The organism is Nesterenkonia suensis, from assembly GCF_054782935.1.
Genome location: NZ_BAAGRN010000001.1, coordinates 1028294 through 1143101 on the forward strand (window position 1 = coordinate 1028294; position 114808 = coordinate 1143101).

The 114808-nt window shown below is 67.4% G+C and carries 100 protein-coding genes, 2 tRNA genes, 1 other RNA gene and 5 pseudogenes (2 of these 108 cut by a window edge); 78 read left to right on the top strand and 30 right to left on the bottom strand.

Going from position 1 to position 114808, the window contains the following annotated elements:
- The 4 genes from holA to hemW all read left to right on the top strand — a co-directional run.
- Nucleotides 1-129: the end of a DNA polymerase III subunit delta gene (gene holA / locus ACYVKI_RS04460; RefSeq protein WP_460689116.1), read on the top strand. The gene continues 918 nt to the left of window position 1, outside the view; the window shows 129 of its 1047 coding nt (coding positions 919-1047); its start codon lies off the left edge, out of view; it ends in the stop codon at nt 127-129.
- A gap of 241 nt (nt 130-370) precedes the next feature.
- Nucleotides 371-631, top strand: coding sequence for a 30S ribosomal protein S20 (gene rpsT, locus ACYVKI_RS04465; protein WP_460689117.1), 261 nt, complete (start codon nt 371-373; stop codon nt 629-631).
- 206 nt (nt 632-837) lie between these two features.
- Nucleotides 838-2694, top strand: coding sequence for a translation elongation factor 4 (gene lepA / locus ACYVKI_RS04470; RefSeq protein WP_460689118.1), 1857 nt, complete (start codon nt 838-840; stop codon nt 2692-2694).
- Nucleotides 2695-2697: 3 nt separating this feature from the next.
- Entirely contained in the window at nt 2698-3969 is a 1272-nt protein-coding gene (gene hemW, locus ACYVKI_RS04475) for a radical SAM family heme chaperone HemW (RefSeq protein WP_460689119.1), read from the top strand.
- Here the strand turns inward: hemW and ACYVKI_RS04480 are convergent.
- The gene (locus ACYVKI_RS04480) at nt 3959-4321 is read right to left on the bottom strand and encodes a DUF4870 domain-containing protein (RefSeq protein ID WP_460689120.1); all 363 of its coding nucleotides are present in this window, start codon (nt 4319-4321) and stop codon (nt 3959-3961) included. The genes hemW and ACYVKI_RS04480 overlap by 11 nt on opposite strands.
- 255 nt (nt 4322-4576) lie before the next feature.
- A complete protein-coding gene (locus tag ACYVKI_RS04485; RefSeq protein ID WP_460689403.1) occupies nt 4577-5401 on the bottom strand; it encodes a DUF3097 family protein in 825 nt (274 codons plus the stop codon).
- 166 nt (nt 5402-5567) lie between these two features.
- Between ACYVKI_RS04485 and hrcA the strand changes: the two genes are divergently transcribed.
- The 10 genes from hrcA to ACYVKI_RS04535 all read left to right on the top strand — a co-directional run bounded on the left by hrcA (nt 5568) and on the right by ACYVKI_RS04535 (nt 16586).
- Entirely contained in the window at nt 5568-6593 is a 1026-nt protein-coding gene (gene hrcA / locus ACYVKI_RS04490; RefSeq protein WP_460689121.1) for a heat-inducible transcriptional repressor HrcA, read from the top strand.
- A 3-nt stretch (nt 6594-6596) separates the two neighbouring features.
- Nucleotides 6597-7727: a molecular chaperone DnaJ gene (dnaJ, locus tag ACYVKI_RS04495; protein WP_460689122.1), complete on the top strand. Its 1131-nt coding sequence runs from the start codon at nt 6597-6599 to the stop codon at nt 7725-7727.
- On the top strand, nt 7724-8557 hold the full coding sequence (locus ACYVKI_RS04500; RefSeq protein ID WP_460689123.1) for a 16S rRNA (uracil(1498)-N(3))-methyltransferase: 834 nt from the start codon (nt 7724-7726) through the stop codon (nt 8555-8557). Before dnaJ ends, ACYVKI_RS04500 begins: the two co-directional genes overlap by 4 nt.
- Nucleotides 8550-9659, top strand: a complete 1110-nt coding sequence (locus tag ACYVKI_RS04505) for a PhoH family protein (protein WP_460689124.1) — start codon at nt 8550-8552, stop codon at nt 9657-9659. Before ACYVKI_RS04500 ends, ACYVKI_RS04505 begins: the two co-directional genes overlap by 8 nt.
- Nucleotides 9656-10225 carry an rRNA maturation RNase YbeY gene (gene ybeY / locus ACYVKI_RS04510; RefSeq protein ID WP_460689125.1) on the top strand — a complete coding sequence of 190 codons (570 nt, stop codon included), beginning with the start codon at nt 9656-9658 and terminating at the stop codon, nt 10223-10225. Before ACYVKI_RS04505 ends, ybeY begins: the two co-directional genes overlap by 4 nt.
- Nucleotides 10222-11823: a hemolysin family protein gene (locus ACYVKI_RS04515; RefSeq protein ID WP_460689126.1), complete on the top strand. Its 1602-nt coding sequence runs from the start codon at nt 10222-10224 to the stop codon at nt 11821-11823. The genes ybeY and ACYVKI_RS04515 overlap by 4 nt, the downstream gene beginning before the upstream one ends.
- Nucleotides 11820-12794: a GTPase Era gene (era, locus tag ACYVKI_RS04520; protein WP_460689127.1), complete on the top strand. Its 975-nt coding sequence runs from the start codon at nt 11820-11822 to the stop codon at nt 12792-12794. Before ACYVKI_RS04515 ends, era begins: the two co-directional genes overlap by 4 nt.
- A gap of 328 nt (nt 12795-13122) precedes the next feature.
- The gene (leuA, locus tag ACYVKI_RS04525) at nt 13123-14871 is read left to right on the top strand and encodes a 2-isopropylmalate synthase (protein ID WP_460689128.1); all 1749 of its coding nucleotides are present in this window, start codon (nt 13123-13125) and stop codon (nt 14869-14871) included.
- Nucleotides 14872-14880: 9 nt separating this feature from the next.
- The gene (recO, locus tag ACYVKI_RS04530; protein WP_460689129.1) at nt 14881-15621 is read left to right on the top strand and encodes a DNA repair protein RecO; all 741 of its coding nucleotides are present in this window, start codon (nt 14881-14883) and stop codon (nt 15619-15621) included.
- Entirely contained in the window at nt 15621-16586 is a 966-nt protein-coding gene (locus ACYVKI_RS04535) for an isoprenyl transferase (RefSeq protein WP_460689130.1), read from the top strand. Before recO ends, ACYVKI_RS04535 begins: the two co-directional genes overlap by 1 nt.
- A 65-nt stretch (nt 16587-16651) precedes the next feature.
- On the opposite strand, the pseudogene ACYVKI_RS04540 reads toward ACYVKI_RS04535, so the two are convergent.
- Nucleotides 16652-17776: pseudogene (locus ACYVKI_RS04540) on the bottom strand (alpha/beta hydrolase); the annotation flags it as partial.
- Nucleotides 17777-17787: 11 nt separating this feature from the next.
- On the opposite strand from ACYVKI_RS04540, the gene ACYVKI_RS04545 reads away from it, so the two are divergent.
- Nucleotides 17788-18942 (top strand): quinone-dependent dihydroorotate dehydrogenase, encoded by a 1155-nt coding sequence (locus tag ACYVKI_RS04545; RefSeq protein WP_460689131.1) that lies wholly within the window; start codon nt 17788-17790, stop codon nt 18940-18942.
- Here ACYVKI_RS04545 and ACYVKI_RS04550 read toward each other — a convergent pair.
- Nucleotides 18917-19528 (bottom strand): DUF3043 domain-containing protein, encoded by a 612-nt coding sequence (locus ACYVKI_RS04550; RefSeq protein WP_460689132.1) that lies wholly within the window; start codon nt 19526-19528, stop codon nt 18917-18919. The genes ACYVKI_RS04545 and ACYVKI_RS04550 overlap by 26 nt on opposite strands.
- 105 nt (nt 19529-19633) lie before the next feature.
- Here ACYVKI_RS04550 and ACYVKI_RS04555 point away from each other — a divergent pair, with 105 nt between their 5' ends.
- From ACYVKI_RS04555 to def, 5 genes are all read left to right on the top strand, one after another.
- Nucleotides 19634-20053, top strand: coding sequence for a HesB/IscA family protein (locus ACYVKI_RS04555; RefSeq protein ID WP_460689133.1), 420 nt, complete (start codon nt 19634-19636; stop codon nt 20051-20053).
- 535 nt (nt 20054-20588) lie between these two features.
- Entirely contained in the window at nt 20589-21458 is an 870-nt protein-coding gene (ctaC, locus tag ACYVKI_RS04560; RefSeq protein ID WP_460689134.1) for an aa3-type cytochrome oxidase subunit II, read from the top strand.
- 2 nt (nt 21459-21460) lie between these two features.
- Nucleotides 21461-23185, top strand: a complete 1725-nt coding sequence (gene ctaD, locus ACYVKI_RS04565) for an aa3-type cytochrome oxidase subunit I (protein WP_460689135.1) — start codon at nt 21461-21463, stop codon at nt 23183-23185.
- Nucleotides 23185-23586: a cytochrome c oxidase subunit 4 gene (locus ACYVKI_RS04570; RefSeq protein ID WP_460689136.1), complete on the top strand. Its 402-nt coding sequence runs from the start codon at nt 23185-23187 to the stop codon at nt 23584-23586. Before ctaD ends, ACYVKI_RS04570 begins: the two co-directional genes overlap by 1 nt.
- Nucleotides 23587-23742: 156 nt before the next feature.
- Nucleotides 23743-24381, top strand: coding sequence for a peptide deformylase (gene def / locus ACYVKI_RS04575; RefSeq protein WP_460689137.1), 639 nt, complete (start codon nt 23743-23745; stop codon nt 24379-24381).
- A gap of 56 nt (nt 24382-24437) precedes the next feature.
- Here the strand turns inward: def and trpD are convergent, their stop codons facing one another.
- Nucleotides 24438-25490, bottom strand: coding sequence for an anthranilate phosphoribosyltransferase (gene trpD / locus ACYVKI_RS04580; RefSeq protein ID WP_460689138.1), 1053 nt, complete (start codon nt 25488-25490; stop codon nt 24438-24440).
- A 194-nt stretch (nt 25491-25684) separates the two neighbouring features.
- Here trpD and ctaE point away from each other — a divergent pair, with 194 nt between their 5' ends.
- The 4 genes from ctaE (at nt 25685) to qcrB (ending at nt 30110) form a co-directional block, all read left to right on the top strand.
- Nucleotides 25685-26332, top strand: a complete 648-nt coding sequence (ctaE, locus tag ACYVKI_RS04585; RefSeq protein WP_460689139.1) for an aa3-type cytochrome oxidase subunit III — start codon at nt 25685-25687, stop codon at nt 26330-26332.
- Nucleotides 26333-26429: 97 nt separating this feature from the next.
- Nucleotides 26430-27227, top strand: coding sequence for a cytochrome bc1 complex diheme cytochrome c subunit (gene qcrC, locus ACYVKI_RS04590; RefSeq protein ID WP_460689140.1), 798 nt, complete (start codon nt 26430-26432; stop codon nt 27225-27227).
- A 79-nt stretch (nt 27228-27306) separates the two neighbouring features.
- Nucleotides 27307-28389, top strand: a complete 1083-nt coding sequence (qcrA, locus tag ACYVKI_RS04595) for a cytochrome bc1 complex Rieske iron-sulfur subunit (protein WP_460689141.1) — start codon at nt 27307-27309, stop codon at nt 28387-28389.
- Entirely contained in the window at nt 28386-30110 is a 1725-nt protein-coding gene (qcrB, locus tag ACYVKI_RS04600; RefSeq protein ID WP_460689142.1) for a cytochrome bc1 complex cytochrome b subunit, read from the top strand. Before qcrA ends, qcrB begins: the two co-directional genes overlap by 4 nt.
- 104 nt (nt 30111-30214) lie before the next feature.
- Here qcrB and ACYVKI_RS04605 read toward each other — a convergent pair whose 3' ends face one another.
- Nucleotides 30215-31540, bottom strand: coding sequence for a replication-associated recombination protein A (locus ACYVKI_RS04605; RefSeq protein WP_460689404.1), 1326 nt, complete (start codon nt 31538-31540; stop codon nt 30215-30217).
- A gap of 180 nt (nt 31541-31720) precedes the next feature.
- Here ACYVKI_RS04605 and dtd point away from each other — a divergent pair, with 180 nt between their 5' ends.
- The gene (gene dtd / locus ACYVKI_RS04610; protein WP_460689143.1) at nt 31721-32185 is read left to right on the top strand and encodes a D-aminoacyl-tRNA deacylase; all 465 of its coding nucleotides are present in this window, start codon (nt 31721-31723) and stop codon (nt 32183-32185) included.
- A 103-nt stretch (nt 32186-32288) separates the two neighbouring features.
- Here the strand turns inward: dtd and aspS are convergent, their stop codons facing one another.
- Both aspS and hisS read right to left on the bottom strand, forming a co-directional pair.
- Nucleotides 32289-34130: an aspartate--tRNA ligase gene (gene aspS, locus ACYVKI_RS04615; protein WP_460689144.1), complete on the bottom strand. Its 1842-nt coding sequence runs from the start codon at nt 34128-34130 to the stop codon at nt 32289-32291.
- A 115-nt stretch (nt 34131-34245) separates the two neighbouring features.
- Complete coding sequence (gene hisS / locus ACYVKI_RS04620; protein WP_460689145.1) at nt 34246-35571, bottom strand: histidine--tRNA ligase; 1326 nt, start codon at nt 35569-35571, stop codon at nt 34246-34248.
- Nucleotides 35572-35671: 100 nt separating this feature from the next.
- On the opposite strand from hisS, the gene ACYVKI_RS04625 reads away from it, so the two are divergent.
- From ACYVKI_RS04625 to ACYVKI_RS04725, 21 genes are all read left to right on the top strand, one after another.
- Nucleotides 35672-36973: a DUF349 domain-containing protein gene (locus ACYVKI_RS04625; RefSeq protein ID WP_460689146.1), complete on the top strand. Its 1302-nt coding sequence runs from the start codon at nt 35672-35674 to the stop codon at nt 36971-36973.
- Nucleotides 36974-37064: 91 nt separating this feature from the next.
- Nucleotides 37065-38654 carry an endolytic transglycosylase MltG gene (gene mltG, locus ACYVKI_RS04630; protein ID WP_460689147.1) on the top strand — a complete coding sequence of 530 codons (1590 nt, stop codon included), beginning with the start codon at nt 37065-37067 and terminating at the stop codon, nt 38652-38654.
- Nucleotides 38654-39526, top strand: coding sequence for a shikimate dehydrogenase (locus ACYVKI_RS04635; RefSeq protein ID WP_460689148.1), 873 nt, complete (start codon nt 38654-38656; stop codon nt 39524-39526). Before mltG ends, ACYVKI_RS04635 begins: the two co-directional genes overlap by 1 nt.
- A gap of 96 nt (nt 39527-39622) precedes the next feature.
- Nucleotides 39623-40867, top strand: coding sequence for a chorismate synthase (aroC, locus tag ACYVKI_RS04640; protein WP_460689149.1), 1245 nt, complete (start codon nt 39623-39625; stop codon nt 40865-40867).
- Between the two features lie 23 nt (nt 40868-40890).
- Nucleotides 40891-41427: a shikimate kinase gene (locus ACYVKI_RS04645; protein WP_460689150.1), complete on the top strand. Its 537-nt coding sequence runs from the start codon at nt 40891-40893 to the stop codon at nt 41425-41427.
- A gap of 27 nt (nt 41428-41454) precedes the next feature.
- Nucleotides 41455-42684, top strand: a complete 1230-nt coding sequence (gene aroB, locus ACYVKI_RS04650) for a 3-dehydroquinate synthase (RefSeq protein ID WP_460689151.1) — start codon at nt 41455-41457, stop codon at nt 42682-42684.
- Nucleotides 42685-42761: 77 nt separating this feature from the next.
- Nucleotides 42762-43325 (top strand): elongation factor P, encoded by a 564-nt coding sequence (gene efp / locus ACYVKI_RS04655; RefSeq protein ID WP_460689152.1) that lies wholly within the window; start codon nt 42762-42764, stop codon nt 43323-43325.
- Nucleotides 43326-43328: 3 nt separating this feature from the next.
- On the top strand, nt 43329-43739 hold the full coding sequence (gene nusB / locus ACYVKI_RS04660; protein ID WP_460689153.1) for a transcription antitermination factor NusB: 411 nt from the start codon (nt 43329-43331) through the stop codon (nt 43737-43739).
- 111 nt (nt 43740-43850) lie between these two features.
- Nucleotides 43851-44426: a bifunctional pyr operon transcriptional regulator/uracil phosphoribosyltransferase PyrR gene (pyrR, locus tag ACYVKI_RS04665; RefSeq protein ID WP_460689405.1), complete on the top strand. Its 576-nt coding sequence runs from the start codon at nt 43851-43853 to the stop codon at nt 44424-44426.
- Nucleotides 44423-45442: an aspartate carbamoyltransferase catalytic subunit gene (locus ACYVKI_RS04670; RefSeq protein WP_460689154.1), complete on the top strand. Its 1020-nt coding sequence runs from the start codon at nt 44423-44425 to the stop codon at nt 45440-45442. The genes pyrR and ACYVKI_RS04670 overlap by 4 nt, the downstream gene beginning before the upstream one ends.
- On the top strand, nt 45439-46824 hold the full coding sequence (locus ACYVKI_RS04675) for a dihydroorotase (protein WP_460689155.1): 1386 nt from the start codon (nt 45439-45441) through the stop codon (nt 46822-46824). The genes ACYVKI_RS04670 and ACYVKI_RS04675 overlap by 4 nt, the downstream gene beginning before the upstream one ends.
- Nucleotides 46821-47321, top strand: coding sequence for a PH-like domain-containing protein (locus tag ACYVKI_RS04680; RefSeq protein ID WP_460689156.1), 501 nt, complete (start codon nt 46821-46823; stop codon nt 47319-47321). The genes ACYVKI_RS04675 and ACYVKI_RS04680 overlap by 4 nt, the downstream gene beginning before the upstream one ends.
- 8 nt (nt 47322-47329) lie before the next feature.
- Entirely contained in the window at nt 47330-48484 is a 1155-nt protein-coding gene (gene carA, locus ACYVKI_RS04685) for a glutamine-hydrolyzing carbamoyl-phosphate synthase small subunit (RefSeq protein WP_460689157.1), read from the top strand.
- Nucleotides 48477-51782, top strand: coding sequence for a carbamoyl-phosphate synthase large subunit (gene carB / locus ACYVKI_RS04690; RefSeq protein WP_460689158.1), 3306 nt, complete (start codon nt 48477-48479; stop codon nt 51780-51782). The genes carA and carB overlap by 8 nt, the downstream gene beginning before the upstream one ends.
- Nucleotides 51779-52633 (top strand): orotidine-5'-phosphate decarboxylase, encoded by an 855-nt coding sequence (gene pyrF, locus ACYVKI_RS04695; RefSeq protein WP_460689159.1) that lies wholly within the window; start codon nt 51779-51781, stop codon nt 52631-52633. Before carB ends, pyrF begins: the two co-directional genes overlap by 4 nt.
- A gap of 151 nt (nt 52634-52784) precedes the next feature.
- Complete coding sequence (mihF, locus tag ACYVKI_RS04700) at nt 52785-53105, top strand: integration host factor, actinobacterial type (protein ID WP_460689160.1); 321 nt, start codon at nt 52785-52787, stop codon at nt 53103-53105.
- A 119-nt stretch (nt 53106-53224) separates the two neighbouring features.
- Nucleotides 53225-53848: a guanylate kinase gene (gmk, locus tag ACYVKI_RS04705; protein WP_460689161.1), complete on the top strand. Its 624-nt coding sequence runs from the start codon at nt 53225-53227 to the stop codon at nt 53846-53848.
- Nucleotides 53849-53889: 41 nt separating this feature from the next.
- Nucleotides 53890-54153 (top strand): DNA-directed RNA polymerase subunit omega, encoded by a 264-nt coding sequence (gene rpoZ, locus ACYVKI_RS04710; RefSeq protein ID WP_460689162.1) that lies wholly within the window; start codon nt 53890-53892, stop codon nt 54151-54153.
- Between the two features lie 31 nt (nt 54154-54184).
- On the top strand, nt 54185-55513 hold the full coding sequence (locus ACYVKI_RS04715; RefSeq protein WP_460689163.1) for a bifunctional phosphopantothenoylcysteine decarboxylase/phosphopantothenate synthase: 1329 nt from the start codon (nt 54185-54187) through the stop codon (nt 55511-55513).
- An 84-nt stretch (nt 55514-55597) separates the two neighbouring features.
- Nucleotides 55598-56797 carry a methionine adenosyltransferase gene (metK, locus tag ACYVKI_RS04720; RefSeq protein WP_460689406.1) on the top strand — a complete coding sequence of 400 codons (1200 nt, stop codon included), beginning with the start codon at nt 55598-55600 and terminating at the stop codon, nt 56795-56797.
- Between the two features lie 111 nt (nt 56798-56908).
- Nucleotides 56909-58900 carry a primosomal protein N' family DNA-binding protein gene (locus ACYVKI_RS04725; RefSeq protein ID WP_460689164.1) on the top strand — a complete coding sequence of 664 codons (1992 nt, stop codon included), beginning with the start codon at nt 56909-56911 and terminating at the stop codon, nt 58898-58900.
- A 106-nt stretch (nt 58901-59006) separates the two neighbouring features.
- Here the strand turns inward: ACYVKI_RS04725 and ACYVKI_RS04730 are convergent, their stop codons facing one another.
- Nucleotides 59007-59984, bottom strand: coding sequence for an alpha/beta fold hydrolase (locus ACYVKI_RS04730; RefSeq protein ID WP_460689165.1), 978 nt, complete (start codon nt 59982-59984; stop codon nt 59007-59009).
- A 196-nt stretch (nt 59985-60180) separates the two neighbouring features.
- Here ACYVKI_RS04730 and leuS point away from each other — a divergent pair, with 196 nt between their 5' ends.
- From leuS to ACYVKI_RS04750, 4 genes are all read left to right on the top strand, one after another.
- Complete coding sequence (gene leuS, locus ACYVKI_RS04735) at nt 60181-62706, top strand: leucine--tRNA ligase (RefSeq protein WP_460689166.1); 2526 nt, start codon at nt 60181-60183, stop codon at nt 62704-62706.
- Between the two features lie 3 nt (nt 62707-62709).
- Entirely contained in the window at nt 62710-63729 is a 1020-nt protein-coding gene (locus ACYVKI_RS04740; RefSeq protein ID WP_460689167.1) for a DegV family protein, read from the top strand.
- 177 nt (nt 63730-63906) lie between these two features.
- On the top strand, nt 63907-64710 hold the full coding sequence (locus ACYVKI_RS04745; RefSeq protein WP_460689168.1) for a helix-hairpin-helix domain-containing protein: 804 nt from the start codon (nt 63907-63909) through the stop codon (nt 64708-64710).
- On the top strand, nt 64707-67430 hold the full coding sequence (locus ACYVKI_RS04750; RefSeq protein ID WP_460689169.1) for a ComEC/Rec2 family competence protein: 2724 nt from the start codon (nt 64707-64709) through the stop codon (nt 67428-67430). The genes ACYVKI_RS04745 and ACYVKI_RS04750 overlap by 4 nt, the downstream gene beginning before the upstream one ends.
- 189 nt (nt 67431-67619) lie before the next feature.
- Here the strand turns inward: ACYVKI_RS04750 and rpf are convergent, their stop codons facing one another.
- The 4 genes from rpf to orn (ACYVKI_RS04770) all read right to left on the bottom strand — a co-directional run bounded on the left by rpf (nt 67620) and on the right by orn (ACYVKI_RS04770) (nt 71104).
- Nucleotides 67620-68348, bottom strand: coding sequence for a resuscitation-promoting factor Rpf (gene rpf / locus ACYVKI_RS04755; protein ID WP_460689170.1), 729 nt, complete (start codon nt 68346-68348; stop codon nt 67620-67622).
- Between the two features lie 394 nt (nt 68349-68742).
- Nucleotides 68743-70083, bottom strand: coding sequence for a D-arabinono-1,4-lactone oxidase (locus ACYVKI_RS04760; RefSeq protein ID WP_460689171.1), 1341 nt, complete (start codon nt 70081-70083; stop codon nt 68743-68745).
- A 237-nt stretch (nt 70084-70320) separates the two neighbouring features.
- A tRNA-His gene (locus tag ACYVKI_RS04765) sits at nt 70321-70393 on the bottom strand.
- Between the two features lie 180 nt (nt 70394-70573).
- Nucleotides 70574-71104, bottom strand: a complete 531-nt coding sequence (orn, locus tag ACYVKI_RS04770) for an oligoribonuclease (protein ID WP_460689407.1) — start codon at nt 71102-71104, stop codon at nt 70574-70576.
- 158 nt (nt 71105-71262) lie between these two features.
- On the opposite strand from orn (ACYVKI_RS04770), the gene mptB (ACYVKI_RS04775) reads away from it, so the two are divergent.
- The 8 genes from mptB (ACYVKI_RS04775) (at nt 71263) to ACYVKI_RS04810 (ending at nt 81036) form a co-directional block, all read left to right on the top strand.
- The gene (mptB, locus tag ACYVKI_RS04775; protein ID WP_460689172.1) at nt 71263-72879 is read left to right on the top strand and encodes a polyprenol phosphomannose-dependent alpha 1,6 mannosyltransferase MptB; all 1617 of its coding nucleotides are present in this window, start codon (nt 71263-71265) and stop codon (nt 72877-72879) included.
- Nucleotides 72872-74527, top strand: coding sequence for a polyprenol phosphomannose-dependent alpha 1,6 mannosyltransferase MptB (gene mptB, locus ACYVKI_RS04780; RefSeq protein WP_460689173.1), 1656 nt, complete (start codon nt 72872-72874; stop codon nt 74525-74527). The genes mptB (ACYVKI_RS04775) and mptB (ACYVKI_RS04780) overlap by 8 nt, the downstream gene beginning before the upstream one ends.
- The gene (locus tag ACYVKI_RS04785) at nt 74524-75888 is read left to right on the top strand and encodes a glycosyltransferase family 87 protein (protein ID WP_460689174.1); all 1365 of its coding nucleotides are present in this window, start codon (nt 74524-74526) and stop codon (nt 75886-75888) included. The genes mptB (ACYVKI_RS04780) and ACYVKI_RS04785 overlap by 4 nt, the downstream gene beginning before the upstream one ends.
- Before the next feature lie 86 nt (nt 75889-75974).
- Nucleotides 75975-76817 (top strand): SOS response-associated peptidase, encoded by an 843-nt coding sequence (locus tag ACYVKI_RS04790; RefSeq protein ID WP_460689175.1) that lies wholly within the window; start codon nt 75975-75977, stop codon nt 76815-76817.
- A 75-nt stretch (nt 76818-76892) separates the two neighbouring features.
- Complete coding sequence (locus ACYVKI_RS04795; protein ID WP_460689408.1) at nt 76893-77873, top strand: AEC family transporter; 981 nt, start codon at nt 76893-76895, stop codon at nt 77871-77873.
- Nucleotides 77874-78192: 319 nt separating this feature from the next.
- Nucleotides 78193-79281, top strand: coding sequence for a tyrosine-type recombinase/integrase (locus tag ACYVKI_RS04800; protein WP_460689176.1), 1089 nt, complete (start codon nt 78193-78195; stop codon nt 79279-79281).
- A gap of 107 nt (nt 79282-79388) precedes the next feature.
- Entirely contained in the window at nt 79389-80042 is a 654-nt protein-coding gene (gene orn / locus ACYVKI_RS04805) for an oligoribonuclease (protein WP_460689177.1), read from the top strand.
- Nucleotides 80043-80130: 88 nt separating this feature from the next.
- Entirely contained in the window at nt 80131-81036 is a 906-nt protein-coding gene (locus ACYVKI_RS04810; RefSeq protein WP_460689178.1) for a hypothetical protein, read from the top strand.
- A 64-nt stretch (nt 81037-81100) separates the two neighbouring features.
- On the opposite strand, the gene ACYVKI_RS04815 is transcribed toward ACYVKI_RS04810, so the two are convergent.
- On the bottom strand, nt 81101-81262 hold the full coding sequence (locus ACYVKI_RS04815; protein WP_460689179.1) for a hypothetical protein: 162 nt from the start codon (nt 81260-81262) through the stop codon (nt 81101-81103).
- Nucleotides 81263-81397: 135 nt separating this feature from the next.
- Between ACYVKI_RS04815 and ssrA the strand changes: the two genes are divergently transcribed.
- From ssrA to ACYVKI_RS04830, 3 genes and pseudogenes are all read left to right on the top strand, one after another.
- Nucleotides 81398-81771, top strand: a transfer-messenger RNA (tmRNA) gene (ssrA, locus tag ACYVKI_RS04820).
- Nucleotides 81772-81922: 151 nt separating this feature from the next.
- Nucleotides 81923-81996, top strand: a tRNA-Leu gene (locus ACYVKI_RS04825).
- Nucleotides 81997-82178: 182 nt separating this feature from the next.
- A pseudogene (locus tag ACYVKI_RS04830) lies at nt 82179-82255 on the top strand.
- A gap of 33 nt (nt 82256-82288) precedes the next feature.
- Here ACYVKI_RS04830 and ACYVKI_RS04835 read toward each other — a convergent pair.
- Both ACYVKI_RS04835 and ACYVKI_RS04840 read right to left on the bottom strand, forming a co-directional pair.
- On the bottom strand, nt 82289-82855 hold the full coding sequence (locus ACYVKI_RS04835; protein ID WP_460689180.1) for a hypothetical protein: 567 nt from the start codon (nt 82853-82855) through the stop codon (nt 82289-82291).
- 74 nt (nt 82856-82929) lie between these two features.
- Nucleotides 82930-83208, bottom strand: a complete 279-nt coding sequence (locus tag ACYVKI_RS04840; RefSeq protein ID WP_460689181.1) for a type IIL restriction-modification enzyme MmeI — start codon at nt 83206-83208, stop codon at nt 82930-82932.
- Here ACYVKI_RS04840 and ACYVKI_RS04845 point away from each other — a divergent pair.
- The 3 genes and pseudogenes from ACYVKI_RS04845 to ACYVKI_RS04855 all read left to right on the top strand — a co-directional run bounded on the left by ACYVKI_RS04845 (nt 83198) and on the right by ACYVKI_RS04855 (nt 87168).
- A pseudogene (locus ACYVKI_RS04845) lies at nt 83198-84498 on the top strand (IS256 family transposase). The gene ACYVKI_RS04840 and the pseudogene ACYVKI_RS04845 sit on opposite strands and share 11 nt — an antisense overlap.
- 601 nt (nt 84499-85099) lie before the next feature.
- Nucleotides 85100-86311, top strand: a complete 1212-nt coding sequence (locus ACYVKI_RS04850) for an MFS transporter (RefSeq protein ID WP_460689182.1) — start codon at nt 85100-85102, stop codon at nt 86309-86311.
- Nucleotides 86311-87168 carry a glycosyltransferase family 8 protein gene (locus tag ACYVKI_RS04855; RefSeq protein WP_460689183.1) on the top strand — a complete coding sequence of 286 codons (858 nt, stop codon included), beginning with the start codon at nt 86311-86313 and terminating at the stop codon, nt 87166-87168. Before ACYVKI_RS04850 ends, ACYVKI_RS04855 begins: the two co-directional genes overlap by 1 nt.
- Nucleotides 87169-87449: 281 nt before the next feature.
- Here the strand turns inward: ACYVKI_RS04855 and ACYVKI_RS04860 are convergent.
- The 3 genes and pseudogenes from ACYVKI_RS04860 to ACYVKI_RS04870 form a co-directional block, all read right to left on the bottom strand.
- Nucleotides 87450-87614, bottom strand: a pseudogene (locus ACYVKI_RS04860) (transposase); the annotation flags it as partial.
- A gap of 13 nt (nt 87615-87627) precedes the next feature.
- Nucleotides 87628-88985: pseudogene (locus tag ACYVKI_RS04865) on the bottom strand (ISL3 family transposase).
- A gap of 77 nt (nt 88986-89062) precedes the next feature.
- Nucleotides 89063-89236, bottom strand: coding sequence for a hypothetical protein (locus ACYVKI_RS04870; protein WP_460689184.1), 174 nt, complete (start codon nt 89234-89236; stop codon nt 89063-89065).
- A gap of 831 nt (nt 89237-90067) precedes the next feature.
- Here ACYVKI_RS04870 and ACYVKI_RS04875 point away from each other — a divergent pair.
- From ACYVKI_RS04875 to ACYVKI_RS04900, 6 genes are all read left to right on the top strand, one after another.
- Nucleotides 90068-90682 carry a hydrolase gene (locus ACYVKI_RS04875; protein ID WP_460689185.1) on the top strand — a complete coding sequence of 205 codons (615 nt, stop codon included), beginning with the start codon at nt 90068-90070 and terminating at the stop codon, nt 90680-90682.
- A gap of 115 nt (nt 90683-90797) precedes the next feature.
- Nucleotides 90798-92438, top strand: a complete 1641-nt coding sequence (locus tag ACYVKI_RS04880) for a glutamate synthase-related protein (RefSeq protein WP_460689186.1) — start codon at nt 90798-90800, stop codon at nt 92436-92438.
- A 52-nt stretch (nt 92439-92490) separates the two neighbouring features.
- Nucleotides 92491-93738 carry a glutaminase gene (locus ACYVKI_RS04885; RefSeq protein WP_460689187.1) on the top strand — a complete coding sequence of 416 codons (1248 nt, stop codon included), beginning with the start codon at nt 92491-92493 and terminating at the stop codon, nt 93736-93738.
- 142 nt (nt 93739-93880) lie between these two features.
- A complete protein-coding gene (locus ACYVKI_RS04890) occupies nt 93881-94225 on the top strand; it encodes a GNAT family N-acetyltransferase (protein WP_460689188.1) in 345 nt (114 codons plus the stop codon).
- Nucleotides 94226-94361: 136 nt separating this feature from the next.
- A complete protein-coding gene (locus tag ACYVKI_RS04895) occupies nt 94362-95792 on the top strand; it encodes a DUF1538 domain-containing protein (RefSeq protein ID WP_460689189.1) in 1431 nt (476 codons plus the stop codon).
- Nucleotides 95789-96112 (top strand): P-II family nitrogen regulator, encoded by a 324-nt coding sequence (locus ACYVKI_RS04900; RefSeq protein ID WP_460689190.1) that lies wholly within the window; start codon nt 95789-95791, stop codon nt 96110-96112. Before ACYVKI_RS04895 ends, ACYVKI_RS04900 begins: the two co-directional genes overlap by 4 nt.
- Nucleotides 96113-96138: 26 nt before the next feature.
- Here the strand turns inward: ACYVKI_RS04900 and ACYVKI_RS04905 are convergent, their stop codons facing one another.
- The 5 genes from ACYVKI_RS04905 to ACYVKI_RS04925 all read right to left on the bottom strand — a co-directional run bounded on the left by ACYVKI_RS04905 (nt 96139) and on the right by ACYVKI_RS04925 (nt 99753).
- The gene (locus tag ACYVKI_RS04905) at nt 96139-96858 is read right to left on the bottom strand and encodes a CE1759 family FMN reductase (RefSeq protein WP_460689191.1); all 720 of its coding nucleotides are present in this window, start codon (nt 96856-96858) and stop codon (nt 96139-96141) included.
- Nucleotides 96855-97310 carry a MarR family winged helix-turn-helix transcriptional regulator gene (locus ACYVKI_RS04910; RefSeq protein WP_460689192.1) on the bottom strand — a complete coding sequence of 152 codons (456 nt, stop codon included), beginning with the start codon at nt 97308-97310 and terminating at the stop codon, nt 96855-96857. Before ACYVKI_RS04910 ends, ACYVKI_RS04905 begins: the two co-directional genes overlap by 4 nt.
- A 2-nt stretch (nt 97311-97312) precedes the next feature.
- Nucleotides 97313-98491, bottom strand: coding sequence for an LLM class flavin-dependent oxidoreductase (locus ACYVKI_RS04915; protein ID WP_460689193.1), 1179 nt, complete (start codon nt 98489-98491; stop codon nt 97313-97315).
- Between the two features lie 134 nt (nt 98492-98625).
- The gene (locus tag ACYVKI_RS04920; protein WP_460689194.1) at nt 98626-99252 is read right to left on the bottom strand and encodes a hypothetical protein; all 627 of its coding nucleotides are present in this window, start codon (nt 99250-99252) and stop codon (nt 98626-98628) included.
- Nucleotides 99253-99300: 48 nt separating this feature from the next.
- Entirely contained in the window at nt 99301-99753 is a 453-nt protein-coding gene (locus ACYVKI_RS04925) for a VanZ family protein (protein ID WP_460689195.1), read from the bottom strand.
- A gap of 266 nt (nt 99754-100019) precedes the next feature.
- Between ACYVKI_RS04925 and chrA the strand changes: the two genes are divergently transcribed.
- Together chrA and thiD are read left to right on the top strand one after the other, a co-directional pair.
- Nucleotides 100020-101261, top strand: a complete 1242-nt coding sequence (gene chrA / locus ACYVKI_RS04930) for a chromate efflux transporter (RefSeq protein WP_460689196.1) — start codon at nt 100020-100022, stop codon at nt 101259-101261.
- Between the two features lie 182 nt (nt 101262-101443).
- Nucleotides 101444-102322 (top strand): bifunctional hydroxymethylpyrimidine kinase/phosphomethylpyrimidine kinase, encoded by an 879-nt coding sequence (thiD, locus tag ACYVKI_RS04935; protein ID WP_460689197.1) that lies wholly within the window; start codon nt 101444-101446, stop codon nt 102320-102322.
- A 169-nt stretch (nt 102323-102491) separates the two neighbouring features.
- Here the strand turns inward: thiD and ACYVKI_RS04940 are convergent, their stop codons facing one another.
- The 3 genes from ACYVKI_RS04940 to ACYVKI_RS04950 all read right to left on the bottom strand — a co-directional run bounded on the left by ACYVKI_RS04940 (nt 102492) and on the right by ACYVKI_RS04950 (nt 106066).
- Nucleotides 102492-103682 (bottom strand): low temperature requirement protein A, encoded by a 1191-nt coding sequence (locus ACYVKI_RS04940; protein ID WP_460689198.1) that lies wholly within the window; start codon nt 103680-103682, stop codon nt 102492-102494.
- A 199-nt stretch (nt 103683-103881) separates the two neighbouring features.
- Nucleotides 103882-104877, bottom strand: a complete 996-nt coding sequence (locus tag ACYVKI_RS04945) for a GTP pyrophosphokinase (RefSeq protein ID WP_460689199.1) — start codon at nt 104875-104877, stop codon at nt 103882-103884.
- A gap of 202 nt (nt 104878-105079) precedes the next feature.
- Nucleotides 105080-106066, bottom strand: coding sequence for a sugar-binding transcriptional regulator (locus ACYVKI_RS04950; RefSeq protein WP_460689200.1), 987 nt, complete (start codon nt 106064-106066; stop codon nt 105080-105082).
- A gap of 160 nt (nt 106067-106226) precedes the next feature.
- Here ACYVKI_RS04950 and ACYVKI_RS04955 point away from each other — a divergent pair, with 160 nt between their 5' ends.
- The 3 genes from ACYVKI_RS04955 to glpK all read left to right on the top strand — a co-directional run bounded on the left by ACYVKI_RS04955 (nt 106227) and on the right by glpK (nt 110532).
- Nucleotides 106227-107951 (top strand): glycerol-3-phosphate dehydrogenase/oxidase, encoded by a 1725-nt coding sequence (locus ACYVKI_RS04955; protein ID WP_460689409.1) that lies wholly within the window; start codon nt 106227-106229, stop codon nt 107949-107951.
- A 210-nt stretch (nt 107952-108161) separates the two neighbouring features.
- Nucleotides 108162-108896, top strand: a complete 735-nt coding sequence (locus ACYVKI_RS04960; protein WP_460689410.1) for an MIP/aquaporin family protein — start codon at nt 108162-108164, stop codon at nt 108894-108896.
- Nucleotides 108897-109014: 118 nt separating this feature from the next.
- Complete coding sequence (gene glpK, locus ACYVKI_RS04965; RefSeq protein ID WP_460689201.1) at nt 109015-110532, top strand: glycerol kinase GlpK; 1518 nt, start codon at nt 109015-109017, stop codon at nt 110530-110532.
- Nucleotides 110533-110577: 45 nt separating this feature from the next.
- Here the strand turns inward: glpK and ACYVKI_RS04970 are convergent, their stop codons facing one another.
- Together ACYVKI_RS04970 and ACYVKI_RS04975 are read right to left on the bottom strand one after the other, a co-directional pair.
- Complete coding sequence (locus ACYVKI_RS04970; RefSeq protein ID WP_460689202.1) at nt 110578-110931, bottom strand: bifunctional 4-hydroxy-2-oxoglutarate aldolase/2-dehydro-3-deoxy-phosphogluconate aldolase; 354 nt, start codon at nt 110929-110931, stop codon at nt 110578-110580.
- Complete coding sequence (locus ACYVKI_RS04975; RefSeq protein ID WP_460689203.1) at nt 110906-111214, bottom strand: beta/alpha barrel domain-containing protein; 309 nt, start codon at nt 111212-111214, stop codon at nt 110906-110908. Before ACYVKI_RS04975 ends, ACYVKI_RS04970 begins: the two co-directional genes overlap by 26 nt.
- A gap of 132 nt (nt 111215-111346) precedes the next feature.
- Between ACYVKI_RS04975 and ACYVKI_RS04980 the strand changes: the two genes are divergently transcribed.
- Nucleotides 111347-112795: a gluconokinase gene (locus ACYVKI_RS04980; RefSeq protein ID WP_460689204.1), complete on the top strand. Its 1449-nt coding sequence runs from the start codon at nt 111347-111349 to the stop codon at nt 112793-112795.
- A gap of 8 nt (nt 112796-112803) precedes the next feature.
- Nucleotides 112804-113742, top strand: coding sequence for a phosphoglycerate dehydrogenase (locus ACYVKI_RS04985; RefSeq protein ID WP_460689205.1), 939 nt, complete (start codon nt 112804-112806; stop codon nt 113740-113742).
- A 79-nt stretch (nt 113743-113821) separates the two neighbouring features.
- On the opposite strand, the gene ACYVKI_RS04990 is transcribed toward ACYVKI_RS04985, so the two are convergent.
- Nucleotides 113822-114511, bottom strand: coding sequence for a FadR/GntR family transcriptional regulator (locus tag ACYVKI_RS04990; RefSeq protein WP_460689206.1), 690 nt, complete (start codon nt 114509-114511; stop codon nt 113822-113824).
- A gap of 202 nt (nt 114512-114713) precedes the next feature.
- Between ACYVKI_RS04990 and ACYVKI_RS04995 the strand changes: the two genes are divergently transcribed.
- Nucleotides 114714-114808: the beginning of a GntP family permease gene (locus tag ACYVKI_RS04995; RefSeq protein ID WP_460689207.1), read on the top strand. 1297 nt of this gene lie beyond the right edge of the window; 95 of the gene's 1392 nt are visible here — the first part of the coding sequence; it begins with the start codon at nt 114714-114716; its stop codon lies beyond the right edge, outside the window.

Genomic DNA, 114808 nt, shown 5'->3' on the forward strand with positions numbered 1-114808 from the left:
TCACACCGTGCGGCCGTGGCGGTGGAGGCCGTGGCGCGGGCCGACGCGGAGGCCAAGGGGGCATCGCGCACGCCGGAGTATGCGGTGGAGCGGGCGATCGCCATCATCGCGGGATCCGTGGGCCGCTGACCGGCTCACGGAGCGCCCGGCGGGACCCTGAGGGTGTTCTCTGCTACCATCGATAGGCAGTGTCCACGGCCTTCGTGCCCGGCACTCCCTGCGGCAGAGAGCTCTCTGCGTGACGTCAGGTCCCTCTGCCTGATGACGTCACGCATTCGCCATGGCAACCCCACGCCACTCAGTCTGTCTTCTGCCGCCCAAGCAGGGATACAGTCCTCACACCAGTGAACACCAGACAGAAAGACACCACGTGGCAAACATCAAGTCTCAGAAGAAGCGCGTCCTCACCAACGAGAAGGCTCGCCTGCGTAACCAGGCCGTGAAGTCCGAGCTGAAGACCGCGGTGAAGAAGGTCCGCCAGGCCGTGAAGTCCGGTGACAAGGACGCCGCCCTCGCGGCGAACCGCGAGGCTGCGCGCAAGCTGGACAAGGCCGTCTCCAAGGGCGTCATCCACAAGAACCAGGCGGCGAACCGCAAGTCTGGCCTGGCCGCCAAGGTCAACGCCCTCTGATCGTCGCGGCTCCGTCCCCACGGAGCTGCGGTCCCCGGGCCCCGTCGCAGATGATGCGACGGGGCCCGCGGCGTCTGCCGCAGGTTTCGCGCCTCTGACCCGGGTCTCTCCGGGCGCCGCGTCCCGCAGACGAGGTTCCCCGGCAGTTTCGTGGAAGAATGGAGCGTCAGCCGCACATCCGCCCCCGAGGGAAGGACCTCCTGCCCGTGTCTCCGAAGGCCCGCACTCCTGAGGTGCCCGCCGCGACCGATCCTGGCGTGATCCGCAACTTCTGCATCATCGCGCACATCGACCACGGCAAGTCCACACTGGCGGACCGCATGCTGCAGCTGACCGGGGTGGTCCAGCCTCGGGAGATGAAGGCGCAGTACCTGGATCGGATGGACATCGAGCGTGAGCGCGGCATCACCATCAAGTCCCAGGCGGTGCGCATGCCGTGGGAGCATGACGGCACCACCTACGCCTTCCACATGATCGACACGCCCGGGCACGTGGACTTCTCCTACGAGGTCTCCCGGTCGCTGGCCGCCTGTGAGGGGGCGTTGCTGCTGGTCGATGCGGCCCAGGGCATCGAGGCCCAGACCCTGGCCAACCTGTATCTGGCCATGGAGCACGACCTGACGATCATCCCTGTGCTCAACAAGATCGACCTCCCGGCTGCGCTGCCGGAGAAGTACGCCGAGGAGATCGCCCACCTCATCGGCGGTGACCCCGATGACGTCCTGCGCGTCTCAGGCAAGACCGGTGAGGGCGTCGAGGAGCTGCTGGACCGGATCGTCGAAGAGATCCCGCCGCCCGAGGGCGACGCCGAGGCACCGGCGCGCGCGATGATCTTCGACTCCGTCTACGACACCTACCGCGGCGTGGTGACCTTCGTCCGAGTGGTGGACGGCAGCCTTCAGCATCGGGAACGCATCAAGATGATGTCGACCGGGGCCACCCATGAGCTCCTGGAGATCGGGGTCTCCTCCCCGGAGCCCGAAGCGACCCGTGGCCTCGGCGTCGGCGAGGTCGGGTACCTGATCACGGGGGTGAAGGACGTCCGGCAGTCGAAGGTCGGTGACACGGTCACCTCGCAGACCCGGCCTGCCCCAGACATCATCGGCGGCTATGACGAGCCCCGGCCGATGGTGTTCTCCGGACTGTTCCCCATCGACGGCTCGGACTTCCCGGTGCTGCGGGAGGCGCTGGAGAAGCTCCAGCTCAACGACGCCGCCCTCAGCTTCGAGCCGGAGACCTCGGCGGCTCTGGGCTTCGGCTTCCGTGTGGGGTTCCTGGGGCTGCTGCACCTGGAGATCACCCGCCAGCGGTTGGAGAGCGAGTACAACCTCGACCTGATCTCCACCGCGCCCAACGTCATCTACCAGGTCACCGCGGAGGACGGCGAGGTCCACGAGGTCACCAACCCCAGTGAGTTCCCGGACGGCAAGACCGCCGAGATCCGAGAGCCGGTGGTGGCGGCCACGGTCATCGTGCCCAGTGAGTTCGTCGGTGCGGTCATGGAGCTCTGCCAGGCCCGCCGCGGCTCCATGGAGGGCATGGACTACCTGTCCGAGGAGCGCGTGGAGCTGCGCTACCGCCTCCCACTGGCCGAGATCGTCTTCGACTTCTTCGACCAGCTGAAATCGCGCACCAAGGGGTATGCGTCGCTGAACTGGCAGGGTGAAGGGGACCAGGTGGCCGACCTGGTCAAGGTCGACATCCTCCTGCAGGGAGACAAGGTCGATGCCTTCTCCGCGATCACCCACCGCGACCACGCCTATGCCTACGGAGTGAAGATGGCCTCCCGACTGCGAGAGCTGATTCCCCGGCAGCAGTTCGAGGTGCCCATCCAGGCGGCCATCGGCTCGCGGATCATCGCTCGTGAGAACATCCGCGCGATCCGCAAGGACGTCCTCTCCAAGTGCTACGGCGGTGACATCAGCCGCAAGCGCAAGCTCTTGGAGAAGCAGAAGGAAGGCAAGAAGCGGATGAAGATGGTCGGCACGGTGGAGGTGCCCCAGGAGGCGTTCATCGCCGCGCTGTCCTCGGATGACGGGCCGGGCGAGAAGGGCAAGAAGTAGCCGGTGCCCGCCACGTTGCCGCTGGGAGACCCGGTCCCGGCAGACGGCGTGTTGCCCGAACGGGTGCTCGCCAGGTTGTCGGGCCGTGCCGCCGCACCGCTGGGTCTCTACGTCCACATCCCGTTCTGCTCAGTGCGCTGCGGCTACTGCGACTTCAACACCTACACGGCTGAGGATCTCGGACCGGGAGCCTCCCGCAGCTCCTACCCTGACACCCTGATCCGGGAGCTCGATTTCGCCGCAGAGGTGCTGGAGCGTTCCGGGGCGCCCGGGCGTGCGCTGAGCACGGTCTTCTTCGGCGGGGGAACCCCGACCCTGCTGCCTCCGGCGGACCTGGCGCGCATTCTGGACCGTGCCCGGACGCTGCTCGGCCTGCTCCCCGGGGCGGAGGTCACCACTGAGGCCAATCCGGACACCGTGGACGCGGCCGCGGCCGAGGTGCTGGCTGAGGCCGGATTCACCCGAGTGAGCCTGGGGATGCAGTCGGCGGTCCCGGCGGTGCTGCGCACGCTGGACCGGACCCATGATCCGGCCAACGTCTCCCGGGCCGTGGAGGCCTGCCGTCGGGCGGGGCTGCAGGTCAGCCTGGATCTGATCTATGGGACCCCGGGGGAGAGCCTGGCTGACTGGCGCAGGAGCCTCGAGGAGGCGGTGGCCCTGGGCCCGGACCATGTGTCCGCCTACTCGCTGATCGTCGAGGAGGGCACAGCCATGGCGGCGAAGGTCCGTCGGGGTGAGCTGCCGGACATCGATCCCGACGACCACGCCGACAAGTACCTGCTGACCGACGAGCTGCTCGGTGCCGCCGGACACCGGTGGTACGAAGTCTCGAACTTCTCCCGGGACGCGACAACTCGCTCCCAGCACAATCTGAACTACTGGCTGGACTCCGACTGGTGGGGCGCCGGGCCCGGAGCGCACTCGCACGTCGCGGGGCTGCGCTGGTGGAATGTGAAGCACCCTTCCGCCTATGCGCAGCGGCTCTTCCAGGGTGTCTCGCCCGGCCACGGCCGGGAGCTGCTCGACGACGGCGCGGTGGCTCTGGAGCACCTGATGTTGCGTCTGCGCATCGCCGAAGGTCTGGACGTCGCCACCTACGAGGCGCTGCCGGGAGCCCAGCCGCTGGACGAGGCCACGCTGGGCGGCCTGGTGGCGGACGGCCTGGCCGAGGAGGCCGCCCTGCGGCCCGATGCGGACCACCCGCGGGGACGGGTCGTGCTGACGCTGCAGGGTCGCCTGCTGGCCGATGCGGTGACCCGTCGCCTCAGTGGATGAGACGCAGATTCATCCGGTACCGATAGGGGCGGCCCTTGTTGCATTCGATGCCCGCCACCAGCCCGGCGATCGTCATCACCACCCAGAGGGCGACGGCGGCGAGACCGAAGATCCAGCCGATGGCCGGGATCAGAGCCAGCACATAGCAGACCAGGAGCACCAGCGTCAGCGGGAGGGTGAAGTTCAGCGCCTCCTTCGACTCCTGAGCGGTGAACGGGCCTCGGTCACGGAAGACCAGATAGATGATCAGCGAGGGCACGCAACCCATCAGTCCGCCGAAATGGGAGAGCGTGGCCCAGCGTCGGTCCTCCGCGGGGGTCAGCGGCGGGGCCGCGTCCGAGGAGCCTTCCACACGGTCCGAGCGTCCGGGGCCGCGGGGCACGGCGCCCTCGCGACGTCGGCGTCCCGAGTGGTCGGGACCATCCGAGTGTGGCTGCTGCCGGTGTGGCGGCTCGGACTGTGGCACGGCGCCCCTCTCTGAGTCGGGTGGAACGGTGGGCCCGCGGGTACGGGCGTCGCCTACCTGGTTGCCCTGCATTCTAGCGCCCGCGGCTGAATCCTGATCTGCGGCGACACCCCGCTCAGTCAGCTGCCGGGCCCCGGCAGCTCAGACGGTGACGAAGTCGATGAGCTCCTCCACCCGGCCCAGCAGTGCGGGCTCCAGGTCGGCATAGCTGGTGACGGCGCCGAGGATCCGCTTCCAGCCGTGGGCGATGTCGCGCTGATCTCTGTGGGGCCAGCCCAGTGCCTCCAGCGTCCCGACCTTGATGTCGGTGTGACGGGGGATTTCGGGCCACCGATCGAGGCCGAGGAGCTGGGGCTTCACCGCCTGCCAGACGTCCACATAGGGGTGTCCGAGCACCTGGACGTTGCCGGCGGCTCCGGGCATGGCCATGGCGGCGGCGGCGATGCGGCTCTCCTTCGACCCGGGCACCAGGTGATCGAGCAGCACACCGACCCTCCGCTCCGGGGAGGGGCCGAAGCTGTGGAGCGCACCGACGAGGTCGTCTGCTCCGTGCAGCGGCTCGACGACGATCCCTTCGAGCCGCAGGTCCTCGCCCCAGACCTTCTCCACGAGTTCGGCGTCGTGGGTGCCCTCCACCCAGATGCGCGAGGCGCGCGCCACTCGAGCGGGCGCGCCCTCGACCGCGAGCGATCCGGAGGCCGTCCGCCGTGGCCCCTGGGGCGCCGCGGCGCGCGGGGCGGCGGCCACGAGCTCCACCGGCGCCCCCTCGTGCAGGAATCCGTGGCCGAGGGGGAAGGATCGACTGCGTCCCCGGCGGTCCTCCAGGCGCACCAGATGGATGCCTCCCGAGACTTCGACACCGATCACGGCGCCGACCCATCCGGATTCGGTCTCCTCGATCACGGTGCCGGGCTCCGCCGGCAGCTGGGGCACCGTGCGGCGCTGCGCATCACGGCGGGCGGTCATGTCAGTGGGGCCCCAGGCGGACCAGTCGGTGGGGAAGTGCGGAGGAGTCACAGCCCGGGAGCCTAGCAGCGGGGTGACCGGCTTCGTCGGATCTGAGCGACACGCGCTAGAATTGGCACTTGCCTCAGGAGAGTGCCAGCCGCCGTCGGGAGAGGAGAGTCACGCGATGTCGGACACCCGTCGTCTGCAGGTGTTGCGGGCGATCGTCGAGGACTATGTCCAGACCCAGGAGCCGGTGGGCTCCAAGGCGATCGTCGACCGTCACCACCTCGAGGTCTCGCCGGCGACCATCCGCAACGACATGGCGTTCCTCGAGGCCGAGGGGCTCATCGTCGCCCCGCACACCTCGGCGGGACGCATCCCCACCGACCAGGGCTACCGGATCTTCGTGGACCGCATCTCCGAGGTGCGGCCGCTGTCTCGTGCGGAGCGGCGGGCGCTGGACACGCTGCTCGAGGCCGCCGACGACCATGACACCATGCTGGAGCAGACCGTCCGGCTGTTGGCCATGCTGACCAATCAGGTGGCCGTGCTGCAGCACCCTCAGCAGTCCACCGCCCGGATCCGACACGTCGAGGTCCTCTCGATGGGGACTCACAAGGTGCTGGTGGTGGTGATCCTCTCCTCGGGGAAGGTGGAGCAGCGGATGGCGATGCTGCCGGCCCCGGTGGACGACGAGTCTCTGCATCGGCTCGGCCAGCGGCTGGTCGAGCAGCTCCACAACCGGGCCGTCTCGGCTCTTCCGCTGCCGATGGATCAGCTCATCGGCCAGGTGGAGCCGGGCCTCCAGTCGGCCATGGCGGTCGTCGCCCACACGGTGGAGGCCGTGCTGGAGGCTGGGCGCGTGGATCGCATCATCATGGCCGGCACTGCTAACCTCGCCAAGTCCGACCGCGACCTGGGCCCGTCCATCGGGCCGATCCTCGAGGCGCTCGAGGAGCAGGTCGTGCTGCTGCGCCTGCTCACCGAGATGGAGCAGGACCGCCGCGGCCTCTCGGTGCGCATCGGTCATGAGACCAGCCACGATTCGCTCGCCGAGACCTCCGTGGTGGCCGCAGAGTACGCGATCGGCGACGGCGGCGATGCGGCGAAGCTCGGCGTCGTCGGTCCCACACGCATGGATTATGGCTCCACCATGTCAGCGGTGCGGGCCATGGCACGATACCTGTCCAGGATCCTCTCTGAAGGGTGAGAAGTGACTGACTATTACGAGGCGCTCGGCGTGAGCCGCGGAGCGTCGACCGAAGAGATCAAGAAGGCGTACCGGAAGAAGGCGCGGAAGCTCCATCCGGACGTCAATCCGTCGGAGGACGCGGCTGAGCAGTTCAAGCTGATCGGGCGAGCCTATGAGGTGCTCTCCGACGCGGACAAGCGCCGGAACTACGATGCCACCGGTGATGAGAACGGCCGTTCGCCCTTCGGCGGTGGCGGTGGTGGCTTCGGCGGCGCCCAGGGCTTCGGCGGCTTCGGCGACATCTTCGAGACCTTCTTCGGTGCGGGCGCTTCAGGTCCCGCCTCACGCACCCGCCGGGGTCAGGACTCGCTGATCAGGGTCCGCATCGACCTCAAGGATGCCGTCTTCGGCACCACCAAGGAGGTCCAGATCGAGACGGCGGTGACCTGCTCCGTCTGTCAGGGCTCCTGCACTCGGGAAGGGACGCGCCCCACGACCTGCCCCGATTGCCAGGGCCAGGGCCAGGTGCAGCGCCCGATGCGTTCCATCCTCGGCACCGTGCTGCAGACCGAGAGCTGTGCACGCTGCGCCGGGTTCGGCAGCCTCATCGAGGATCCCTGCCAGGAGTGCGACGGTCAGGGCCGCGTTCGCGAGCGCCGCACTCTCAACGTCAAGATCCCGGCGGGGGTGGACAAGGGCAACCGTATCCACCTGGCCGGCGAAGGCGAAGCGGGTCTGGCCGGCGGACCCCATGGCGACCTGTTCATCGAGGTCGATGTCCGGCCGCACGAGGTCTTCACCCGCCGGGGCAACGATCTGCACGCCACGGTCTCGGTGCCGATGACCGCAGCGGCGCTGGGCACCACGGTCAGGCTGGAGACCTTCGACGGCGTCGAGGAGATCGAGGTCGAGCCCGGCACCCAGTCCGGTGAGGTCCTCACCATCCGTGACCGCGGGGTGGCCCATCTGCGTGGCGGCGGACGCGGTGCACTGAAGGTGCACCTGAAGGTGGAGACGCCTGCGAAGCTCACTGAGCGGCAGCGAGAGCTCCTCCGTGAGTTCGCCGCTGAGCGCGGCGAGGAGTTCGGTGAGTCCACCACGGAGCACCGAGGAGTGTTCGCGAAGCTCCGTGAGGCCTGGGACAGCTTGTGACCGCACCGCTGTTCCACCTGGAGCCGGGGCGGCTCGACGGCGTGGAGGTCGGCCACCGGGTCGTGCTCGATGGTGCCGAGGGCCATCACGCCGCCACGGTGATGCGTCTGGCTGCCGGTGAGGAGGTCGACCTTTCGGACACCCGTCGTATCCGGGTGACCGGCGTCGTCGTCGACGCGGAGCGCGGGCAGCTGACCGTCGAAGCGACGGCGGTCCGGCATGATCAGCTCGACCGGCCCCGTCTGGTCCTGGTCCAGGCGCTGGCCAAGGAGCGGCGTGATCTGCAGGCCATCGAGTCGGCCACTGAGCTCGGTGTGGACGCCATCGTGCCGTGGGATGCGGAGCGGTCCGTGGCCCGCTGGAAGTCCGACCGACAGGCGAAGAAGCACACCGAATGGGTCTCCACAGTGCGCGCCGCCGCGAAGCAGACACGCCGCACGGCGGTGCCTGAGGTCGAACAGCTGCACTCCACGGCCCAGTACGCCCGCCGGATCGCCGAAGATCAGCGGATCGCCGTGGTGGTCCTCCATGAGACCGAGGAGCGGTCGCTGGAGGGCGCGCTCCGCGAACTGACGGCCGGCGGAGCCGAGGAGCTCCACCTGGTGGTGGGTCCTGAAGGCGGGATCACGGCCTCCGAGATCGACCAGCTGGTCGCCTCCGGTGCCCGGGTCGCTCGACTCGGCCGCACCGTGCTGCGTTCGTCCACCGCCGGGCCTGCGGCGTTGGCTGGTGTGCAGGTCCTGCTGGGCCGGTGGGACGGGCCGGGGGTCTCGGCGGAGGCCTCTCTCGAAGCGGACCATCACGGCAGTAGACTGAGCGGCGATGACTGAATCTCCCCTCCCTCCTGCCGGCAGCACCTCCGGCGTGGCGGCCGGTGTCGCCGCCACTCCGATGGGCACGATCGAACGCACTGTCCATTTCGCGGATGCGGACATGATGTTCCGCACTCTGGGTCCCCAGGATCTGGCGATCCGCATCCTGCAGGGGGTCAGTCCGGCCGCCTCGATCGGTGTGCGGGACCAGGTGGTCACCGTGGTGGGACCTGAGCAGGATGTCCTGCAGGTCGTCGAGATCCTCTCTCAGCTGAAGAGCTTGGCGGCCTCCGGCACCACGGTCGGCGAGGAGCTCATCGAGCAGGTGGCCACCATGGTGCGCACCAATCGGGCCGGCAGCTCGGCGAAGATGATCACCACCAACATCCTGTCCCATCGGGGGAGGACCATCCGGCCCAAGACCGTCAATCAGCAGACCTATGTGGACCAGATCGATGAGTCCACGGTGGTCTTCGGCATCGGGCCGGCCGGCACGGGGAAGACCTACCTCGCGATGGCCAAGGCGGTCCAGGCGCTGCAGGCCAAGGAGGTCAACCGGATTATCCTGACTCGTCCCGCGGTGGAGGCCGGGGAGCGTCTCGGCTTCCTGCCGGGGAGCCTGAACGAGAAGATCGACCCCTATCTGCGGCCGCTCTACGACGCGCTGCACGACATGATCGACCCGGAGTCGATCCCGCGGCTGATGGAGTCCGGGATCATCGAGGTGGCCCCGCTGGCGTACATGCGCGGCCGAACGCTGAACGACTCCTTCATCATCCTCGACGAGGCGCAGAACACCACGGCCGAGCAGATGAAGATGTTCCTCACCCGGCTGGGCTTCAACTCCAAGATCGTGGTCACCGGAGACATCACCCAGGTCGACCTTCCGCGTGGCACCGATTCCGGGCTGCGGACCGTTCTGGACATCCTCGAGGGCGTGGAGGACATCACGATCTCCCGCCTGGGTTCGGAAGACGTGGTCCGTCACCAGCTGGTGGGACGCATCGTGGACGCCTACGAGGCCTTCCACCAGGGCGGAGGGGGCTCGGGTCGGCAGGGTCGGCGGTCCACACGCCCCTCGACGAGTCCTGGCGCCGGGCGTCGGGAGTCGCGCGGATGACCTCGGAAGGGACCGTCCCCGAGCCCGCACAGGGGAGACCCGGCGCCGAGAGCCCCGAGCGCACCTCCTGGCCTGAGGGGGTCGTGGTCACTGATGACTCCGGATCCTCTGTGGCCCCTGTCGGTGTCGACGAGCTGCTGGCCCGACTTGCCGGGCACGTCTACGCCCGACTGCACCTGGGCCGATCGGTGGAGCTGACCATCACCCTCGTCGACGAGGAGCAGATGGCTCGGCTGCATCTGGACTGGATGGACTTGCCCGGGCCCACCGACGTGATGAGCCTGCCGATGGACGAGCTGCGCCCCGGTACGGCGGAGGAACCTGTGGATCAGGGGATGCTCGGTGACATCGTGATCTGCCCGGAGGTCGCCCGCCGCCAGGCGGAGACGGCCGGCCACGAGGTCGCCGACGAGCTCGCGCTCCTGGCGGTCCACGGGATGCTGCACCTGCTGGGCCATGACCATCGGCAGATCGAGGAGCGTCGGGAGATGTTCGGACTGCAGGCCCGTCTCCTCGAGGACTTCCTGGGCCGAGCCGCCCCGATCCCGACTGTCGACGAGTCATGATCCCCGCACTGCTCATCACCGCCGCGGTGGTCTGTGCCGTGGTCGCTGCGGTGCTCTCCACCGCTGAGGCCGGATTCATCCGGCTCTCCCGTCGTGAGGCTGAGGACATCGCCGGACGGCAGGGCTCGCGGGCGGTGCAGATGATCCTGCTGGACCCGGTGCCGCACACCGTGGCCCTGCAGCTGTGGCGCTGGCTGTCCGCCACTGCCGCGGTCGTGCTGATCACCGTGGGCATCCTGCTGAGCGTGGACGGTGTCGCGCTCGCGGCGCTGACCGCCGGGGGCGTGCTCCTGGCGGGAGGGATCGGGCTGGCGGCACTGTCTCCACGCCGCCTGGGCCGTGCCCATCACCTGGTGGTGTCCTCGGCCACCGCACGGCTGGTCCGCGGGCTCCGCCTGATGCTCGGTCCGGTGCCGGGCATGCTGGCAGGCATCGGTGCGCGCATCGCCCCGGGGACGGGTGAGGCCTATCAGGGGTTCTTCGACGATGAGGAGTTCCGTGAGTTCGTGGCCCGTGCCTCGGAGACCGACATCCTCGAAGACACCGAAGCCGAGCTGATCCAGTCGGTGTTCGACCTCTCCGCCACCCGGGTCCGGGCGGTCATGGTCCCGCGCACTGACATGGTCACAGTGGACACCGGCGCCACGCTGCCCGAGGTCATGACGCTGTTCCTGCGGTCCGGCTACTCGCGCGTACCGGTGGTGCGCGGCTCAGCGGACGACATCACCGGGATGGTCTATCTGAAGGATGTGGCCTACCTGGAGCACCAGCTGCGCACGGGCCAGGCCGCCGCGGAGTACCGGGGACGGGAGGCCTCCGAGATCACCGTGGACGAGGTCCAGCGTGATGTCCGGTATGTGCCGGAGTCCAAATCGGTCTCGGAGTTCCTCTCGGAGCTGCAGCGGGAGTCCACCCATGTCGCCGTGGTCGTCGACGAATACGGCGGCACGGCCGGCCTGGTCACCCTCGAGGATCTCATCGAGGAGATCGTCGGGGAGATCGTCGACGAGTACGATGTCGAGGCCGCCGAGGTCGAGGGCCTCGGGGACGGGCGCAGTCGCCTGGCCGCACGGATGGCTGTGGCGGACTTCGCCGACCTCTATGACCTCGACCTCGACGACGAGGAGGAGGTCGACACGCTGGGAGGCCTGCTGGCGAAGACGCTGGGGCGGGTGCCGATCGCCGGATCCGAGGTCGAGATCGAGGGTGTCGTGCTGCGCGCTGACCGGCTCGAAGGGCGCCGCAATCGGGTCAGCCACATCCTGGCCTGGGAGGTGGAGGAACGTCGGGGTGCCCGCGCAGGACTGGGCACCTCCGACGCCCCGGAGGCCCTGGCCGAGGGCGCCGACCATGCTGTCAGCGCCGACCATGCCGAGAGCGCCGACCCCGCGGAGGGTCGTCAGCACCTGGAGAGGGACGCCGGACCTGCGGAGTTCCCACCGGACCGGGAGACCGCACCAGACCGGGAGTCCCCACGGGAGCCTCCCACCCCAGGACGGGCCAGGCAGCACACGTGCCAGGACCACACGGATCAGGACCACACGGAGCAGGACCACACGGAGCAGGACCACACGACCGACCGGCGGGAGCAGCAGTGAGCACGGACGCAGAGATCACCTTCGCGGAGCACGACGAGAACTTCCGGGCCGGGTTCGCCAGCTTCGTGGGCCGGCCCAACGCCGGCAAGTCCACGCTGACCAACGCGCTGGTCGGCACGAAGGTGGCGATCACGTCGTCGAAGCCGCAGACCACCCGGCACACCATCCGGGGCATCGTCCACCGGGACGACGCGCAGCTGGTGCTGGTCGACACACCCGGTCTTCACCGGCCGCGCACTCTGCTGGGCCAACGGCTCAACGACCTGGTCGTCGACACCCTTTCGGAGGTCGACGTGATCGGCTTCTGCCTGCCGGCGGACCAGAAGATCGGTCCCGGGGACCGGTTCATCGCCGGGCAGCTGACCAAGGTGCCGCACAAGCCGGTGGTTGCGCTGGTCACCAAGACCGACGCCGTCGGCCGGGACACGGTGGCCGAGCAGCTCATGGCCGTCGACCAGCTCGGTCGCGAACATCTCGCGGGGGAGGGGAAGCAGGGTGACGGATTCGCCGCGATCATCCCCGTGTCCGCCGTGGCCGGTGAGCAGGTGGACGTGGTCTCCGATGAGCTGGTCGCCATGATGCCGCTCTCCCCGCCGCTGTATCCCCAGGGCGACCTGACGGACGAGCCGGAGGCGGTGATGGTCGCCGAGCTGGTGCGGGAGGCCGCCCTGGAGGACGTCCGGGACGAGCTGCCGCATTCCATCGCGGTGGTCGTCGAGGAGATGAGTCCGCGTGAGGGTCGTCCGGCCGACAGGCCGCTGATCGATGTGCATGTCAGCATCCATGTGGAGCGCGACTCCCAGAAGGCGATCATCATCGGACGGGGCGGATCCCGGCTGCGGGCCATCGGCACCTCCGCCCGGGAAGGGATCTCCAAGCTGCTGGGCACCCCGGTCTACCTGGACCTCCACGTGAAGGTGACCAAGGACTGGCAGCGTGATGCGAAGAAGCTGGGCCGCCTGGGATTCTGATGCCAGGTCCTTTGCGCTCCGCCCGCGGCCACGCGGTCCCGGCACCCAGGGTCGCCGGAGGTTCAGCTCGTCCACAGTGTGGAAGGAGCACGGCCGGGGCATGGGCAGCTCTGAGCTGACGTGCTAGCGTGAGTGACGTGCTCACCTTCACCTCCGCACCGCGACTACTACAGCTTCTCCGCCGCAGCGGGGACCAGCTGTCGCGCGTGCAGCACACCACCCACGGCGCAGCATCCTGACAAGCCGAACCCCGTTGCGGAGCCTCCACCCCCGGTCCTGCTGACCGGAGCCTCGGCTTGACGACCGCACTCTCACGACCCAAGGATGAATGATGCGCACTCTGCAGCAGCCCTCACCGATGCCGTACCACCGGTACCTGCCCTTCCAGGATCAGATCACCGTCTCCCTGCCGGACCGCACGTGGCCGGACCAGGTCATCACCTCTGCGCCCCGCTGGTGCGCGGTGGACCTGCGTGACGGGAACCAGGCGCTGATCGACCCGATGTCTCCGGAGCGCAAGCACCGCATGTTCGACCTGCTGGTCTCCATGGGCTACAAGGAGATCGAGGTCGGCTTCCCCGCGGCTTCGCAGACGGACTTCGACTTCGTGCGGCAGCTCATCGAACAGGACCGCATCCCCGAGGACGTCTACGTCCAGGTGCTCACCCAGGCCCGCGAGCACCTCATCGAGCGGACCTTCGAGGCGATCGACGGTGCCCCTCGTGCCATCGTGCATCTCTACAACTCCACCTCTGTGCTGCAGCGGGAGGTCGTTTTCCGGCAGGACAAGGACGGCATCGTCGACATCGCCACCCAGGGGGCACGGCTGTGCCTGAAGTACGAGGAGCAGATGCGCACCTCCACCGAGGTGGTCTACCAGTACTCCCCGGAGTCCTTCACCGGCACCGAGCTGGAGTTCGCCGCGCACATCTCCGACGAAGTCGTCGACGTCTTCGACGCGACTCCGGAGAAGAAGGTCATCGTGAACCTGCCGGCCACGGTGGAGATGGCCACGCCCAACGTGTACGCCGACTCCATCGAGTGGATGCACCGCAATCTGCGCAACCGTGACTCGATCATCCTGTCCCTGCATCCGCACAACGACCGGGGCACCGGGGTGGCGGCCGCCGAGCTGGGCTACATGGCCGGGGCCGACCGCATCGAGGGCTGTCTGTTCGGCAACGGGGAGCGCACCGGCAACGTGGACCTCATCACCCTGGGCATGAATCTCTTCAGCCAGGGGGTGGACCCGCAGATCGACTTCCGGGACATGGACCACATCCGACGGACCGTCGAGCACTGCAACCAGATGCCGGTGCCGGAACGGTCCCCCTACGGCGGCGACCTGGTCTTCACGGCCTTCTCCGGCTCCCACCAGGACGCCATCAAGAAGGGCTTCGAGCACATCGAGCGGCGCGCCGAGGAGGAGGGCCGGGACGTCTCCGACATCACCTGGGCCGTCCCGTACCTGCCGATCGATCCCAAGGACATCGGCCGGAGCTACGAGGCAGTCATCCGGGTAAACTCGCAGTCCGGCAAGGGCGGCGTCGCGTACCTGCTGACGTCTGAGCACGGCATCGAACTGCCACGCCGGGCTCAGGTGGAGTTCTCCCAGGTCATCCAGCGTCGGGCAGACGACGCCGGCGGTGAGATCTCCGGCGAGGAGATCTGGCAGATCTTCCGTGACGAGTACCTGCCGGTGGACAGCACCTCGCGTCGTTGGGGCCACTACCGCATCGGCGAGGTCCGCACCTCGTCGACGGCCGAGGGCGCCTTCTCGATGGATCTGCAGCTGCAGACCAACGGTTCCATGGTGGAGCACCACGCCGAGGAGGCCAACGGGCCCGTCGCGGCGCTGGTGGAGATCCTGGGGCGCGACGGCGTCGACGTCCGAGTGCTGGACTACACTGAGCATGCGATGAGCCAGGGCGGCGACGCCCAGGCCGCGGCATTCGTGGAGTGTGCCATCGGCGACCGCGTCCTCTGGGGCGTGGGCATCGACCACAACACCACTGCGGCCTCCCTGCAGGCCGTCGTCTCGGCGGTGAACCGGGCGATCCGGGACACGGAGTCGTAGACTCGGGTTGTGGCCGGATCGACCTTCGCTTCGCGCAGCTACCGCGACACCGCGCTGATCCTCCGTACCCGGGACCTGGGTGAGGCGGACCGCATCATCACGATGCTCACTGCCGCGCATGGCCTGGTGCGCGGCGTGGCGAAGGGCGTGCGGCGGACGTCGTCGAAGTTCGGCGCCACCCTGGAGCCTTTCATGGTTGCGGATGTGCAGCTGGTCCATGGGCGCAGTCTCGACATCATCACCCAGGCCCAGTCTCAGGGCTCCTATGGGGCGCTGATCGTCGCCGACTATGACAAGTACACGTGCGCGCACATCATGGCCGAGGCCGCCGAACGGCTGACGGAGGCAGACGGACAGGACGCGCGGTCTCAGTTCCGTCTGCTCCACGGCGCGGTCTCCGCCTTGGCACGTGGCGTTCATGAGCCTGACCTCGTGCTCAACTCGTATCTGCTGCGTGCTCTGAGCGCCGCAGGATGGGCGGTCACCTGGACTGCCTGCGTGGCCTGCGGCGCACCGGGCCACCAGCCGGGGTTCCACCCCGGCCTCGGCGGTCCGGTGTGCCCCGACTGTCGCCCCCCGGGAACTCGTCAGCTCAGCTCGGCCGCCGTCGCGCTCCTCCACGCGCTCCAGCAGGGCTCCTGGCATGTGGTGCGCACTGCGGACCGGCAGGCCAGGCATGAGGCGAGTGGTGTGGTGACCAGCTACGTCCAGCATCATCTGGAGCGCAGGCTGAGCTCCCTGGGGCGATAATGGGTCTCATGGCATCATCGCGCAGCGCCCTCCGGCGTACGTATTCCGACCCCTGGCCCCATCGCGACGGCGCCCGTCCTCCTCGTCTGCCGCGGGAGCTCGTCCCTCGGCACGTGGCCGTGGTGATGGACGGCAACGGTCGCTGGGCCAATCAGCGCGGCCTGCCGCGCACGGAAGGACACCGGGCGGGCGAGGCCTCGCTGATGGAGGTCATGGCCGGGGCGATCGAGGCCGGAGTCGAGCATGTCTCCGTCTATGGGTTCTCCACGGAGAACTGGCGTCGTTCCCCGGAGGAGGTGCGCTTCCTGATGAGCTACTCCAGGGAGGTGCTGCGCCGTCAGCGGGACGTGCTGCACGAATGGGGCGTGCGGATCCGCTGGAACGGGCGCCGTCCGAAGCTGTGGAACTCGGTCATCCGCGAGCTGGAGGCTGCCGAGGAGCAGACTCGGGACAACGATCGCTGCACGTTGACGATGTGCGTGAACTACGGTGGGCGCGCCGAGATCACCGACGGGGTGCGACGCATCGCCGAGAAGGTCGCCGCCGGGGAGCTGAATCCCTCCCGCATCAAGGAGGCCACGATTGCGGCGCATCTGGATGAGCCGGACCTGCCCGACGTCGATCTCTTCCTGCGCAGCTCGGGGGAGCAGCGGATCTCGAACTTCCTGCTCTGGCAGTCGGCGTACGCGGAGATGGTCTTCCTGGACGTGCTGTGGCCCGATGTCGACCGCACCACGCTCTGGCACGCCATCGAGCTCTATGCCCAGCGCGACCGCCGCTATGGCGCGGCGGTCGATCGGGTGTCCGAGGCGGCAGAGTCGGCGGGGTCGGCAGAGTCGGCAGAGTCGGCGGGGTCGTCCGCGGCGGATCCCGAAGACGAAGACGATGTCGATGGCGATGATCCCGCCGAGGTCGCCGCCGGCCGCTCCGACTCCTCTGACCCGTCCGGCTCCGTCCACGGCTGAGGATCCGGGCCGTAGGCGCGCAGCCAGCGCTGCACCTCGTCGAACGCCTGCCGACGCACCGGTTCGGGGGAGGCGAAGACATCGTGCATGGCACGGTGCAGGCGCACGACCGTGACCCGGCTGCCGAGCTTCACCGCGCGTCGGGCGAGCAGCTCGACGTCGAGCACTGCGTCGGACTCGAGCAGCTGATCATTCCATTGGCGGCTGTAGAGCGTCTGGTTGGAGAGCAGGACCAGAATGGGCACCTCGATGGCCAGCCCCTCGTGGACCTGACGATGCCCGGCGAGGACCGCGCGCAGCCAGCCGGCCGGCATGCGGAAGGACTTCCGCGGACGCCAGAGCGGGTGCAGCGTCCACTCGCCCTGTGCCTGGTCGGAGAGCGACTGCCAGTAATGGTCCACGCGGGGGACGCGGAGCGGGCGCCGGGGATTCAGGTGGCTCAGCGGGGTGAGCAGACCCTCCACGGCTGTGCGCGCGGCGGCGTCCCCGGGCAGCTCCAGCCAGGGGCTGTTGAGGACCAGGGCTGAGGTCCGATGGGGGTGCCGGTGGGCCCACAGTGCGGCGACCAGGCCTCCGGTGGAGTGTGCGTGGAACACCGGCGCCGGCGTGTCGGGGTGCTCCTGGCGGATCACGGTGAGGGCCGCCTCGAGGTCTGTGTCGTATTCGGCGAGGTCATCGATGTAGCCGGGGGTCTGCCAGGACCGGAGGCTGCGGCCGTAGCGGCGCAGGTCCAGCGCATAGAACGGATGGCCGCGGGCGGCGAAGGCCTGGGCGAGCGGGCGGTTGTAGAAGTAGTCTGACCACCCGTGCAGGTGCAGCACGGGCGCCCGCGGGACGCCTGCCTCCGGCGCGGCGTGGTATCCAGGGCCCGCGGGGTCCCGCGCCGTGATCGGGAGGCGCTGACCGTCATAGCGCACCAGAGTGGCGCTGACCGGCCCCTCTTCGTCCTCGCCGAGCGGCAGAGTGCGCCGTACACAGCCGGGGAGGACATCGGGGACCCACTGACCGGCGGGGGAGTCGTCGAGCAGCTCGTGGACCGTCTCACCGCCGCTGTCGTCGCGATGCGTCATGGACCCATCGTAGAGGGACCCACCGGCGAGGATCTCCGCGGTCGGCCGTCGCTGATCCTCGCTGATCCTCGCTGATCCTCGCCGATCCTCGGCGGGCGTCGCCGACCGGCTCCTCAGCATAGGATGGGGACATGCCCCGAGTTGACCGCCCTGCCGACGTCGCCGCAGCCCCGACCCGCCCTGACCGCCTGTACTCCGCGGTGTTCCGCGGGGTGCTCTCTCGCATGGACCCGGAGGACGCCCACCATCTGGCCGTCCGCGGCCTGCGGACCGCGGAGGCGCTGGGTGCCACGCGGCTGCTGGAGCTGCTGACCCGCCCGGCTCCCGGGTTGTCCCGCGAGGTGCTGGGGAGGCGGTGGCCGTCGCCCTTCGGGCTGGCGGCGGGCTTCGACAAGGGCGCGGTGGCCGTGCTGCCGTTGGCGGCGTTGGGCTTCGGCCATGTGGAGATCGGCACAGTCACCGCGCATCCTCAGCCGGGTAACCCCAGACCCCGGCTGTTCCGTCTGGTGAAGGATCACGCGCTGATCAATCGGATGGGTTTCAACAACGATGGCGCCGCTGAGGTCCGGGACCGCCTGGACGTGGTGCGGCGACGCATCGAGGATCTCAAGGCCTCCGGTCGCCACGCACCGGTGGTGGGGGTCAACATCGGCAAGACCAAGGCGACCCCGCTGGAGGAGGCGGTGGAGGACTACCTGAGCTCCACTCGTCGTCTGGCGCCGGTGGCGGACTACCTCGTGGTGAACGTCTCCTCGCCGAACACGCCCGGGCTGCGCCAGCTGCAGGACATCGAGGCCCTGCGTCCGCTGCTCGAGGCGGTGGGCCGGGAGGCGGACTCCGTGGCCCGCCGTCATGTGCCCTTGCTGGTGAAGATCGCCCCGGACCTGGCGGACGAGGACGTCGACGCCGTCGCCGACCTGGTGGCTGATCTGGGCCTGGACGGGGTGATCGCCACGAACACCACGATCTCCCGGGACGGGCTCGGGACCTCCGCCGCCGTAGTGGAGAGCGCGGGGGCCGGCGGCCTGAGCGGTCCGGTGCTGGCCGACCGGGCCAGCGCTGTGCTGGACCGGCTGCGGGCCCGTCTGCCCGCCGGGACCGTGGTGATCTCGGTCGGGGGAGTGCAGAGCGCCGCCGACGTCGCCGAGCGTCTCCGCCGGGGGGCCGACCTGGTCCAGGGCTACAGCGCCTTCATCTATCAGGGTCCCTTCTGGGCGCGGAGGATCAATCGCGGACTGGCCGCGATGGCGCCGGAGCAGCTCAGGCGGGAAACTCTCCGCGACTGACCAGCGGCTTGGGCAGGCGCAGGCGGCGGATCTGCAGCGCACGCATGATCGCGTAGAAGCGGATCCCCTTCTCCTTCTCACCGAATCGCTCCTCGACCCTGCGGCGGACGCTCCGCGCGACCCACCAGCACTCGACGAGGACGACGAGCACCAGCAGCCAGAGGAACTGGCTCATCACGATGCGCAGCTGCTCCGGGACCGCCAGCGAGACGAAGAGGAACAGCAGGACCACGATCAGCATCCATTCGCCGATGCCGGTGCGCGCGTCGATCCAGTCACGGACGAAGCGGCGCTGGGGCCCGCGGTCCCGCACCGGGAGGTAGCGTTCGTCGCCGGTCTCCATGGCCATCCGCTGCTTCTCACGCAGCTGGCGGGTGTGCTCCTTCTGCGCCTGACGCGCGGCCTTGCGATCGTCAGGCACGAGAGGACGCTTGCGGGCGGCGACCTGGTCCTTCCGCTTCGGAGTGGGCTGGCCCTTCGGCTGCGGGAGGCGCTTCTCCTCTGCCTGACGGGTCTCCTGCTCGGCTCGCTCGGCCTCGCGGCGGGCGGCCTCGGTCTCTTCCTGCTTCTTCTTTCGTCCTAGCACCGGGCCAGTCTACCGGGAATGATCAGGAACACCTCCGGCGTTGATACGGTGAGAGCCAGAGACCGACCCAGACCGACACTCGTCGAGATCGGAAGAGGTGCACCGATGAGCACTCCCACACAGGACACCACACAGGACGTCCAGGACGTCGGCCAGGAGGCCGCCCCACAGGCCGCCGAGGGCGTGGAGGGACGTCCGCCCCACCAGGTCGAGCTGACCGAGAGCGCCGCCCAGAAGGTGGCATCCCTGCTGGAGCAGGAGGGACGCCAGGATCTGCGGCTGCGCGTGGCGGTGCAGCCCGGCGGCTGCTCGGGGCTGATCTACCAGCTCTACTTCGATGAGCGGCTGCTCGACGGTGACGCCCTGCGTGACTTCAGCGGGGTCCAGGTCGTGGTCGACAAGATGAGCGTGCCCTATCTCGAGGGAGCGACCATCGACTTCGAGGACTCCATCTCCAAACAGGGCTTCACGATCGACAATCCCAACGCCGGAGGCTCCTGCGCCTGCGGCGACTCCTTCCACTGAGACGGCGCCGGAGACTCGAACTGACCGGGGCCGCAGGGACCCGCGCCGCGTGACAGCGCAGGTCGACGGCCGTACGGGCCCCTGCACCGGCGGCGACTGATCCCATTGACCTCTGCCACTGGCTCCGACTGCCACTGACTCCGATCCCGCGGTGCGATGCCCAGTCCCCGACGGGCCGGGGATGTCATATTGACGACACGAAGCGTCACCTCCCGGGCCGCGCTTCCCCTCGGGACGACGCATTCAGGAGAACTCCGCCTCTCCCGCGTTTCTACGCGGCGTAGAAGCGGAGTTCTTCTGTATCCGGCCTGGTCACCAGGCCCTCCTCGGAGCCTTCAGGGCGGAGGTCGCGACGCCTGAGGCCGTGTCATAGCCGCCGGTCGCGGGGAGCGAACTACTACAGTTGGTAGTAATCTTGTCATCGAAGCGTCCAAGGCCTCTCCGCTGTGCTCGTCCACGCGTGACCAGCAGCTCATCGGGTGGCCCGACAACGTGCCGATCGCATTCGCACACCGAGGAAGAGGAAGGGCCGTCTGTGAGTTCGCAGAAACGAACCGGCAGCCGAGGCCAGCGTGCCGTCAAGGGGATGGTGCTGGCCAGCGCGGCGGCACTGGTGCTGACCGGCTGTTCGGAGCAGGTCCAGCGTGGCTGGCTCCCCGGCAGTCGTGAGACCACCAGCAACACTGCTGAATTGACCGACCTGTGGGTCAACTCTTGGATCGCGGCTCTCGCTGTCGGTCTGCTGACCTGGGGTCTCATGCTCTGGTGCATGGTGGCCTACCGGCGTCGCAAGGGAGAGACCGGGTATCCCCGCCAGCTGGCGTACAACATCCCCCTGGAGATCATGTACACCATCGTGCCGCTGGTCATGGTGGGCGTGCTGTTCTTCTACACCGATCAGGTTCAGCGCTCCGTGGACGAGCCGCATGAGGACCCCGACCTCGTCGTCGACGTCCGAGGCAAGCAGTGGGCCTGGGACTTCAACTACAGCTACGACGGCGATGAGCGGTACTTCGCCGGCACGCAGGCCCACCTCACTGGCGAGGAGGGTGTGCGCGAGCAGCTCCCGACCCTGTACCTGCCGGTGGACCAGTCCGTGACGTTCGAGCTGAACTCCCGTGACGTGATCCATTCGTTCTGGATCCCCGCCTTCCTGCAGAAGCGCGACATGATCCCTGGGCGCACCACAGAGATCCACCTCACTCCGCAGGAGGAAGGCAGCTTCGACGGCAAGTGCGCCGAGCTCTGCGGCGAGTACCACTCCGAGATGCTGTTCAACGTGGAGGTCGTCTCCGAGCAGGAGTTCCAGGCCTACCTGGAGACTCTCCCCGAGGGACACCTGGGTGATGAGTACGACCGCAACATCAACCTTCACGACGACGTGACTGCGACCGAAGGGGACTGATCGTGGCGACCTACGAATACACCGCTGACGAACGCGCGGTAGAGTCGCGCGTGGTACCCCGGTCCAAGGGGCAGATCGTCGTCAACTGGATGACGACGACCGACCACAAGACCATCGGGTACATGTACCTGATCGCGTCGTTCCTGTTCTTCTGCATCGGCGGCGTGATGGCGCTGATCATCCGCGCCGAGCTCTTCGAGCCCGGCATGCAGTTCCTGCAGACCAAGGAGCAGTACAACCAGCTGTTCACCATGCATGGCACGGTGATGCTGCTGATGTTCGCGACGCCGCTGTTCGCTGGCTTCGCCAACGTGATCATGCCGCTGCAGATCGGCGCCCCGGATGTGGCCTTCCCACGGCTCAACGCGCTGGCGTTCTGGTTCTTCCTGTTCGGTTCGCTGATCGCCGTCTCGGGCTTCCTCACCCCGCAGGGCGCGGCCTCCTTCGGATGGTTCGCCTATGCGCCGCTGTCCGACACCACGTACTCGCCGGGAGTCGGCGGAGATCTCTGGGTGTTCGGACTCGCGCTCTCCGGCTTCGGCACCATCATGGGTGGTGTCAACTTCATCACCACCATCATCTGCATGCGTGCCCCCGGTATGACCATGTGGCGCATGCCGATCTTCACCTGGAACACGCTGATCACCGCGATCCTGATCCTCATGGCCTTCCCGCCGCTGGCGGCGGCGCTGTTCGGACTGGGGCTGGACAGGCGCTTCGGTGGCCACATCTTCGATCCGGAGTCCGGTGGGGCGATCCTCTGGCAGCATCTGTTCTGGTTCTTCGGGCACCCTGAGGTCTACATTATCGCGCTGCCGTTCTTCGGGATCATCTCTGAGATCCTGCCGGTGTTCAGCCGCAAACCGATCTTCGGCTACAAGGGTCTGGTCTACGCGACCATCGCCATCGCGGCGCTGTCGGTCACGGTGTGGGCGCACCACATGTACGTCACCGGTGCGGTCATGCTGCCGTTCTTCGCGCTGATGACCATGCTCATCGCGGTCCCCACAGGGGTGAAGTTCTTCAACTGGATCGGCACGATGTGGAGGGGATCGATCACCTTCGAGACCCCCATGCTCTGGAGCCTCGGGTTCCTGGTGACCTTCCTCTTCGGCGGGCTGACGGGCATCATCCTGGCGTCGCCCCCGCTGGACTTCCATCTTTCGGACACCTACTTCGTGGTGGCGCACTTCCACTACGTGGTCTTCGGCACCGTGGTCTTCGCGATGTTCGCCGGCTTCTACTTCTGGTGGCCGAAGTGGACCGGCAAGATGCTCAACGAGCGTCTGGGCAAGATCAACTTCTGGATGCTCTTCGTCGGCTTCCACGGTACGTTCATGATCCAGCACTGGCTGGGCGTGATGGGCATGCCCCGTCGCTACGCGGACTACATGGTCGAGGACGGGTTCACCGCGATGAATCAGTTCTCCACGGTGTTCTCGATGATCCTCGGGGCTTCGCTGATCCCGTTCTTCTGGAACGTCTGGATCACGCACCGCAAGGGCAAGAAGGTCCTCGTGGACGACCCCTGGGGCTTCGGCGGCTCGCTGGAGTGGGCGACCTCCTGCCCACCTCCGCGGCACAACTTCTACTCCCTGCCCCGCATCCGTTCCGAACGTCCCGCCCTGGATCTTCACCACCCGGAGCTCGCCGACAGGCACAGCCTGCACACGGCGGCAGGGAAGGTCTTCGGCCCCGCTGACCAGCAGGACAAGGCAGGTATCTGATGAAGACGAATATCGGACTGTTCGGCCTCCTGGGCGTCTTCGTCCTGGTCGTGGCCTTCATCTACGGATTCCTCACCGGATTCCAGGAGCTGGCTGGCTTCCCGCTGCTGCTGCTCACCGCAGGACTGGGCTTCATGCTCTGGTTCTACCTGCGGACGACGGACAAGCACTCGGAGGTCATGGACGGGGACAACCCGGAGGGTGAGATCCATCAGCAGGCCGGCAACTACGGCGAGTTCGCCCCGTGGAGCTGGTGGCCGTTGGGCCTCGGCTTCTCCTGCGCGTTCGTGTTCTTCGGAATGGCTTACGATTGGTGGGTCGTGTTCATCGGCGCCATTCCCGCCCTGTTCTTCGTGACGGGCTGGGTGCTGGAGTACAACCGCAAGCGCTACGCCCACTGAGGCGGGGGCTCGCTGGGCCCACGGCCCGGCAGGGATGCGGCCTGAACCGCAGCCCTCCCTGACGACGCCCGTCGGAGCTGGACCTCCGGCGGGCGTCGTCATGTCTGCTCACAGGCGCTGCGCGAGCGGCGTGGCGACCACCGATAGGATCGACCTATGACCATCCGCCCCATCACCATCCACGGCGAGCCTGTCCTGCATCGTCGGGCCGCCGAGGTCGAGACCATCGACGACGAGATTCGTCAGCTGGTCGAGGACATGTACGAGACCATGGACGCGGCGCACGGAGTCGGCCTGGCCGCGCCACAGATCGGCGTCGGCCTGCGCCTGTTCACCTACACCTACGCGGCGTCAGGTGCGGCACCCTCGCGCGGGGTCATCATCAACCCCACGCTGCGGCTCATCGGCAAGGTCTCGAAGACGGCGCCGGATCCGGAAGACGAGACCGAGGGATGCCTGTCCGTGCCCGGCTACGGATTCCCGCTGAAGCGAAGCGACCATGTGGAGATCTCGGGGCTGGACCTCGGCGGCGAGCCCCAGCGATTCGAGGCGACGGGCTGGTTCGCCCGCATCATGCAGCACGAATACGACCACCTCGACGGATACCTCTACGTCAATCGGCTGGACCAGAAATGGGCACGGCGCTGGAAGCGGGCGATGAAGAAGGAGGGGTGGACGCAGGAAGGGAACTCCTGGACGCCGGGTGTCGATCCGGATCCCTTTGGCCATGACGATGTCCCGGAGCCGTCAGACTCGGAGCCGTCAGACTCGGAGCCGTCAGACCCGGAGCCGTGAGACCCGGGGCCGTGACGTTCGGTGCCTGCGGAGACGGTCGAAAGCGCCGGGGACGCTCAGGATCGGCTGAAGTCCACCCAACGCTCGAGCACGGCGGCGGCGGCGCCTGAGTCCACGGCCTGCGCGGCACGCTCCCGGTTCCTGTGCAGTCGGTCCAGCAGAGGGCCCTCGGCGCTCTCGTCGGCGGCGGTGAGTCCGGCGGCGGCGTTGATCAGCACCGCGTCCCGCACGGGCCCCCGCTCGCCGCGCAGGACGCGGCGGACGATCTGGGCGTTGTCTGCGCCGTCGCCGCCACGCAGCGCGTCCACCTCGACCTGGGTCACACCGAAGTCCGCCGGGCGGATCTGATGATGGTCGACAGCGCCGTCGCGGACCTCCCAGAGGTCTGTCGGGGCCGAGGTCGTGATCTTGTCCCGGCCGTCCTGCCCCCGGAACACGAGACCACGGGTGCCGCGTGAGGCGAGCACATGAGCCATCTTCGGGGCGAGGCCGAAGTGCGCGCAGCCCAGCGCCTGGGCGTCCACGCGGGCGGGGTTCGAGAGCGGACCCAGGAAGTTGAAGATCGTCCTGACCCCGAGTTGGCGTCGGACAGGTGCGACGAATCGCATCGACGGGTGGAAGCCCTGCGCGAAGAGGAACGTGATGCCCACCTCGGCCGCAGCCTGCGCCACACTGCCGGGGCTCATCGCGAGGTCGACGCCGAGGGCTTCGATGACGTCGGCCGCGCCGGCCGTCGTCGAGGCTCCCCGGTTGCCATGTTTGACGACCCGTGCCCCTGCGCCGACCGCCACCAGCGAGGCCATCGTGGAGATGTTCACCGTGCCCAGCCGGTCGCCGCCGGTGCCGACGATGTCCAGCGTGGGACCAGGGATGGAGATCTCCACGGCCTTGGACATCATCGTGGAGGACAGCCCCACGAGCTCTTCGGCCGTCTCTCCCTTGGCCCGCAGAGCGATCAGGAATCCTGCGATCTCGGCGTCGGTGAGGTCGCCGCTCATGAGCCGCTCCATGGCCCAGGCGGAGGTCTCTGCGGTGAGGTCCTCGCCGGCAAGCAGAGCGTCCAGCAGGTGCGGCCAGGAGGGCAGGGAGGGAGGGGCTGTGTCCGTCACGGGACCAGGATATCCCGCCCTCCGACACGCCGTTTCTCTACATTTCGTAGAAATTTCTGACACATTCCCGCCGGTGCTGACCTTGGTACTTCCTGGGAATGACGGGGGATCGCCGGTCTGACAAGGAACTTGAGGACGCGCCACGCACCGCAGGTCGATGGCGAACGGGGGTGGATTCAGGCAATAATGTCCTCGTGACGTCTGCAACCCAAGCCCCCAACGCTCCGGCGCGCACGCTGCCGAACCGCCCGAACATGGTGTCTGTGGGCACCATGGTCTGGCTGACCAGCGAGCTCATGTTCTTCGCCGGCCTGTTCGCGATGTTCTTCACCCTGCGCTCGACGCAGCCCGAGATGTGGGCGGAGTACAGCGCGCGACTCGACATCACCCTGGCCACGATCATCACCGTGATCCTGGTGGCGAGCTCGGTGACGGCTCAGTTCGGAGTCTTCGCCGCCGAGCGACACCAGCCCCGCCGGACCGGTTCATTGATGAACGTCAAGGGCTGGGGCATGGTCGAGTGGTACATCCTCTCGTTCCTCATGGGATCGGTCTTCATCGCGGGTCAGACCTTCGAGTTCGCGGAGCTCGTCTCCCACGGAGTGGCGGTCCAGACCAACTCGTTCGGGTCGGCGTTCTACATCACCACCGGCTTCCACGGGCTCCACGTGATCGGCGGGCTCATCGCCTTCCTCTACGTGATCGCCCGCGCCTACTTCAGCGTGAAGTTCACGCACAAGGAGGCCAGTGCGGCCGTGGTGACGTCGTACTACTGGCATTTCGTCGACGTCGTGTGGATCGCGCTCTTCGGTGTGGTCTACATCCTGCCGCTGTTCGTCTGACAGCGCCGGCTCGTGCGCACGCTGACAACCCCATCACCCATCACTCGGCCCGCAGGACCTCAGGCGGGCCCCGCACCGAGAAGTTAGGAACCGGCACGTGAAGGCACTCTCACAGAAGCGCCGCCACCCCTTCGCTGGCGTGGCACTGCTCCTCCTGGGCCTCCTGATCACAGGGGGGCTGTATGCCGCTGCCACCACGATCAACCAGGCGCAGGCCAGCCAGGAGGTCGACGGGTACTCCGCCGCCGACGTCGACGAGGGCGAGCGTCTGTTCGTGGCCAACTGCGCGACCTGCCACGGGATCAACGCCGAAGGCACGGATGCTGGCCCGTCGTTGATCGGCGTGGGTGCCGCCTCGGTCGACTTCCAGGTCGGCACCGGGCGGATGCCGATGCAGATGCACGGCCCCCAGGCCCAGGAGAAGCCGCGGCAGTTCAACGATGAGCAGACCATGCAGCTGGCGGCCTATGTCGCCTCGCTGGGCGCCGGGCCGGCCGTGCCGGATGACGAGTACACCGACGTCGACAAGGGCGACCCGGCCCGCGGTGGTGAGCTGTTCCGGATCAACTGTGCGATGTGCCACAACGCGGCGGCCGCCGGCGGCGCGCTGACCGAGGGGAAGTATGCGCCGTCGCTCCATGGTGTGGACGAGCGGCACATCTACGAGGCCATGCAGACCGGACCGCAGAACATGCCGGTCTTCAACGACGCCAACATCCCGCCGGAGGACAAGCGTGACATCATCGCCTTCCTGAAGACCTACGACTCCCAGGGCACGCCCGGCGGATTCTCGCTGGGCTTCCTGGGTCCGGTCTCGGAGGGCCTGTTCATCTGGACCGGGGGCCTGGCTGTGCTGATCGCCTCGATGGTCTGGCTGACCTCACGCTCCTCCTGAGCCGCCGGTCGCGGTGACCCGGACGACACCGCATACATGCACCCACTACGCAATCACTCAAGCAAAGGACGAGAACCATATGGGCGAGCACGGTCACGGCGACCCGCATGAGTCGGGGGCCGTCATCACAGCCGGTGACGGGGAGTCGGGCAAGTACGCCATCGACAACCCCGGTCTGCCGCCGCACCGCCCGCGGGTGGCAGATGAGGACCCGAAGGCCGAGAAGCGCTCGGAGCGCCAGGTGGCCACACTCTTCCTCATCTCGATCATCGGCACTGTGATCTTCTTCATCGGCTACTTCGCCGTGGAGCTCAGTGAGGACCTCCACGCATTGCGTCTGCAGAACACGCTGCTGGGCGTCGGCGTCGGCTTCGCGATGCTGGGTCTCGGCCTCGGCGTGGTGCACTGGGCCAAGACGCTGATGCCGGACCACGAGCTGGTGGAGGCCCGCAAGCCTCTGCGCAAGGAGGAGGATCGGGAAGAGGCGGAGCAGATCATCGATGACGTGCTCGAGGAATCGGGCATCAAGCGTCGTCCGCTGATCCGCAACACGCTCATCGGTGCCGCACTGCTGGCCCCGCTGCCCTTCATCCTCACGCTGCGCGACCTGGATCGTTCCGAGGACTTCGGGGTCGAGCGGATGCGGCACTCCCTCTGGGACGAGGGCGTCCGCCTGGTGCGCGACCCCACCGGCACCCCCATCCGGGCCGCCGACATCACCATCGGTTCGGCCATGCACGTCATCCCCGAGAATCTGCGGGAGGTCTCCGGACACGCCGACCGACTCTCGGAGAAGGCCAAGTCCGTGGTGCTGGTGGTGAGGATGAACCCCGAGGACATTCAGCAGGTCACGCCGGGTCGCGAGGATTGGACCCACGACGGCATCATCGCCTGTTCCAAGGTCTGCACGCACGTCGGCTGCCCGGTCGCCCTCTACGAGCGGCACACCCATCACCTGCTGTGCCCCTGCCATCAGTCGACGTTCGACGCCGCACAGGAGTTCAAGGTGGTCTTCGGCCCCGCCGGCCGCCCGCTGCCCCAGCTGCCCATCACCGTGGACGAGGAGGGCTTCCTCATCGCCCGCAGCGACTTCACCGAGCCTGTCGGCCCGACTTACTGGGAGCGTGGCTCCACCGACCCCGAGGGTGATTACAACGCATGAGCGCCGCTAAAGAGACCTACACCGAGGACCAGTACCTCGAGGCAGACCATTACCAGCCCGCCACCCGCACCGGCCGCATCGCCAACTATGTGGATCAGCGCGTGGGCGGCACCAGCATGGTGCGGGAGTTCGGTCGCAAGATCTTCCCGGACCACTGGACTTTCATGTTCGGCGAAGTGGCCCTCTACAGCTTCGTCATCCTGATCATCTCGGGCACGTTTTTGACCTTCTGGTTCGACCCGTCGATGGCCAGCACCCGCTATGACGGCTCCTATGCCCCGTTGCAGGGGCTGGAGATGTCCACCGCCTATGCGACGGCCCTGGAGCTGTCCTTCGACGTGCGGGGCGGGCTGTTCATGCGCCAGCTGCACCACTGGGCGGCGCTGCTGTTCGTCATGGCGATGTCGATCCACATGCTGCGCGTGTTCTTCACCGGGGCCTTCCGCAAGCCGCGCGAGCTGAACTGGGTCGTCGGCTGCGCACTGCTCATCATGGGCCTGGCCGCCGGATTCACCGGCTACTCGCTGCCCGACGAGGTGCTCTCCGGCAACGGTCTGCGGATCATCGACGGCATGATGAAGGCGATCCCGGTCGTCGGCACCTATATGTCGTTCTTCCTCTTCGGCGGGGAGTTCCCCGGCGGCGAGGTGATCCCGCGGCTCTACGTGATGCACATCATGGTCATCCCCGCGCTGATCCTGGTGCTCATCGCTGTGCACCTGTTCATGGTGGTCACGCACAAGCACACGCAGTACCCGGGGCCGGGCCGGACGGAGCGCAACGTGGTCGGCTACCCGGTGGGACCCGTCTACGCGGCGAAGGCCGGTGGATTCTTCTTCATCGTCTTCGGCATCCTCGCGGTGATCTCTGGCACCTTCCAGATCAACGCGCTGTGGAACTACGGTCCGTACGACCCCTCGCCGGTGCAGGCCGGTGCCCAGCCGGACTGGTACATCGGTCCGTTCGAAGGCGTGCTGCGTCTGATGCCCGGGTTCTTGGGGGAGATCCCCCTCGAGTTCGTCATCCCCACGCCGTGGGGCGGTAACTCCGTGGCGACTCCGGTGCTGATCCCGATGATCCCCATCGCGGTGATGTTCCTGGTGATGTTCATCTGGCCGTGGATCGAAGCGTGGATCACCGGGGACAAGAAGGAGCATCACATCCTCGACCGCCCGCGCAACGCCCCGACCCGTACCGCGATCGGTGTCGCGAGCGTCACCTTCTACTGCATCATGTGGGGCATGGGGTCCAACGACCTCATCGCCACGCACTTCCACCTCTCGCTGAACGACATCACCTACTGGTCGCGCGTGCTGATCTTCGTGGGCCCGATCTTCGCCTTCGTGTTCACCAAACGCATCTGCCTCGCGCTGCAGCGCAAGGATCGGGAGACCGTGCTGCATGGTCATGAGGCCGGCGTCATCGAGATGCTGCCGCATGGTGAGTTCCGGGAGAAGCACACCCGGCCCTCCGACTACGAGCTGTACACGCTGGTGGCGTTCGAGTCGCCGGCGCCGTCGGGACCGCAGCCCAACGCCAAGGGCAGGATCACCCGGACCGAGAAGTTCCGGGCGAAGCTGAACCAGTGGTTCTACGAGGATCGGGTCGAGCCGGTCAGCCGCGAGGAGTACCTGGAGGCCTTGGAGCACGACCACCATGATGACGACCATCAGGGTGGGCTCGAAGCCACCGATCGGCACTCGCTCGAGGCCAAGCACTGAGCAGGGCCCAGCGGCCGCGCTGAGTCGCCCGGCCCGCAGATGACGGCGGGGCCGCTCTCCTGCAGAAGGAGAGCGGCCCCGCCGTCGTCGTCGGTCTGGGTGGTTCAGTCGTGCTGGCGTCGGACGATGGCCCGGAGCTTCTCGAGACGCTCCGAGACGGCACGCTCCTGACCATTGCCGCTGGGATGGTAGTAGTTCACGCCGACCAGGTCGTCGGGAGGATACTGCTGGGCGGCCACATGGTGCGGCTCGTCGTGGGCGTAGACATAGCTGCGGCCATGGCCGAGCCGGTGGGCGCCCGCGTAGTGGGCGTCCCTGAGATGCAGCGGGACCGGGCCCCCACGTCCTGCCCGGACATCCGCGATGGCAGCGTCGAGAGCGCGATATGAGGCGTTCGACTTCGGGGCGGTGGCGATGTGGACGGTCGCCTCGGCGAGCAGGATGCGGGCCTCCGGCATGCCGATGAGCTGGACGGCCTGGGCTGCGGCAGTAGCAGTCTGCAGCGCTCCGGGGTCCGCCATGCCGACCTCCTCGCCGGCGGCGATGACCAGCCGGCGGGCGATGAACCGCGGGTCCTCGCCGGCGACGATCATCCGGGCGAGGTAGTGGAGCGCGGCATCAGGATCCGAACCGCGCAGTGATTTGATGAAGGCCGAGACGATGTCATAGTGCTGGTCACCGTCACGGTCGTATCTCTGGACGGCGTGGTCCATGGCCTGCTCCGCGTCCTCGGCGGTGATGGCCGTCGGGGCGGGGGCGTTCTCACTCGACTCATCGTTCTGGCGGGAGGCCTGAGCCTCGGCACGGCCTGCGGCCACCGCGGCCGCGGCCTCCAGCGTGGTCAGCACCCGTCGAGCGTCCCCACCGGCCATCCGCAGGATGTGGCTGCGGGCCTCGTCGTCGAGGGTGAACGCCTCGGCGAGTCCCCGTTCCTCCTGGAGGGCGCGGTCGATGAGGCCGTCCAGATCCTGGTCCGTCAGGGGGTGCAGAGTGAGCAGCAGCGAGCGGGAGAGCAGGGGAGAGATGACGGAGAACGACGGGTTCTCCGTGGTTGCGGCGACGAGGATGATCCAGCCGTTCTCCACTCCGGGGAGCAGGGCGTCCTGCTGTGCCTTGTTGAAGCGGTGGATCTCGTCCAGGAAGAGCACGGTCGTCCGGCCCTTCAGGTCCCTGTCCTCCAGGGCCTGGTCCATGACACGCCGGACGTCCTTGACCCCGGCCCGGATCGCCGAGAGCTCCACGAACGTGCGGGACTCTGCGCGGGCGAGGACATGGGCGATCGTCGTCTTCCCGGTACCCGGGGGACCATAGAGGATGACCGAGGCGGCTCCAGCGGGTCCGCGAGAGCCTTCGGCGAGGACACGCAGGGGTGAGCCCTGGTCGAGCAGGTGCGTCTGGCCGACCACCTCGTCCAGGCTGCGGGGCCTCATGCGGACCGCCAGCGGGACGTGGCGCCGACGGCTGCCATGCTCCGCCTCTGCGGCAGCGAACAGGTCGCCGGTCAGGGGATCGGTCACGGTGCTCTCCTCGGAGACATGTTCGAACGGGTCGGCACCACTCTACCGCCGCCGCGACGCCGGCTGCCTGCTGACGGTGCCACAATGGAACCCATGCGTGCCGTGATCCAACGTGTCTCCCGTGCTGAAGTCCGCGCTGCTCGTGCCGAGGGCGGGCCACTTGTCTCAGGTTTCGACGGTGAAGGTCTGGTGGTGCTGATCGGCGTCACCCATGACGACACGGAGGCGGAGGCGCGACTGCTGGCCGAGAAGGTCTGGCGTCTGCGGATCCTCACCGAGGAACGCTCCGTCGAGCAGGCTGGTGCGCCCGTGTTGGCCATCAGCCAGTTCACCCTCTACGGGGATGCGCGGAAGGGGCGACGTCCCTCCTGGAGCGGGGCTGCGCCGTCAGCGGTCGGAGAGCCCCGCTGCCGAGACTTCGTGGAGGCGCTGCGCGACTTCGGCGCCGAGGTCCACACCGGTGTCTTCGGAGCGGACATGGAGGTCGAGCTCGTCAATCACGGCCCGGTGACGCTGGTGCTGGACACCGACGAGCTCAGGAGGCCCCGCCGGAGCTGAACCCGGCAGGACCCCCTGCGGCCAGGACGGCCGCTCTGTCGTGAGGACCCGGGCCTGAGCACCGGATGGTCGCCCCGGTGCTCAGACGGTGCTCAGACGGCGCTCAGACGGTGCTGTCGGCGGTCGGGCCCGAGGTCTTCGCAGCGCTCGAGGAGGCGTCCTGGTGGCCGTCCCGGTCGCGATCCGCTCGCTCCGGGCGGGCGTCGACTCCTGCTTCCTTGCGCTGCTGCGGAGTGATCGGTGCCGGTGCCGCCGTCAGCGGGTCGAAGCCGCCGCCCGACTTGGGGAAGGCGATGACCTCGCGGATCGAGCTCTCTCCGGAGAGCAGCGCCACCATCCGGTCCCAGCCGAAGGCGACCCCACCATGCGGCGGGGCCCCGAATTTGAAGGCGTCGAGCAGGAAGCCGAACTTCTCCCGAGCCTCCTCCTCGGAGATGCCCATGACGGTGAAGATGCGTTCCTGCATCTCCCGGCGGTGGACACGGATCGATCCGCCGCCGATCTCATTGCCGTTGCAGACGAGGTCATAGGCGTAGGCCAAGGCCTCGCCAGGTTCCTGGTCGAAGGTCTCGGCGAACTCCGGCTTCGGTGCGGTGAAGGCGTGGTGGACCGCGGTCCATGCGCCCGAGCCGACAGCGACATCTCCGGCGGCGGTCGCTTCGGCGGCAGGCTCGAACATGGGCGCGTCGACGACCCAGACGAATGACCAGGCGTCATGGTCGATGAGCCCGGTGCGTTCGGCGATCTCCACGCGGGCCGCGCCCAGCAGCGCCCGAGAGGGCTTCTGCTCACCGGCGGCGAAGAAGATGCAGTCACCGGGGGCCGCTCCCACGGACTCGGCGAGACCGGCGCGCTCCTGCTCCGAGAGGTTCTTGGCCACCGGTCCGCCCAGCTCACCGTCCTCGGCGACGAGCACGTAGGCCAGGCCCTTGGCGCCCCGCTGCTTGGCCCACTCCTGCCACGCATCCAGCGTGCGGCGGGGCTGGTCGGCGCCACCGGGCATCACCACCGCTCCCACGTACGGGGCGCGGAACACACGGAAGGGCGTCTCGGCGAAGAACTCGGTGAGCTCCACCAGCTCCAGGTCGAAGCGCAGGTCCGGCTTGTCGGTCCCGTAGCGGGCCATGGCGTCCCGATAGGTGATGCGGGGAAGCGGTGCGTCGATGTCCACATCGATCAGTCGCCACAGGCGCTGCACGAGCTCCTCGGTCAGGGCGATGATGTCGTCCTGGTCCACGAAGCTGGCCTCGATGTCCAGCTGGGTGAACTCCGGCTGACGGTCCGCCCGGAAGTCCTCGTCGCGGTAGCATCGCGCGATCTGGTAGTACTTCTCGAAGCCTCCGACCTGCAGCAGCTGCTTGAACAGCTGCGGCGACTGCGGCAGAGCGTACCACGAGCCGGGGGACAGCCGTGCGGGCACGACGAAGTCGCGGGCCCCCTCCGGGGTGGATCGGGTCAGCGTCGGAGTCTCGATCTCGGTGAAGTCCTGACTGTGCAGGAACTCGCGGGCCACCCGGTTCGCCTCCGAGCGCAGACGCAGGGCACGCTGGGGCGCCTCGCGACGCAGATCGAGGTAGCGATGCCGCAGGCGCGCCTCCTCGCCGACCTCGACGTGCTCGTCCACCTGGAAGGGCAGCGGGTCGGCGGTGTTGAGGACGTTCACCTCGGCGGCGATGACCTCGACCTCCCCGGAGGCCAGGTGGGGGTTCTCGTTGCCCTCCGGGCGGCGCTCCACCGTGCCCCGGACCTGGAGGACGAACTCGTTGCGCAGCGGGGTGAAGTCCTCTTCATCGCGGACCACGATCTGTGCGACACCGCTGGCGTCGCGCAGATCGAGGAACGCCACACCGCCATGGTCGCGCCGGCGGGCGACCCAGCCGGTGAGTGTCACGGTCTGTCCGATGTGCTCGGCGCTCAGGGCGCCGTTGTGATGTGTGCGAAGCACAGTGTCCTTCCTCAAGGTCTGTCGGAGGTCTCAGCGGCAGTGCGTCGCGCCGTCCTCGTCGGTCGTGTGGTGGCGGCTCGGTCTGGTGCCGGATGTCGTGGGGCGGAACGGAGGATCAGCTCACAGGCCGCACCTGCGGGATCAGATCCTCCACGGGCGGCGTCCAGGTCTGCGGATCTGCGGTGACCTGTTCGCCGGAGCGGATGTCCTTGACTTCGTGGTGGCCCTGGTCGTCAGTGAACCAGACGAAGGGGATGCCGCGGCGGTCCGCGTGGCGGATCTGCTTGCCGAACTTCTCCGCCCGCAGCGCCACCTCCACGTTGATCCCGCGTCCCCGGAGCGTGTCGGCGACGTCTTGGGCGGATCCCCAGTCCTCGTCTGTGCGCAGCGCGATGTAGACCACGCTGGGGACCGAGCGACTGGCGGTCAGGTGTCCCTGAGCCAGCAGGCGCGAGAGCAGGCGGGTCACGCCGATGGACAGCCCCACCCCCGGGAAGGTGCGCTTCCCCTTCGAGGCCAGGGACTCGTAGCGGCCGCCGGAGCAGACCGACCCGAGGGACTCATGACCCACCAGGACGGTCTCGTAGACAGTCCCTGTGTAGTAGTCCAGCCCGCGGGCGATGGACAGATCGGCCACGGCCCGCCCGGGGACGCGGCGCTGAAGCTCGCCCATGACCTCGGCGAGCTCGGCCAGGCCGGCCTCGAGCAGCTCGTGCTCCCCGCCGAGAGCCCGGACCTGGTCCACGAAGCTGAGGCCCTCCGTCCGGATCTGCGCCAGTGCCAGTGCCTTCTGCGCCTGCTCCTCCGTCGCGCCGGCCGTCTCAGCCAGCTCGGCGGCGACCTTCTCCGGACCGATCTTCTCGAGCTTGTCGATGGCACGCAGCACCGCGGCGGTGTCCTCCAGGCCGATCGCGAGGTAGAACCCCTCTGAGAGCTTGCGGTTGTTGATCCGCATCCGGAAGTCGCCGATCGGCAGCGACTCCAGCGCGCGCGCCATCACCACGGCCAGCTCGACGTCGCAGCGGAAGGGCAGCGAGCCGTCACCGACGATGTCGATGTCTGCCTGGGTGAACTCGCGGGACCGGCCCTCCTGAGGGCGTTCTCCGCGCCAGACCTTCTGGATCTGGTAGCGGCGGAAGGGGAACGCCAGGTGCCCGGCGTTCTCCACCACATACCGGGCGAAGGGCACGGTGAGGTCGAAGTGCAGTGCGAGGCGAGCCTCGGCGTCGTCGTCGGCCTGCAGCCGCGAGACGCCGTAGATCTCCTTGTCGATCTCTCCCTTCTGCAGCAAGGTGTCCACCGTCTCCACGGCTCGGGACTCGATGGAGACGAACCCGTGCCGCTCGAAGACCTCCCGCAGGGTGTCGAGCACATGGAGCTCCACCAGACGCTCGTGGGGAAGCCACTCGGTGAAGCCGGAGAGGGAGGTTGTGCGTGCCATGCGGGGTGGGCTCTCCTCACTGGAGACGACGGGGTCGGGAGACTGGAACATCATACCGGCCTCGTCGCAGGTGGCGCGCGGTGCCGGTAGGGTGGTGGCCATGAGTCCTGCAGTGAGACCCGGACACCATGAGACCACCCTCGACGAGGCGCGTCGGCTGGCGCGCGTGGATGAGGAGGGCCACGTCTACACGTCGGCCTCCATCGCCGCGGGCGAGGCACCAGGGCAGGAGGCCTACGTCGGCCAGTACCCCGGCGCCTCCGCGGAGGAGGCGCTGCAGTACTTCACCCGCAAGTTCGACGATCTGTTCAACCGCGCTCTGCTGCTCAAGGCGCGGGTGGAGGCCGCCGCGGACTCCGCCAAGGCGCTGCGGGAGAGTCGTGAGGCACTGCGGGCTGAGCTCGACGCCGGAGCGTGGGTGGGGGATGTCGCCGGCCTCCGCGCGCTGCTGGAGGACCTGGGGGCCGGGATCGACGCTCGGGCCGCCGCCGAGAAGGAGCAGGCGCAGAAGGAGCTGGCCGAGCATCTGGCCGTGCGCGAGGAGATCGTGGCCGAGGCCGAGCGGATCGCCGCCGCGGACCCCTCCGCCCAGCATTGGAAGTCCGCCCAGCAGCGGATGGCCGAGCTTTTCGACGCGTGGAAGGCCGAGCAGAAGAAGCCGCCGCGGCTCTCCAAGTCCCAGGAAGATCCCTACTGGAAGCGGTTCCGTGCGGCGCGCAGCACGTTCGACAAGGAGCGGCGGGCGTTCTTCGGCCAGCGGGACAAGCAGCATGCGGAGATCAAGCGGGTCAAGGAGGACCTCATCGCGCGTGCCGAGGAGCTGCAACACAGTACGGACTTCGGTCCCACCACGAAGGCCTACCACCGGCTCATGGATGAGTGGAAGGCGGCCGGTCGCGGTGCCCGAAAGGTCGACGACGCCCAGTGGGCACGTTTCCGGGTGGCGCAGGACATCTTCTTCGCGGCTCGCGATGCGGCCAACGCCGAGGCCGACGCCGAGTACCGCGCGAATCTGGCGGCCAAGGAGGAGCTGCTGCGGGAGTTGGAGAAGCTCATGCCGTTCAGTGATCCCGACGCCGTCCGCGAGGAGTACCACGCGCTGTTGGCGCGCTGGGACGCCGCCGGGCGGGTCCCGCGCGGTGATGTGAAGCGGATGGAGGGAGCCCTGGCCCGGGTCCAGGACGCCTTCCGGCAGGCGGAGGAAGCCCATTGGCGCCGGACGGACCCGGAGACGGTGGCGCGGCAGAACTCCATGCTGACCCAGTTGGACGAGACGATCGCCGGGCTGGAGCAGGAGCTCGCCGAGGCGCGGGCCGCAGGGGACGCCCGGACGATCGCCGAAGCGGAGGAGGCCCTGGAGGCACGGCGCAGCTGGCGGCAGATGATCGCGGAGAACGGCTGACCACTCCGAGCTGTACAGATGCCGGACATCTGATCACGAATCGATTACACTCGCACAGACATGTGCCGTCGACACCAGTGAGGACCCGCGCGTGAGCGATGACATGCCGCATCAGGCGGGCTCCCGCCGTCGCCGTCGGGAGATCCGTGAAGCACGGGAACGCGCTCAGGCGGAGCAGCAGGGCGCCCCACAGCGTCACACCTCTCACGGCTCTGTGTCGCCCGGATCGGCAGAGTCTGCAGGCAGGCCCGTTCCGCAGGTGCCCTTCGAGGAGGCCATCGGCGCGGTGAGCCCGGACCCGGCTCCGGACGTTCCCCTGGAGGACCATGGTCCCCCGGGGCCCCAGGATGCCGCGGCGGAGCGCCCGGTCGAGCAGCCCGAGTTCGAGGATCCGCTCGGCCCCGAGGAGTACATCGCCGAGGAACGGGTCGAGCACGACGCCGACGGCACCCCTCTGCTGATCACCTCCTCCAGCTACGGCCGCGGATATCAGACCGTCACTCCGGTCGCCACCGGCGCGAGCCGGGAGATCCTGACCCGACGTCAGGAACGTCGTCGGCGCCGCAACATCGCCCTGGGGCTGGTCATCGGGGGGTTCGCCGTGCTGCTGGTGATCTTCGCAGTGGTGTTCAACGCGGTCTTCGGCGGGCTGCTCGCCGAGCCGGAGGACTACGAGACCCAGGCCGGAGACACGGTGAGCTTTGAGGTCAATCCGGGCGAGGGCTGGGCCGTGGTGGCCAACCGGCTGGCTGAAGAAGGCATCATCGCCAGCTCGGAGGCCCTTGACGCGGCCCTGCGGGAGGCTGAGGACCTCGGAGTGCTCCAACCCGGGGAGTATGAGGTGCGGGAGGAGATGCCGGCGTCCGACGCGATCATGGCACTCACGGAGTCGGAGGCCGGGGGGTACCTGGCGATCAACCGCGGCTGGACCGTCGACCAGATGCTCGAAGAGATGGAGGCGGCCAACACCGGCTTCACCGAGGAGGAGTTCCGCGAGGCCGCACAGGACCCCACGGAGTTCGGGCTCCCGGAGGAGGCCACGAGCCTCGAGGGATACCTGGCCGCCGGAGAGTACCGGTTCTCCTACGGCGCCGAGCCGGAGGAAGTCATCCAGATGATGGTCGACCGGACCTTCGAACAGCTCGAAGAGGCCGGGATCACGGACGAGGACGAGCAGTGGCGCACGGTGATCATCGCCTCGCTGATCACCGGGGAGGCCAACCACCAGGAGCGCGGCGACGGCGAACGGGAGCGCGACTACCGCCTGATGGCCGGTGCCATCGAGAACCGACTGGCCCCGGACAACACTGAGACGAACCGTCTGCTGCAGATCGACGCCACGGTGAACTACGGACTCGGGCTGACCGGGGACCTCCATTTTCCCGAGGACGAGCGGCTCAACCCGGACAATGAGTACAACACCTATGTCCATGAGGGACTGCCGCCCGGACCGATCGCGGCCCCGGCGGCCGGCACGCTCGAGGCTGCCGCCGATCCGATCGACACCGACTATTACTACTGGGTGACCGTCAACGTCGAGACCGGAGAGACGCGGTTCAACGAGACGCGTGCCGACCATGAGGCCGACGTCGAGGTGTTCCGGCAGTACTGCGACGACAACCCTGGAGTCTGCAGCCCCGCCGAGGAGGAGGCCGCTGACGCCGAGGTGGAGGAGGGCTGATGGCAGGCACCCGTGCCGCAGTGCTCGGCCACCCGATCGACCACTCGCTCTCCCCGGCGCTGCACAGTGCCGCCTACCGCCTGCTGGGCGTGGAGATCGACTACTCCCGGTGCGCTCTCGACGTCGACCGGCTGCCGCAGTTCCTGGCCGGCCCCGGGGCGGAGGCCGACTGGGTGGGCTGGTCGGTGACCATGCCGCTGAAGTCCGCCATGGTGGAGCATATGGACTCCGTCTCCGCCCGGGTGCGGGCCCTGGGGGTGCTCAACACGGTCATCCACGGTCCGGACGGCAGGCACGGGGAGAACACCGACGTCGACGGGATCGTGGCAGCCCTCGGTGAGGCCGGGCTGCACGGCGAAGGGGCCGACCGTGAGGTGTTCGGCGTCATCGGAGCTGGCTCCACCGCCGTGGCCGCGCTGGCCGCCGCCGCCGAGCTCGGAGCGGAGGAGATCCGCGTCTACGCCCGGTCGCTGCAGCGGGCTGGGGACCTGGAGCCCCTCGCCGAGAAGCTGGGGCTTCGCCTCAGCCCCCGTCAGCTGGAGCTGATCGGCCCTGATCTGGCCGATGACGCTCTGGCCGCCGTCGTCTCGACCCTGCCTCCTCGGGCGGCTGACGGACTGGCCGGGAAGCTGCCCCGGCTGCCGCGGAGGACTCCGCTTCTCGATGTGGCCTATGACCCGTGGCCCTCCGCCCTGGCCCGAGCCTGGGAGCAGGCCGGCGGGCAGGTGATCTCCGGCCTGGCGATGCTCCTGCATCAGGCTGTGCGGCAGGTGGAGCTGTTCACTGCGTCTTCAACTCGTCCGGCGGGTTCGCTCTCCGCGGCCGAGCACCGGGCGCTGGTCGCCGAGATGCGCGCGGCGCTGCCGGCCTGAGAGGCTCGGGACCCCACGGCCGCCCGCGACGTCCACCAGGCGGAATCGGCGCCGTCAACGCGTAGGGCACCGTGCCGACATGGCATCATGGAGGCCATGTTGCGTTGGCTGACCTCCGGAGAATCACACGGCCGTTCCCTCGTGGGCATCATCGAGGGCCTTCCCGCGGGTGTGCGGGTCACCACTGAGATGGTCCAGGACGCCCTGGCGCGCCGTCGTCTCGGCTACGGGCGCGGTGCACGGATGAAGTTCGAGAAGGACGAAGTCCGGCTTCTGGCCGGTGTGCGCCATGGCCGTACCATCGGCGGGCCGGTCACGATCGAGGTCGGCAACACGGAATGGCCGAAATGGGAGAAGGTCATGTCCGCAGATCCTGTGGATCCTGACGAACTCGAGGGGCTCGCCCGCAATGCTCCGCTGACGCGGCCCCGGCCCGGCCACGCCGACTACACCGGGATGCAGAAGTACGGCTTCGAGGAGGCCCGCCCCGTGCTGGAACGTGCCTCGGCCCGGGAGACCGCGACCCGTGTCGCCCTGGGGACCGTGGCCCAGTCCTTCCTGGCCGACCTGGGCATCACCACGGTCTCGCACACCACCGCCATCGGTCCCGTGGAGATCCCCGAGGACGTCGAGACGCCCTCGGCCCGCGACATCGAGCGTCTGGACGCCGACCCGCTGCGGTGCACCGACGCGACGACCAGCGAGCGGATGGTCGCCGAGGTCGACGACGCCCACAAGGCGGGGGAGACCCTCGGCGGCGTCGTCGAAGTGGTCGTCGACGGTCTGCCTCCGGGACTGGGCTCCTACGTGCACTGGGACCGACGTCTCGACGCGCGCCTCGCCGGCGCCCTGATGGGCATCCAGGCGATCAAGGGCGTGGAGGTCGGCGACGGGTTCCGCACGGTGCGCCGCCGCGGCTCGGCAGCTCATGACGAGATCGAGCCCGACGGCACGGGGGTCCGCCGCACCACGAATCGTGCCGGTGGCGTCGAAGGAGGAATGAGCATCGGCACCCCGCTGCGCGTTCGCGCCGGGATGAAGCCGATCGCCACGGTGCCGCGCTCCCTGCGGACCGTGGACACCGCCAGTGGCGAGCCCACCACGGCGCACCACCAGCGCTCCGACGTCTGCGCCGTCCCCGCCGCGGGGGTCGTGGCTGAGGCCATGGTCTCGTTGGTCATCGCGCAGGCGGTGCTGGAGAAGTTCGGCGGCGACAGCCTCCCCGAGGTGGACCGGAACCTGAAGTCCTACCTCGCCGCGCTGCCGCAGCTGGGCTCGGACCCTGAGCGCACCGGCACCGATGGTGACCCGCTGCAGGCCCCTGCGGCCATGCAGGACTGATGGCAGGACTGGTGGCAGCAGTGATGGCAGGACCTGAGAGGACGCGGGATCTGGCACGCAACATCGTGCTCATCGGGCCCATGGGGTCCGGCAAGTCCACGGTCGGAGCGGCCTTGGCCCGCCGGATGGGGCGGCCGCATGTGGACACCGACCATTTCTTCGTCGCCCGTCACGGAAACATCGCCGAGTTCTTCGCCCGTCACGGAGAGCAGGCGTTCCGTGCTGAGGAGGAGCGGGTGGTCGCCGAGCTGCTGGATGCCCCGCGCCCGTCGGTGATCAGTCTCGGCGGCGGATCCGTCCTGAGTCCGCGCACCCGGGAGGCGCTGGTCGACCAGGTGGTGGTCATGCTGGATCTCACGGAGCGGCAGGCCTCGCTGCGGCTGGGAGACGGGTCGTCCCGACCGATACTGGGTGATGACCCGGTCACGGCGTGGCGGCGCATCTACGCCGAGCGGGAATCCCTGTATCGTGAATGCGCCGACATCGTCATCGATCCCGCCGACGGGACGATCGACGAGCGAGTCGATACCATCGTCACAGCACTCCGTGCCGACCACTGACCCCTCACCAGGAGAAGACCTCACTCCATGAGCCCGCAGGCAGACACTGCATCGCATGACACCGACCCCGCCGCGGCCTCCGCGACGGCGGCGGCGCCGGGATCGTCGTCCTCCCAGGAAACGGATCAGCGTCCTGAGCCCACGGTGATCACCGTTGGTGACGGTGGCGGCTCCGGCGGGCAGGATCTCGGCTATGAGGTCGTGGTCGGCAACGGCCTGCTGGGTCGCCTGCCGCAGATGATCGGCACCCAGGCCGAGAGGGTCCTGGTGATCCACCCGCGGGCCCTGCGTGCCACCGGCGACGTGGTCCGGCAGGACCTCGAGAACGCGGGGTACAAGGCAGTCGTCGCGGAGATCCCGGATGCTGAGGAAGGCAAACACATCCAGGTCGCCGCCTTCTGCTGGCAGGTCCTGGGCCAGAACGACTTCACCCGGTCCGATGCCGTGGTGGCTGTGGGTGGGGGAGCGGTGACCGACGTCGCCGGCTTCGTGGCCGCCACCTGGCTGCGGGGGGTGCGTGTGGTGCACATGCCCACCACGCTGCTGGCCATGGTGGACGCCGCCGTCGGTGGCAAGACCGGCATCAACACCGCCGAGGGGAAGAACCTGGTGGGTGCCTTCCATCAGCCGGCTGCGGTGCTCGCCGATCTGGACACGCTGCTGACGCTGCCGCGCAATGAGCTGGTGGCCGGACTCGCCGAGGTGGTCAAGTGCGGCTTCATCGCCGACGAGCGGATCCTCGAGATCATCGAGGCCTCACCCGAGCAGGCGCAGAACCCGCATTCGGCCCAGCTGCGCGAGCTCATCGAGCGGTCCATCCAGGTCAAGGCCACAGTGGTGAGTGAGGACCCCAAGGAGTCCGGGGTGCGCGAGTCGCTGAACTACGGTCACACCCTGGCCCATGCCATCGAGCTCGCCGAGCGGTACCAGTGGCGTCACGGCGCGGCTGTCTCGGTGGGCATGGTCTTCGCCGCGGAGCTGGCCCGCAGTCTGGGTCGTCTCGACGACGCCACCGCGGATCGGCACCGGGAGGTGCTCACCTCGCTGGGGCTGCCCGTCAGGTACCGCGACGATCGCTGGAACCAGCTGTTGGAGGGCATCCGTCGGGACAAGAAGAACCGCGGAGACCAGCTGCGTTTCGTGCTGCTCTCCGGACAGGGTCAACCCGCGACCGTCGAGATCCCGGACGCCTCGATCCTGTTCGCGACCTATCAGGAGATCGCCGAGCGGGACGAGGGGACCTCGGTCTCCCTGTAGAATCAACACCCGCTGACGCCGTCAGGTGCCTCGACCGAGGCGCCGACACCCGCATCCGATGTGAAGAAGGGTAATACGTGGCCACCTCGAACGACATCAAGAACGGTTCCGTCCTCAAGCTCGAGGGCCAGCTGTGGAACACGCTGGAGTTCCAGCACGTCAAGCCAGGAAAAGGCGGGGCGTTCATCCGGACCAAGCTGAGGAACATCACCTCGGGGAAGGTCGTGGACAAGACCTTCAACGCCGGGGCGAAGGTGGAGTTCGCCACAGTGGACCGTTCGAACTACCAGTACCTCTACGCCGATGGTGAGGACTACGTCTTCATGGATCTGCGGGACTTCGACCAGATCACCGTCCCCGGCGCCGTCGTGGGTGAGGCGGCGAACTTCCTCCTGGAGTCCCAGGAGGTGAGCATCGCCCTGCATGAGGGCACTCCGCTGTACCTGGATATGCCGCCGTCGGTGGTGCTGGAGATCACCTACACCGAGCCCGGGCTGCAGGGAGACCGCTCCTCGGCCGGTACCAAGTCGGCCACGCTGGAGACCGGCCACGAGATCCAGGTCCCCCTCTTCGTCGACCAGGGCACGAAGGTCAAGGTGGACACGCGGTCCTCCGAGTACCTCGGCCGCGTCACGGACTGATCCGTGGCTCGCCGAAGCAAGGCCCGCCGTCGGGCCCTGGAGATCCTCTTCGAGGCGGACCAGCGCGGTGCGGAGCCTCTCGAGGTGCTGCGCCTGCGCCGGGAGAAGGGCGATCTGGTGGTCGATGACTATGTCGTCACCCTCCTGGACGGTGTGGGTTCCCATCTCGAACGGATCGACGAGCTGCTCACCACCTATTCGCGCGGCTGGAGCCTGGAGCGCATGCCCCGGGTGGACCTGATGGCGCTGAGGATCGGCGCCTGGGAGCTGCTCTTCGACGACGAGGTCCCGGACGGGGTCGCCGTCGCCGAAGCCGTGTCGTTGGTCCGGGAGCTCTCCACCGATGAGTCCCCGCCCTTCGTCAACGGTGTGCTGGGTCGGCTGCAGAAGCTCAAGCCGACGCTGCGTGACTGACCAGCCCAGACTCCGCCCGATCACCGCCGGATGGGCTAGAGTTGGGGGCGAACAGCTGAATAGCCCGCTGTCTCCTTTAATGATCGTCCTGTGAGGCGAGGAAGGAGTCGCCTGGTGAATGCACCAGAGACCTCTCAGGTCATGTCCGCTCCCGATGTGGAGCGGGCGTTGACGCGCATCGCGCATGAGATCGTCGAGGCCCATCGTGGCGTCGAGGACCTCGTGCTCCTCGGGATCCCCCGCCGCGGGGCCCCGCTGGCCCGCCGACTCGGCGAACGCCTGGCCCATATCGACGGGACCTTCGAGCCGTCCCGCGCGGTCGGATCGCTCGACATCACGCTGTACCGGGATGACCTGCGCTCCGGCAGCGCACGGACTCCGGAGCCCACTCTGCTGCCCGAGTCGGGGATCGACGACGCCACAGTCGTCCTGGTCGACGACGTCCTCTACTCCGGCCGCACCGTCCGTGCCGCCCTCGACGCGCTCTCCGCGCTCGGTCGTCCGCGTGCCGTGCGCCTGGCCGTCCTGGTGGACCGCGGACACCGCGAGCTGCCCATCCGCGCCGATCACGTCGGCAAGAACCTCCCCACTTCACGGGACGAGCGGGTCGCCGTGCGTCTGGCCGAGGTCGACGACGTCGCCCGCCGGGACGAGTCCGTGCTGATCGAGAGGGGGGCGCGCGGATGAGGCACCTTCTCTCGACAGCCGACCTGTCCGCGGAGGACGCGCTGGCCATCCTTGACACTGCCGAAGAGATGGCGGGCGTGGCCACCCGGGAGGTGAAGAAGCTCCCCACGCTGCGCGGCCGGACCGTGGTGAACCTCTTCTTCGAAGACTCGACCCGCACCCGGATCTCCTTCGAGGCCGCCGCCAAGCGGCTCTCCGCCGACGTGATGAACTTCTCCGCCAAGGGGTCCTCGGTCTCCAAGGGGGAGTCCCTGAAGGACACGGTGCAGACGTTGGAGTCGATCGGAGCCGACGCCATCGTCATGCGCCACTGGGCCTCCGGAGCCGCCGCCCAGCTGGCCGAGTCCGGCTGGACCGACTGCGCGGTGATCAACGCCGGGGACGGCACCCACGAACACCCCACCCAGGCCCTGCTGGATGCGCTGACGCTGCGCCGGGGCTGGGCCTCGGGCCAGGGCACCCAGGCCCGAGGCACCGACCTGCGCGGCATGCGGGTGCTCATCGTCGGGGACATCCTGCACTCCCGGGTGGCGCGCTCCGGAGTCTGGCTGCTGAGCACTCTCGGCGCCCAGGTGGGCCTCGTCGCACCGCCGACGCTGCTGCCGGTGGGGGTGGAGCAGTGGCCGGTCACCGTCCACTACAGTTTCGACGAGGCACTGGAGCAGGGTCCCCACGCGGTGATGATGCTGCGCGTGCAGGCCGAGCGCATGGGCGGTGCCTTCTTTCCGACGCCTGCGGAGTACGTGCGCCGCTGGGGTCTCACCGACGAGCGACTCACCACGGTGCAGCGTCTGGAGGGTCCGGACGGTGGCGGAGCGATGATCCTCCACCCGGGGCCGATGAACCGCGGCGTGGAAGTCTCCGCCGCCGCCGCCGATTCACCGCTGAACCGTGTGCTCGACCAGGTGTCCCATGGCGTCTCCGTGCGCATGGCGGTGCTGCATCTGCTGTTGAGCGCCGATCGGACCGCCGCACCGGAGAAGACCGCCATCACCATCCCAGGGGGCATCGCATGATACAGACCACCGAGACCACCGTCCAGCGCACTCCGCTGCTGATCACCGGGGCCGCGCCGTACGGCGAGGACCGCACCGACCTGTTCATCGTCGAGGGACACATCCGAGCGCTCGGAGTCGAGGCTGCGGCGGCGGCCGAGGAGCTCACTGCCGCACAGGGAGCGGGTGCCGTGCGCCGGATCGATGCCGACGGGCAGATCGCCCTGCCGGGCATGGTGGACCTCCACACACACCTGCGCGAGCCCGGCCGTGAGGATGCCGAGACGGTGGAGACCGGCAGCCGGGCGGCTGCGCTGGGAGGCTTCACCGCCGTCCACGCCATGGCCAACTCCTCACCGGTGGCCGACACTGCCGGCGTGGTCGAACAGGTTCATCGGCTCGGTCTGGAGTCCGGATGGACCGAGGTGCATCCGGTGGGGGCAGTGACCGTGGGGCTGGCCGGTGAGCAGCTCGCCGAGCTCGGCGCGATGGCTGACTCTTCGGCGAGGGTGCGGATGTTCTCCGACGACGGCATCTGCGTGCACAATCCGGTGCTGATGCGTCGGGCGCTGGAGTATGTGAAGTCCTTCGACGGGTTCATCGCCCAGCATGCCCAGGAGCCGCTGCTCACCGAGGGTGCACAGATGAACGAGGGCTGCGTCTCGGCGGTGCTCGGCCTTCCCGGCTGGCCGGCTGTCGCAGAGGAGGCGATCATCGCGCGGGACGTGCTGCTGGCTCAGCACGTGGAGTCTCGGCTCCATGTCTGCCATGTCTCCACGAAGGGCTCGGTGGAGATCATCCGCTGGGCCAAGGAGCGCGGTATCGCGGTGACTGCCGAGGTCACCCCGCATCATCTGATCCTGACCGAGGAGATGGTCCGCAGCTTCAACCCGGTCTACAAGGTCAATCCGCCGCTGCGGACGGCCGACGATGTGCACGCGCTGCGCGAGGGGCTGGCCGACGGCACCATCGACGTCATCGGCACCGACCACGCCCCGCACCCCACTCAGATGAAGGAGTGCGAGTGGCATCAGGCGGCCATGGGGATGACCGGACTGGAGACGGCGCTCCCCGTCGTCCAGCACACGATGATCGAGACCGGCATGATGGACTGGCGACGGTTCGCCGAGGTCAGTGCGGTCCGGCCGGCTGAGATCGCTGGACATGGACACCAGGGGCGTCCGCTCGCCGTCGGTGAGCCGGCCCACCTGATCCTGGTGGACCCGCAGGCCCGGCGGACGGTCAGGCCTGAGGAGCATGCCACGAAGGGACGCAACTCGCCCTTCTCCGGGATGGAGCTTCCCGGCCAGGTGCGCACGACGATCGTCGCCGGCCACGCCGTGGTCGACGACGGCGCGCTGCAGGAATCTCTGACCGGGAGGAAGGCTGACCGCCGAGCATGACGCAGGTCTATCTGAACTATCTCTACGTCGCCTTCGCGATCATCGCCGTGGCGTCGCTGCTGCTGTGGTGGGGATGGCGCGGACGCCGACGCCGCCAGGCCGACCTTCCTGAACCGGCCGCCGTCAGTGAGGAGATCATCGACGCCGAACCGTTGGCCGCCGGCGAGGGCATGGTGATCGGGACGGTCAAGGCCGCTGACTACTTGGACCGTATCGCCGTCCACGAGCTCGGTCTCCGCACCGATGGTCGGCTCGAGGTCCATGAGCAGGGAGTGGCGGTGTTCCGTGCCGGAGCGCGCAACTTCCTCATCACTCGGGACCAGGTGACCCATACGCGCACCGACCGTGGCGTGGTGGGCAAGTTCGTCGAGCGCGACGGCGCTCTCATCATCGGCTGGATGCTCGGCGACGAGGCGGTCGAGACGGCGTTCCGGGCCCGACACGCCGAGTCCCATGAGCAGCTGCTGAGCCATCTGACACGTCTGACCGAGGAGTGAACCACCACATGAGTACCATCGACCCTGCCCTCCTCGTCCTCGAGGACGGCACTGTGCATGAGGGGACCGCCTATGGCGCCCGCGGCTCCCGCCTGGGGGAGGCGGTCTTTGCCACCGGCATGACCGGATATCAGGAGACCCTCACCGACCCGTCCTATGCCCGACAGATCGTCGTCCAGACGGCCCCGCACATCGGCAACACTGGCGTCAATGACGAAGACCCTGAGTCACGTCGCATCTGGGTGGCCGGGTACGTGGTCCGCGATGCCGCCCGACGGCCCTCGAACTGGCGGAGCCTCCGCAGCCTGGACGACGAGCTCGTCGCCCAGGACGTCGTCGGCATCCAGGGGGTGGACACCCGTGCGGTGACTCGCCATCTGCGCAGCGCCGGCTCGATGAAGGCCGGAATCTTCTCCGGGGAGTCGGCCGACCGTCCGACCGCCGACCTGGTCGAGGAGGTCCGGTCCCAGCCGTCGATGAAGGGGGCACGGTTGGCCGAGGAGGTCACCACGGCCCAGGCTTATGTGGTCGATCCTGCTGACCATGGCTGGGATGCGGAGCCCGTGGGAGTCGTCGCCGCGCTCGATCTCGGCATCAAGACCATGACGCCGGTCCGGATGGCTGAGCGTGGCCTGCGGGTGCACGTGCTTCCTGCCACGGCGACTCTGGACGACATCCAGCAGCTCTCGCCGGACGGGGTCTTTCTGTCCAACGGGCCGGGTGACCCGGCGACGGCGGCCAGCCAGGTGGCCCTGCTGCGTGAGGTGCTCGACGCCGGCGTCGCGTTCTTCGGGATCTGCTTCGGCAACCAGATCCTGGGGCGGGCGCTGGGCTTCGGCACCTACAAGCTGCCTTTCGGCCACCGAGGCATCAACCAGCCGGTCATGGACCACACCACGGGCAAAGTGGAGATCACCTCGCAGAATCACGGCTTCGCCGTGGACGCACCCGTCGGGGAGATCGTCACCGCGCCCGAGTCGCGGTATGGCCGCGTCCAGGTCAGCCACTCCAGCCTCAACGACGGTGTCGTGGAGGGCCTGCGCTGCCTCGACATCCCGGCGTTCTCGGTGCAGTACCACCCCGAGGCCGCCGCCGGGCCCCATGACTCCGCCTACCTCTTCGACCGCTTCGTCGAGCTGATGAAAGTGAAGGACAATGCCTAAGCGTCAAGACCTCAACTCCGTGCTGGTCATCGGCTCGGGCCCGATCGTGATCGGTCAGGCAGCAGAGTTCGACTATTCGGGAACCCAGGCGCTGCGTGTGCTGAAGGACGAAGGCATCCGCGTCATCCTGGTGAACTCCAATCCGGCGACGATCATGACCGACCCCGAGTTCGCCGACGCCACCTACGTCGAGCCGATCAGTCCCGATGTCGTCGCCAAGATCATCGAGAAGGAGCGCCCCGACGCGATCCTGCCGACCCTGGGCGGACAGACGGCGCTGAACACCGCCATCGCTCTGGACAAGGCCGGTGTGCTGGAGGCGTTCGACGTCGAGCTCATCGGCGCGAACATCGCCGCCATCGAGCTGGGCGAGGACCGGGAGAAGTTCAAGGGCGTCGTGGAGCGCTCCGGTGGTGAGTCGGCCCGTTCTCGCATCGTCCACTCTATGGAGGAGGCCTTCGCCGCCGCGGAGGACCTCGGTTATCCGATGGTCGTGCGGCCCTCGTACACGATGGGCGGGCTCGGCTCCGGGCTGGCCTATGACGAGCAGGACCTGCGGCGCATCGCCGGTGCCGGCCTGCAGTACAGCCCCACCACGGAGGTGCTCCTCGAGGAGTCCATCCTCGGGTGGAAGGAGTACGAGCTTGAGATGATGCGCGACGCGAACGACAACGTCGTGGTCGTCTGCTCGATCGAGAACGTCGACCCGGTCGGGGTGCACACCGGAGACTCCATCACGGTGGCTCCGGCGCTGACCCTGACGGACCGGGAGTACCAGAAGCTGCGTGACATCTCGATCAACGTGATCCGTGAGGTCGGCGTGGACACCGGCGGCTGCAACATCCAGTTCGCCGTGGACCCGGCCACCGGCCGGGTGGTCGTCATCGAGATGAATCCCCGCGTCTCGCGCTCCTCGGCTCTGGCCTCGAAGGCGACCGGCTTCGCCATCGCCAAGATCGCCACCAAGCTCGCCGTGGGCTACACGCTCGATGAGATCCCCAACGACATCACTCGGAAGACCCCGGCGAGCTTCGAGCCGACCCTGGACTATGTCGTCGTGAAGGTCCCGCGCTTCGCCTTCGAGAAGTTCCCCGCCGCCGACCCCACGCTGACCACCACGATGAAGTCGGTGGGTGAGGCGATGGCCTTCGGGCGCAACTTCACCGAGGCGCTGCAGAAGGCGCAGCGCTCCTTGGAGCAGCGTGGCTCGGAGTTCGACTTCACGGCCGCCGGGCGGGAGGAGCTCACCGAGCTGCTCGAGCAGATGGCGACTCCGACCACCGAGCGCATCCATCAGGTCCAGCGCGCCCTGCTCTCGGGGGCCTCGCTGGAGCAGGTCTACGAGATCACCGGCATCGACCCGTGGTTCCTGGACCAGATCGGGCTCCTCAACGAGACCGCCCAGGCAATCGCTCAGGCGCGGGAGCTCAGCCCGGCGGTGCTGCGCACGGCCAAGCGGCACGGCTTCTCCGATGTGCAGATCGGTGCACTGCGCCATATGGATCCTGCCGTCGTGCGCGGGGTGCGGCATGCCCTGGGCATCCGTCCGGTCTACAAGACCGTGGACACCTGTGCCGCCGAGTTCGAGGCGTACACGCCCTACCACTACTCGTCCTATGACCGTGAGGACGAGATCGGTGATCACGACAAGCCTTCGGTCATCATCCTGGGATCGGGTCCGAACCGCATCGGTCAGGGCATCGAGTTCGATTACTCCTGCGTCCACGCCACGATGGCGCTGCGCGACGCCGGCTATGAGACCGTCATGGTCAACTGCAACCCGGAGACTGTCTCGACGGACTATGACGTCTCCACGCGGCTGTACTTCGAACCGCTGACCCTGGAGGACGTCCTCGAGGTGATCGCCGCCGAGGAGCGCACCGGAGGGGTGCACGGGGTCTTCGTGCAGCTCGGCGGCCAGACTCCCCTGAAGCTGGCACAGCAGCTGGCTGACGCGGGGGTGCCGATCCTGGGCACCTCGCCGGAGGCCATCGATCTCGCCGAGGATCGCGGCGAGTTCGACCAAGTGCTGCAGGACGCGGGCCTGTTCGCCCCGAAGAACGGCACGGCGGTCAGCTTCGAGGACGCCAAGCGGGTGGCCGATTCGATCGGCTACCCGGTGCTGGTGCGCCCCAGCTACGTGTTGGGCGGCCGCGGCATGGAGATCGTCTACGACGAGTCCGGTCTGGCCCGCTACATCCAGAACGCCACCGAGGTCACTCCGGAGCATCCGGTGCTGGTCGACCGCTTCCTGGAGGACGCGATCGAGGTCGACGTCGACGCCCTCTACGACGGGGAGCAGCTCTACCTGGGCGGGGTGATGGAGCACATCGAGGAGGCCGGGATCCACTCCGGCGACTCGGCGTGCGTGCTGCCGCCGATCACGCTGGGCCCGGATGTTCTGGAGCGGGTCCGACACGCGACCGAGGCGATCGCCTCCGGAGTCGGGGTGCGCGGACTGATCAACATCCAGTTCGCCGTGGCCTCCGACGTCCTCTACGTGATCGAGGCCAACCCGCGGGCCTCCCGGACGGTGCCGTTCGTCTCGAAGGCGACCGGGGTGCAGCTGGCCAAGGCCTCGGCGCTGATCGGCACCGGCGTCTCCATCGCCGAGCTGCGCGCCGGGTCGGGACACCCGTCCGGCGGGCTGCTGCCGACCTTCGGCGACGGCTCCCTGCTGCCACCCGGGGCTCCCGTTTCGGTGAAGGAGGCCGTGCTGCCTTTCAACAGGTTCCGCACTCCGGAAGGTCGGGTGGTCGATTCGCTGCTCGGCCCGGAGATGCGCTCCACCGGTGAGGTCATGGGTATCGACAAGCATTTCGACACCGCCTTCGCGAAGTCGCAGCAGGCGGCGAACAACCCGCTGCCCACCTCTGGGAAGGTGTTCGTCTCGGTGGCGAACCGGGACAAGCGGGCCATCGTGATGACGGTCAAGCGCCTGGTGGACCTCGGCTTCGAGATCATTTCCACCGGCGGCACCGCCGATGTGCTGCGCCGCAACGGGATCAGCCCTGCGGTGGTGCGCAAGATCGCCGACGCGCCGGGGGAGGGGGAGACCATCCTCGATCTCGTGGAGTCGGGGCAGATCGACCTCATCGTCAACACGCCCTCCGGCGGGGACGCGCGCAGCGACGGCTACGAGATCCGCGCCGCGGCGACTTCGATGGGTACGCCGGTGATCACCACCGTGGCGGAGCTGGGTGCGGCCGTCCAGGCCATCGAGGCGCAGCGACAGTTCACCTGGTCGGTGACGTCGCTGCAGGACCATGCCGCGCGCTTGGCGGAGCTCTCGGCATGAGCACCCACACCCACCGCTTCGGCGCACGGCTGACCGAGGCGATCGCTCGCCACGGTCGGCTGTGCGTCGGCGTCGACCCGCATCCCCACCTGCTGCGGGACTGGGGGCTGAGCGACGATGTCACGGGACTGCAGGAGTTCGGCCAGCGGATCCTCGACGCCGCAGTGGGCCGGGTCGGCATCCTCAAGCCCCAGGTGGCCTTCTTCGAACGGCTGGGTCCGGCGGGTCTGTCCGTGCTCGCTGAGCTGCAGCGGGCCGCACGGCAGGAGGGACTGCTGGTCATCGCCGATGCCAAGCGTGGCGACATCGGTTCGACGATGGCCGGTTACGCAGACGCGTGGCTCGATCCTGAGGCCGAACTCGCCGCCGATGCGCTGACCGTATCTCCCTACCTGGGCTTCGGCTCCCTGCGACCGGCGCTGGAGGCCGCCCGTCGTCACGGTGCGGGTCTCTTCGTCCTGGCGCTGACCTCGAACACGGAGGGGCGGCAGGTCCAGCTCGCCCGTACCGAGGGCGGCACCGTGGCCGCACAGATCGCCGCCGAGGCTGCTGAGGAGAACAGCAGAGTCGCAGCGGACGGCGCGGACCTCGGTGATGTCGGGCTGGTGGTGGGAGCGACCACCGCCGGACTGGCGGCGCAGGCCGGGGTAGACCTCACAGCCGGGGCGATGCCCCTGCTGGCCCCGGGCTTCGGTGCCCAGGGCGCGACCGCCGCGGACCTCCGCGCCGGCTTCGGCGCGGCCTACCCTCAGGTGGTCGTCAACTCGTCTCGAGGGATCCTCGCGGCGGGCCCAGACGTCGCCGCGCTGGCCGGGGCGATCGAACGGACGGTCGCCGAGCTGGCCGACTGAGGAGGGACGGAACAGAGGCTCTGCAGGGGGCGGTGACGGCACGGGTCCTCGGCGTCCTGCCGCCTGATCTGGGGGAACGACTATTGCCCCACGGCAGAAATGAGGCTAGATTCGGCCACATGTGATAGGCGGCGCAGCAGAGGAGAACACCGTGGCCCTGCGAGAACTGAGCAAGGAAGAGCGCGACATCGCCCGGCAGAAGGCGTTGGCGGCCCGGATCGAACGGGCGGAGCTGAAGGAGGCCTTCGGGGCGGGGCAGATCAGCTTCGACGACGTCCTCGCTCGGGCTTCCACGTCTGAGGCGGTGGCCCGGCTGAAGACGGTTGAGCTGCTGGAGGCTCTCCCCGGCGTAGGGAAGGTCACCGCGGCCCGCACCCTGGAGGCCCTCGGGATCTCCGAGAACCGTCGCATCGGCGGTCTCGGCGTCAAGCAACGGACCGCGCTGGGTCGGCATTTGGCCGAGCTGGCCTGAGCTGCCCCGGGCGGGACTCGGAAGACTGTGCTTCGGGCGCTAGGATGGACGGCATCCTGATGCCCGGGGACGTGGTGTGTCGGTGAGACACCACAGACGACGTCCCGCCGACCAGACCGATGCGCCGCGGCCGCACTGAGCCGCTGTGGCGCCGCGCCGAGGAGTCCGACGACGTGAACCAGCCTCAGGTCACCGTGCTGGCAGGCCCCACTTCGGTGGGGAAGTCCACGATGAGCCGCTTCATCCGAGAGAACTACCCGCAGGTCTGCTTCTCCGTGTCCGCCACCACCCGTGATCCGCGCCCGGGGGAGGTCGACGGCGTCGACTACCACTTCCTCGCGGTCGAGGAGTTCGACCGTCTCGTCGAGCAGAACGCCTTCCTGGAATGGGCCACAGTCCATGGACGTCACCGCTACGGGACTCTGCGCTCCACAGTGGAGCAGGCTCTGGCCCAGGGGCGCAGCGTCCTGCTCGAGATCGATCTGCAGGGGGCGCGGCAGGTGCGCAGAACCATGCCGGAGGCTCAGTTCGTGTTCCTGACCCCGCCGTCCTGGGATGAGATGGTGGCTCGTCTCACAGGGCGGGGGACCGAGGGGCCGGAGGAACAGCAGAGGCGCCTGGAAACCGCTAAGATGGAGCTCGCGGCAGAATCGGAGTTCGACGTCACCGTCATCAATGACGACCTCGACCGCGCCGCCGCCGAACTCGTCGCCCTCATGGGCGTCCAGCAGAACGCCGTCTGACCGACGGCCGACCATATGCGACCGACAAGGACCATTCTTCAGTGACTGAGCAGCTCGAAGGCATCATCGACCCGCCGATCGACTCCCTGATGGACAAGAGCAACTCGAAGTACGCCCTGGTGCTCTTCGCCGCCAAGCGCGCCCGTCAGATCAACGCCTACTATGCGCAGCTCCACGAGGGCCTCTTCGAGTACGTCGGCCCGCTGGTGGACACCAAGCTCAACGAGAAGCCCATCTCCATCGCTCTGCGAGAGATCGACCAGGACCTGCTGGTTAACCACCCGGCCGAGAACCCGGCGTCCTGACCGGGCGGACCCGAGATATCTGATCGACCTGATGCGCATCGTCTTGGGAGTCAGTGGAGGGATCGCGGCCTATAAGGCCGTGCACCTGGTCCGATTGCTCCGGCAGGACGGGCATCAGGTCGATGTCGTTCCCACCCCTGCCGCCGAGGAGTTCGTCGGCCGCCCCACCTGGGAGGCGATCAGCGGACGCAAGGTCAGCACCTCGGTTTTTTCCCATGTGGACGAGGTGCGGCACGTGCGGCTGGGGCAGGAGGCGGATCTCGTCGTCGTCGCCCCCGCAACTGCCGATCTGTTGGCGCGAGCCCGTGCCGGGATGGCCGACGACCTGCTGACCTCCACCCTGTTGGCCACTGAGGCGCGGGTGCTCTTCGTCCCGGCCATGCACACCGAGATGTGGCGGCATCCCGCCACGGTGGACAATGTCGCCGCACTGCGAGCCCGCGGCCATGAGGTCATGGACCCCGCTGTCGGACGGCTCACCGGATCCGACTCCGGGCCCGGCCGTCTCCCGGAGCCGGAAGACATCCACGGGCGCATCGAGGAGATCCTCACCGAGCTGGATGACGCGGAGGCTCACGCCGCACCGCACGCGGAGCTCTCGTCGGCGTCCCGAACCCCGCACGACGGGCTGCTCGCCGGAACCCGCGTCCTGGTCACCGCAGGAGGCACACGCGAACCCTTGGATCCGGTCCGCTACCTGGGCAACCGCTCCTCCGGAAAACAGGGCGTGGCCCTGGCCCAGGCCGCTGCGGCGGCGGGTGCGCAGGTGCATCTGATTGCCGGCATCATGGATGTTCCGGCACCCGTGGACAATCCCTCCGTCACCGTGGAGCGTGTCGAGACGGCCGAGCAGCTGCACGGGGCGGTCGAGGCCGCGGGGTCGCAGGCGGACCTGCTGCTGATGGCCGCCGCCGTCGCCGACTTCCGCCCGGCGGACTACACCGAGGCCAAGATCAAGAAGACCGAGGACGACGCTGACCCGGTGATCCGCCTGCAACGCAATCCGGACATCCTCGCCGCCACGGTCCGACGGCGCGCGGAGCAGGGGACGGGCCCCACTGTCATCGTGGGCTTCGCCGCCGAGACCGGTGACGAAGAGCACGACCCGCTGGCCCTCGCCCAGGCCAAGCTGCTCCGCAAAGGCTGCGAGCTGCTGGTGCTCAACCGGGTCGGTGAGGGCCTGGTGTTCGGCCAGGATGAGACCGAGATCCACATCCTCGCGTCCTTCGGGGTGCAGGGGCTGCTGGGCGAGGCCGAGCCGCGGCATGTCACCGGCACCAAACTGGATGCCGCCCATGCGGTGATCGAGTGCGCCGGGCAGCTGCTCTCCCGGCAGGCGCGTTCGCCTTACGCTCTGTGAAGCCGCCACCTGAGCTCACCGCCCGGGCAGGCGCGGCTGACGTAGGATGAGCCGGTGACCAACACCAGCGCTGCCCCCTCCGACATGCCCTCTCCGCAGGCACTGCGGCTGTTCAGCTCCGAGTCGGTGACGATCGGACACCCGGACAAGATCTGCGACCAGATCTCGGACGCGGTGCTCGATGCCATGCTCGCCGTGGACCCGGAGTCCCGCGTCGCCGTGGAGACGCTGACCACCACCGGCCTGGTGCATGTCGCCGGTGAGGTCACCACCTCCGGATACGTGGAGATTCCGCAGATCGTGCGTTCCACGCTGCTGGACATCGGTTACGACTCTTCGGCCAACGGCTTCGACGGTGCCCGCTGCGGCGTCTCGGTGAGCATCGGTCAGCAGTCTCCGGAGATCTTCGCCGGAGTGTTCAACTCGATGGAGGCCCGTTCGGGGGCCGAGGACCGCCGGGACGCCCAGGGGGCCGGCGATCAGGGCATCATGTTCGGCTACGCCACTGATGAGACCGACACCTACATGCCGACCCCGATCGCGCTGGCCCACCGGCTCTCCGCCCGGCTTACCGAGGTCCGGCAGAACGGGCACCTGGAGTACCTGCGCCCAGACGGCAAGACCCAGGTCACCGTCGGGTACGAGGGTGACCGGCCGGTGAGCCTGGACACGGTGGTGGTCTCCACCCAGCACACCCAGGAGACCGCTCAGGACCAGCTGCATGCGGATCTCTCCGAGCACGTGGTGGCGCCCGTCATCGAGGCCTCCGACCTGGACATCGCCGACGCCTCGCAGATCATCAACCCGTCCGGACCCTTCGTGGTCGGTGGACCGGTCGGTGACGCCGGTCTGACCGGCCGCAAGATCATCGTGGACACCTATGGCGGATTCGCCCGGCATGGTGGGGGTGCCTTCTCCGGCAAAGACCCCTCGAAGGTGGACCGTTCCGCTGCCTATGCCATGCGCTGGGTGGCGAAGAACGTGGTGGCCGCCGGCCTGGCCCGGCGTGCGGAGATCCAGATCGCCTACGCCATCGGGCGGGCCCGCCCGGTGGGGATCTATGTCGAGACCTTCGGCACGGAGACGGTGGATCCGGCGCGCATCTCCGACGCGATCGATGAGATCTTCGACCTCCGACCGCTGGGGATCATCGAGGATCTCGACCTGAAGCGCCCCATCTACCGGGAGACGGCCAAGAACGGTCACTTCGGCCGGACCGGGGAGAACTTCCCCTGGGAGCGTCTGGACCGCGTCGAGGCCCTGCGCTCCTTCTTCGGCGCCTGATCTTCGCCGTGCCCGCCGTCCCCCGGCGGCACAGGGGACTTCGTCCCTGTCAGTCCGGACGCGTAGCATCGTCCGGTGAACGGGTCCCGGGCAGGCGGAGGGAGGCAGGCGATGACCGAGCACCAGGACCGGCAGCCGGCGCTGCTGGACGCGCTCGCGCCGCCGAGGCCAGCGCGTCTGCCGGCCGGCGCGACCGAGACGCTCCCGGTGGCCCGGGTCCTGCTGGACTCCGGGGTTCCCCACCTGGATCGACCCTTCGACTACGTAGTGCCCCGGGATCATGATCACGCAGTGGTCGCCGGCGGCCGGGTGAAGGTCCGGTTCTCGGGCCGGGAGTTGCTCGGATTCGTGGTGGAACGGTGTGCCGCTCCGGAGACCGCCTCCCGGCTCTCGATGATCCACAAGGTCGTCTCCGCCGTCTCGGTGCTCTCCCCGGAGATCATGTCGTTGGCGGAGAAGGTCGCGGAGCGTGGGGCAGGTGTCACCTCCGATGTGCTGCGCGCCGCGATCCCTCCGCGCGTGGCACGGGTCGAGAAGGAGTTCGAGGGGCTGGTGCCGCCGTCTCCTGAGCTGACCCCCGGTGAGCCGGGCCCCCGCCGGGCCGGACTGGCGCTGACCTCCTATGGGGAGCAGAGCTGGGCGGCGCAGATCGTCGACGTCGTGTGCGACTGTCTGGAGGACGGCGGGGACGCGGTGGTCGTGCTGCCTGACGCCCGGGATGTGGATCATGTGGCTCAGGCGCTCGACGATGCGCTCGGCACGGAGCAGGTGGCCCGGCTGACCGCTGATGTGGGCCCGACTCCGCGCTACCGGGCGTTCCTGCGGCTGCGCTTCGGGCAGGCCCGTGTGGCGGTGGGCACGCGCTCGGCCGTGTTCGCCCCGGTGCCGCGGCTGCGGCAGCTGATCGTCGTCGATGACGACGACCCCTCCCATGCCGAACCCCGCGCGCCGTATCATCATGTGCGTGAGGTCGCCCTGCTGCGGACGGTGCAGAGCGGGTCTTCGTTGCTGTTCCTTTCGACATCGCGCAGCCTGGAGGTGCAGCGGCTGGTCGAGCGCGGGTGGCTGGAGGATCAGGCTCCCGATCGCGCCGCTCGCCGTGACGCCTCTCCGCTGATGGTCGCCACGGCGGACTCGCATCACTCGGAGCGGGACCCGATGTCCCGGCAGGTACGCCTGCCGGCGGCGGCCTACCGCACCGCCCAGCAGGCCTTGACGCATGGGCCGATCCTGGTGCAGGTGGCACGGGCCGGTTTCGTCCCCGCAGTGCTCTGTCAGCGCTGTAGAGCTCGTCAGCACTGTCCTTCCTGCCATGGTCCGTTGAGCCTGCCGCCCCATCATGAGCAGTCGGGGACGCTGCGCTGCCGGTGGTGCGGGCTGCATCACCGCGCCCATCGCTGTGCGGAGTGCGGCCACGACCGGTTTCGCGCGGGTGTGCGCGGGGCCGATCGGACGGCCCATGAGCTCGGCCGGGCGTTCCCGAACACCACCGTGATCTCCTCCACGGCCGATCACCCGGTGCGCGAAGTCTCCGCCGCTCCGGCGGTGGTGGTCAGCACCCCAGGGGTGGAGCCGGTGGCGGAGCACGGTTACGCGGCGGCTCTGCTGCTCGATGGCGACGCCCAGCTCAGCCGTGAGGGGCTCGACGTGCCACGGCGGGTGTTGGCGCGCTGGTTCCGAGCGGCCTCGCTGGTTCGCCCGCACCGGACGGATCCGGCCCGCTCGGGGTCTGTGGTGGTCACCGCGGAGGCGGAGGAGCTCACGGCGGCCCTGGTCCGCTGGGACCCCGTGGCCTATGCCCGACGGGAGCTGTACCGACGGCTGGAGCTGGGTCTTCCCCCGGCCAAGCGCATGCTGAGCCTGACGGCGGAAGCCGGGGACGCCGAGGAGTTCATCCGGTCGGCCGACCTGCCCGACGGGGTGGACTGGATCGGCCCGTCACCGCTGGAGGACGGACGGCACCGGTATCTGCTGTTCTTCGGCTACGCTCAGGCACAGGCGATCATCGCCGAGATGAGCCGTCTGCGTCGTACGCAGAGCGCCCAGCACTCCGCACGGGCGGTACGGATCGTCGTCGACGACGTCGCCGTCCTGCAGATCTGAGAGACCGGTTCCTGGCCGGTTCCTGACCGGCTCCTGATCGGGGTCCGCGCGAGCTGCGCGCGATTCCGGTGATTCCGGTGTTTCTGGGAATCCGGCCGCGGTGCCGTCACAGCTCGCGGAGGAACCTCCGGACGGCTCGGGCAGTCTCGGCGGGCTTCTCGTAGTGCAGCAGGTGCCCCACGCCGCGGATCACCTCCATGTGGGCCTGGGGGAGCCGTCGGGCGAGCCGCTGTCGACCACGCAGCGTGCTCAGCTGGTCGCGGGCCCCGACGACCAGCAGCGTGGGCAGGTGGAGCGTCTCGGCGAACTGGGTCACTGTGGTCCTGCTGGAGGAGCGGTAGGCCTGCAGCACGGTCACCCGGTCGGCGAATCCGGAGAAGTGCTGACGATGCTGGTCACGGATGTACTCGACGGTCCTCCGGTCGTCGGAGACGATCATGGTGAGATTGGTCACTGCCAGGATGAGCGGGGAGCGCAGCAGAGCCAGGGCCCAGGACTCGGGCAGGTGTCCACAGGCTCGGTAGTACGCGTCGACGACGGCCGCACCCGGGAGCAGCCTGCCGCTGAACATGCTGTCGCTGATGGGGTTCAGCAGGCCCAGCCCGGCCCAGCGTCGACCGCCGGGTAGCGTCTGCTGCCATCCGATGTGCGCGGCGACGACCACGGAGCCGAAGGAGTGGCCCAGCAGGACGTCCTGCTCGTCGAGGTCGAGGGCCTCGGCCAGCGCCTCCACCACACGAGCGTAGGTCTCGGCGTCGTGGAGGCCCGCAGCCAGCGGGGGGCTGGCGCCGAAGCCTGGCAGGTCCGGGACCAGGATCTCCTGCTCGGGCAGGGCGTCGACCACCAGCTGCATCCCATGATGGTCCCCACGGAAGCCGTGGATCAGCAGCAGACGGCGGCGCGGGCCCCGACGGCGGCGCGTGGGGGAGTAGTGCCACAGCACCACCGGGGAGGAGACCACGGTCCCGTCGGGCGACGGGAGGCTCAGCTGCAGGGTGCGGCGCCTGCCGGGCCGAGACGGGTGGCCGGACGAGGGGGCGGGTGCGGGGACGCCAGAGGGCCCGGAGGGCGGCGAGGGGATCACGTGACCAGGGTAGTGGTGCTGCGCCCATGGCGGTGGTGCCGAGACCATGGCGGTTCGTCACTTAGACTGGGTCAGGCCGGGCGTCAGACTGGATCTGGCGTGGCCGACCGGTGCTTCGCACCGGTTCGTCGACGTCGTGATCTACCGGCGACCGTCCACTGACCGATCCGATCACTGACCACGAGGTGCCCACCAGGTGAGCAACGCGAGCGAGTCCGCCGCGGCACAGGCCGCGCAGACCTTCGAGAAGCCCAAGCCGTACGACTTCGCCGAGATCGAGGCGCGCTGGCTTCCATTCTGGGAGGAGGACGGCACCTTCGAGGTGGATCCTGAGGACACGCGCGAGCGCCGTTACGTGCTGGACATGTTCCCCTACCCGTCCGGCGACCTGCACATGGGCCATGCCGAGGCCTTCGCCATCGGGGACATCCCCGCCCGGTACGCGCGGCTGAGGGGCTGCAACGTGCTGCATCCGATCGGCTGGGACTCCTTCGGCCTGCCTGCGGAGAACGCGGCGATCAAGAACGATGCGCATCCGGCCGACTGGACCTACACGAACATCGAGACCCAGGCGGCCTCCTTCAAGCGCTACGCCATCAGCGCCGACTGGTCACGTCGTCTGCACACCTCCGATGAGTCCTACTACCGGTGGACCCAGTGGCTGTTCCTGCAGTTCCACCGGCGCGGTCTGGCCTATCGTCAGGACTCGCCGGTGAACTGGTGCCCGAAGGACCAGACGGTCCTCGCCAACGAACAGGTCGTCGAGGGCGCCTGTGAGCGGTGCGGCACCCAGGTGATCAAGAAGGCGCTGAACCAGTGGTACTTCCGGATCACCGAGTACGCGGATCGGCTGCTCGACGACATGGACCAGCTCTCGGGCCACTGGCCCGAGCGCGTGCTGAGCATGCAGCGCAACTGGATCGGTCGCTCCACCGGCGCCACCGTCCGCTACGAGATCGAGCCTGCGGCAGGCGCCGCCGAGGTCGAACCGATCGAGGTCTTCACCACCCGGCCTGACACCCTCTACGGCGTCACGTTCATGGTCGTCGCCGCCGATGCCGACCTGGCCGCGCAGCTGGTGACCCCGGAGCGCCGCGAGGAGCTCGAGGGCTACCGCGCAGCCCTGGGGTCGGTCTCGGACATCGAGCGTCAGTCGGCCGACCGGGAACGCACCGGAGTCTTCCTGGGGCGGTACGCGGTCCATCCGCTGACCGGGGAGAAGCTGCCGGTCTGGGCCTCCGACTACGTGCTGGCCGACTACGGCACCGGCGCGGTCATGGCTGTGCCGGCCCATGACCAGCGTGACCTGGAGTTCGCCCTCGCGATGGGACTGGAGGTGCGCGTCGTCGTCGAGACCGGCGAGGAGGATCCGGCCGTCTCCGGCGTCGCCACCGCCGGGGAAGGCACGCTGACCAACTCCCCGGCCTGGGACGGGCTGGACAAGGAACAGGCCGTCGCCCGTGCCATCGAGGTGCTCGAGGCCGAGGAGCTGGGTCGGGCCACGGTGAACTATCGTCTGCGGGACTGGCTGCTCTCCCGTCAGCGGTTCTGGGGCGCTCCGATCCCGATCGTGCACTGTCCCAGCTGCGGCGAGGTCCCGGTGCCCGAGCAGGAGCTTCCGGTGCGCCTGCCCGCCGATCTGCGCGGCGAGCAGCTGGCGCCCAAGGGGCAGAGCCCGCTGGCCGCGGCCAGCGACTGGGTCTCCGTGGACTGCCCGTCCTGCGGGGAGCCCGCCACCCGGGACACCGACACCATGGACACCTTCGTGGACTCCTCCTGGTATTTCCTCCGGTTCCTCGATCCGCAGAACGACGAGCAGGTCTTCGACCCGGCCGAGGCGGACCGCTGGATGCCGGTGGACCAGTACGTCGGCGGCGTCGAACACGCCATCCTGCATCTGCTCTATGCGCGGTTCTTCACCAAGGTCATCCACGACCTCGGCCTGATCAGCTTCGACGAGCCCTTCACGGCGCTGATGAACCAGGGCCAGGTGCTCAACGGGGGCAAGGCCATGTCGAAGTCCCTGGGCAACGGTGTGGACCTCGGCGAGCAGCTGGACGTCTACGGAGTGGACGCGGTGCGGCTGACCATGGTCTTCGCCTCACCGCCTGAGGACGACGTCGACTGGGCCGATGTCTCGCCCTCCGGGTCGGCGAAGTTCCTGGCCCGCGCCTGGCGCGTGGCGCAGGACGTGGCCAGCACCCCGGGTGCGGACCCGGCAGCCGGCAGCGCCGGGCTGCGGACGATCACCCACCGGACCGTGGCCGATGTCGAGCAGCTGCTCGAGGACCAGAAGTTCAACGTGGTCATCGCCCGACTGATGGAGCTGGTCAACGCCATCCGGAAGGAGATCGACTCGGGGGCCGGCGGTGTCGACCCTGCCGTCCGGGAGGGAGCGGAGGTCGCGGCACAGATCCTCAGCCTGGTGGCTCCCTACACTGCGGAGGACATGTGGGCGATGCTCGGACGTGAACCCTCGGTGGCGAACTCCGCCTGGCCACAGGTGGACGAGTCGCTGCTGGTGGAGGACACGGTCACCGCCGTGGTGCAGGTCAAGGGCAAGCTGCGCGACAAGCTGGAGGTCTCCACCGACATCAGCGCCGACGACCTGGAGGCCCGCGCGTTGGCCCTTCCGAAGATCCAGAAGTACATCGAGGCCGACGGCGGGGTCCGCAAGGTGATCGTCCGGGCGCCCAAACTGGTCAACGTGGTCACGGGCTGATCCATGGAGGGCCAGGCAGCGGCGGTTCGCCGGGACGAGCTGTTCTCGGCCTGGGTCACGGCGTGCCGGACTCCGCTGACGAACGGCGGACCTCGTCGTGCCGGCCTCTGGAGCCCTCGGCGCCGTCGTGGCGGCATCGCCGTGGTCACCGACTCCTCGTGCTCGTTGCCCACGGAGCTGCTCACTGCAGCCCGGCTGCCGGTGGTGTCAGTGCCGATCCCGGTGATGATCGGGGACCAGATCTATGCCGGGCACAGTGCCGCGGGCCCGACGGCGGCGTCGTCGGTGACTCCCGCGGACCAAGTCGAGCTGGACCGGGAGCTGGCGCTGGCGGTGGCTCAAGGGGTCCCGGTGCGCACCTCACGGCCTTCGCCGGGGCGGCTCGCCCAGACCTTCGTGGCGCTGCAGGAGCAGGGCTGTGACGGCATCCTGGCGGTCCACCTGTCCTCGAAACTCTCCGGCACGGTCGACGCCGCCCGGCTGGCCTCGGATGAGGTCGACATCCCGGTCCGTGTGGTCGACTCCTGGCAGACCGGCGCTGCGCTGGGGCATGCCGTGTTGGACGCAGCGGCCGCCGCCGGACGCGGGGCCGACCTGGAGGAGGTGGCGGCGACGGCGGCGCGCAGTGCCGCGGGCGGGACGTCCTTCTTCGTGGTGCCCAGCCTGGAGCAGCTGCGTCGCGGTGGCCGCATCAATGCCTTGGCGAGCCTGCTCGGCAGCCTGATGTGGGTCAAGCCGCTGCTGGGCCTCACCGACGGTGAGGTGCAGCTGGTCGAACGTCCGCGGACGATGCCACGCGCGATGGAACGCCTGATGAACCGGGTCGAGGAGGCCGCGTCGAGCATGGATCGGCCACGGCTGGTCGTCCATGGGTTCGGCAACGTCGCTCAGGCCGTGGAGCTGGCCGACCAGGTCGCCGAGCTCTCCACGGGCCCTGTGCCGGTGGTGGACCTGCCGCCGTCGCTGGCAGCCCATCTCGGGCTGGGGGCCCTGGCCGTCTGCCTCACACCCGAGCCCGCCTGACGTCCCGCTGAGACTCGCCTGACACCCCGCGGTCGTCGGCGAGGCTCAGCCGGTCGGGGGAGGCCGGCAGACGACTGATCCTCCACAGGTCGGTCGCGCACATGACGACACGCCGAATCCTCCACAACGCGCACTCGGAGGCTCCTGGCCGGGCCGAGGGGCCCATACGGTGGCCGCATGGAGGAACCTGGACTCTGGGACGAAGAGCCGGTGCTCTCCCGGCGGGAGCGGCTGCGACGCGAACGGGAGGCCACCCATCAGCGGCCGGTGCGCACCCGGTGGCGGATCACCGCCGCTGGGGCGCTGGTGGTCGCGTTGCTGGCCTGGCTCCTGATCTCCTGGGCCGTCAGCAGTCCCTCCTCCGAGCCGCTGCCCGCACCGCCGGAGCTCACGGCCCCCGGCGACGATCCCCGTCCGCGGGAGGTCCCGCCGATCGGCGCGACCGAAGACGAGACGGCGCCCGGGGTCGACGTCGCGGGCTCAGGGGCGGATCCCTCCGGTGATGCCGCGACGGTGGTGGTCCATGTGGCCGGCGCCGTGGAGGAGCCGGGTGTGGTGGAGCTGCCGGCGGAGTCTCGGGTCCATGAGGCGCTGGAGGCTGCCGGCGGAGCCACCGAGGAGGCGGTCCTGCATGCGCTCAACCTCGCCGCCGACGCCGTAGACGGCATGCTCATCCACGTGCCCACCCAGCAGCAGATCGATGAGGGGGAGCGTCCGTCGTCCTGGACCCGGGACCTGCCCGGGCAGGGCCATGGCGGCAGCCGAGAAGGTGACCACGGCGGGGCGGGGCCACTGGTGAATCTCAACGAGGCTGATGCCGACCAGCTGGAGGAGCTGCCCGGCATCGGACCCGCCCTGGCCGATCGGATCATCGACCACCGCGACCAGCAGGGGGCCTTCGCCGCACTCGAGGAGCTGGCCGCTGTGCGCGGGGTCGGCCCGGCGATCCTGGAGGATATCGCGGACCAGGTGACCTGGTGACGACTTCGACGCAGCCTCCGACGATCCCGGCGCGGGGCCGTCCGGTGGACCTTCGGCTCTTTCCGGCGGCGCTGACGGCATGGACGGTCGCCGGGGCCGGGGTGCGGAGCACCTCCGACACGACGGCAGGACTGGCCGGGGTGCTCGGGGTGGCGGGACTGGTGCTGCTGGCCGTGCTGGTCCTGCTGCATCATATGGTGCCGCAGAGTCGGCGGATCGTCACGGCGGCGGCTCACCTGTCCGTGTGCTGTGTCGCCGGCGCGGCCGTCGCGCTGAGCACCTGGCAGGCCCAGCACGGGCTGGAGACCACGGGATGGCCTGATGCTGTGGAGGCGGAGATCCCTCTGCAGGTGGCGCTGCAGGTGACAGGGACGCCGCGCGAGACTCAGCGACCCGGCCCGGACGGGGCGAGCCGTGCCACGGTGCGAGTCACCGTCCTGCAGTACGTGGATCGTGCACCCCAGCCTGCCGCCGACAGGTCCAGGGCTGATGTCTCCGGGGAATCCGCAGCCGCCCCGCGGGTACGGAGCGTCGACGCTGAGGCGGTCCTGCTCCTCACGGAGGAGGAGGCCCGTGCGGCGCGCACCGGGGATCATCTCGATGCTCTGGTGCGCCCGGTCAGTACCGAAGCCGGAGACCGTGCGACGGCGCTGCTCATCCCCTTCGGCGACGGGGCACTGCGTCTCGGTGACTCCGGAGCCGAGCAGTCCGCAGGCGTGCTGTCGGCGGTGGGGGACCGTTGGGGCCAGGTGCGTCAGGCGGTGCGCGTCGGGACCGTGGAGTCCTCTGCGGGGGCACCGGGCGACGGCCCGGAGCTGCTCCCGGGGCTCATCCTCGGTGACCGCAGCGGGCAGAGCCGCGAGCTGACCGAGGCGATGCGGGCCGCCGGCATGACACATCTGACCGTGGTCAGCGGCACCCACTGCGCCTTGGTGATGGGTTCCTTCCTGGGTCTGTTGCGCCTGCTGCGAGCCCCTCGGGCAGTGGCGCTGCTCGTCTCGCTGCTGGGGCTGATCCTCTACGTGGGGCTGGTCGATCCCGCCCCGAGTGTGATCCGAGCAGCGGTGATGGGCGCGCTGGGGGCTCTGGCCCTGTTCTCCGGGCGCCGTCGGGTGTCGTTCTCGCTGCTCTGTGTCTGCGTGCTGGCCATGCTGATCTGGGACCCCTGGTTCGCCGTGGCTCCGGCCATGCAGCTCTCGGCGGCGGCGACGGCGGGAATCATCCTGACCGGTGCACCCATCCAGCAGGCACTCGCACGCGTGCTGCCCGGCGTCGTCGCCGGACCGGCGGCCCTGGCGATCTCCGCCCAGCTGTTCGTCACCCCGGTGCTGCTCCCGATGAGCGGCGGCATCACCACCTATACCGTGCCCGCGAACCTGCTGGCCTCCCCGCTGCTGCCCTTCGCGACCGTCCCGGGCCTGCTGGGGGCCCTGTTGTCTGCGGTCTGGCCTGCGGCGGCGGGTGGCCTGCTCTGGCTCTGTGGGCTCCCCGCTGCGGCGATCGGCTGGATCGGTCGCCGGGCGGCGTCCCTGCCTCAGGCGGTGGCCCCCTGGCCGGACGGGACACCCGGAGCGGCGCTGGTGGGGCTCTATCTCGTCGTGGTGGTGCTGCTGACTTGGCGGCTGGTTCGCGGTGAGGTCCGCGGTGAGGCCGTTGGCGGCTGTGAGGCCCGCAGCCGGGAGGCGCAGGAGGGCGCACTCGAGGGCGGCGACCGGAGGGCACACCGGAGGGTACACCGGAGTCTCAGGAGACTGTGGCGAATGGGCGCCCTGGTGTGGTCTTCTGCGGCGTTGCTGGGAGCCCTGACTGCCCTCGTGCTTCCCGGGAGGTTCCCGGGACTGACAGGCGTCCCGGAGGGCTGGTCAGTGGTGATGTGCGATGTCGGGCAGGGGGACATGCTGGTGGTCCGCAGCGGTCCTGCCCGCGCGGTGGTGGTCGACGCCGGGGAGGAGCCCCACCGGGCCGATGCCTGTCTGACGCGCCTTGGGGTGGAGGCAGTGGACACGCTGTTCATCACCCATGAGCATCTGGACCACTATGGTGGGGTCCCCGGTGTGGTGGAGGGCCGAACCGTGCGCGAGGTGCTCTACGGGGGGAGCGCGGGATGGACGCCGCGTCAGGAGCCGATGCTGGAGTCCGCTCTGGAGGGAGTCTCAGTGCGTCGCGCGTGGCCAGGCGAGGTCTCGGCTCCTCGGAGCACAGCAGAGGGGCTGTCCGAGGAGGAAGCGGGATCGGTGTCCGGGGCGAGTCTCGTGTCGCCTCGTGCGGGTTGGCAGGTCTGGCTCGCGCATGAGCACTATCCGGGGCCCAATGACAACTCTCTGGTCGTGCTCTTCGAGCTCGTTGACGGCGCAGCTGCCTCGCGGGCTCTGGGGAGTGCGGAGGACCCCCTGAGGCTGCTGGCCACTGGGGACCTCGAAGAGGATGCGGCGCGACTGGCGCTGCGCACCGGTGGCCTGCCCGACCATGTCGACATTCTGAAGGTGGCGCATCATGGGGCGGCCAACGGGGGTACGGAGACCCTGGAGCACACGCGCCCGCCGGTGGCCCTGATCGGTGTCGGCCGGGACAACGACTATGGCCACCCGGCTCCGTCGATCCGCAGCATTCTGGGCGAGCTGGGCACGGCGGTCTATCGCACGGACCACCATGGCACAGTGGTCATCTGCCTGCGCGCGGGAGAGATCGAGGTCGGTTCCCTGGGACAGGGGCCGGACTGAGCGGCGATCGGCGCAGACGAGGGGAAGACAAGGAGCAGGCGAGGAGCAGGCGGGAAGCAGGCGGGAAGCAGGCGGGAAGCAGACGGCAAGAGGGCGGTCTCTGCAGATGATTCTGCAGAGACCGCCCTCTCATGCGGCAGTGGCGGATCCCCCGGGCCAACCCGTCGGCCCGGGGGATCCGTCTCCGGATCAGAAGACCGGGAGCTTGAGCTCCTGGCCGACGAAGATCACGTTCGGGTCGTTGATCTGGTCGGCGTTGGCGCCCCAGAGAGCGTTCCAGTCGTCGAGGCCCAGGTCGTTGGCGATCTTGGACAGGGAGTCTCCGGGTGCGACGGTGTAGGTCTCGTCAGAGACCTCGACGTCGACGTTCGGCTCAGCGGAGGTCGCCGGGGCCGGGGCCTGCTCCTGCTGGGGCTCCTCAACCGGGGCCTGCTCCTGCTGGGGCTCCTCAACCGGGGCCTGCTCCTGCTGGGGCTCCTCAACCGGGGCCTGCTCCTGCTGGGGCTCCTCAACCGGGGCCTGCTCCTGCTGGGGCTCCTCAGTCGGACCCTGGTCAGACGAAGTGTTCGTGCCCGGTGCGCCGGACAGGCCCAGCTGAGCCGAGCAGGACGGCCAAGCGCCCCAGCCCTGGATGGCCTGCAGCTTCTCGGCGCGGTGGATCTGCTCCTGCTTGGAAGCCTGGTGCGGGTAGCCGGAGCCGCCCACGGCCTGCCAGGACTGCAGGGAGAACTGCAGGCCGCCGTAGTAGCCGTTGCCGGTGTTGATCGACCAGTCGCCGGTCGACTCGCACTGAGCCAGACGGTCCCACACGCCGGAGGCGTTGGCGGCCGGGGCGGCAGCGGTGACGCTGACGCCGGCGAGGGTGGCAGCGGCCAGTCCGCCGCCGATGATCTTCTTGAAAGTCTTGGTGGTCTGCATCAGGCGGTAGCTCCGAAGTCCCCGACACTCGGACCCTCCCGGGCCGTCGTCATGTCACCGTCCAGCTTCATTCACGTTGAGTCGCTGTCACGTTCACCAGGGCCGACTGAATGGACGGTGACGGGGAGTCTGTCGGCCCCTGTGCTTCCGCGGCGCCGGCGTCCTGGATCCGGTGCGAACCAGATCACGCCAACATCACGGAAGATGTCCGCCATCCAGTAAAAGGTCTCAGAACGATTGCGTCAACCGGGCCGACGCGCAGTCTCACAGGGAAAATCCCCGAAATCATGCGGATCCGGGCTCGTTATCGTCTCGTGATCTACCTTCCTGTGAAAAACATGTGAGTGGCCCGGGGGTGAGGGCTCCAGCGGCGGAATGTTCCCGTCGCCCCAGGTCAGAGTCCTAGGCTCGCCAAGAACTCGTTGCGCAGCACGCCTTCGGGGTCGAAGCGCTGGCGCAGTCGCGCGAAGTCCTCCCAGCGGGGGAATCGGGTCTGGATCGCCTCGGCCGGGAAGGTGAACAGCTTGCCCCAGTGCGGCCTGGCCGAGTCCGGCAGGGCTGCCTCGAGATCGGGCAGCAGAGCGAGCACGGCGTCCTGCTGTGGGTGCCAGGTGAAGTGGAGTCCCACAGTGTCCTCGGCGTGAGCGGGGCTCAGCCACAGGTCGTCTCCACACATGGTGCGCACCTCGTTGGCCTGCAGCAGCGGGCTGATGCGGTCGGCGAGCCCTCGGACGGCCTCGATGGCGGCGATCGCATCGCGGCGGGGCACCAGGTACTCCGTCTGCAGCTCCGCCCCGGCTGAGGGGGTGAAGGCCAGCTGGAAGTGGGGGAGGCGTTCGAACCAGGGACCGGGGTGCCCGAGCTGCTCGCTGCATGACTCCGGGGACACACCGGGCAGCGGGTGTCGTTTCTCCGTTGCACGGTGCGCTCCCAGCGTCTCGACCAGAGCATCGGTCTCGGCGTCGCTGACTTCGGCGGGCACTGCTGCCTTGATCCAGATCTGATCGGCGATGTCGGTGCGACCCCAGGTGGTGAAGATGCTCACACTGCGCCCCAGGCGGGTGACGGCGTCGAGATTCTGCAGCATCGCGTCCCAGTGGGGCGCCTCGAGTACGGTTTGGGCGATCTGGTAGGTCGGTTCGAGGTCGAGCTCCACGGTGAGGACTGCACCCAGTGCGCCCAGGTTGACCACGGCCCCGTCGAAGTCGGGATCGCCGCGGCGCAGCGAGTGGATCGACCCGTCCGGGCTCATGATCTCTACGGCGCGCACGGCCGAGGCCAGGGTGCCGACGCGGTCTCCAGATCCGTGGGTACCGGTGGCCACGGCTCCGGCCACCGAGATATGAGGCAGGGATGCGAGGTTGTTCAGCGCGAATCCCTGCGCGTGCAACGTGGGTGCGACGTCGCCATAGCGCATCCCTGCACCGACGGTCACGGATCCTTCGTGGACCTCGAGCACAGGGGGCATCTGATCAAGAGAGATGAGGGTGCCGGTGGTGTCGGCGATCGTGTTGAAGCTGTGTCGTGAGCCGAGCAGGCGCTTCGGCCCTGGGCGGGTCATGTCGGCGCGGAGTTCGTCGATCGAGCCGGGGTGCTGCACGCTGTGCGCGTGGTAGGCGAGATTGCCGGCCCAGTTGCGTCCGGGCTGGGTGCACTCGTCCGGGGGAGGGTATGCCGACCCATCGACCGTCCCGCCTGACTCGCGCTGCTCGGGGTTCACTCGTCGTTCCCCCATGTGGCCCTCCGTCTGTCGATGTGGTCGCCGTCGATGTCCGGCGGGATGCTCATCTCCTCGATGACCGGATTCCGAGGCACCGGTGGCGCATGTCGCCGATCGCAGATCAGTCTGGCAGATCCGGCCTGCTCGCGAGAGAATGTGTACAACGATGTAACAGTGGAGACGAGCAGAGACGACGAAGGCCGACCTCCGACTGCGGGTTCCGCAGTATCGGAGACCGGCCTTCGATCTCGGGGTGAGCGACGGGGCTTGAACCCGCGACCCTCGCGACCACAACGCGATGCTCTACCAGCTGAGCTACGCCCACCATGATCCGCGCTCAGGCCTTGCGGCCCTTCTCGGATCTCTGCTCGACCGATCCGGCGTCCGGATCGCTCGAGCAGCGCGAATCAGTCTACACAATATTCCTCCCGGATGAGACATCGATCCGGGGTGACGCGGCCTGTGATCTCCCTCTCATCGGGATGACCGCACCCTCGGGTTCGGTTCAGGGGGCCCGGAACACGGTCTCGCGGTAGTGCTTGAGCTCCTCGATGGAGTCACGGATGTCGCCCAGGGCACGGTGGTTTCCCGTCTTGGCCGGAGCGGAGGATCGCGCCTCCGGATACCAGCGCCCAGCCAGCTCCTTGATCGTGGAGACGTCGATGATCCGGTAGTGCAGGTGGCCGATGAGCTTCGGCATGCCGAGACGGAGGAACGCCTTGTCGGCATGGACGGAGTTGCCGGCCAGCGGTGCCACCCCAGCTTCGGGGATCCACGACCGGACGTAGTCCAGGACGCGCCGTTCAGCCTGCTCCAGGCTGACCCCGGCGTCCAGCTCCTCCAACAGCCCCGAGTTGGTGTGCATGCGGCGCACCACCTCAGCCATCTGCTCCAGCGAGCCCTCCGGGGGCCTGATGACGACGTCGACGCCGTCGCCGAGGATGTTCAGCTCGCTGTCGGTGACCAGCGCGGCCACCTCGACCAGCACATGCGTGTCGGGATCCAGGCCGGTCATCTCGCAGTCGATCCACACCATGCGTCCGGACCAGTCGCCTGCCGTGCTGCCGCCGGCGGAGCCTGCATTGGAGCCTGTGTTCTCTTCAGTCGTGTCAGTCACGGCACAACTCTAGACCCCGGCATCCTCCCCACGCACGGCCGCAGGAGGGACGTGGTGGCGGTGGTATCTTCGTGGGGATGACCGACGTGGCCGGCGCCGAGAACTCCGCCTCTGCCCAGCGCAGACCCGGCGGGGCTCTCAGCAGCACCGTGGCCCGGGCGGCGCTCCGGCTGGCCGCGCTCGGACGCACCACCAGTCGGCCTGCGAGCGCCCGGGGACCGCTGCTGGAGGGTCTCCTCGGATCACTGCTGGTGCTTCTCGGTTCCCTGGGCGTGGGGTGGCTCGTCAGCATCTCACCCATCGCACGACACCCCTGGATCATCCCGCTGCGCACTGAGCCCGCCGGGGTCATCCTCTGCACAGTGGCCCTCACACTGGGCTGCTGGGTGATGTTCCGGGCCTGGCTGCGGCTCGGCCGTGCTCTGGACGGATTCGGGCCCTCGTCGTTGAGGACGGTCAACCTGGCGGTGCTGCTGTGGTCGTTGCCGCAGATCATCACGCTTCCGATCTTCTCGCGGGACGTCTTCGCCTACCTGGGGCAGGGACGGCTGGTGCTGGCCGGAGAGGACCCCTACACCACCGGCGTCTCGACCCTGGACAACTGGTTCCATCTGGGCACCGACATCCTCTGGGCCGAGTCGGAGACCCCTTACGGCCCGCTGTTCCTCTGGATCGAGGCCGCCGTGATGTGGCTGACCGGAGACCGCCCGGATCTGGCGATCCTGCTGTTCCGCCTGGCCTGCGTGGTCGGGGTGGTGCTGATCATGTTCTACGTCCCCAAGCTGGCGGCACTGCACGGAGTCGACGGCGCCCGGGCCCAGTGGATCACGGTCGCCAACCCGCTGCTGATCATCAGCTTCATCTCCTCCGCCCACAACGACGCGCTCATGGTCGGCTTCGCGCTGGCCGGGGTCTACGCCGCGGCACGCGGCCAGGGGGTGGTGGCCACGCTGCTGGTGGTGGTCTCCATCGGGATGAAGCCCATCAGTATGGTGCTGCTTCCCTTCATCGGGCTGCTCTGGGCCGGTCCGGCGGCCAGCTGGGGGCGGCGGCTCCTGTACTGGACATGGACAGCGGGGATCGCCGCCGTCGTGCTGATCGCTGTGGGACTCGTCCAGGGCTACGGATTCGGGTGGCTGGCCGTGATGGCCGGCACCGGCACGGGCAGCGTCTTCTGGTCCCCGCTGGGGATCGTCGACGGCATGCTCTCCACAGTGCTGGGCTCCTTGGGCATCGCCCACTACTGGACTCTGGACACGTTGAAGCTCATCGGCCGGCTGCTCTCGGTGCTGATCGTGCTGTGGCTGATGTTCCGCGGCGATCCGCGGCACATCGTCCAACGCATGACCTGGGCGTTCACCGCGCTGGTGGTGCTGTCACCGATCATCCAGCCCTGGTACCTGCTGTGGCTGCTTCCGCTGTTCGCCGTCACCGGGATCCGACAGGACTGGCAGTTCAAGTGGGTCGTCTTCACCGTGGGCTTCTTCCTGGCCTTCGGCGCCTCCGACCAGCTCTCGGTCTGGCAGTTCCTCGAGATGGACCAGCAGATGGTCGCGCTCTCGCTGGCCGTCTCCTGGAGCTGCATGCTCTGGCTGGGCCTGTTCGACCGGGGCACCCGCTGGGTGGTCTACGAAGGATGGCACCTGCCACCGGTGAAGGTCGAGCTCCCGCGCTGGAGGCGCCACCGTGCGTGACACCGTGATCTCACGGGCCGCGTGGCGCGTTCGCGAGGTGCTCGGATCCTTCCCGGGTACGGCCTGGCTGATCGGCGGCGAGGAGGCGGCGGCCTCCCACACGCTGCGTCAGGGCCTGCTGGCCTCGCTGATGATCATGGTGGGCTCCTGGGGCGTGGGCTGGCTGGCGATGACGCCGTCGTCGGTGCTGGCCGTCCATCCGATGCTGCTGCCGTTGCGCACCACCACCGCCGGGGTCATCGTCTGCGCGGTGCTGCTGAGCGTCGGGGCCCTGCTGCTGCTGCGCTCCTGGTTGCGGCTGTCCCAGCGCGTGGGCGGCTGGCATGCCGAGGCGACGGTGACGATCCGCCGCGCAGTGCTGATGTGGGGCGCTCCGCTGCTGTTCACTGTGCCGATCTTCTCCCGGGACGTGTATTCCTATCTGGCCCAGGGCCGGGTGCTCCACGCCGGGCTGAACCCCTATGAGTCGGGCGTCTCCGAGTTGCCCGGATGGTTCATGGAGGGAGCCGACGGGCTCTGGGCGGAATCGCCGTCCCCTTATGGCCCGCTGTTCCTGCTGCTGGCCCGGCTGATCTGGTTCGTCTCCGACGGAGTTCCGGAGATCTCGGTGGCGCTGTTCCGCCTGCTCAGCGTCCTCGGAGTGGCGCTGATGCTGGTGGCGCTGCCGCGGCTGGCCCGGGCCTTCGGCTCGGAACCGGCCTGGGCGCTGTGGCTGTGCGTGCTCAACCCGCTCAGCCTGCTGGTGTTCCTGCCGGCGGCGCACAACGATGCGCTGATGATCGGGCTGATGCTGCTGGGCATGTGCTGCGCGCTGGACCGCCGCCGGATCTGCGCTGTGCTGCTGCTGACCGCCGCGGTGGCGATCAAACCCATCGCGATCACCGTGCTGCCGTTCGCCCTGCTGCTCAGCCTGCAGGACCCTGCGGCATTGGTGGGCCGCTATGCGGCCCGGCTGCGGGAATGGCTCATCGGTGGGGCGCTCGCCGCCGGGCTGCTGGTCGCAGGTGGGCTGCTCCTCGGCGTCGGGCTGGGCTGGATCACCGCCGCGCTGAGTGCCGGCTCTGCCATCGCTCCGGTGGCTCCGGTCGGGCTGCTGGGCACCGGGCTGGGCCTGGTGGCGGCCGTGGTCTGGGGCCTGGACGCCCAGCTGGTGGCGTCCTGGATCTTCGCTGGTGCCCGTGTGCTCTCCGCCGGTGTGCTGGCCTGGATGCTGCTGCGGCGCCGGTTGGGGAATCCCCTGCTGTGGGCCGGGCTGGGACTGCTGGTGGTCATCCTCAGTTCCACGGTCATCCAGCCCTGGTATCTGCTGTGGGTCCTGCCGCTGTTCGCCGTGGCCCATGTCCATCGGGGACGGTCGCTGGTGCTGGTGAGCGTGCTGCTCAGCGTCCTGGTGCTGCTCTCCCTGGTCGGGCAGCTCTCCGTGGCTCAATGGATCGACACCACTGTGGTGCAGCTGATCGCTGCCGGGGTGGCCGTTGTCTATCTGGTCTATCTGCTGCTCTTCGACCCCAACACCATGGAGCTGTTCGACATGAGGCGGCCCTCACAGGCCTGGAATGCCGGGACCGGGTGGATGGGGCTGGGAGAATTGCTCCGATCCACCGCGGCTGCGGCCCCTTGCCCAGCATCACATGAAGGAGACCGGTGACCAGCACCGTCGAGAACCGTCCCGCCCCACGCACCTCCAGACTGCTGTGGGTCCTGCTGGCCGCCACCTGCCTGGGCGCGGTCCTCTCCGTGCTTGCCGTGCAATGGTGTCGGGTCAACGGCTGGACCGACCCGGGTCAGCATGTGCACATGTGCTACTCGGACTTCGCGCTGCTGTTCACCGAACGAGGTCTGGCTGAGGGACGCTTCCCGTTCCTGGATGAGGTGCCGGCCGACCAGGTGATGGAGTATCCGGTGCTGATCGGCGTGGTTGCAGGGCTGGTGTCGATGCTGGTGCCCGGCACCGGCGAGGGCCACGAGCGGGTGCTGGCCTTCTACGACCTCAACCATGCCCTGGTGGTGCTCTGCTGGCTGGGCACTGTGCTGGCCACCGCGTTCTCCGCGGGACGGCGCCGGTCCGATGCTCTGCTGGTGGCATTGGCGCCGGGCATCATCCTCACGCTGTCGGTCAACTGGGACATGTGGGCGGTGTTCCTGGGGGCGCTGGCGCTGCTGCTGTGGGGCCGCGGCCGCCCCGCCTGGGCCGGGGTGCTGATCGGACTCGGTGCGGCCATGAAGCTGTATCCGCTGTTCTTCTTCGGCGCCATCCTGGTGCTGTGCCTGCGGGCGGGCCGACTGCGCTCGGCGGCGGCGACCTTGGTCGCCGCGGCGGTGACCTGGGCGGTGGTGAACCTGCCGTTCATGGTGGCCTCCTTCGAGCAGTGGTCCACGTTCTACCGGTTCTCCTCCGAACGGGAGGTCAGCTTCTCTTCGATGTGGCTGGCCTTCGGTTGGCTCGGGCTCGACGGTCAGGGCTTCTCGCTGCTCTCCAACGGGCTGTTCCTGGTGTGCTGCCTCGGGGTGGCGTACCTGGCCTGGGCGGCGCCCACTCGCCCGCGGATGGCGCAGCTGTGCTTCCTCATCGTGGCCAGCTTCATCCTGCTCGGGAAGGTCTACTCCCCGCAGTTCGTCATGTGGCTGATCCCGCTGGTGGTGCTGGCCCGGCCACGGGTGCGGGCGTTCGTGGTCTGGCAGGCCGCCGAGGTGTTCCATTGGGCCGCCGTATGGCTGATGAGCGCGAAGATCACCTCGGGCGGGGAGATCGGCGCCGGGCATCACCTCATCGAGGCCGCCTATGGGCTGGGAATCGTGCTGCACATGGCCACGGTCATCTACCTGATGGTGCAGGTCGTCCGCGAGATCCTCCATCCCGAGGTCGACGTGGTGCGCTCCGAGGTGCCCAGCACGTCCACCACGCCCAGCGCCGCCTATGACCCGTTGGGCGGCGTGCTCGCCGGTCGTCCCGACGTCGCCGCCCTGCCCGGACTCGGTCTCCAGACGGCGCTTCGGCTGCGCTGGTAGTCTCCGGCCGCGCAGCTCCGGCGGGGTTCTGCCGTCGCCGTGCAGCGAGTAGGCTCCTGCCTGCAGGCCGAGGCTGAGGAGGCCCCATGTGTGGACGCTACGTGATGGCGCTGCGGGCCGGGGAGCTCGTCGACGCGTTGGAGAGCTGCGGCATGGAGGAGGTCTCGCCGTGTGGTGAGATCCCCGACGACGATGCTCAGCCGTGGCGGCCGTCCTGGAACGTCGCCCCGACCTCGACGGTGCCGATCCTCGTGGAGCGCTACGAGGAGGATGCGAGCCGGTCTCGGCGCCGTGAGGTGCACGCCGCCCGGTGGGGGCTGCTGCCCCGTTGGGCGGAGAGCGCAGCGTTCAGCTCGAAGACCTTCAACGCCCGCTCGGAGACGGTGGTCTCCAAGCCCAGCTTCCGCTCTGCTGTGCGCAGAAGGCGCTGCGCAGTGCCGGTCCAGGGCTATTACGAATGGCGGGTGACCCAGGCAGAGGGCTCGTCGAAGCCGATGCGCACTCCCTTCTTCGTCCAGGACGCCCACGCGCCGCTGATCCTCTTCGCCGGGCTCTACGAGTGGTGGAAGGATCCGCAGCGGGCGGCCGAGGGCCAGGACGCCTGGGTGCTCTCCGCGACGATCCTCACCGGCCCGTCGCCTGAGCCGGCGGCGGAGGACGACGGCGGCTCGGCCCCGGGTGATGCCGTGCTCACCGAGCTGGCGGGACTCCATGACCGCCTCCCGCTGGCGATGTCCGCGCGGGCCGCCGCCGAGTGGATCGTTCCCGGGGAGCGGTCTAAGGAGGAGATGGAGGCCGCTGTCGAATCTTTGCGCCTCGAGGCAGTGCAGGTGGCCCGAGGCTGGAGGATCCACGAGGTGGACCGCGCGGTCGGCAACGTCCGCCATGACTCCCCGGAGCTGATCCGGCCGGTCGGCACGATGTTCTGAACCCGCCGGGGCTGAGGTGCGGGCATGGTCGCCGTCGGCGAGGTCCTGATGACCTAGGATCTGAGGGTGCTCTCCATGCTGATGACGATCGCCCCGATGTTCGTCGTGCTCGTCGTCGGCTTCCTGGCCGGATTCGCCACCCGCTTCCGGCAGGCGCAGGGCGCCCTGAACGCCTTCGTGTTCTACTTCGGACTGCCGGCGTTCGTCTTCTCCGCGGTGGTGGACGCCCCGTTGGGACACGGGTTCCCGGTGGGAGCGGTGATCATCGCTGCGGTGGTGACACTGGCGCTGTCGGCCGCGACCTACGGGGTCGCGCTGCTGCTGGGGCCGCGGGCCCGCGAAGGGGCGGCACCGACCTCGCTGGCGGCCACCTTCGGCAATGTGGGCTACTTCGGGATCCCGATCACCCTGAGCGCCGTAGGTCCGGAGGCCGCACTGGCCGCCGGCATCATCCACCTGGTGCACAACATGATCTACATGACCGGCTATCCGGTGGTCCGCACCGTCTCCGGAGCCGCGGCGGGCGCCGGAGCCAGCGGTGCGTCCGGCGACTTCCGGTCGGTATGGCGGCGCCGGCTGTGGCCGATCGTGAGGCGGGCCGTGCTGGTCAACCCGGTGGCGCTGTCCATGGCCGCGGCGCTGCTGCTGGTGCTCACCCCGCTGGGGCTTCCCGGAGTGATCACCGAGAGTGTGGACATGGTGGGGCAGACGGCGGTGCCGCTGGCCCTGTTCGCCGTGGGACTGGCGATGCATCCGGCGGTGGAGGGCATCCGCAGCGGAGGGGTGCTCAAGCGCTCCATCGTGCTGGGCACCGTGGTGAAGATCCTGGCCCTGCCTCTGCTGACGTGGCTGGCAGTGCTGCCGTTCCTGGATCACCTCGGACCGGTGTGGGCCATGACGCTGATCCTCATGGCGGCCATGCCGTCGTCCACCACGGTGTTCATCTTCTCCGAGCAATACGACGGCGACGGTCGGCTTGCTGCCTCAGTGCTGGTAGCGACGACTGTTCTCAGCGTAGTGACATTGCCTCTGATCGCTGAGTTCATGCGGATCTAAGCGGGTCGTTGACCCGGGGGATCGGGGTCGAGAGGGCACTGTTGAAAGGGACGGGAGATCACGGCGTCAGAGCCTGTGACCGATTTACGACCGACTTTCAGCAGCCCCTGTGACCCGACCGATGCCCGTCTTCGGCACTTCGCACGAGAGTTTCCGGACACTTTTGATGCGTACCGGAGAATCGGAATGGAGTGTCATGGGACGACCAGGACTGCGGATCGGTGAGCGTGGCAAGATCACGTATCTCCAACTAGACGATGGATCATGGCGAGCTCGGTGCTACTACCGTGATGGTCGAGGCATCCGTCGAGAGCTGACGGTGCGAGAGCCCACCAAGGGGAAGGCCACCACCGCGCTGAAGGCCAAATGGCACCGCAAGTCGCAGGACATCTTCAACGGTCGGCTCGGAGGCGAAGGAGTCACGTTCGCCCAGGTCTTCGACAGTTGGTTCGAACACCTGGAGAAGAAGTCCCGGCGGACCGGACATCCGCGCCTTCGATCAATCAATGACGACCGCTACGTGGTGAAGAACCACGTGCTGCCGGTGGCGGGAAACTGGGCGATGGACGAGATCACCGTCGGAAAACTCAACGAGCTTCTGTGGTCGATTCCGACCATTGACGGCCGCCTGATGGCTACGGCTCGACGCGTACAGACGATTCTTTCGCGTGCGTGCGCGTACGCAGTCGCACATGAGCTTCTGCCCTTCAACATGGGCCGTGAGACCGAACGCATCCAGTACAAGGCTCCTGAGCCCTCTGTGATCTCGGCGGAAGACCTCGCCGAGGTCCGTGAGGTCTTCCGCAGGTGGTGCGATCACCCCACACATGAGCGCACGCCGATCCTCGACATCATCGATGTTATGCTCGCCACTGGGTGCCGAATCAGCGAGGTTCTCGCCCTGAGCTGGGACAAGGTCCACCTCGATGACGAGGTTCCCTGGATCCTGGTGGATGCTGGGACCAACTATGAACCTGGCAAGGGCCTCTACATCGACACCACTAAGTCCGGCAAGGCGCTGCGCATCGCGCTACCGACCTTCGCGACTATCATTCTGAGGCGTCGCCTCGATGCGAGAACAGATTCTGATTTCGTTTTCCATACAGCTACCGGGCGCCCGTATTACCTGTCATCGGTCGAGAGGTCGGTCAAGTACGCGATGGCTGATGCTGATCATTTGAGTCACGTGTGGAACGGGGGATTCAGATCTCACAGTCTGCGCAAGACCGTCATCACCGCCGTTGAGAGACGGCACGGCCTGGCCGCCGCAGCCCGACAGGCTGGTCACTCCGACGAGTACACCACCAGGAAATTCTACGTGGCGCCGAACCTCGAAACCATCGACTACACCGGCGCCATCGAGTCCATCGTCAAGATGGAACAGCCGGTCCTGGCTGACGCAGCCTGATGCGGCAGAGCCTGGCGAAATTCAGCTACTGTGGTTTCGACCTCATATCTGTGTAGCGGGGCGAGTCGAGTGCCTGAGGAACTCACAAGAGCTCCCTCCGGACATGCATGACCCTTCACCAGCACACCACAGCCCCCGTCCCTGGCGCGCTCAGCCGGGACACCATCACCCGCCTTCTCTGGCTGGACTTCGAGACCAACGGTCTGCACGACCGCGGCTACGACGTCCACGTCCTGGAGGTCGCCGCGGTCGTCACCGACGCGAACCTCGATCAGCTGGCCGTCTTCGAGCCGATGGTGATCGGTGCGCCGGAGTCTGCCTATCAGTCCATGGACGACTACGTGCGCAACATGCACACCAGCAACGGGCTACTGGCAGAATCTCAGGCCTCCACCACGACCGTGCAGGAGGCAGATGCCGCACTGGGCGCTTTCGTCGTAGACTGGTTCCCGGCCAAGGGGGCGAGCTCGGAGACCCCGGGCTATGACTACAAGGGCGCGGTTGTCGCCGGCTCATCGGTAGGCAGCTTCGACCTGCGAGTGCTCTCTGAGCGCTTCCCGGAGACTCGTGCGCTGTGCTCTCACCGTACCTACGACATCTCGGCCGTCAACGAGTTCGCCGTCCGCCTCGGTGTTCACAGCGCCAACACTGCCGCCTCGGCGGCTTCCAGCGAGCACCGTGCCCTGGCCGATGTCTACGGCTCGATCGCCAAGGCCAAGTCTCTACGGGACGCACTCGCCCCGACGCCGCCAGGTCGCTGAGCCGCCGCGCGCAGCAACGACATGTCAGAGGTCTCTGCTGTCCTTGCACTACACATGAACGCCAGGGGCGGCCGGGGAGACGATCATCATGAGTGAGAGCCTGCGCACGACATTTTGGAATGTCGCAGAACTGGGGGCGACCACACAGAACGCCCGAGTGCGGCGAGACAAGGTGCTCGCCCACCTGTTCAAAGAGCCATGGGACATCATCGGCCTCACCGCAGTGGGCAGGCAGAGCATCGAGCCTGACCGTCCGGCATGGGGTCCGCCACTCGGAGACATGGCCGCCAAGCGCGGCTACCGGATCGTCCATAAGCCCTTGGACAAGAGGATTTCCGGAGGCTCCGGGCGGCGAGACCAGTCCGAGAAGCCTTACACCGTTCTGATGATCCGTGAGGATATCGATGTGGACGTCACTGGCTTCGCCGAGACACCCATCGTCGACAAGGTCTGCGGCAAAGATGGCGGCACCCGAGTCAGGGAGAAAGTCGTCTTCGCGTCGGCGGCCGCAGTCCTCAGGACAGGTACAGGCAGGTCGCTGGCCGTCGTCTGCGTCTACACCCCCGTGCACAAAGGTCGGGTGCTGGACCTATCGTCGGCACTCAGGTCGGCCTGTGATTTCCAACGGGAGAATCGTGCCGACGGGTTGCTCGTCGCCGGGGACTTCAACGTCCTCACCGACAGAGAACCCGCCTATCGGGACCGCCTGCATAGCCTCGACGAGCTCGGGGCCGACCAGCACGGGCAGTGGCCGCGGGAGCTCCTCCAAGACGCCGACAGTCGGAAAAGGACCTACGAATATCCCGCTGATGATCTGCGGGAAGGGTTCCCGGACAAGGCAGTCGTTCGACTGTCGGACGAGGTTTGGCCTGGAACGGAGGCCTCTTTGGAAGTGACCGAGCCTCCGAAGGACGACACCGATCTCGGAGTCCTCTCTGACCACGCGCAGCTGGTCGTCACGATTACCGGGATGAGCGCGCGACGACGCGGGTGACAGGACTGAGGCCCCTGCCTGGTGACGCCTCAGCGCAGATGACCTTTCCTACGTCGGAGCGGCGTCACTCTCCGTTGGAGTAGTCCGAGTGTCGGCTGAGCTGCTGGGCTGCCTCATCGTCGAGGTCGTCCAGGGGCTGGTGGGGCGCAACGACGCCCACGGCGGGCGCGGTCAACAGTTCGGCCTCTTCGACGTGAAGTGCGGGGGCCTCGGCAGGCTGGGACACAGTGAGCTCCTGGAGATGGGGGCGGACAGTCAGGCTCCACGATATGGGATCTGGGAACACAGAACGCGGTTCGCCCGGACACTACAGCCTCACCGGCAGAGATGCCGGTGGTGACAACCGCATAGAGACCGTTATGGGGGCGACCAGGTTTCGACCTGGGCGCTTGACCGTTGAGCAAGCATGCAGAGGCTTGATCGGGCACCTCTGAAATTCGACCGATCACCAGATATCTGCCAAGCCTCATGGAACGCAGAAGGAGTTCGCGCTCGTCGCATGAACTCCCGGTGACTCGGCGACCGCCATCGCCGCCGGGGAGCCGTCGACACTGATGGCTGCGCGCACCGCAAGGAGGCTCTCCGAGCCGGCGAGGCGCAAGAGATACTTGGGGATAGGCCACAGGCTCCGGCGCCGGACCCGGAGCAGGACCTGAGACTGACGTTCGGCTGAGCATGGAGAAACCTCACCGGTGGAGCCCAGGCACGCGGGTTCGATTCCCGCCGCCTCCACGACTGACCCGGGGCGTCGCGTCAACGCCGCCATCCTCTGATCACGACGAGAGCGAGCGTGGACGAGTTCGAACCTATACCGGCGAAGGGCGCCCAGGACGGCCATGGTGCGAGGGCCGAGGCGTACCTGCGCGACCCCCGGAGTCAGGCACACGGCCCTGTATCCCAACAGGCAGAGGAAGCGAGTTCAAACCTCGCGCAGTAGGGGTTCGACTCCCGTCAGGGCCACGGCGCGGTGCAGGCTGAACCCCTGCGCCGTGCTTCGGATGGGTGACCTGCACCGGTCCCGTTCGCGTCTGGCCCACGACACGGGACCACCGGTGGTGCTTCGCCCGACGCGAGGCGCTGCGGAGTCGACGAGGTGCATCGTTGACCGCCGGCCCCGGACTACCAGGGCTGGGCCGGTCCAATCGTCAGTAGCTCAGCGGAGAAGAGCACGGGGCTTCTACCCCCCCCGGTGTCGCAGGTTCGAATCCTGCCTGGCGAGCAACACGACGGATCCTTGTGCCATGTGGCGGCCTCAGATCATGGTGTGGACGACGTCTTTGAGCTCCTTGATCGGCTCAGCCAGTGGCCGGAGCACCCCGGACGCTGCCATGCTCCCGAGCAGGATATTGGCCCACGAGAGGGCGTACCGGAGCGCCTTCCGTCCACCGTTGCGAAGGAAGTCGACCAGGGCGCCGTGCCAGCCTGAGAGCTTAGTCGCCAGGTCGAACCCGGCGAGTCCCACTTCATGCATGTCTGGGGCCACGTGGAATCCTTCGACGCTGAGGTGGCCATCTGTCGTCTCTGCCGTGCGCAGTTCACTCACGAGCCTGGAGGAGGTCTCCTCGCGGCGAGCGTTGTAGGCACTGCGCAGATATTCAAGCGTCTTCTTGTTCGCTCGATCGTGCCCAGCGTCCTGATCGCCAGACACGATTCTGGTCTGCCCCTTGAACGCATTGGCCGCAGCCTCTGAAATCTGAGCCTTCTTCTCTTGGTGACGCAGGAAAGCATCGATGAGGTCCATCACTTCTTTCACGAACACGGATAGGGAGGGCGTCGGCTCCTCCCAGTCGCGTTCGTATGCGGCGTCGAGGCTGTTCATCGTGCTCCCCTCAGATGGTGGACTCTCGTGTCACGAGTGGTTGGGCAACTGCAAGTTAGGCTCCACGTGGGCACTCACTTGTCCGCGGTCATTTCGGCGTAGCGGGCGAACAGGATCTCCTGCCGTTCTTTCTCAGACTGGCATGTGTGATCTGCGCCGAAGGCCCGGTCGACTATGGCGTCGAGTTTGCTGTGTGCCTTGATCAAGGCGGGATCCATCGTAGTAGCGTCCGGCAGAGTGGTGTACGGAACCCCGGTGAGCGCGTCGCTGACGAAGACGTGACGGCCACCGTGTGATCCTTCGAGAAAGCTCTCTACTTCCCTCTCGAAGAAAGGCACCACGATGACCGCCACGCCCTCCAGTATCGACCCTACCCGCCTGCTCGAGGAACAGATCCATCAGGCGAGTCCAGATCTGCTGCGCGAACTGCTCCAGCTCTTCATCAACACGCTGCTCTCTGCCGAGGCTGACGCGGTCTGCGGAGCCGACTACGGCACCACCTCCGAGACCAGGACCAACAGGCGCAATGGGTATCGCCACCGGGCCTTCGCCACCGGGCCTTCGACACCCGGGCCTTCGACACCCGGGCCGGAACCCTCGACGTCGCGGTGCCCAAGCTGCGGGAAGGCTCGTACTTCCCCGATTGGCTGCTCGAGCGCCGCAAGCGTGCCGAACGGGCGCTCACCAGTGTGGTGGCAACCTGTTACCTGCTTGGGGTCTCCACCCGGCGGATGGATAAGCTCGTCGGCTCGTTGGGTATCGAGAACCTCTCCAAATCTCAGGTCTCGACCATGGCCAGCGAGCTCGATGAACAGGTCGCCGCGTTCCGCAACCGGCCCCTGGATACTGGCCCCTACACGTTCGTCGCCGCCGATGCGCTGGTGCTCAAAGTCCGCGAAGCCGGCCGGGTGGTGCCGGTCCACGCGCTGGTGGCCACCGGCATCAACGCTGACGGGCACCGCGAGATCCTCGGGATCCAGGTCACCTCCAGCGAGGATGGCCCCGGCTGGCTGGGATTCTTCCGGGATCTGGTCGCTCGTGGGCTGACCGGGGTCAAGCTGGTCACCTCCGATGCGCATCCGGGACTGAAGGCCGCGATCGCTGCGACTCTGCCCGGGGCATCGTGGCAGCGGTGCCGGACCCACTATGCGGCGAATCTGATGAGCCAGACGCCGAAGGCCTCGTGGCCGTGGGTGAAGACCCTGCTGCACAGCATCTACGACCAGCCCGAGGCTGAGGGAGTCCACGCCCAGTTCGATCGGGTCGTCGAGGCCCTGGAGGCCAAGCTGCCGAGGGTCGCCAATCACCTCGGGTGCGCCCGGGAGGAGATCCTGGCCTTCACCGCCTTCCCGAAGCAGCTGTGGGCCAAGATCTGGTCGAACAACCCCAATGAGCGGCTGAACAAGGAGATCCGCCGACGCACTGATGTGGTCGGGATCTTCCCCGACCGGGGCGCGATCATCCGACTGGTCGGGGCCGTGCTGGCCGAGCAGCACGACGAATGGGCCGAAGGCCGCCGCTACATGAATCTCGACGCGCTCGAACAGGCTCGGCTGGTCAGTGACACTGCCATCGACGCTGACGCCGGTGGCCTCCTCGGGGAGGAGGTGGAGCCGCACAGCATCGATCCCGTAGCCGCCTGACCCCAGGCCCATAGCCTCGAAGGATCACAGGACTCATACACCACTCCACCGGACTTGACCGAACCCACACCAGCTTACTTGTTCAACTTCCTCGAAACTACGTGACAACATTGCCGCAATACAACCTGCCCCACTAACAGGGGCGGTATGTTAGGTTTCCCACATGGAATTCGAGTCAGCATCAACCGGACTCCTCAACGGCACACGGTTGTGGAGCGCCGCTGCAGCACGGTGGGAAGAGGCAATCGGCGTAGATGGTGACGCACACCGCCAGATGCTGGCCCCGTGCGTCGAGGCGATCCTGGATGCACGGCCCGTGGCCACACACACGGCCCTGGATTATGGCTGAGGAAATGGATTTTTTTCGAGAGTTCTAGCGCGGCGACAAAGCTTCTTTCTTTCATTGTCCACATGCGGGAAATGTGCAGGTGACCGGTGATGACACCTACATTCTTGGAAATTCACACGAGGGTTGGGCCCGCGAGATCGACAGCAGCGGGAACGTGTCCTGGGAGTGGAACTGTCCCGTAGACCCCATAACGGGAGGTAATACGCATTTTTATCGAGTGGAAATGGTGGATTTCGTGTGAGTCAAAAGCTAGTGGGCACTCCACGCGCTCTTAAGGGCCTACTTAGTGTTGCGCTCCTCTCCAACGCCGGGACCGCGGGGCTGGAGGTCGTGCTACTCTGGCACCTCAGCAGTGACTCTTCGACCCACATGTACTTTATACCCGTGGTCTCGATGATCCCGGTTGCTAGTGTGACTGGGACTACCCTTGGAGGGTATCTTGCTAGGACACTAGGGCTCAATCGTGCCATCGTCATTGGTATTGCTCTGGAAGCGCTGATGGCCCTTACTGCGATCATTTGGAGCATCTGTTCGGAATCTCTTGATCGAGGTATTTCGTCGATGTTCCTAGCAACCACCATTGTTGGCCTCTTCTTCTCCGCATCCGTCGCGGGTCCCGCTTGGATCAAGATAATTTCAGACTGGGGTGATTCTGAGGCCAATAGAACTCAGTTTGTGGGATTGGACTCATCTCAGTACCAGGCGGGCAGAACTGGGGGATTCCTAATTGGGGGCTTGCTGTCACCCTTAGATGCGTTGGCTGGCCTTAGTGTGGGGGCATTTAAGCTTCTTTGTGCTTTGGCCCTATTGGCGTTCCTGATGGGTTTAATCTTATCGACTCGTGGGCCCCAGGGGAAATTGGGTGAGGAGGTGGCTAGAGGCTACGATCCTGGCTCCTGCCGACGTCCTTGGAGCTGGTGGCCAGGGTCGACTGCGGTTATCTTGGCGTTGCTGCTGGCTGGGATTGCTGACCCAGCTAGGGCCTACCTTCCCTTGGCGCTTTCTGAAGGCGGAAATACAGGTCTGGTTTTTGGAATTTCCGCAACGCTATTTGGTTTCGGTGGATTGTGTGGCGGTCTTGCGTCATCTACGGTGTTCGCTGGCAGGATGCGCCGTTGGTCTATTCCTTTCGGTTTTTGTTCAGTAGCTGTTGGCCTACTCCTGTGGTCTATTGCGGGCGAAATTCCTTTGGTCTGGTTCTGTGGGTCGATCATTGCTGGATTCGGCGGCGTGCTTGTCACGAATCGGATGATGGTTTTGGCTTCTTCTCGGGCTTCGCTCGGCGCTGATGCAGTGACCACGGTCATCGTTGTGCGTACGGGGGCGGCCGCAGTGGCCAGTCCCGCTGTTGGTATACTCATGGTGACGAATGAGCCCGCCCTAGCATACTACTGTGGAAGCGTGTTGAGCTTGATCGCTTGTTTCGTTTTTCTTGTCACTAGTTACACCTCAAGGAGAGATTGATGAAGAAGAGGGACGTTATTCATGTCGGCTTTGGGATCGACGATAAATACATGAGACCTGTTGCTGCAATGATGCTTCTGATTCAAGAGTCCCACCCTGATGAGACGTTCTGCTTCTGGGTCGGCGTGTCTGACGCTGCGCCCTTCGTGAGGTGGTCCGACGAGCTGTGCGCGACACTTTCGAACGGGTCGACAGTACGCGTCGTTGAATGTTCCGATGCAAACGTTGAGTCTCTCGGGGTATCAGATCGTGATTTCGCCGGATACATTTCTGAAGCGATGTATCTGAGGTTATGGCTTCCTGGAATTGTTGGCCAATTTCATGTTGACCGTTTGATTTACTTGGATGGCGACTTGATTCCTTTGGGGTCGAGACTTCGCAAGCTTTGGGAGGAGCCGCTATACGATAGTGTGATTGGTGCGGTTCGTGATGCTTTTACCAAACGTCTCGTTGACACTGGTGGCCTGCCTGGGCTGGATAGCTATGATTTGGATCCCAACCAGATGTATTTCAACTCTGGCGTCATGATTATAGACGTTAAAAAGTGGTTGGATTCTGAGGTTACCGAAAATTGTTTATCCTATCTGGCCCGGACCGCGCCTGCGCGTCGATTTCCTGACCAGGACGCGCTGAACTGCTCCCTGTATCGTAAGTGGAAGCGCCTTGATAAGTCTTGGAATCACATGAGGAGCGCACGACTAGATGTTTTTGGGGATTGCCGTCTTGATGAGGTGGAGTTTGTGCATTGCGTGGGCGAACCGAAGCCTTGGTATGATAGTTTCCCTGATGGAGAGAGGCGCCGGATCTATAAGAGCGCACTCGATCGTTTGGCCCGCCTGTCTTCTTGCTCGGCTTGATCCCAGGCATCTTTGATGATTGGCTGATTAGCGGGGCTACTGGTATGTTGCCGAGGTGGTCGGCTGGCACGTACGTGTGAGTTTGCAAGCCATTCGATGAACTGCCTTCAACAATTAGAGCTTGTCCGATGGATTGTTCTCAATCGGGACGACGCGCAGGAGGACGCTGGACGATGCCTATGCATTGTCGCGGCTCTTCACTATGAATCTCTTGGACCGGTTGCTCTGACTCTTTGATGGACGTGACGGCGGTTTCTACGAGTCGTCGCAACAGCAGCGGGTTACCCGGCTGGGAGCAGATCTCTCATCTTTTCTGCCGGAGTGTGCCATCCCAGCGTCTCACGAGGCCTGCCATTGAGCTCCTCAGCAACGTGCTCAAGATCCTCAGGCCCATGAACTGAGAGGTCTGTGCCTTTGGGGAAGTACTGCCGCAGCAGCCCGTTGGTGGCTCTTCGGGCTTCAGGTGGGGAGATACCCATCGAGGCCTCCTCCGATCAGCAGCATCCGTAGCCGGTAGTTGTCCCGGTTCCGGAACCCACGGGCGATGCGACGAGCCAGCTCGATGAGTCCGTTGACCGCCTCGGTGCCCCCGTTGTTCGACCGGTCGGTGGTGAAGTAGGCCAAGAACTCTCTACGTCACCGACGCAGGGTCCGGCCCAGTTTCGCGATCTCGGCCACCGGAGAGGACCGGAAGGACTCGAGGACCTTGAGCGCGATGCGCCGTCCGGCGCGTATGTCATGGTGCTGATAGGCCGAGCGGAGTTCCTGGGCGCACTGGAAGGCGATGAAGACCTCCTCATGGCGGGGATCCGTGGTGATGACCTTCTCGATCCGCCGGCACTGGGCCTGGCTGAGGTGCTCGATCCCGGTCTGCAGTAGCCGCCGGATCCCATAGAGCGGATCGCCTTTCCGACCTCGGTGGCCCAGAATCTCTTGCTGGACCCGGCGACGGACCTCGTCGACGGCGGCTGTGCCGAGCTTGACCACATGGAAAGCGTCCAGCACCGCGGCGGCTTCGTCGAGGTGGGCATCGATCGCGTTCTTGTACCCGGCGAAGGGATCCAGCGGGGCGATCCGGATCCCGGTGCGGAAGCCGGGGCTGCGGGCGGTGAGCCAGTCGGCATAGACGGTGCCGGAGCGGCCGGGCACCAGGTCCAGCAACCGCGCCTGCACCCGCCCCTCAGGGTTCCTGGTGAGGTCGACCATGCCGGTGAGCTCCTTCCGCCCGCGTCGACGCCGATCGACGTGGTGCCAAATATGCTCATCCACACCCAGAGTGACCACCCCGGCGAAGCGACACTCATCATCAGCAGCGGCCTGCAACAGTGCGGCGATCGCGTTCCAGACGGTATGCCAGTCCACCCCCAGCTGACGGGCCAAGCCCGCCACCGAGACGTTCTCCCGGCGCATCTGGGCCACACCCCAGCTGATGCACCGGCGGGTCAGCAGCGCCCGCGGGGCGGCCACCGCCGGATTCTGCTCGGTGAAGACTCCGCGGTCGCAGTCAGGATCGGCGCAGCGCCATCGGCGCAGCGCCATCGGCGCTTGCGCCAGCGTAGCCTCGCCGGGATGCCATAGACCGGAGCATCGATGAGCTCAACGTTCTTGCGGCCGGCACTGGTGGCGATGACTCCGCAGTCCGGGCAACCCGCCGGTTCTGCTGCTGATTCGACGACCACGCGCAGCAGCCCCGCAGTGGATGGGCGTTCCACGGCGATGACGTGGAGACCGTCGAGGTCGGCGAAGAGGTCGCAGTTGTGGCAGTAGGCGTGCTGGCCAGCTGGGCAGGCCGGGGCCGGGCGCGTATTCTCGGACATCGGGGTCGGGGCTTCCTGGCGGTGTTTGCTTGGTCGCTACACATCATCAGGGCCCCGGCCCCTTCTTCGTCCCGTGCTCAGCTCACCGGCGCGTCGCTTGCCCCCACCTCAACTCCGAAGAGCCATTTATGCGCGGTCGTCTTCGGTACTCCGATTTCTGCTGCAGCAGCTCGGATGCTCATGCCTTGCTGGATTTTGGTGGTGAGGACCTCGAAGAGGTCCTCACCATGCCTGGATTTCTTCGGTTCCATCGCAACTCCTGAGAGTCAGGCTGTTGCGACCAACGGTAGAAACCGCCCACCTCGACGTCCTGCAGGTTCCGGGTCATGGTCTTCTCCCGTCTCTGTGAACCGTCACGGGCACCGGCCAGGGTGCCGGGCCCGCCGCTGGCCGGATCCAGCACCGAGATCTCGGGGAGTCGGTAGGGCGGTTCATGCTCGGCATCCACGTTAGAAAACAAGCCCTCTACCCGTCCGGGCTGGGGCTGTCGTGCCTCTATCAGCGATCCACGATCCGCCCGTGACCAGTCTCTGGGTGACAACACCCCCCGGATCATGACTGGGACTGGGGGCAAACGATCATGCCCAGAGACCGGACCGGCCAACCCCTTCATCCTTATGGACTCCGAGGCCACCTACAAGCTAACGGGGGCTCTGAGTCCGGATCAGAGCCCGGGTCAGAGGAACTGATCGCGCTCTCGGTGCCCGAGATTCGGCGACTGCTGGGCACCCTGATCTGGTCCTCGCCGAGATGCCCGGAAGAGGTCCTGTTTCGCTCGCGGTGGCGTCGACGACACCAGCAGCAGGCCCGTCATCACCATCACCGCGCCCGAGGCCATGCCTCATAAACACGACTGTAGTACTAGGTGGGCGGCGACGCCGACGTCGCGCATGCCGAGACAACGGCGGAAGCGGGGTTCGCGGACTCTCGCGTCAGCGCCTGTCGTGCAGGTGTCCGGGGTGGGTTCGGGCCGACCCGTGGGAGCGATCGATCAGGCTCGCCGAGATCTTGATGATGTGGGTGAAGGAGTCTACTATCAAGTTACTTACGCGTTCTGCGGCCCATGAGTGATCGGAGTTCCCATGTCAGGCGCAACTTTCCCACGTTCCGACGATCACCTGCTCACCCCGGAGAACTGTGCACTGGTGCTGATCGACTATCAGCCCGAGCAGATCAGCACGGTGGCGTCTGTCGACCATGATTCTCTCATGCTGAACGCTGAAACGATCGCACGTGCGGCGCGTGCGTTCGAACTGCCCGTTGTCCTCAGCACCGTGGGTGTTGAGATGGGCGTGAACCGGGGCACCGACGAGCGGCTGCTCGATGCTCTCCCGGCGACGGACGAGATCGACCGCACGACGTTGAATTCGTGGGAGGACACAGACTTTCGCGCGGCCGTGGAGTCCACAGGCCGGCGCAAGATTCTCATGACGGGATTGTGGACGGAAGTCTGCGTCGCATTTCCCACGCTCGACATGATCCGCGAGGGATACGAGATCTACCCGGTTGTGGACGCGATCGGCGGTGTCAGCCCCACCGCGCATCACAGTGCGATGGACCGGATGGTCCAGGCAGGGGCCCACCCGGTGACCGCCATCTCTGCCGTAGCGGAGTTGCAGCGCGATTGGGGAAGGGACGGAGCCGACCGACTGCGGTCTATCCTCCAGTGGTACTTCGGCTCTCGACAGGACGGGTGACGTCGATCGTCTGAGCCCCGTGATAGCGAGGAGCGCCGTCGACGCCAGTGGTGACGGCGACCTACGCGACAGTCATGCCATACCGCGATGTTGAACCGCGCCCCGAGGAGGCACAATGGAGCCATCCGCCCTCATTGCCATGGAGGACCTCTCCCGGGAGGAGCCTGTGGGACGCCTGGTCGAAGGCGTCGACCTCGTGGCACTGATCGATGCCGCCGGCAACGCACGAGTCTATTACGGCCGATGCCAGCACCGAGGGGCGTTGCTCGCGGACGGGCGTGTGCAAGGTCAGCACCTCGTCTGCACTCTCCATGGCTCGACTTACGACGCCGAGACGGGTCTCAACGTGCGGTTCAAGGGCGCAGATCTCCAGCCCTTCACCTCCTGGGTGGAGGGTGGGACGCTCTACGTCGACGCCTCCGAGGTCCGGCAGTGGCGACGAGAGAACCCTCAGCCTTTCGACCGCGGTCGCTATCAGGGGACATACGCTCCGACGAAGGGTGTCGACGCCGAACCGCACGTGGAGAGCATCCGATCGTTGGCAGAGAATGGCCTCGAAGACGTCGGGCACCATGGCGAGGTTGCCGCTATGGGCGTTTCGAGCCGGGGCCTGCCACGGTGGGACGATATCCAGCTGCTCACGGCTCAGCTGCACAGGCCGCCGTTGCTCGATGAGGCTCCCGTGACCACGGATGTCGTCATCGGCCCGGGTGCGGCACGACCTTTGGACCTTGCTGGGCCCCTGCTGGTGTCCGACATGAGTTTCGGCGCGTTGTCAGCAGAATCGAAAGTTGCCATGGCCCGCGGGGCGGAGCGCGCGGGCACCGGCATCTGCTCAGGCGAGGGCGGTGTCCATCCGGAGGAACAGGCTGAGAACAGTCGATATCTCTATGAGTTGGCGTCCGGCAGGTTCGGGTTCTCTCAGGAAAGAGTCTCGGCCAGCCGGGCTTTCCACTTCAAACTGGGTCAGGCCGCCAAGACCGGCACGGGCGGCCACCTGCCCGGGCATAAGGTGACGCCGGAGATCGCCGAGGTGAGAGGGCTCGCTCCCGGTCAGGATGCGATATCCCCCTCGCGCTTCGTGGACCTCACGACGCCGGCCGACTTTGCTGAGGTCGCTGCTGAGATTCGGGAGGTCACCGGAGGCATCCCGGTCGGAGTGAAGCTGTCTGCGCAGCACATCGAACAGGATCTCGACGCCGCGTTGGCCATCGGGGTGGACTACGTGATCCTGGATGGCCGGGGCGGGGGAACGGGTGCTGCCCCTCTGCTCTTCCGCGACAACATCTCAGTGCCCACGATTCCTGCGCTCAGCCGTGCTCGTCGGCACTTGGACGCGTCCGGCGCCGATGACGTCAGTCTGATCATCACCGGTGGACTGCGAGTCCCGGCTGACTTCATCAAGGCTTTGGCGTTGGGCGCGGACGCGGTGGCCCTCGCCAATTCCGCCATGCAGGCCATCGGTTGTGTGGGCATGCGGGCGTGTCACACGAACAGCTGCCCTGTCGGAATCGCCACGCAGAAGCCGCATCTGCGGTCTCGGCTGCCCGTTGAGGAGGCATCTCAGCGGCTGGCGCGGTTCATCACGTCTTCGGTCCATCTGATGACGGTGATGGCGCGGGCATGTGGGCACGACTCCCTGCGATCTTTCACGCCGGATGACCTGACCTCGTGGAATCCGACGACCGCTGCATTGGCCGGCATCGATTTCGCAGGCCCGGACCCCGATCGGTCAGCTCCGCAGAAGTCGTCCTGATCTGGTTCGACGGCACGAGAACCGACCACACCATGTGAGGTGACACGAGACAATGCAGACCCCCGTACCGGATTACCTCCAGGAACTCCTGGAGGACATCATGTGCGACCGAGGTGGCCACGTGGCCGACTACATCCCGGTGCTGGCTGATGCAGAGCCTGACCGGTGTGCCGTCGCCCTGTCGACAATCCATGGGAGCACGTACTCGGTCGGTGACGATGATGTCGAGTTCTCGATCCAATCGATTTCGAAGCCGTTCGTGTATGCCGCGGCGCTCGAAGCGGTGGGGGCCGATGCCGTCGATGGGAAGGTCGGTGTGGAGCCTTCCGGCGAGGCATTCAATGAACTGTCTCTTGAGACCGGGACCCACCGGCCGAAGAATGCGATGATCAATGCAGGGGCCATCACGGTTCACAGCCTCTTCACCGCTGCGTCGGGCGACCACTCTGAGCGCGCCGCTGCGGTGACTCGGTTCCTTTCCCGTCTTGCCGGTCGTGATCTGCCTCTCGACGAGGAGGTCTTCCACTCGGAGCTGCAGACGGCGCATCGGAACCTCGCCATTGCGCATATGCTTCGGACGTATGACGTCTTGGCCGAGGACCCGCATGACGTCGTCCGTGGATACACCGCGCAGTGCTCTGTCGCCGTGACCGTGAAGGATCTCGCGATGATGGCGGCTACCCTCGCCAACAGGGGGCGTCAGCCCAGGACGGGAGAGCAGGTTGTCAGCCCATGGGTCGCCCGTCGTACCCTGAGTGTCATGGCCGCCGCAGGGATGTACGACGGTGCCGGATCCTGGCTGACGTCGGTCGGCATTCCTGCGAAGAGCGGGGTGTCGGGCGGGCTGATCGGAGCCCTGCCTGGCCAGGTCGGTGCAGCGGTCTTCTCTCCGCGACTGGACGTCCAGGGCAACAGTACTCGTGGGATTCGAGCCTTCTCGCGCCTTTCGGCGGACATGGGGATGCACCTGTTCGAATCTGAGGTACGCACCGACTCGGTGATCCACGGGTGGACCCAAGACTCCGACGGGGCGACGATTCGACTGCAGGACGAGTTGCGCTTCACCGGCGCTGAAGTCTTGTTGAGCCGACTGGAGGGGATACCGGCGGGCTCAGCGCCCGTCCTGTTCGATCTCTCGAATCTCCATGCTGTGACGGATGTCGGGCGTCGGATGCTGCTGGAAGGTATGCGCAGACTCCGACTCGACGGTCATTCCATTCACCTGCATGACCCTCAGAGCCGACTGCCGGAACCCGATATGGGAGACAGGACCTTCCCCAACCTCGTCGAAGGGCGGTAGCCCTTTTCTGCCAGGTCATCCAGGAGGTCACGGGGCCGTTCCGCCGTCTGCCAACAGAACTATCGATCGTGGTGGTGGTGGGGGCACCGACGCCGTACCGAACCGGCTTGACCATGAACTTAGCCGATATGGAGCTGAACGCATGAACACGAATGATGACTCTCCCCGGGTCTTCCGCGATGATTCGAGGGGCCGTTTCGAGATCACTGTGGAGGGAAAGACGGCGGGCTTCACCTACTTCGTCACAGCAGGCCTGCCCGGAGACGCTGAGCGCATCTTTTACCACACCGAGATCGCTGAGTCCTTCTCAGGCCAGGGCCTGGCGTCGAAGCTTGTGGGGGAGGCCATGGACGATTCGGCGGATGCTGCGACGAGTGTGGTTGCGGTCTGTCCCTATGTGAAGCGTTGGCTGGACTCACATCCTGAGCACCCGGTCGGCCGGACAGCAACTACGCCGACGCATCTGAGCCTGATCCCCCGAGCCTGATGGGGCACGGGCACGTCCATGCATGCGCGTCGCGCTGTGTGCCACTCTCGCAGAAAGGATCCGTGTGAAGCTGGCAAGGTCATTGGTGCGACGATTCGTCCACGCGCTGAGAGCCCTCGTCCCCATTCTCTGCGTGGTGGCCCTCTTTCAGGCGGCCGTCTTTCGTCAGGTTCCAGACGGCTGGTACTCGATCGTGGTGGGTCTTCTCATCGTGGCCGCTGGGATCGCCTTCTTCCTCGAAGGGCTCGAGCGCAGCGTGTTTCCGGTCGGGAAGTCCATCACGAACAAGCTCGTGAAGTCTGCCTCGCTGTGGAAGCTGCTTCCCTTCTGCTTCGCCATCGGCGTGGCGGCCGTCATTGCGGAGCCCGCACTGATCTCTGTTGCGGATCAGGCAGAACTCGTCAGCGAGGGTCGTCTGGACAGCCTGGTGCTGAGAGTGGTGATCGCGCTGAGTGTGGGAGCCGTGATGGTCCTCGGGGCCCTACGAGTGTTCCTGGGGTGGCCGTTGCACAGAATACTGATGATCGGCTATGGCGCTGTGATCGCCCTGACCATCGCCGCACCACCGGAGGTGGCGAGTCTGGCCTATGACTCGGGCGGGGTCACGACCAACATCGTGACCGTGCCGCTCATCGCTGCCATCGGGATCGGTATGGCCGCGTCGATCAGCGGACGCAGCAGACTCCGGGACGGCTTCGGTCTCGTGGCGCTGTGCGTCATGGTTCCGATGATCAGCGTGCAGCTCTACGGGATTCTCGTCTACCAGTTCGGTGCGGCGGACACCGTGAGAGCCGATGAAGCGCAGGACTCGGGCGCCTGGTGGGTGGAACTGCTGGTGGGTCTGGGGACCGTGGTGCGTGATGTGCTTCCGGTCATCCTCGTGGTGCTCGTCTTTCAGTTCGTCGTCCTGCGCCGCCGACTGGGTAACCCTGTTCAGGCGACCGTAGGCTTCGGCATGGTCGTTCTCGGGCTCTATGGGTTCATCGTCGGTCTCGAGATCGGACTGCTGCCGATGGGTCGTCGAATGGCCGAGCAGCTCATCGACACGGATGTCCAACTGCTCATCGTCGCGTTCGGTGTCCTGATCGGATTCGCCACCACCATGGCCGAACCCGCACTCATCGCCATCGCAGACGAGGCCGAGGAGATCTCAGAGAAGCGGTTGCGCGCGGGGACGCTCCGTATCCTCGTGGCGTGTGGCGTGTCCGCAGGAATCGGGATCGGGGTACTTCGGATCTTGACGGGGGCCCCGTTCGTCATGCTGATCGCCGGACTGTACCTGCTGGCGATCATCCTGCTGATGCTTGCCCCGAAGGAACACGTCCCACTGGCATTCGATCTCGGCGGAGTCACCACCAGCGAGATCACTGTTCCCCTCATCACCGCTCTGGGCATCGGGTTGGCTTCTGCGGTGCCCGGCAGAGACATGCTCATGGACGGATTCGGCCTGATAGCTTTCGCCTCAGTCGGACCGGTCCTTGCGGTGCTCAGCTACGCTGTCATCATTCGAGTCACGGCGAGTACCGTCTCGCGCCCGACGATCCCTGTCACTTCGAAGGAGGCATGATGTCCCAGAAGGCCGTATTCGTCATCATTCCCGACGACCAGGAAGAGAAGGCCATCTCCCTCGTGGAGGACGCCGGAGCCACTGGTGTCACCGCTCTGTCGGCGCGCGGGGTCGGACGAGAGTCTCGAAAGACGTTCTTTGGGGCGCGATTCGCCGGTGCGCAGACCGCGCTGGTGATGCTTCTCCCGGAGGACAAAGTGAAGCCGATCATGTCCTGCTTGGACGAGATCATCTATGACGGCGAGGACTCTCATGGGATCTGCTTCGCGGTGCCGGTAGAGCAGATTTCACTGCAGCAGTTGGGCGGTGACGAGTCCTGAGCGTTTCACTCGGCAGTGCCTTCGGATCAGGCGGCTCCTCCTGTGGCCAGCCGCATCAGGTCGGTGTCGAGCCTGATCTCGGTCTCCGTTCCGCCCGCGCTGCCGAAGGAATGCTGGTACTTGTCCCAGGACGATTCCCGCACCCGACGCTCGAAGCCGATGCTCATCTGGAGGAAGAGCTCTCGTCCCGCCCGCTCGATCCGTGGAGACAGAGCGCTGTCATTCCAATCCTCGGTGGACGCGAACAGTGAGGTCGGCGTCGTCATCGTCCGGAGGTAGGCGAAGAACGGGCGCATCTGGTCATCGACGACCAGCGCGTGGCGGGCTGTGCCGGCAGTGGCTGCCAGGACGACGGGCTTGGCGATGAGCAGGTCGTTGTCCAAGACCTGAAAGAAGCTGGAGAACAGGCCGCTGGGTGCGGCCTTGTACACCGGGGTGCTGACGACGATCCCGTCAGCGTCCCTCAAGATGGCGATCGCGCGTTGCAGCCGTTCACCGATGAACTGCGAGGTGATGGCGACCATGACCTCCTCAGCGAGGTGCCGCAGCTCGATGACGTCCGTCTGCATGGCGGTCCCCTCGGCCCGTGCCGACTCCGAGACGGCGGCGGCCGTACGATCGGCCAACATCCGAGTCGATGACGGGTCGCCTGCTCCGGCGCTGACCACCGCCAAGCGCAGGGCGTCGGAGGCCCCTTGGGACGCTGAGTTGTGGTCGCCGACTGGTTCCTGTTCCACCGGGGTCATGGATGTGTCCTTTCTGAGAGTTTGTGGCACAGCCGTTCCAACTGCGCGATCTCGTGGCGGTCCAAGCGCGCGCGCATGGCACTCGCGACATCGGCGGCGTGCCTGCGGCCGACGCGCCTCTGGACCTTCCTGCCTTCGTCGGTGAGGGACAGCCTGGTGGCTCTCCGATCCTCAGGGTCAGGTCGCCGGGCAAGGAGGCCCCGCAGGACCAGTCGGTCCACCAGGCGGGACAGTGCAGGCTGACTGAGCAGTACGTGCTGATGCAGCTCGCTCAGTCGCTGCGGAGTCTCACATTTCGACAACGAGTAGAGCACGTCATACTCCTTGATGGAGAGTTCGTCCCAGACATCCGTGGCTGTCAGCTGCTTCATCAGTGCTGAATGGGCACCCAGTAGTGCTTCCCAAGCATCATTCGCGCGGCGTGTCCGGGCGGTTTCCTGTGCGCTCGCCATGCTCAATGTGCCCCAGCCAGAGAGTCGTCGGTGTCCTGGTAAGGGGAACCGTCGGTGACGTTGTCGCCGCGGTTGGCGTTGGGGCGGGGTTGACGGGGCTCTGCGTCGCCGTACTTGGCCTTCACCCGGGTGGCGTGGGTCGGGGCTTCCGGCACGCCTGGGGAGCGTTTGGCGGCAAGCTCCTGGCGCAGCACCGGGACCACTTCAGAGCCCAACAGCTCGATCTGGTCCAGCACCGTCCCCAGGGGAAGGCCGGCGTGATCGATGAGCCACATCTGGCGCTGATAGTCACCGAAGTGCTCACGGAAGGTCAGGGTCTTGTCGATGACCTCCTGCGGAGAGCCCACCGAGAGCGGGGTCTGCTCAGCGAAGTCCTCCAGTCGGGGGCCGTGGCCGTACACCGGCGCCTCGTTGAAGTAGGGCCGGAACTGCTTGAAGGCGTCTTGGGAGTTCTTGGCGATGAACGCCTGGCCACCCAGTCCCACGATGGCCTGTTCCTGAGTGCCATGACCGTGGGCCTCGTACCGTTGGCGGTAGAAATTGATGAGTTGGATGTAGTGCTCCTTGGGCCAGAAGATGTGGTTGGCGAAGAAACCGTCACCGTAGTAAGCGGCCTGCTCAGCGATCTCGGGGGTTCGGATGGAGCCGTGCCAGACGAACGGGGCGACGTCGTCGAGCGGTCGAGGGGTGGACGTGAACCCCTGGAGGGAGGTGCGGAACTTTCCTTCCCAATCGACGACGTCGTTGTGCCAGAGCTCGTGCAACAGGTTGTAGTTTTCCAGTCCCAGGGGCAGGGACTGGCGGATGTCTTGACCGAACCATGGGTAGACAGGAGCGGTGTTGCCGCGGCCCAGCATCAGGTCCATGCGGCCATCGGCCAGGTGCTGAAGCATCGCGTACTCTTCGGCGATGCGCACCGGATCATTGGTGGTGATGAGTGTGGTCGCGGTGGACAGGATCAGATTCTTCGTCCGTGCCGCGATGTGGGAGAGCAGGGTCGCCGGTGATGAGGAGAAGAACGGTGGGTTGTGGTGCTCGCCGATGGCGAACACGTCCAACCCGACCTCTTCCGCCTTCTCGGCGATGGCGACGGCAGATGTGATGCGCTCAGCTTCGCTGGGGGTGTAGCCGGTCGTGGGGTCGCGGGTGATGTCGCTGACGGAGAAGAGTCCGAACTGCACGGCACTATCCTTTCGTTTGCATATATTGCGTATGCATCCGACAACATGAGGTCGGCGCCGCGTATTCCCGCCATGGCGTGGTCCGGTGAGCCGGGGTGGCGGGGCCGACGTGGCAATGGCCTGCCGGCCGGACATCAGCGGCGTGACTGCCGTCGGACGAGAGTTCCTCCGAGCCGACGAGTCGATGGCACGGCTCGGGCTCCGTCGGTGCGGACGCGAGCGTCTGCCACGTCCTGCTGTGAGGCCACTCCGGGGAGGCCCCTGCCATGCTCGGTGGTGAGCGTGACGATGATGCTCACCAGGACGAACGCCCACGGGACGGCAGCCCCTGGGCCGGGCATCACCATCAGCAGGCTGAAGCCCACCACACCAGCGGCAGCGCGGAGCGCTCTGGCCAGCGGCTCGGGAAGGTAGGAGCCCGTGTAGCGCAGCTGGACGGCGAAGTCACCGACCGATCTGCCGGTGCTCAGGATGAGCAGCGTCCAGACAGCGGCGGCGGTCAGCAGCCCGACCGTGGTCGGAGCGTCATCCAGGGCCGTCTCGCGGTCGTCCAGGACGTACAGCAGGCCGGCCCGCAGAACGATCGTCACGGTGGCCGCGACGAGCAGAAGATCCACGCCGTCGCAGGCCATGGCCAGCAGGCGTCGCGCCCGTGTCACGTCGTGTGGCAGGGCGGCCTGCGGGTGGGCACGGACGCCACGGAGCTTTCCGGGGACGAGGACCGCAAGGAGTGATCCGATGATCGCTCCGAGCGTGTTCATCAACAGATCATCGACGTCGAAGACCTGGTAGGCGCACGGGTAGAGCCCTCAGACGCCGGTGAGCTGTGTGGTCTCGATGAATGCCCAGACGCAGAGGCCCATCACCGCGGCCGTGACGATTCCCCGCTCCGCCAGAAGCCGGAGAAAGAATCCCATCGGCACGAACAGCAGGACGTTCAGGGCGAGCTGGAGCACCGCGGGGTCGGTGAGCATGGCGGGCGGCGGACCCAGGGCGCCCCGGACGTCGTCCACGAACATCAGAGCATCCGGATTGGTCCCCGCACAGGTGATCGCCTCAGGCGGGGGCAGGGGCAGGGGCAGCAACGTATAGGACCAGATGGCCCAGAAGTAGACCAGTGCGGCGAACCAGACGAGCAGCCGCGTCGGGCTGAGGCGGCCGCGTACGCGGTAGCTGATCACGACGGACGGCACGAACAGCGCGACCGCTGCAGCCAAGCCGACTCCCATGGCGAGCACCCCGAGGATGACCTGCTGCTCCATGGGGGCAAACCTATCGTCGGCATGCGGGCCACGAGCTCCGCAGGATCCGCGCGAACCGTTCGCCGATGAGGCCGTGCGTCTCGGTGCTCGGGGCCTGACGACGAACGACTTCGACCAGGTGAGTATAGGCTCCTGAGCGTCGGTCTCCAGGATCGCACGGGGTGTAAGCCGCCCCGCCGGGCGGCCCCGTTCCTGCGGCCCAGGTCCTGCACCTGGGCCCGCGGAGTTTGTCGACAGTTCACCTGAGTACGACAGGATGGACCCTTATGAGGACCTCTTCACATCCCGCAGGAACGCCCCGGACTCATGACGGCAGCATCCTTGAGGTCTTCCTCGTCTTCCTGCGCCTCGGGCTGACCTCATTCGGAGGCCCGGTCGCGCACCTCGCCTATTTCCGTGAAGCGTTCGTGGAACGGCGTCGTTGGCTGAGCGAGAAGGCCTATGCGGACCTCGTCGCCCTCTGCCAGTTCCTCCCCGGGCCGGCCTCCAGCCAGGTCGGCATGGCATTGGGACTGCAGCGCGCCGGATGGGGCGGAATGTGCGCGGCCTGGTTCGCCTTCACCCTGCCTTCTGTGGTGCTGCTGGTGGCCTTCGCCTCTGGCGTCGCCGCCGTGGGGGACCTCTCCGACGCCGGCTGGATCCATGGCCTCAAGGCGGCCGCCGTCGGTGTCGTCGCCCATGCTGTGCTCGGGATGGCGAAGACGCTCACCCCGGACGCACCCCGGGCGAGCATCGCCGCCGGTGCGATGATCTCTGTGATCCTGGTCCCGCAGCCCGTGGCGCAGGTGGCGGCGATCGCCGTCGCTGGTCTGATCGGTGTGCTGTGGCTGCGTCCGGAGACTCCGCAGGCCAGGGAGGAGGACACTTTCACCGTCAACGTCACCAAGAAGGTCGCCGCCGGTGCTCTCGTCCTCTTCGGCGCCCTGCTGATCGGGCTGCCGCTGCTGGTGGCCAACGTCGGATCGGTCGCATGGATTGGGGCGACCCAGCTGATCGACCTCTTCTATCGTGCGGGGTCTCTCGTCTTCGGCGGCGGACATGTGGTCCTGCCGCTGCTGGAGGCGGAGACTGTCGGTCCCGGACTGGTGGACTCGGAGGTCTTCCTCGCCGGATACGGCGCCGCACAGGCTGTGCCGGGTCCTCTGTTCACCTTCGCCGGCTACCTGGGCGCCTCCACCACAGAAGGTCCTGGAGGAATTCCCGGGGCCCTGATCGCTACGGCGGCGATCTTCCTGCCGGCTGCGCTGCTGACCATCGGAGCCCTGCCGTTCTGGGAGGCGCTGCGGGGTGCACCCTTGGCCCGGCGCGCATTGACCGGTGTCAACGCCGGGGTGGTCGGCCTCCTAGCGGCCGCGCTCTATGACCCGGTGTTCACCGGCGGAGTGATCGACGTGGGGGTCGTCGCCCTGGCCGTGTCCGTCGCCTCCTTCGTCGCGCTGAACAGTTGGAAGGTCCCGGCCTGGGCGGTGGTCATCGGCGCCGGTCTGTTGGGATGGGTCGTGCTCTGAGCCGCGGGAGGGAGGCTCCGCGCCTGGGTCCACCAGCAGCGGTCATGCGCGGCCGCGTCGACTAGACTCGATCAGCGGCACGGGGTGTCTGGACCCCATCAGCTCGGCATGTCCGAGCGGGGCTCAGGCTGAGATCACACCCGTTGAACCTGATCCTGATCATGCGCGCGAAGGAATGCCTGATGACCTCCTCCTCCCAGCCCACCTCCGCCCCTCCCGCTTGCGCCGGGGAGCGGCGCGAGATCCCCAACGTCCTGTCCATCGCCGGGACCGACCCGACGGGGGGCGCGGGCATCCATGCCGACCTGAAGAGCTTCGCCGCCCACGGCGGCTACGGGATGGCGGTGGTCACCGCCCTGGTCGCTCAGAACACCGAAGGTGTCCGAGACATCCACCTGCCGCCGGCCTCCTTTCTGCAGGCGCAGCTGGAGGCGGTCAGTGACGACGTCGCCCTGGACGCGGTCAAAGTCGGCATGCTCGGCGCGGTGGAGGTCATTGAGACCGTCGCCGCGTGGTGGGACGCTCTGCCTTCCAGACCCTGGCTGGTGGTGGACCCCGTGATGGTCGCGACTTCGGGAGATCGCCTGCTCCAGCCCGAAGCGGAGCAGGAGCTGATCGGTTTCCTGCATCGGGCCGACCTGATCACGCCGAACGTCCCGGAGCTGGCCCTGCTGGCCGGAGAACAGCCGGCCTCCCACGGCGAAGCGCTGATCCGCCAGGCTCGCGTCGTCGCCGATGCCCATGATGTTGTGGTGCTCGCCAAGGGTGGGCACTTCGACAACGATGAGGTCGAGGACATCCTGGTCCACCCGTGCGGCGCTGACGGCGCCAGTCGGCGGGAGCGGCGGCACGTCTCCGGACGCATCCGCACCACCAGCACCCACGGGACTGGCTGTTCGGTCTCCTCGGCGCTCGCCGCGCTGCGGGCGCGGGGTTTCAGCTGGGACGAGGCGGTACCGGTGGTGAAGGAGTGGATGACAGCAGCGCTGCTGGACACGGAGCGGCTCGATGTCGGCCGCGGCCACGGGCCCATCCAGCACTTCGCGCAGCTGTGGCGCTGAACCGCCGGACGTGTGGTCCGGCTACTCGGCCCGGGAACCCGAGGAAAGATCCCGACCTCGTTCGGAGTGTCGAGCCCCCAACGATGATCGAATCATCCTCCTGTGCCATCGGCGGTCCATAGTGTGACGAGCAAAGGTGCCTGAGGAGCGGCGGGTGCTCGGAGGCACCTCAGCCCATAGATTCTGGTTGCCCAGCCGAGGTTGCCTGACGGACGGAACCGGTGGCCACGAGAAGCCCCAACATCACGAACAGCACCAGTGCGGATGCGATGATCGTGGGCAGTGTGACCAGCACCGGCAGCAGCGCGATCAGCACCGTGCTGGCGATCACCCGGGAGCGTGATAGCCGACCGGTATGGCTGCGGACGAAGAGGGCGTTGCCGACGAGGTAGAGCAGTGGGCCGCCTACCAGCGTCAGAGCGGCCTCCCACCCCGCGGTATCCCAGGGACGGGACACCACCAGTTCGATGGAGACCGCGACGACGATGGCGCCGGCGACCATCAGCGCGTGCGCGTATGTGTAGGCGCCACGGGCGACCTCCGACGCGATGGCCGAGTCCGGGGCGGCATGATCGACGTTCCCATGACGCGTGGCGAAATAGAGCCACCACAGAAGGACGATGGAGCAGAAGCCCAGGACTGCGGCCGTGACCACCAGCGGGGTCCAGTCGACGTCGATCAGTGTGCCGCCGAGGACCAGGATCGACTCTCCCAGGGCGACGATGAAGACCAAACGACTCCGTTCAGCCAGGTGCTCTTCGTCCACCGGCCAGGTGCTCAGACGAGCGGTCCCCAGCCCCGGCAACCAGAACTGGAGCCCTGGGGCGGAGTAGTCAACCAGGACCGCCATGACCCACAGGGGCAGTCGCAGGTCCTCTGGGCCGACCGCACCCGCGACCCAGAGAACGCTGGCCAGGGCGCTCCAGGTCAGCAGTTGGACGTAGTTGCGGCTCATCGTGGTGCCACGGAAGGCGACCACCATGAACATGCTGCGCAGCAGTTGGAAGCCCACATATGCGAGGGCGAACACCAGGGCACGGTCCGTGAACGCCTCAGGAATGGCTACGGCCATGATCAGGGCCGCGAGCATGAGGACGGCCAACAGCACGCGGACAGCCAGGTGCCGAGGATCCAGCCAGCTCATCGCCCAGGCTGTGTAGTTCCATCCCCACCAGACAGCGGCGAAGAGTACCGTCGTCTCCAACGCGCCGCTCCAAGTGAGGTCGTAGAGCAGGTAGTGCGAAAGCTGGATGATCGTGAAGACGTAGACCAGATCGAAGAAGAGCTCCATGCCCCCCACGCCGTGGGTTCCAGGATGAGAACTGCGGAGCACGGTGACGGAACTCGCTGCGGAGGCCATGGACCATATCCTAGGTCACAGCACATCGGAACATGCCGCCAGGTGGGGGAATCGACCCGCTGACCAGGTTGATGATGCCTGGGCTGGTGATACGTGCATGGCGTCGTCCGACGGAGACCGACGACATTGCACGGGGCAGGACAGCGCCTCCGACGGACGGCCTGTCGAGGAAGCTTCCCGGGCGCTGCTCGGGTGAGGCTCAGTTCTGCTGCGACGAGGCCTGCTGGGCGATGTCCTCCCATTTCCAGGCCGCCGTGGAGGCGTGCTCGCCGGGGAACTCGTCGTCGAGCTCCTCGTCCGGGAACCAGGGGCCGGTGCGGGGGCGGTCCGCCGCCGCAGGGGTGGGTCCGGTCGCACCCTGTCCCGAACTGGGTGCCTGCTCCTTCAGTTCGGTGACCCGGTCCCGGATCTCAGCCATCTGTCGGTCCAGTGCTGCAGCCTTGTCGGCGGCGTCACGCAGTTCTTCGTGGATGTCGTCCGGAACCTCGCCGGAGTAGGTGTAGTAGATCTTGTGCTCGAGCGAGGCCCAGAAGTCCATGGCCACGGTTCGGATCTGGACTTCCACAAAGACGAACTCCGTGCGGTTCGAGAGGAAGACGGGCACCTGCACGATCACGTGGAGGCTCTGGTAGCCGTTCTGCTTAGGCGTGCGGATGTAGTCCTTGACCTCCACGACGCGCAGGTCTGGCTGGCTGCACAGCATTTCGGCGACCCAGTAGGCATCGGAGACGAAGGAGGTGGTGATGCGGATCCCGGCGATGTCGCGGATGGCTCCCCGGATGCCTTCCAGGGTCGGTTCACAGCCGTAACGCTCCACTTTGTCCAGGATCCGGTCCAGCGACTTCAGCCGGAAGTTCACATGCTCGATGGGGGAGTAGTCCCGGGTGTGCTCGAACTCTTCGCGGAGCACGTTGATCTTGGTGAGCACCTCGTCCATGCCGAACTTGTAGTGCAGCTGGAACTCGGTCAGCTGCCGCCGGATGTCGATCATCCGGGGCACCACACCGGTGGTGCCATTCTTGCCGGCGTTGGAGTGCAGCTGCTTGAGCAGCTGCTGGTAGGTGTCGTCGTCGTGGCTCTCGTCGGACCGTGCGAGGGCATTGCCGGTCGGGGGATGCTGGTCGCGCAGAGAGGGGCTTCGCCCATCGGCTGACAGGAGACGGCTGTCGGCCTCAGTGGACTGGCCAGCGGACATGGTCTCTCCTTCGTCGTCCGTCCCGGGGCACAGCTGCACGCCGGGGAGGTCGAGCCGGTGCCACCCGACCCCTTCGATTGTCGACCCTAGAAGCTCCACCTGTGAAGTTCCTCCACACCGGCGATCGACTCGACGCCTGAGATCGAATCGTGACCTTTCGGGTTGCATCTGGCTGTCGGATCCGGCTGTCGGATCAGCTCACTCAGGCGCCCTGGTCCTGGGAGCCCCCGTAGGCCAGCCGGTCGGCGGAGACCTGGTCGAGCACCAGATCGGTGACCAGGCCGGCGGCCAGCGCTCCCCGCAGCGCCGGAACCTTGTGGGGACCGTTGACCACACAGATGCGCCGCGGCACATCGGTCAGCTCCGTGGGCACTGGGCCGGAACCCCGGCGGTTCAGCGCGATGTCCTCCCAGCTGCCGTCGGCCCGCAGGAACACGGTGCACACATCTCCGACGACGTGTTCGGCAGACAGCGCGTTGAGGTCGTCGCGGCTGAGGTACCCGCCCGAGTACACCTGGGAGGGCTGACCCTCGGCGAAGGTCCCGACGCCGAAGACCGCCAGCGAAGCTCGGCGGTGCATGTCGAGGATCCTGCGGGTGGAGCGTTCACGCCACAGGGCGCGCTTGGTCTCCTCATAGTCGAAGAACGCGGGCACGGCGAAGACGTGGGCTCGGGCCCCATAGGCGGCGGCGAACCGTTCCACGACGCCGATGCCGGTGCCCAGCGGCGCGCCGATGCCCTCAGGCTCCGAATTGACGGCTCCGTTGAGCTGGACCACGTGAAGGTCCGGCACCTCGCGGCGGTTCAACCGGGCCACCACGGAGGTCATGGTCTGCCCCCAGGCGACGCCGATCACCGAGTCGGGTCGCACCAGCCGGTCGATGAGGCCGGCCGCGAGCACCGCGACGGAGTCGCTGCGGCGGGCGGGGGCGTCGCCGCGCTCGGAGGCGGCCACATGGGCGCGGACTCCGTAGAGCTCCCCGATGCGATGCTCCAAGGTGCTGGGCCGGTCGACGGGAGGATGCAGCGAGATCCGCACGATGCCTTCCCGCCGGGCTTGGTTCAGGAGTCGGGAGACGGTCGAGCGTGAGACGCCGAGCTCGGCGGCCACGGCCTGCATGGTGCGGTGTTCCCCGTAATACATCCGTGCAGCGTGATACTCGGCCTTCTCCCGATAGGTGGGCTTCATACGCCGCAGTATGCCTCATTTCTGCACGTTTGTGCAGATTCCTTGAGAAGATGCGCCTCGCCGGGTGAGATAGGTGCCACATCACCGTCCATGTGACAAGGAGAATCCGGTGAGAGCAGAGCCGCTCAGCGCAGAGTCCCGCCGTGAGGCATTGGACGTCATGGCCGCGACCAGTCCCGAGGAGCCGCTGGACATCCTCGTCGTGGGCGGAGGCGTCGTCGGCGCGGCAGCTGCCTTCGACGCCGCCACGCGGGGCCTGCGTGTGGGGCTGGTGGAATCTCAGGATCTGGCCCAGGGCACCTCGTCCCGCTCCTCGAAGCTCGTCCACGGGGGTCTGCGGTATCTGCAGATGCTGGACTTCAAGCTCGTCGCCGAGGCGCTGCGTGAACGGGATCTGCTGCTCAAGCACACGGCTCCCCACTTGGTGAGGGCCCTGCCGTTCGTCTTTCCCTTCGAGAAGAGGGTGCTGGACCGTGCCTTCATCGGCTCGGGGGTCTCGCTCTATGATGCGATGTCGATGCGTCCCGGGGAGAAGCGCCCGGTGCCTTTCCATCGCCACCTCTCGCGCAGCCGGTTGCGTCAGCGGTTCGCCGGTCTGGACCATGACAAGTTCGTCGGCGCCCTCGAGTACTACGACGCGCAGGTCGACGACGCGCGGCTGGTGATGACGCTGGCGCGCAGCGCGCACAGTCTCGACGCCCGCATCGCCACACGCACCGAGGTGATCGACTATCTGCGGGCCGAGGCGCCCGAAGGTGCTGGCTCCTCGCAGGCCGACGCCGAAGGCGCCCCTGTCCAAGGCGTGGCGGTGCGCGACAAGGAGACCGGGGAGCGCCTGGAGATCCACGCGCGGGAGACGGTGTTGGCCGCCGGCGTCTGGACGGGTCGGCAGCAGGAGGCCGCCGAAGTCTCGTCCGGGCTGAAGGTGCTCGCCTCCAAGGGGATCCATATCACCGTGCCCAAGGACCGGATCGCCGCCGACGATCATGTCGGGGTGATCACCCAGACCGAGAAGTCGGTCCTGTTCATCATTCCGATGGGGGACTACTGGTCCATCGGTACCACCGACACTGCCTGGCACGAGAACATCGATGCTCCGGCGCCGACGTCGGAGGACATCGACTACGTCCTCGAGCACGCCAACGCGGTGCTCGAGACGGACCTCAGCCGCGCTGACGTCATCGGCACCTGGGCAGGTCTGCGCCCACTGCTGCAGCCCATGGCCACCGACGAGTCCAAGAGCTCCAAGGTCTCGCGAGAGCACACGGTCATGCAGCTGTCCCCGGGGCTCTCCGCTGTCGCCGGCGGCAAGCTCACCACGTACCGGGTGATGGCAGAGGACGCTGTCTCCTTCGCCCTGGGGGAACGCCAGGTCCACCGCGAGAGCCTCACCCATGCGATGCCTCTGCTGGGGGCGCAGGGCTACAGCGAGTGGGAGTCACGTGCTCCGGAGATCGGCCGGGACTACGGCTGGTCCGATGAGACGGTCGATCGTCTGCTGAACCGCTATGGCTCCCTGCTCTCCGAGCTGCTCGCCCTGGTGGACGAGGATGCCTCGCTCGGCCAGGAGGTCCCGGCAGCCGGCGGGCACCTTCGAGTGGAGTTCGTCTACGCGGCCCGCGCCGAGGGGGCCCTGCATATGGAGGACCTGCTGGAGCGTCGCACCCGAGTCTTCCATGAGGTCCAAGACCGCGGCCTGGAGGCGATGGAGACCGTCATCTCCCTGGTCAGCCCGATCCTCGGCTGGGACGAGGCGGCCATCGACCGTGAGAGGAAGGCGTTCACCGGCGTGGTGGAGGCTCAGTTGGCGGCCGAGAGGTCCGGCAGCGATGCCGAGGCTGCGGCCCTGGTCGCCGCGGCCACCCCGGACTACGTGCCTCGCTGACTGGCGGGCCCTGGCCGGCCAGGGCCCGCCAGGGTCGGCCAGGGTTTGGACTGATCGCATCACATCTGCCCCGCCAGGGGCGGGCAGTGGTGTATCCGCTGCGGAGTGTGATGCGGGCCACTGGGCGGCAGACATGACGAGGAAATCAAGAGCGTGATGGGCACATCATTCGCACTGCATTCAACGATGAATACACACTGAGAGGACATGATGGAAACGATCTTCCTGTTCGAGATCATGGGGACGGCCATGCTTCTCCTGATGGGAGCCGGCGTGGTCGCCAACGCGATCCTGGTCGGCACCAAAGGGATGGGCGGCGGCTGGCTCCTGATCAACTTCGGCTGGGGACTCGGCGTCTTCGCCGGTGTCTACGTGGCCTACGGGTCGGGTGCGCACATCAACCCGGCCGTCACCGTCGGGCTGATGGCCTCCGGAGCGGAGGAGTTCGCCCCCGGCATCGCGGTCAACGTGCAGAACATGCTCGCCTACTTCTCGGCGCAGCTGATCGGCGCCTTCCTGGGCGCGGTGGGCGCCTGGCTCGCGTATAAGAAGCACTTCGACGACGAGACGGACCCTGGCAAGATCCTGGGCGTGTTCTCCACCGGTCCGGAGAAGCGGGCCTACGGGTGGAACGTCGTCACGGAGGTCATCGGCACCTATGTGCTGGTCCTGCTGGTGCTGATGTTCGGCGAGACGCCCGCCGAGCTGGGTCCGCTGGCTGTGGCGCTGGTCGTCGTCGGCATCGGTGCCTCGCTGGGCGGGCCCACCGGGTACGCCATCAACCCCGCCCGTGACCTCGGTCCCCGCATCGCCCACGCGCTGCTGCCGATCGGCAACAAGGGCTCCAGCGACTGGGCCTATTCCTGGGTCCCGATCGTGGGGCCGATCCTCGGTGCGGTCCTCGCCGGCACCACCGTTCAGGTGCTTCCGCTGCTCGGCGCCTGAAGCGACGGCCGGTCGGCGCCCCGACGCAGCCGACGGGCCCTTGATCCGGTCGCCGGTGTGGCGGTCGGATAGGAACTGAACAGACACCCCACCCACCATTGGGAAGGAAACACCCCTCATGAACGACTACGTCCTCTCCATCGACCAGGGCACGACGTCGACCCGCGCGGTGGTCTTCGACCACGGCGGCCAGATCGTCGGCAGCGGGCAGAAGGAGCACGAGCAGATCCTGCCGCGGGCCGGCTGGGTCGAGCATGACCCGCTCGAGATCTGGCGCAACACCCGCGAGGTCGTCGGTCTGGCCCTGGCGGACGCCAACATCAACCGTCACAGCCTGGCGGCCGTGGGCATCACCAATCAGCGGGAGACCACTGCGGTCTGGGATCGGCATACCGGTGAGCCGATCTACAACGCCATCGTCTGGCAGGACACCCGCACGCAGAAGATCTGCGACGAGCTGGCCGGAGATGCCGGCCCGGAGCGCTACAAGGAGCGGGTCGGCCTGCCGCTGGCGACCTATTTCTCCGGACCGAAGATCCGCTGGATCCTCGACAACGTGGAGGGGGCCCGCGAGCGGGCCGAGGCCGGAGACCTCATGTTCGGCACGATGGACACCTGGCTGGTGTGGAACATCACCGGCGGCCCCAACGGCGGCAATCACATCACTGATGTCACCAACGCCTCGCGCACGATGCTGATGAACATCGACACTCAGGACTGGAACGAGGAGATCTGCGCGGACATGGGGGTCCCGACCTCCATGCTTCCGGAGATCCGGTCGTCCTCCGAGGTCTATGGCCACGGTCACAAGCAGGGGCTGCTGATCGACACACCGATCACCGGAATCCTGGGGGACCAGCAGGCGGCGACCTTCGGCCAGGCCTGTTTCGAACCGGGCATGGGCAAGAACACCTACGGCACCGGCAATTTCATGCTGATGAACACCGGTACTGAGGCGGTCCGTTCGGACAACGGGCTGCTGACCACGGTGGCCTATAAGCTCGGCGAGGAGGAGACCGTCTACGCGCTCGAAGGGGCGGTCGCGGTGACCGGATCGCTGGTCCAGTGGCTGCGGGACAACCTGGGAATCATCAGCTCGGCCCCGGAGTCCGAGGAGAAGGCCAAGAAGGTCGAGGACAACGGCGGGGCCTACATCGTGCCGGCGTTCTCCGGGCTCTTCGCCCCCTATTGGAAGTCCGAGGCGCGGGGTGTGATCGTCGGGCTGACGCGCTACGTGAACCAGAACCACCTGTGCCGCGCCGCGCTGGAGTCGGTGGCCTACCAGAGCGCCGAAGTCGTGGAGTCCATGGACGAGGACGCCGGTCGTTCACTGACGGAGCTGAAGGTGGACGGCGGCATGGTGGTCAATGAGACCCTCATGCAGTTCCAGGCCGACATCCTGGGGGTGGACGTGGTTCGCCCCCAGGTCATCGAGACCACTGCGCTGGGGGCGGCCTATGCCGCCGGATTGGCCGTGGGCTTCTGGAAGGGCACGGAGGAGGTCACCGCGAACTGGGCCGAGGACAAGCGCTGGTCGCCGAGCATGGAGCCGGCTGATCGGGAGCGGGCGCTGCGGCTCTGGAAGAAAGCGGTCACCCGGTCCTTCGACTGGGTGGATGGGGATGTCGAGGGCTGAGCTGACCTCTGAGCTGACCTCTGAACTGAGCTGAGCCTGCCGCGCTCAGCCGCGGATCTGCGCGACCAGGGCCGCGCTGTGCCGAGCCTGCTCGGCCAGCGCGGCCTCGTCATGAGCGGCGACGAGTTCCTGCGGCACCATCCATGATCCGCCGACTGCCAGCACGCTCGGCAGGCTGAGGTAGTCCGGCAGGCTCTCCGGAGTCACACCGCCGGTGGGCATGATGCGCAGTTCGGGGAAGGGGGCCGCCAGCGCGCGCACGGCGGCCGGACCGCCGCAGCTGGCGGCGGGGAAGAACTTCACGGTGCTCACTCCGAGACCCAGAGCGACCTGAACCTCCGTGGCGGTGACCGCTCCAGGGATCACCGGCAGGTCATGGCTGCGGGCCCGCTCCACCACGCGGGGCGAGAGGCCGGGGGGAGACCAGGAATCGGGCTCCCGCCGCCGCGGCGCGGTCCACCTGCTCCGTCGTGAGGATCGTGCCAGCCCCTACCAGCATCTCGGGGTTCCGGCTCAGCTCGGCGACTGCGGCCTCGGCCGCCTCAGTGCGGAACGTGATCTCCGCGACGGGAAGTCCGCCGGCCACGAGTCCACGGCCCAGAGCGCGGGTCTGATCGGCCGCGTCGACCGTCACCACGGGGACCATGCCGTGGACGGCGAGCTGGGAGAACACTGACCGCATCGGGGTCCTTCCGCCGGGAGGAGACGTGTCCGGGTTCACTTTTTCGACGAAATGATCATATCATTGGCGGCAGGCGGTGCCGCCTCGGTCGGCTCGCCTCCACCCTCAGCGTCGACCCCGGAGGCGAGACGGATGCTCATCCTGGCCCTAGAAGCAAGCACCACCTCGGCGAAGACGATGCTCTTCGACACCGAGACCCAGGAGGTGACTGTCCGCACCCGTCGATTCGTCATCGGGGGAGAGGATCCGGCCGTCCGCGAGGCGGAGGGGATCTTCGTCCAGCTGGTGCAGCTCGGGGCCGAGGCCGCCGCCGGCCGGGCGGTCGACATGATCGCCCTCTCCGGCACCTGGCACGGGATGACGCTGCGTGAGCCGGATCTCGCGCCGATCACGTCAGTGCAGGAGTGGCCCTATACCGGGGCCCAGGACCTCTGCGCCGAGCTGCGCGCTGATCAGGAGTTCACCCGGTGGTTCTATGGGCGCACCGGATGCATGGTCAACGCGATCTATCCGGCCTTCAAACTCATGCTCCTGCGGCGCCAGGGGATGCAGGTCGCCGGGAGCCTGGTGATGGACCAGAACAGCTACACCTTCGCCCGATTGACGGGCCACGTCTGGACGTCCTATTCCCAGGCCTCCGGCACCGGGCTGCTGAGCACGGCGACCGAGGACTGGGACCACGAGGTGATCAGCCGCCTCGGACTCGAAGGGGTCCTGCTGCCTGAACTCCACCACGGAGAGGAGAGCGCCCCTTTGGCTCCCGAGGCGGCGAACATGCTCGGTGTGCCCGTCGGGACGCCGGTGGTACTTCCCGGACCCGACGGGGGGCTCAATCAGGTCGGAGAGGACGCCACTGCCGCCGGAGAGATGACCTTCTCGATGGGCACCTCCGGGGCGCTGCGATTCTCCGTGGACTCCCCCGCGCTCTCCCAGAGGATGAGCACCTGGGCCTACCGGTCGCCGACAGGCTGGCTCTCCGGGGCGGCGGCCTCCGGGTGCACCAACTGTGTCGACTGGGCCAAGGACCAGCTGTTCGGCGGCTCCATGACCTACGGTCAGATCGAACCGATGCTCAGCCCGCATGACCGAGACATGCCCCTGTTCATGCCGTTCCTCTTCGGGGAGCGCTGCCCCGGCTGGCAGGACCAGCGCCGCGGGGGGTTCCTGGAGCTGCATCCGCGTCACGATCGGATGGACATGTATCAGGCGGTGCTGCACGGAGTGACGTACTCCCTCTATCACTGCTATCGCGAACTCATCGCCCTCAACGGGGTGCCCGAACGCATCATCCTCTCCGGCGGGGTGTTGTCCTCGCCGTTCTGGACCCAGCTGACCGCCGACGTCTTCGGCCGGGAGATGGAGCTGTCGGCGCTGCAGCACAGTTCCACGGTCGGCGCGGTGAAGATGGCGCTGCGGGCCGCCGGCCTGCCGGTGACACAACCGGCGCTGACGGAGACTCGCCGGGCCATGATCTCCCCGGACCCGGAACGCACACGCCGCCATGCTGTCGAGTTCGACCGTTATCTCGAGGGGTATGCCCGCACCAGCCCGGCCGAGGGGATCCTGAGGGGGCCTGCATGAGGATCTTGGTGACTCCCACGTCCCTGAGTCGCACCCCAGATGCTCCGGCGCTGCGCCGACTGGTGGAGGCTGGAGCCGAGGTGGTGGTCAACCCCTGCGGGCGTCCGTTGACGGAGGAGGAGCTCATCGCGCACCTGACCGATGTCGATGGCGTCCTCGCCGGACTGGACCGGTACACCGGATGGGTCCTCACCACCGCGCCCCGACTGCGGGCCATCTCCCGCTACGGGGTCGGCACCGACCGGGTCGCGCTCGACGCGGCTCGGGCCTCCGGGATCGCCGTGGCCAATGCGCCCGGGGCGAACTCCCAGTCGGTGGCCGAACTGACCCTGGGACTGATGTTCGCGGTCGCCCGCCGCATCCCGAACCTCGATGCGGCAGTGGCGCGCGGGCAGTGGCCACGGGCCGATGGAATCGAACTGAGTGGTCGGCGTCTCGGGGTGATCGGGCTGGGCGCCATCGGCCGGCAGGTCGCCCGGGCCGCCGCGGGGCTGGGCATGGAGGTCCACGGCTGCGACCCCGCGCTGAAGGCGGATCAGATCAACGAGCTGGGCATCGTCCCCGGCACCATCGACGACGTCTGTGCCCGGGCCGATGTGCTGACCCTTCATGTGCCGCTGACCGAAGGTACCCATCACCTGCTCGACGCCCGCCGCCTGGCGTTGCTGCCCCAAGGGGCGATCGTGGTCAACACCGCCCGCGGGGGACTGCTCGACGAACAGGCGGCGCGCCAGGCCCTGGAGGTGGGCCGACTGCACGGTGTCGCCGTGGACGCCTACGAGACCGAGCCGCCGCAGGGCTCGCCCCTGGTGGGGCACCCATACGTGGTGGCCACCCCGCACAGCGGAGCACAGACGGCCGAGGCGGTGGCTCGGATGGCCGAGACTGCGGTGGAGAACCTGCTCGCCCTGCTGGCCGGAGAGCCGTGCCGTCACCGGGTGGTCTGAGCGGCTCGAGTCCCCCGGGGGCGCTTCGTGGTCGTCTGGGTGTCCAGGCCCGTCCCGGATCGGATCCGGCATGCGCGGTTCACCGATAGGAGCGCACTTCGACGAGGATGGCCTCCACATAGCCGCGCACATGGTGCTCAGCCGCCTCGGCATCCCCGCGCACGATGGCCTCTGCGGCCTCGACATGGTTGTGCAGCGCCTCATGCACGGGGCGGGCCGGGGTGAGTCCCGCGTCCTGACGGCCGGTCAGCACCTCGGCGATGGGCTCCTTGATCGCGGTGAGCATGAGGTTCCCGCAGGCCTCAAGCAGGCAGTCATGGAAGGCGATGTCAGCGGCGAGATACTCGGGGCTGTCCCCCCGACCGGCGTCGCCGAGCCGTTGCAGCTCGGCGGCGAGTCGGCCGATCCGCGCTCGCTGGTCCTCGGTGGCGCGCAGGGCGGTGAGCCGAGCTGCCGCCGGCTCCACGGCCAGGCGCAGCTCGGTGAGCGCGACGATCTGCTGGGCGCGTGCCGGACTGCGCAGTCTCCAGCGGATGAGACCGGGGTCCAGGACGTTCCAGCTGTCCATCGAGTTCACCGTGACGCCGATGCGACGCTTCGAGGACACCAACCCCTTGGCCTCGAGCACCCTGACAGCCTCGCGGATGACGGTGCGGGAGACCTCGTACTCCGTCTCCAGGCCGGCCAGGGTCAGCACGGTGCCGGGGGAGAGCTCGCCGCCGGCGATCCGGCGTCCGAGGTGGTCGAGGACGGTGTCGTGTGATGCCACGGGGCCTGCCTTCAGGTGCGAGGGTGCTGACCCTCACCACACTAGGACACCCGGGGGCCGGCGAGGGCAGACCCCCAAACATATGATCAGTGCTTGCAAAAAATGTGATCTATATGGCAGGCTCTGATCGATCACGACGTGTGAGGCAGGCCACGATTCTGCCCCGCCGTCCCCATGTCCTCGCAGATCACAGGAGACTCACATGGACACCTGGACCCAGACGCTGGGCACCGCCCCGCTGCTGACGATCGCGGTCGGTGCGGTCGCTCTCATCCTCATCCTCATCATCCGCTTCAA

What these genes read in the sequence shown, in the direction of transcription:
- mptB (WP_460689172.1), top strand. Translation starts at nt 71,263, where the DNA reads ATGACCGACGTGGCCGGCGCCGAGAACTCCGCCTCTGCCCAGCGCAGA.
- ACYVKI_RS04835 (WP_460689180.1), bottom strand. Translation starts at nt 82,855, where the DNA reads ATGAACAGCCTCGACGCCGCATACGAACGCGACTGGGAGGAGCCGACG.
- ACYVKI_RS04725 (WP_460689164.1), top strand. Translation starts at nt 56,909, where the DNA reads ATGACCGAGCACCAGGACCGGCAGCCGGCGCTGCTGGACGCGCTCGCG.
- ACYVKI_RS04870 (WP_460689184.1), bottom strand. Translation starts at nt 89,236, where the DNA reads ATGGAACCGAAGAAATCCAGGCATGGTGAGGACCTCTTCGAGGTCCTC.
- metK (WP_460689406.1), top strand. Translation starts at nt 55,598, where the DNA reads ATGCCCTCTCCGCAGGCACTGCGGCTGTTCAGCTCCGAGTCGGTGACG.
- ACYVKI_RS04670 (WP_460689154.1), top strand. Translation starts at nt 44,423, where the DNA reads ATGAGGCACCTTCTCTCGACAGCCGACCTGTCCGCGGAGGACGCGCTG.
- glpK (WP_460689201.1), top strand. Translation starts at nt 109,015, where the DNA reads ATGAACGACTACGTCCTCTCCATCGACCAGGGCACGACGTCGACCCGC.
- ACYVKI_RS04900 (WP_460689190.1), top strand. Translation starts at nt 95,789, where the DNA reads ATGATGTCCCAGAAGGCCGTATTCGTCATCATTCCCGACGACCAGGAA.
- ACYVKI_RS04505 (WP_460689124.1), top strand. Translation starts at nt 8,550, where the DNA reads ATGACTGAATCTCCCCTCCCTCCTGCCGGCAGCACCTCCGGCGTGGCG.
- ACYVKI_RS04570 (WP_460689136.1), top strand. Translation starts at nt 23,185, where the DNA reads ATGAAGACGAATATCGGACTGTTCGGCCTCCTGGGCGTCTTCGTCCTG.
- qcrB (WP_460689142.1), top strand. Translation starts at nt 28,386, where the DNA reads ATGAGCGCCGCTAAAGAGACCTACACCGAGGACCAGTACCTCGAGGCA.
- ACYVKI_RS04960 (WP_460689410.1), top strand. Translation starts at nt 108,162, where the DNA reads ATGGAAACGATCTTCCTGTTCGAGATCATGGGGACGGCCATGCTTCTC.
- ACYVKI_RS04910 (WP_460689192.1), bottom strand. Translation starts at nt 97,310, where the DNA reads ATGGCGAGCGCACAGGAAACCGCCCGGACACGCCGCGCGAATGATGCT.
- orn (WP_460689177.1), top strand. Translation starts at nt 79,389, where the DNA reads ATGACCCTTCACCAGCACACCACAGCCCCCGTCCCTGGCGCGCTCAGC.
- aroC (WP_460689149.1), top strand. Translation starts at nt 39,623, where the DNA reads ATGTTGCGTTGGCTGACCTCCGGAGAATCACACGGCCGTTCCCTCGTG.
- hrcA (WP_460689121.1), top strand. Translation starts at nt 5,568, where the DNA reads ATGTCGGACACCCGTCGTCTGCAGGTGTTGCGGGCGATCGTCGAGGAC.
- ACYVKI_RS04925 (WP_460689195.1), bottom strand. Translation starts at nt 99,753, where the DNA reads ATGGAGCAGCAGGTCATCCTCGGGGTGCTCGCCATGGGAGTCGGCTTG.
- ACYVKI_RS04810 (WP_460689178.1), top strand. Translation starts at nt 80,131, where the DNA reads ATGAGTGAGAGCCTGCGCACGACATTTTGGAATGTCGCAGAACTGGGG.
- ybeY (WP_460689125.1), top strand. Translation starts at nt 9,656, where the DNA reads ATGACCTCGGAAGGGACCGTCCCCGAGCCCGCACAGGGGAGACCCGGC.
- orn (WP_460689407.1), bottom strand. Translation starts at nt 71,104, where the DNA reads ATGGTGTGGATCGACTGCGAGATGACCGGCCTGGATCCCGACACGCAT.
- ACYVKI_RS04485 (WP_460689403.1), bottom strand. Translation starts at nt 5,401, where the DNA reads ATGACCGCCCGCCGTGATGCGCAGCGCCGCACGGTGCCCCAGCTGCCG.
- hisS (WP_460689145.1), bottom strand. Translation starts at nt 35,571, where the DNA reads ATGGCACGCACAACCTCCCTCTCCGGCTTCACCGAGTGGCTTCCCCAC.
- ACYVKI_RS04545 (WP_460689131.1), top strand. Translation starts at nt 17,788, where the DNA reads ATGCCCCGAGTTGACCGCCCTGCCGACGTCGCCGCAGCCCCGACCCGC.
- rpf (WP_460689170.1), bottom strand. Translation starts at nt 68,348, where the DNA reads ATGCAGACCACCAAGACTTTCAAGAAGATCATCGGCGGCGGACTGGCC.
- qcrA (WP_460689141.1), top strand. Translation starts at nt 27,307, where the DNA reads ATGGGCGAGCACGGTCACGGCGACCCGCATGAGTCGGGGGCCGTCATC.
- ACYVKI_RS04875 (WP_460689185.1), top strand. Translation starts at nt 90,068, where the DNA reads ATGTCAGGCGCAACTTTCCCACGTTCCGACGATCACCTGCTCACCCCG.
- ACYVKI_RS04745 (WP_460689168.1), top strand. Translation starts at nt 63,907, where the DNA reads ATGGAGGAACCTGGACTCTGGGACGAAGAGCCGGTGCTCTCCCGGCGG.
- chrA (WP_460689196.1), top strand. Translation starts at nt 100,020, where the DNA reads ATGAGGACCTCTTCACATCCCGCAGGAACGCCCCGGACTCATGACGGC.
- ACYVKI_RS04715 (WP_460689163.1), top strand. Translation starts at nt 54,185, where the DNA reads ATGCGCATCGTCTTGGGAGTCAGTGGAGGGATCGCGGCCTATAAGGCC.
- ACYVKI_RS04795 (WP_460689408.1), top strand. Translation starts at nt 76,893, where the DNA reads ATGCTGATGACGATCGCCCCGATGTTCGTCGTGCTCGTCGTCGGCTTC.
- thiD (WP_460689197.1), top strand. Translation starts at nt 101,444, where the DNA reads ATGACCTCCTCCTCCCAGCCCACCTCCGCCCCTCCCGCTTGCGCCGGG.
- ACYVKI_RS04980 (WP_460689204.1), top strand. Translation starts at nt 111,347, where the DNA reads ATGCTCATCCTGGCCCTAGAAGCAAGCACCACCTCGGCGAAGACGATG.
- dtd (WP_460689143.1), top strand. Translation starts at nt 31,721, where the DNA reads ATGCGTGCCGTGATCCAACGTGTCTCCCGTGCTGAAGTCCGCGCTGCT.
- ACYVKI_RS04950 (WP_460689200.1), bottom strand. Translation starts at nt 106,066, where the DNA reads ATGAAGCCCACCTATCGGGAGAAGGCCGAGTATCACGCTGCACGGATG.
- ACYVKI_RS04515 (WP_460689126.1), top strand. Translation starts at nt 10,222, where the DNA reads ATGATCCCCGCACTGCTCATCACCGCCGCGGTGGTCTGTGCCGTGGTC.
- ACYVKI_RS04905 (WP_460689191.1), bottom strand. Translation starts at nt 96,858, where the DNA reads ATGACCCCGGTGGAACAGGAACCAGTCGGCGACCACAACTCAGCGTCC.
- aroB (WP_460689151.1), top strand. Translation starts at nt 41,455, where the DNA reads ATGAGCCCGCAGGCAGACACTGCATCGCATGACACCGACCCCGCCGCG.
- ACYVKI_RS04920 (WP_460689194.1), bottom strand. Translation starts at nt 99,252, where the DNA reads ATGAACACGCTCGGAGCGATCATCGGATCACTCCTTGCGGTCCTCGTC.
- ACYVKI_RS04535 (WP_460689130.1), top strand. Translation starts at nt 15,621, where the DNA reads ATGGGTCTCATGGCATCATCGCGCAGCGCCCTCCGGCGTACGTATTCC.
- ACYVKI_RS04955 (WP_460689409.1), top strand. Translation starts at nt 106,227, where the DNA reads ATGGCCGCGACCAGTCCCGAGGAGCCGCTGGACATCCTCGTCGTGGGC.
- carB (WP_460689158.1), top strand. Translation starts at nt 48,477, where the DNA reads ATGCCTAAGCGTCAAGACCTCAACTCCGTGCTGGTCATCGGCTCGGGC.
- ACYVKI_RS04675 (WP_460689155.1), top strand. Translation starts at nt 45,439, where the DNA reads ATGATACAGACCACCGAGACCACCGTCCAGCGCACTCCGCTGCTGATC.
- leuA (WP_460689128.1), top strand. Translation starts at nt 13,123, where the DNA reads ATGATGCGCACTCTGCAGCAGCCCTCACCGATGCCGTACCACCGGTAC.
- ACYVKI_RS04625 (WP_460689146.1), top strand. Translation starts at nt 35,672, where the DNA reads ATGAGTCCTGCAGTGAGACCCGGACACCATGAGACCACCCTCGACGAG.
- ACYVKI_RS04790 (WP_460689175.1), top strand. Translation starts at nt 75,975, where the DNA reads ATGTGTGGACGCTACGTGATGGCGCTGCGGGCCGGGGAGCTCGTCGAC.
- carA (WP_460689157.1), top strand. Translation starts at nt 47,330, where the DNA reads ATGAGTACCATCGACCCTGCCCTCCTCGTCCTCGAGGACGGCACTGTG.
- ACYVKI_RS04645 (WP_460689150.1), top strand. Translation starts at nt 40,891, where the DNA reads ATGGCAGGACCTGAGAGGACGCGGGATCTGGCACGCAACATCGTGCTC.
- ACYVKI_RS04635 (WP_460689148.1), top strand. Translation starts at nt 38,654, where the DNA reads ATGGCAGGCACCCGTGCCGCAGTGCTCGGCCACCCGATCGACCACTCG.
- ACYVKI_RS04605 (WP_460689404.1), bottom strand. Translation starts at nt 31,540, where the DNA reads ATGAGGCCCCGCAGCCTGGACGAGGTGGTCGGCCAGACGCACCTGCTC.
- ACYVKI_RS04680 (WP_460689156.1), top strand. Translation starts at nt 46,821, where the DNA reads ATGACGCAGGTCTATCTGAACTATCTCTACGTCGCCTTCGCGATCATC.
- ACYVKI_RS04880 (WP_460689186.1), top strand. Translation starts at nt 90,798, where the DNA reads ATGGAGCCATCCGCCCTCATTGCCATGGAGGACCTCTCCCGGGAGGAG.
- ACYVKI_RS04885 (WP_460689187.1), top strand. Translation starts at nt 92,491, where the DNA reads ATGCAGACCCCCGTACCGGATTACCTCCAGGAACTCCTGGAGGACATC.
- ACYVKI_RS04760 (WP_460689171.1), bottom strand. Translation starts at nt 70,083, where the DNA reads ATGGGGGAACGACGAGTGAACCCCGAGCAGCGCGAGTCAGGCGGGACG.
- ACYVKI_RS04975 (WP_460689203.1), bottom strand. Translation starts at nt 111,214, where the DNA reads ATGCGGTCAGTGTTCTCCCAGCTCGCCGTCCACGGCATGGTCCCCGTG.
- gmk (WP_460689161.1), top strand. Translation starts at nt 53,225, where the DNA reads ATGCGCCGCGGCCGCACTGAGCCGCTGTGGCGCCGCGCCGAGGAGTCC.
- ACYVKI_RS04555 (WP_460689133.1), top strand. Translation starts at nt 19,634, where the DNA reads ATGAGCACTCCCACACAGGACACCACACAGGACGTCCAGGACGTCGGC.
- ACYVKI_RS04940 (WP_460689198.1), bottom strand. Translation starts at nt 103,682, where the DNA reads ATGGCCTCCGCAGCGAGTTCCGTCACCGTGCTCCGCAGTTCTCATCCT.
- ACYVKI_RS04855 (WP_460689183.1), top strand. Translation starts at nt 86,311, where the DNA reads ATGAAGAAGAGGGACGTTATTCATGTCGGCTTTGGGATCGACGATAAA.
- ACYVKI_RS04945 (WP_460689199.1), bottom strand. Translation starts at nt 104,877, where the DNA reads ATGTCCGCTGGCCAGTCCACTGAGGCCGACAGCCGTCTCCTGTCAGCC.
- ACYVKI_RS04740 (WP_460689167.1), top strand. Translation starts at nt 62,710, where the DNA reads ATGGAGGGCCAGGCAGCGGCGGTTCGCCGGGACGAGCTGTTCTCGGCC.
- ACYVKI_RS04890 (WP_460689188.1), top strand. Translation starts at nt 93,881, where the DNA reads ATGAACACGAATGATGACTCTCCCCGGGTCTTCCGCGATGATTCGAGG.
- def (WP_460689137.1), top strand. Translation starts at nt 23,743, where the DNA reads ATGACCATCCGCCCCATCACCATCCACGGCGAGCCTGTCCTGCATCGT.
- pyrF (WP_460689159.1), top strand. Translation starts at nt 51,779, where the DNA reads ATGAGCACCCACACCCACCGCTTCGGCGCACGGCTGACCGAGGCGATC.